Annotated in this window: 104 protein-coding genes and 1 tRNA gene (2 of these 105 only partly in view); 64 read left to right on the top strand and 41 right to left on the bottom strand. The window is 61.4% G+C overall.

Annotation, left to right across the window (positions count from 1 at the left end; translation table 11 throughout):
- The 5 genes from thyA to ACT54B_RS01270 form a co-directional block, all read left to right on the top strand.
- On the top strand, positions 1-373 hold the final stretch of the coding sequence (gene thyA / locus ACT54B_RS01290) for a thymidylate synthase (RefSeq protein WP_476042264.1). The gene continues 542 nt to the left of window position 1, outside the view; only the last 373 of its 915 coding nucleotides appear in the window; its start codon lies beyond the left edge, outside the window; its stop codon occupies positions 371-373.
- An 87-nt stretch (positions 374-460) separates the two neighbouring features.
- A complete protein-coding gene (locus ACT54B_RS01285) occupies positions 461-1,000 on the top strand; it encodes a dihydrofolate reductase (RefSeq protein ID WP_476042262.1) in 540 nt (179 codons plus the stop codon).
- A gap of 162 nt (positions 1,001-1,162) precedes the next feature.
- Positions 1,163-2,275: an FtsH protease activity modulator HflK gene (hflK, locus tag ACT54B_RS01280; protein WP_476042260.1), complete on the top strand. Its 1,113-nt coding sequence runs from the start codon at positions 1,163-1,165 to the stop codon at positions 2,273-2,275.
- Positions 2,275-3,210: a protease modulator HflC gene (gene hflC / locus ACT54B_RS01275; protein WP_476042258.1), complete on the top strand. Its 936-nt coding sequence runs from the start codon at positions 2,275-2,277 to the stop codon at positions 3,208-3,210. The genes hflK and hflC overlap by 1 nt, the downstream gene beginning before the upstream one ends.
- Before the next feature lie 249 nt (positions 3,211-3,459).
- Complete coding sequence (locus ACT54B_RS01270; protein ID WP_476043452.1) at positions 3,460-5,046, top strand: Do family serine endopeptidase; 1,587 nt, start codon at positions 3,460-3,462, stop codon at positions 5,044-5,046.
- 27 nt (positions 5,047-5,073) lie between these two features.
- Here the strand turns inward: ACT54B_RS01270 and serB are convergent, their stop codons facing one another.
- The gene (serB, locus tag ACT54B_RS01265; RefSeq protein ID WP_476042257.1) at positions 5,074-5,964 is read right to left on the bottom strand and encodes a phosphoserine phosphatase SerB; all 891 of its coding nucleotides are present in this window, start codon (positions 5,962-5,964) and stop codon (positions 5,074-5,076) included.
- On the opposite strand from serB, the gene miaA reads away from it, so the two are divergent.
- Together miaA and ACT54B_RS01255 are read left to right on the top strand one after the other, a co-directional pair.
- The gene (miaA, locus tag ACT54B_RS01260; RefSeq protein ID WP_476043450.1) at positions 5,963-6,856 is read left to right on the top strand and encodes a tRNA (adenosine(37)-N6)-dimethylallyltransferase MiaA; all 894 of its coding nucleotides are present in this window, start codon (positions 5,963-5,965) and stop codon (positions 6,854-6,856) included. The two genes, serB and miaA, sit on opposite strands and share 2 nt — an antisense overlap.
- 109 nt (positions 6,857-6,965) lie before the next feature.
- Positions 6,966-8,882, top strand: a complete 1,917-nt coding sequence (locus ACT54B_RS01255) for a calcium-binding protein (protein WP_476042255.1) — start codon at positions 6,966-6,968, stop codon at positions 8,880-8,882.
- A 94-nt stretch (positions 8,883-8,976) separates the two neighbouring features.
- On the opposite strand, the gene ACT54B_RS01250 is transcribed toward ACT54B_RS01255, so the two are convergent.
- On the bottom strand, positions 8,977-11,106 hold the full coding sequence (locus tag ACT54B_RS01250; RefSeq protein ID WP_476043448.1) for an ATP-binding protein: 2,130 nt from the start codon (positions 11,104-11,106) through the stop codon (positions 8,977-8,979).
- Between the two features lie 395 nt (positions 11,107-11,501).
- Between ACT54B_RS01250 and ACT54B_RS01245 the strand changes: the two genes are divergently transcribed.
- From ACT54B_RS01245 to ACT54B_RS01220, 6 genes are all read left to right on the top strand, one after another.
- Positions 11,502-13,280: an acetolactate synthase 3 large subunit gene (locus ACT54B_RS01245; protein ID WP_476042254.1), complete on the top strand. Its 1,779-nt coding sequence runs from the start codon at positions 11,502-11,504 to the stop codon at positions 13,278-13,280.
- A 30-nt stretch (positions 13,281-13,310) separates the two neighbouring features.
- Complete coding sequence (gene ilvN / locus ACT54B_RS01240; protein WP_476042252.1) at positions 13,311-13,883, top strand: acetolactate synthase small subunit; 573 nt, start codon at positions 13,311-13,313, stop codon at positions 13,881-13,883.
- 232 nt (positions 13,884-14,115) lie between these two features.
- Positions 14,116-14,712 carry a LysE family translocator gene (locus ACT54B_RS01235; protein WP_476042251.1) on the top strand — a complete coding sequence of 199 codons (597 nt, stop codon included), beginning with the start codon at positions 14,116-14,118 and terminating at the stop codon, positions 14,710-14,712.
- An 8-nt stretch (positions 14,713-14,720) separates the two neighbouring features.
- Positions 14,721-15,368 carry a nitrile hydratase subunit alpha gene (gene nthA / locus ACT54B_RS01230; RefSeq protein ID WP_476042250.1) on the top strand — a complete coding sequence of 216 codons (648 nt, stop codon included), beginning with the start codon at positions 14,721-14,723 and terminating at the stop codon, positions 15,366-15,368.
- Positions 15,365-16,024 (top strand): nitrile hydratase subunit beta, encoded by a 660-nt coding sequence (gene nthB, locus ACT54B_RS01225; RefSeq protein WP_476042248.1) that lies wholly within the window; start codon positions 15,365-15,367, stop codon positions 16,022-16,024. Before nthA ends, nthB begins: the two co-directional genes overlap by 4 nt.
- Entirely contained in the window at positions 16,011-16,391 is a 381-nt protein-coding gene (locus ACT54B_RS01220) for a nitrile hydratase accessory protein (RefSeq protein ID WP_476042246.1), read from the top strand. The genes nthB and ACT54B_RS01220 overlap by 14 nt, the downstream gene beginning before the upstream one ends.
- A gap of 10 nt (positions 16,392-16,401) precedes the next feature.
- Here the strand turns inward: ACT54B_RS01220 and ACT54B_RS01215 are convergent, their stop codons facing one another.
- Positions 16,402-17,424, bottom strand: coding sequence for a polysaccharide deacetylase family protein (locus tag ACT54B_RS01215; protein ID WP_476042244.1), 1,023 nt, complete (start codon positions 17,422-17,424; stop codon positions 16,402-16,404).
- 170 nt (positions 17,425-17,594) lie between these two features.
- On the opposite strand from ACT54B_RS01215, the gene ACT54B_RS01210 reads away from it, so the two are divergent.
- Complete coding sequence (locus ACT54B_RS01210; RefSeq protein ID WP_476042243.1) at positions 17,595-18,722, top strand: ATP-dependent DNA helicase; 1,128 nt, start codon at positions 17,595-17,597, stop codon at positions 18,720-18,722.
- A gap of 65 nt (positions 18,723-18,787) precedes the next feature.
- Here ACT54B_RS01210 and ACT54B_RS01205 read toward each other — a convergent pair whose 3' ends face one another.
- Entirely contained in the window at positions 18,788-19,474 is a 687-nt protein-coding gene (locus ACT54B_RS01205) for a MerR family transcriptional regulator (RefSeq protein WP_476042241.1), read from the bottom strand.
- Between the two features lie 408 nt (positions 19,475-19,882).
- Here ACT54B_RS01205 and ACT54B_RS01200 point away from each other — a divergent pair, with 408 nt between their 5' ends.
- Positions 19,883-20,635 carry a pyridoxine 5'-phosphate synthase gene (locus ACT54B_RS01200; RefSeq protein WP_476042239.1) on the top strand — a complete coding sequence of 251 codons (753 nt, stop codon included), beginning with the start codon at positions 19,883-19,885 and terminating at the stop codon, positions 20,633-20,635.
- A 3-nt stretch (positions 20,636-20,638) separates the two neighbouring features.
- Here ACT54B_RS01200 and ACT54B_RS01195 read toward each other — a convergent pair whose 3' ends face one another.
- Both ACT54B_RS01195 and ACT54B_RS01190 read right to left on the bottom strand, forming a co-directional pair.
- Positions 20,639-21,139 (bottom strand): L-2-amino-thiazoline-4-carboxylic acid hydrolase, encoded by a 501-nt coding sequence (locus ACT54B_RS01195; protein WP_476042237.1) that lies wholly within the window; start codon positions 21,137-21,139, stop codon positions 20,639-20,641.
- Between the two features lie 75 nt (positions 21,140-21,214).
- Positions 21,215-21,940 (bottom strand): aspartate/glutamate racemase family protein, encoded by a 726-nt coding sequence (locus tag ACT54B_RS01190; protein WP_476042235.1) that lies wholly within the window; start codon positions 21,938-21,940, stop codon positions 21,215-21,217.
- A 151-nt stretch (positions 21,941-22,091) separates the two neighbouring features.
- Between ACT54B_RS01190 and ACT54B_RS01185 the strand changes: the two genes are divergently transcribed.
- Positions 22,092-22,556 carry an Lrp/AsnC family transcriptional regulator gene (locus ACT54B_RS01185; protein WP_476042234.1) on the top strand — a complete coding sequence of 155 codons (465 nt, stop codon included), beginning with the start codon at positions 22,092-22,094 and terminating at the stop codon, positions 22,554-22,556.
- Positions 22,557-22,561: 5 nt separating this feature from the next.
- On the opposite strand, the gene ACT54B_RS01180 is transcribed toward ACT54B_RS01185, so the two are convergent.
- From ACT54B_RS01180 to ACT54B_RS01170, 3 genes are all read right to left on the bottom strand, one after another.
- A complete protein-coding gene (locus ACT54B_RS01180) occupies positions 22,562-22,993 on the bottom strand; it encodes a potassium channel family protein (protein WP_476042232.1) in 432 nt (143 codons plus the stop codon).
- A gap of 201 nt (positions 22,994-23,194) precedes the next feature.
- Positions 23,195-23,560, bottom strand: a complete 366-nt coding sequence (locus ACT54B_RS01175; protein ID WP_476042230.1) for a DUF4087 domain-containing protein — start codon at positions 23,558-23,560, stop codon at positions 23,195-23,197.
- A gap of 13 nt (positions 23,561-23,573) precedes the next feature.
- On the bottom strand, positions 23,574-24,002 hold the full coding sequence (locus ACT54B_RS01170) for a hypothetical protein (protein WP_476042229.1): 429 nt from the start codon (positions 24,000-24,002) through the stop codon (positions 23,574-23,576).
- 271 nt (positions 24,003-24,273) lie between these two features.
- Between ACT54B_RS01170 and ACT54B_RS01165 the strand changes: the two genes are divergently transcribed.
- Together ACT54B_RS01165 and ilvC are read left to right on the top strand one after the other, a co-directional pair.
- On the top strand, positions 24,274-24,909 hold the full coding sequence (locus ACT54B_RS01165; RefSeq protein ID WP_476042227.1) for a TetR/AcrR family transcriptional regulator: 636 nt from the start codon (positions 24,274-24,276) through the stop codon (positions 24,907-24,909).
- Positions 24,910-24,996: 87 nt separating this feature from the next.
- A complete protein-coding gene (gene ilvC, locus ACT54B_RS01160; RefSeq protein WP_476042225.1) occupies positions 24,997-26,016 on the top strand; it encodes a ketol-acid reductoisomerase in 1,020 nt (339 codons plus the stop codon).
- A gap of 565 nt (positions 26,017-26,581) precedes the next feature.
- On the opposite strand, the gene ACT54B_RS01155 is transcribed toward ilvC, so the two are convergent.
- A complete protein-coding gene (locus tag ACT54B_RS01155) occupies positions 26,582-27,202 on the bottom strand; it encodes a hypothetical protein (RefSeq protein WP_476042223.1) in 621 nt (206 codons plus the stop codon).
- A 249-nt stretch (positions 27,203-27,451) separates the two neighbouring features.
- On the opposite strand from ACT54B_RS01155, the gene ACT54B_RS01150 reads away from it, so the two are divergent.
- From ACT54B_RS01150 to ACT54B_RS01115, 8 genes are all read left to right on the top strand, one after another.
- A complete protein-coding gene (locus ACT54B_RS01150; RefSeq protein WP_476042222.1) occupies positions 27,452-28,681 on the top strand; it encodes an aminotransferase-like domain-containing protein in 1,230 nt (409 codons plus the stop codon).
- Between the two features lie 116 nt (positions 28,682-28,797).
- Entirely contained in the window at positions 28,798-29,913 is a 1,116-nt protein-coding gene (locus ACT54B_RS01145; RefSeq protein ID WP_476042220.1) for an endonuclease/exonuclease/phosphatase family protein, read from the top strand.
- Positions 29,913-30,653: an NUDIX hydrolase gene (locus ACT54B_RS01140; RefSeq protein ID WP_476042218.1), complete on the top strand. Its 741-nt coding sequence runs from the start codon at positions 29,913-29,915 to the stop codon at positions 30,651-30,653. The genes ACT54B_RS01145 and ACT54B_RS01140 overlap by 1 nt, the downstream gene beginning before the upstream one ends.
- Positions 30,654-30,722: 69 nt before the next feature.
- Positions 30,723-31,634 (top strand): PhzF family phenazine biosynthesis protein, encoded by a 912-nt coding sequence (locus tag ACT54B_RS01135; RefSeq protein ID WP_476042217.1) that lies wholly within the window; start codon positions 30,723-30,725, stop codon positions 31,632-31,634.
- A 125-nt stretch (positions 31,635-31,759) separates the two neighbouring features.
- Positions 31,760-31,835 (top strand) — tRNA-Lys (locus ACT54B_RS01130).
- Positions 31,836-32,087: 252 nt separating this feature from the next.
- Complete coding sequence (locus tag ACT54B_RS01125) at positions 32,088-33,743, top strand: EAL domain-containing protein (RefSeq protein ID WP_476042215.1); 1,656 nt, start codon at positions 32,088-32,090, stop codon at positions 33,741-33,743.
- A gap of 151 nt (positions 33,744-33,894) precedes the next feature.
- On the top strand, positions 33,895-36,486 hold the full coding sequence (gene mprF / locus ACT54B_RS01120) for a bifunctional lysylphosphatidylglycerol flippase/synthetase MprF (protein WP_476042213.1): 2,592 nt from the start codon (positions 33,895-33,897) through the stop codon (positions 36,484-36,486).
- The gene (locus ACT54B_RS01115; protein ID WP_476042211.1) at positions 36,483-37,859 is read left to right on the top strand and encodes a virulence factor family protein; all 1,377 of its coding nucleotides are present in this window, start codon (positions 36,483-36,485) and stop codon (positions 37,857-37,859) included. Before mprF ends, ACT54B_RS01115 begins: the two co-directional genes overlap by 4 nt.
- A gap of 37 nt (positions 37,860-37,896) precedes the next feature.
- Here the strand turns inward: ACT54B_RS01115 and ACT54B_RS01110 are convergent, their stop codons facing one another.
- Positions 37,897-38,937 (bottom strand): DUF4424 domain-containing protein, encoded by a 1,041-nt coding sequence (locus ACT54B_RS01110; protein WP_476042209.1) that lies wholly within the window; start codon positions 38,935-38,937, stop codon positions 37,897-37,899.
- 190 nt (positions 38,938-39,127) lie between these two features.
- The gene (locus tag ACT54B_RS01105) at positions 39,128-40,072 is read right to left on the bottom strand and encodes an HAD-IIA family hydrolase (RefSeq protein WP_476042207.1); all 945 of its coding nucleotides are present in this window, start codon (positions 40,070-40,072) and stop codon (positions 39,128-39,130) included.
- Positions 40,073-40,371: 299 nt separating this feature from the next.
- Between ACT54B_RS01105 and ACT54B_RS01100 the strand changes: the two genes are divergently transcribed.
- The 7 genes from ACT54B_RS01100 to ACT54B_RS01070 all read left to right on the top strand — a co-directional run bounded on the left by ACT54B_RS01100 (position 40,372) and on the right by ACT54B_RS01070 (position 47,987).
- Positions 40,372-41,859 carry a PAS domain S-box protein gene (locus ACT54B_RS01100; protein ID WP_476042205.1) on the top strand — a complete coding sequence of 496 codons (1,488 nt, stop codon included), beginning with the start codon at positions 40,372-40,374 and terminating at the stop codon, positions 41,857-41,859.
- Positions 41,846-42,466, top strand: coding sequence for a response regulator FixJ (fixJ, locus tag ACT54B_RS01095; RefSeq protein ID WP_476042203.1), 621 nt, complete (start codon positions 41,846-41,848; stop codon positions 42,464-42,466). Before ACT54B_RS01100 ends, fixJ begins: the two co-directional genes overlap by 14 nt.
- A 117-nt stretch (positions 42,467-42,583) precedes the next feature.
- Complete coding sequence (locus ACT54B_RS01090) at positions 42,584-42,940, top strand: response regulator transcription factor (protein WP_476042202.1); 357 nt, start codon at positions 42,584-42,586, stop codon at positions 42,938-42,940.
- 200 nt (positions 42,941-43,140) lie between these two features.
- Positions 43,141-43,776, top strand: a complete 636-nt coding sequence (locus ACT54B_RS01085; protein WP_476042200.1) for a helix-turn-helix domain-containing protein — start codon at positions 43,141-43,143, stop codon at positions 43,774-43,776.
- 309 nt (positions 43,777-44,085) lie between these two features.
- Positions 44,086-44,976, top strand: a complete 891-nt coding sequence (gene aguB / locus ACT54B_RS01080) for an N-carbamoylputrescine amidase (protein ID WP_476042198.1) — start codon at positions 44,086-44,088, stop codon at positions 44,974-44,976.
- 64 nt (positions 44,977-45,040) lie between these two features.
- Positions 45,041-46,363: a vanadium-dependent haloperoxidase gene (locus ACT54B_RS01075; protein WP_476042196.1), complete on the top strand. Its 1,323-nt coding sequence runs from the start codon at positions 45,041-45,043 to the stop codon at positions 46,361-46,363.
- Between the two features lies 1 nt (position 46,364).
- Entirely contained in the window at positions 46,365-47,987 is a 1,623-nt protein-coding gene (locus tag ACT54B_RS01070; RefSeq protein WP_476042195.1) for a CRTAC1 family protein, read from the top strand.
- A gap of 63 nt (positions 47,988-48,050) precedes the next feature.
- Here the strand turns inward: ACT54B_RS01070 and ACT54B_RS01065 are convergent, their stop codons facing one another.
- Together ACT54B_RS01065 and ACT54B_RS01060 are read right to left on the bottom strand one after the other, a co-directional pair.
- Positions 48,051-49,298: a calcium-binding protein gene (locus ACT54B_RS01065; protein ID WP_476042194.1), complete on the bottom strand. Its 1,248-nt coding sequence runs from the start codon at positions 49,296-49,298 to the stop codon at positions 48,051-48,053.
- Positions 49,299-49,489: 191 nt separating this feature from the next.
- Positions 49,490-50,431, bottom strand: a complete 942-nt coding sequence (locus tag ACT54B_RS01060; RefSeq protein ID WP_476042192.1) for a LysR family transcriptional regulator — start codon at positions 50,429-50,431, stop codon at positions 49,490-49,492.
- Positions 50,432-50,581: 150 nt separating this feature from the next.
- On the opposite strand from ACT54B_RS01060, the gene chvE reads away from it, so the two are divergent.
- The 5 genes from chvE to araD all read left to right on the top strand — a co-directional run bounded on the left by chvE (position 50,582) and on the right by araD (position 57,300).
- On the top strand, positions 50,582-51,649 hold the full coding sequence (chvE, locus tag ACT54B_RS01055; protein WP_476042189.1) for a multiple monosaccharide ABC transporter substrate-binding protein: 1,068 nt from the start codon (positions 50,582-50,584) through the stop codon (positions 51,647-51,649).
- Between the two features lie 71 nt (positions 51,650-51,720).
- Positions 51,721-53,235, top strand: a complete 1,515-nt coding sequence (mmsA, locus tag ACT54B_RS01050) for a multiple monosaccharide ABC transporter ATP-binding protein (protein WP_476042188.1) — start codon at positions 51,721-51,723, stop codon at positions 53,233-53,235.
- Positions 53,236-53,247: 12 nt separating this feature from the next.
- Complete coding sequence (mmsB, locus tag ACT54B_RS01045) at positions 53,248-54,450, top strand: multiple monosaccharide ABC transporter permease (protein ID WP_476042186.1); 1,203 nt, start codon at positions 53,248-53,250, stop codon at positions 54,448-54,450.
- 13 nt (positions 54,451-54,463) lie between these two features.
- Entirely contained in the window at positions 54,464-55,459 is a 996-nt protein-coding gene (gene araD1 / locus ACT54B_RS01040) for an AraD1 family protein (RefSeq protein ID WP_476042183.1), read from the top strand.
- A 98-nt stretch (positions 55,460-55,557) separates the two neighbouring features.
- On the top strand, positions 55,558-57,300 hold the full coding sequence (gene araD, locus ACT54B_RS01035; protein WP_476042182.1) for an L-arabinonate dehydratase: 1,743 nt from the start codon (positions 55,558-55,560) through the stop codon (positions 57,298-57,300).
- A gap of 118 nt (positions 57,301-57,418) precedes the next feature.
- Here araD and ACT54B_RS01030 read toward each other — a convergent pair whose 3' ends face one another.
- Genes ACT54B_RS01030 through ACT54B_RS01020 form a run of 3 tightly spaced genes read right to left on the bottom strand, consistent with a single transcriptional unit; the run spans position 57,419 to position 59,818 of the window.
- Entirely contained in the window at positions 57,419-57,958 is a 540-nt protein-coding gene (locus tag ACT54B_RS01030) for a hypothetical protein (RefSeq protein ID WP_476042180.1), read from the bottom strand.
- The gene (locus ACT54B_RS01025; protein ID WP_476042178.1) at positions 57,951-59,003 is read right to left on the bottom strand and encodes an SAM-dependent methyltransferase; all 1,053 of its coding nucleotides are present in this window, start codon (positions 59,001-59,003) and stop codon (positions 57,951-57,953) included. The genes ACT54B_RS01030 and ACT54B_RS01025 overlap by 8 nt, the downstream gene beginning before the upstream one ends.
- On the bottom strand, positions 59,000-59,818 hold the full coding sequence (locus ACT54B_RS01020; RefSeq protein WP_476042176.1) for a DUF1295 domain-containing protein: 819 nt from the start codon (positions 59,816-59,818) through the stop codon (positions 59,000-59,002). The genes ACT54B_RS01025 and ACT54B_RS01020 overlap by 4 nt, the downstream gene beginning before the upstream one ends.
- 167 nt (positions 59,819-59,985) lie before the next feature.
- On the opposite strand from ACT54B_RS01020, the gene ACT54B_RS01015 reads away from it, so the two are divergent.
- Positions 59,986-60,369, top strand: a complete 384-nt coding sequence (locus ACT54B_RS01015) for a DUF2147 domain-containing protein (protein ID WP_476042174.1) — start codon at positions 59,986-59,988, stop codon at positions 60,367-60,369.
- On the opposite strand, the gene ACT54B_RS01010 is transcribed toward ACT54B_RS01015, so the two are convergent.
- Entirely contained in the window at positions 60,362-60,967 is a 606-nt protein-coding gene (locus ACT54B_RS01010) for a cysteine hydrolase family protein (protein ID WP_476042173.1), read from the bottom strand. The two genes, ACT54B_RS01015 and ACT54B_RS01010, sit on opposite strands and share 8 nt — an antisense overlap.
- A gap of 133 nt (positions 60,968-61,100) precedes the next feature.
- Here ACT54B_RS01010 and ACT54B_RS01005 point away from each other — a divergent pair, with 133 nt between their 5' ends.
- The 3 genes from ACT54B_RS01005 to ACT54B_RS00995 all read left to right on the top strand — a co-directional run bounded on the left by ACT54B_RS01005 (position 61,101) and on the right by ACT54B_RS00995 (position 62,705).
- Positions 61,101-61,646: a DUF4142 domain-containing protein gene (locus ACT54B_RS01005; protein WP_476042171.1), complete on the top strand. Its 546-nt coding sequence runs from the start codon at positions 61,101-61,103 to the stop codon at positions 61,644-61,646.
- 56 nt (positions 61,647-61,702) lie between these two features.
- Positions 61,703-62,182, top strand: coding sequence for a pyridoxamine 5'-phosphate oxidase family protein (locus ACT54B_RS01000; RefSeq protein ID WP_476042170.1), 480 nt, complete (start codon positions 61,703-61,705; stop codon positions 62,180-62,182).
- Between the two features lie 136 nt (positions 62,183-62,318).
- Complete coding sequence (locus ACT54B_RS00995) at positions 62,319-62,705, top strand: hypothetical protein (RefSeq protein ID WP_476042168.1); 387 nt, start codon at positions 62,319-62,321, stop codon at positions 62,703-62,705.
- 107 nt (positions 62,706-62,812) lie between these two features.
- Here ACT54B_RS00995 and ACT54B_RS00990 read toward each other — a convergent pair whose 3' ends face one another.
- Entirely contained in the window at positions 62,813-63,079 is a 267-nt protein-coding gene (locus tag ACT54B_RS00990; RefSeq protein WP_476042166.1) for a hypothetical protein, read from the bottom strand.
- Between the two features lie 212 nt (positions 63,080-63,291).
- The gene (locus tag ACT54B_RS00985) at positions 63,292-64,191 is read right to left on the bottom strand and encodes a hypothetical protein (protein ID WP_476042165.1); all 900 of its coding nucleotides are present in this window, start codon (positions 64,189-64,191) and stop codon (positions 63,292-63,294) included.
- Between the two features lie 308 nt (positions 64,192-64,499).
- On the opposite strand from ACT54B_RS00985, the gene ACT54B_RS00980 reads away from it, so the two are divergent.
- The gene (locus ACT54B_RS00980; protein ID WP_476042163.1) at positions 64,500-64,757 is read left to right on the top strand and encodes a DUF2171 domain-containing protein; all 258 of its coding nucleotides are present in this window, start codon (positions 64,500-64,502) and stop codon (positions 64,755-64,757) included.
- Between the two features lie 57 nt (positions 64,758-64,814).
- Here the strand turns inward: ACT54B_RS00980 and ACT54B_RS00975 are convergent, their stop codons facing one another.
- Positions 64,815-66,434, bottom strand: coding sequence for an ATP-binding protein (locus ACT54B_RS00975; RefSeq protein WP_476042161.1), 1,620 nt, complete (start codon positions 66,432-66,434; stop codon positions 64,815-64,817).
- 226 nt (positions 66,435-66,660) lie between these two features.
- On the opposite strand from ACT54B_RS00975, the gene ACT54B_RS00970 reads away from it, so the two are divergent.
- The gene (locus tag ACT54B_RS00970) at positions 66,661-66,933 is read left to right on the top strand and encodes a hypothetical protein (protein WP_476042160.1); all 273 of its coding nucleotides are present in this window, start codon (positions 66,661-66,663) and stop codon (positions 66,931-66,933) included.
- A gap of 237 nt (positions 66,934-67,170) precedes the next feature.
- Here the strand turns inward: ACT54B_RS00970 and ACT54B_RS00965 are convergent, their stop codons facing one another.
- From ACT54B_RS00965 to ACT54B_RS00955, 3 genes are read right to left on the bottom strand one after another with little or no spacing between them, the layout of a single operon-like run.
- The gene (locus tag ACT54B_RS00965) at positions 67,171-67,353 is read right to left on the bottom strand and encodes a hypothetical protein (RefSeq protein WP_476042159.1); all 183 of its coding nucleotides are present in this window, start codon (positions 67,351-67,353) and stop codon (positions 67,171-67,173) included.
- Positions 67,354-67,387: 34 nt separating this feature from the next.
- Positions 67,388-67,669 carry a hypothetical protein gene (locus ACT54B_RS00960; protein WP_476042157.1) on the bottom strand — a complete coding sequence of 94 codons (282 nt, stop codon included), beginning with the start codon at positions 67,667-67,669 and terminating at the stop codon, positions 67,388-67,390.
- Positions 67,669-67,848, bottom strand: a complete 180-nt coding sequence (locus tag ACT54B_RS00955; protein ID WP_476042156.1) for a hypothetical protein — start codon at positions 67,846-67,848, stop codon at positions 67,669-67,671. Before ACT54B_RS00955 ends, ACT54B_RS00960 begins: the two co-directional genes overlap by 1 nt.
- 120 nt (positions 67,849-67,968) lie before the next feature.
- On the opposite strand from ACT54B_RS00955, the gene ACT54B_RS00950 reads away from it, so the two are divergent.
- Entirely contained in the window at positions 67,969-68,196 is a 228-nt protein-coding gene (locus ACT54B_RS00950) for a hypothetical protein (RefSeq protein ID WP_476042155.1), read from the top strand.
- Positions 68,197-68,274: 78 nt separating this feature from the next.
- Here the strand turns inward: ACT54B_RS00950 and ACT54B_RS00945 are convergent, their stop codons facing one another.
- Entirely contained in the window at positions 68,275-68,775 is a 501-nt protein-coding gene (locus ACT54B_RS00945) for a YciE/YciF ferroxidase family protein (protein WP_476042153.1), read from the bottom strand.
- 339 nt (positions 68,776-69,114) lie between these two features.
- Between ACT54B_RS00945 and ACT54B_RS00940 the strand changes: the two genes are divergently transcribed.
- Positions 69,115-70,653 (top strand): sensor histidine kinase, encoded by a 1,539-nt coding sequence (locus tag ACT54B_RS00940; protein ID WP_476043447.1) that lies wholly within the window; start codon positions 69,115-69,117, stop codon positions 70,651-70,653.
- A 161-nt stretch (positions 70,654-70,814) separates the two neighbouring features.
- Positions 70,815-74,624, top strand: coding sequence for a PAS domain S-box protein (locus tag ACT54B_RS00935; RefSeq protein ID WP_476042151.1), 3,810 nt, complete (start codon positions 70,815-70,817; stop codon positions 74,622-74,624).
- Here ACT54B_RS00935 and ACT54B_RS00930 read toward each other — a convergent pair.
- Together ACT54B_RS00930 and treZ are read right to left on the bottom strand one after the other, a co-directional pair.
- The gene (locus ACT54B_RS00930; RefSeq protein WP_476042149.1) at positions 74,621-75,265 is read right to left on the bottom strand and encodes a UdgX family uracil-DNA binding protein; all 645 of its coding nucleotides are present in this window, start codon (positions 75,263-75,265) and stop codon (positions 74,621-74,623) included. The genes ACT54B_RS00935 and ACT54B_RS00930 overlap by 4 nt on opposite strands.
- 64 nt (positions 75,266-75,329) lie before the next feature.
- Positions 75,330-77,159: a malto-oligosyltrehalose trehalohydrolase gene (gene treZ / locus ACT54B_RS00925; RefSeq protein WP_476042148.1), complete on the bottom strand. Its 1,830-nt coding sequence runs from the start codon at positions 77,157-77,159 to the stop codon at positions 75,330-75,332.
- Between the two features lie 197 nt (positions 77,160-77,356).
- Here treZ and ACT54B_RS00920 point away from each other — a divergent pair, with 197 nt between their 5' ends.
- Both ACT54B_RS00920 and glgX read left to right on the top strand, forming a co-directional pair.
- On the top strand, positions 77,357-78,679 hold the full coding sequence (locus tag ACT54B_RS00920) for a sugar phosphate nucleotidyltransferase (RefSeq protein ID WP_476042146.1): 1,323 nt from the start codon (positions 77,357-77,359) through the stop codon (positions 78,677-78,679).
- Between the two features lie 11 nt (positions 78,680-78,690).
- On the top strand, positions 78,691-80,784 hold the full coding sequence (gene glgX, locus ACT54B_RS00915) for a glycogen debranching protein GlgX (protein WP_476042145.1): 2,094 nt from the start codon (positions 78,691-78,693) through the stop codon (positions 80,782-80,784).
- 80 nt (positions 80,785-80,864) lie between these two features.
- Here glgX and ACT54B_RS00910 read toward each other — a convergent pair whose 3' ends face one another.
- A complete protein-coding gene (locus tag ACT54B_RS00910) occupies positions 80,865-81,224 on the bottom strand; it encodes a DUF2934 domain-containing protein (protein WP_476042143.1) in 360 nt (119 codons plus the stop codon).
- 146 nt (positions 81,225-81,370) lie between these two features.
- Positions 81,371-82,153 carry an SDR family oxidoreductase gene (locus ACT54B_RS00905; protein ID WP_476043445.1) on the bottom strand — a complete coding sequence of 261 codons (783 nt, stop codon included), beginning with the start codon at positions 82,151-82,153 and terminating at the stop codon, positions 81,371-81,373.
- Positions 82,154-82,350: 197 nt separating this feature from the next.
- On the opposite strand from ACT54B_RS00905, the gene ACT54B_RS00900 reads away from it, so the two are divergent.
- A complete protein-coding gene (locus ACT54B_RS00900; protein WP_476042141.1) occupies positions 82,351-82,611 on the top strand; it encodes a hypothetical protein in 261 nt (86 codons plus the stop codon).
- A 62-nt stretch (positions 82,612-82,673) separates the two neighbouring features.
- Here the strand turns inward: ACT54B_RS00900 and ACT54B_RS00895 are convergent, their stop codons facing one another.
- On the bottom strand, positions 82,674-83,057 hold the full coding sequence (locus ACT54B_RS00895) for a hypothetical protein (protein WP_476042139.1): 384 nt from the start codon (positions 83,055-83,057) through the stop codon (positions 82,674-82,676).
- 262 nt (positions 83,058-83,319) lie between these two features.
- On the opposite strand from ACT54B_RS00895, the gene ku (ACT54B_RS00890) reads away from it, so the two are divergent.
- The gene (ku, locus tag ACT54B_RS00890; protein WP_476042138.1) at positions 83,320-84,135 is read left to right on the top strand and encodes a non-homologous end joining protein Ku; all 816 of its coding nucleotides are present in this window, start codon (positions 83,320-83,322) and stop codon (positions 84,133-84,135) included.
- Here the strand turns inward: ku (ACT54B_RS00890) and ligD are convergent.
- Positions 84,132-86,702: a DNA ligase D gene (gene ligD / locus ACT54B_RS00885; protein ID WP_476042136.1), complete on the bottom strand. Its 2,571-nt coding sequence runs from the start codon at positions 86,700-86,702 to the stop codon at positions 84,132-84,134. The two genes, ku (ACT54B_RS00890) and ligD, sit on opposite strands and share 4 nt — an antisense overlap.
- A gap of 3 nt (positions 86,703-86,705) precedes the next feature.
- Positions 86,706-87,548, bottom strand: a complete 843-nt coding sequence (gene ku / locus ACT54B_RS00880) for a non-homologous end joining protein Ku (RefSeq protein ID WP_476042135.1) — start codon at positions 87,546-87,548, stop codon at positions 86,706-86,708.
- Between the two features lie 213 nt (positions 87,549-87,761).
- Between ku (ACT54B_RS00880) and ACT54B_RS00875 the strand changes: the two genes are divergently transcribed.
- The 7 genes from ACT54B_RS00875 (at position 87,762) to ACT54B_RS00845 (ending at position 98,224) form a co-directional block, all read left to right on the top strand.
- On the top strand, positions 87,762-89,270 hold the full coding sequence (locus tag ACT54B_RS00875; RefSeq protein WP_476042133.1) for a FecR domain-containing protein: 1,509 nt from the start codon (positions 87,762-87,764) through the stop codon (positions 89,268-89,270).
- Between the two features lie 36 nt (positions 89,271-89,306).
- On the top strand, positions 89,307-92,090 hold the full coding sequence (locus ACT54B_RS00870; protein WP_476043444.1) for an EAL domain-containing protein: 2,784 nt from the start codon (positions 89,307-89,309) through the stop codon (positions 92,088-92,090).
- A 65-nt stretch (positions 92,091-92,155) separates the two neighbouring features.
- Entirely contained in the window at positions 92,156-92,695 is a 540-nt protein-coding gene (locus ACT54B_RS00865; RefSeq protein ID WP_476042131.1) for a DUF924 family protein, read from the top strand.
- A 105-nt stretch (positions 92,696-92,800) separates the two neighbouring features.
- Positions 92,801-95,332 carry a mechanosensitive ion channel family protein gene (locus ACT54B_RS00860; protein WP_476042129.1) on the top strand — a complete coding sequence of 844 codons (2,532 nt, stop codon included), beginning with the start codon at positions 92,801-92,803 and terminating at the stop codon, positions 95,330-95,332.
- 119 nt (positions 95,333-95,451) lie between these two features.
- Entirely contained in the window at positions 95,452-95,718 is a 267-nt protein-coding gene (locus ACT54B_RS00855) for a hypothetical protein (protein ID WP_476042128.1), read from the top strand.
- Positions 95,719-95,839: 121 nt separating this feature from the next.
- Positions 95,840-96,658, top strand: a complete 819-nt coding sequence (locus ACT54B_RS00850) for a response regulator (RefSeq protein WP_476042126.1) — start codon at positions 95,840-95,842, stop codon at positions 96,656-96,658.
- A gap of 240 nt (positions 96,659-96,898) precedes the next feature.
- Complete coding sequence (locus ACT54B_RS00845; protein WP_476042124.1) at positions 96,899-98,224, top strand: GGDEF domain-containing protein; 1,326 nt, start codon at positions 96,899-96,901, stop codon at positions 98,222-98,224.
- 81 nt (positions 98,225-98,305) lie between these two features.
- Here ACT54B_RS00845 and ACT54B_RS00840 read toward each other — a convergent pair whose 3' ends face one another.
- Positions 98,306-99,325 (bottom strand): GlxA family transcriptional regulator, encoded by a 1,020-nt coding sequence (locus ACT54B_RS00840; RefSeq protein WP_476042123.1) that lies wholly within the window; start codon positions 99,323-99,325, stop codon positions 98,306-98,308.
- 842 nt (positions 99,326-100,167) lie between these two features.
- Between ACT54B_RS00840 and ACT54B_RS00835 the strand changes: the two genes are divergently transcribed.
- Positions 100,168-101,064: a LysR substrate-binding domain-containing protein gene (locus ACT54B_RS00835; protein ID WP_476042121.1), complete on the top strand. Its 897-nt coding sequence runs from the start codon at positions 100,168-100,170 to the stop codon at positions 101,062-101,064.
- Positions 101,065-101,325: 261 nt separating this feature from the next.
- Here the strand turns inward: ACT54B_RS00835 and ACT54B_RS00830 are convergent, their stop codons facing one another.
- The 7 genes from ACT54B_RS00830 to ACT54B_RS00800 all read right to left on the bottom strand — a co-directional run bounded on the left by ACT54B_RS00830 (position 101,326) and on the right by ACT54B_RS00800 (position 108,245).
- Positions 101,326-103,365 carry an ASKHA domain-containing protein gene (locus tag ACT54B_RS00830; RefSeq protein ID WP_476042120.1) on the bottom strand — a complete coding sequence of 680 codons (2,040 nt, stop codon included), beginning with the start codon at positions 103,363-103,365 and terminating at the stop codon, positions 101,326-101,328.
- 320 nt (positions 103,366-103,685) lie between these two features.
- Positions 103,686-104,651 carry a methyltetrahydrofolate cobalamin methyltransferase gene (locus tag ACT54B_RS00825; protein WP_476042118.1) on the bottom strand — a complete coding sequence of 322 codons (966 nt, stop codon included), beginning with the start codon at positions 104,649-104,651 and terminating at the stop codon, positions 103,686-103,688.
- A gap of 13 nt (positions 104,652-104,664) precedes the next feature.
- On the bottom strand, positions 104,665-105,534 hold the full coding sequence (locus ACT54B_RS00820) for a methylenetetrahydrofolate reductase (RefSeq protein ID WP_476042116.1): 870 nt from the start codon (positions 105,532-105,534) through the stop codon (positions 104,665-104,667).
- 21 nt (positions 105,535-105,555) lie between these two features.
- The gene (locus tag ACT54B_RS00815) at positions 105,556-105,858 is read right to left on the bottom strand and encodes a virulence factor (RefSeq protein ID WP_476042114.1); all 303 of its coding nucleotides are present in this window, start codon (positions 105,856-105,858) and stop codon (positions 105,556-105,558) included.
- Between the two features lie 154 nt (positions 105,859-106,012).
- Positions 106,013-106,795, bottom strand: coding sequence for a formyl transferase (locus tag ACT54B_RS00810; protein WP_476042112.1), 783 nt, complete (start codon positions 106,793-106,795; stop codon positions 106,013-106,015).
- A gap of 10 nt (positions 106,796-106,805) precedes the next feature.
- Positions 106,806-107,459 carry an exopolysaccharide biosynthesis protein gene (locus ACT54B_RS00805; RefSeq protein ID WP_476042111.1) on the bottom strand — a complete coding sequence of 218 codons (654 nt, stop codon included), beginning with the start codon at positions 107,457-107,459 and terminating at the stop codon, positions 106,806-106,808.
- 135 nt (positions 107,460-107,594) lie between these two features.
- Positions 107,595-108,245, bottom strand: coding sequence for a DUF1638 domain-containing protein (locus tag ACT54B_RS00800; protein ID WP_476042109.1), 651 nt, complete (start codon positions 108,243-108,245; stop codon positions 107,595-107,597).
- Positions 108,246-108,281: 36 nt separating this feature from the next.
- On the opposite strand from ACT54B_RS00800, the gene ACT54B_RS00795 reads away from it, so the two are divergent.
- Positions 108,282-108,425, top strand: coding sequence for an entericidin domain-containing protein (locus tag ACT54B_RS00795; RefSeq protein ID WP_476043442.1), 144 nt, complete (start codon positions 108,282-108,284; stop codon positions 108,423-108,425).
- A 77-nt stretch (positions 108,426-108,502) separates the two neighbouring features.
- On the opposite strand, the gene ACT54B_RS00790 is transcribed toward ACT54B_RS00795, so the two are convergent.
- Positions 108,503-109,198 (bottom strand): corrinoid protein, encoded by a 696-nt coding sequence (locus ACT54B_RS00790; protein ID WP_476042107.1) that lies wholly within the window; start codon positions 109,196-109,198, stop codon positions 108,503-108,505.
- A gap of 469 nt (positions 109,199-109,667) precedes the next feature.
- Here ACT54B_RS00790 and ACT54B_RS00785 point away from each other — a divergent pair, with 469 nt between their 5' ends.
- From ACT54B_RS00785 to ACT54B_RS00770, 4 genes are all read left to right on the top strand, one after another.
- The gene (locus tag ACT54B_RS00785; RefSeq protein WP_476042106.1) at positions 109,668-111,248 is read left to right on the top strand and encodes a trimethylamine methyltransferase family protein; all 1,581 of its coding nucleotides are present in this window, start codon (positions 109,668-109,670) and stop codon (positions 111,246-111,248) included.
- Between the two features lie 158 nt (positions 111,249-111,406).
- The gene (locus ACT54B_RS00780) at positions 111,407-112,033 is read left to right on the top strand and encodes a ferredoxin (RefSeq protein WP_476042104.1); all 627 of its coding nucleotides are present in this window, start codon (positions 111,407-111,409) and stop codon (positions 112,031-112,033) included.
- A 33-nt stretch (positions 112,034-112,066) separates the two neighbouring features.
- On the top strand, positions 112,067-112,825 hold the full coding sequence (locus ACT54B_RS00775; RefSeq protein WP_476042102.1) for a phosphodiester glycosidase family protein: 759 nt from the start codon (positions 112,067-112,069) through the stop codon (positions 112,823-112,825).
- 271 nt (positions 112,826-113,096) lie between these two features.
- A protein-coding gene (locus tag ACT54B_RS00770) for a pilus assembly protein TadG-related protein (protein WP_476042100.1) crosses the window boundary here: on the top strand, positions 113,097-113,856 show its 5' portion. It continues 542 nt past the right edge of the window; only the first 760 of its 1,302 coding nucleotides appear in the window; it begins with the start codon at positions 113,097-113,099; its stop codon lies beyond the right edge, outside the window.

Raw genomic sequence — 113,856 nt, 5'->3', positions numbered from 1 at the left:
GACCTACCAGTTCCACGTGGCGGGCCTGGGCGATGCCGGACGCAAGCCGCGTCTTTCGCTTATGGTGCTGCAACGGTCCTGTGACATCCTGCTCGGGGCGCCTTTCAACATCTGTCAGCAGGCCGCGTTGCTGGCGATGGTGGCCGGGGTGGTTGCTATGGAGCCCGGCGAACTCATCTGGGCGGGCGGAGACGTGCATCTTTACCTCAATCATCTGGAGCAGGCGCAGGAGCAGGTTTCACGGCAGCCCTTCGTGTTCCCGAAACTGACGCTCGCGCGTCGACCCGACAGCATCGATGGCTACCGGATCGAGGATTTCGAGGTTTCGGATTATCGCTCGCACGGGCGGATCGATGCACCGGTCGCGGTCTGAGACAGGCCTGATATGCGTCCATTTCACATTTGATTCAGCGGTCTCGTCCGCTACATAGGCTCCAGAATTCCGGTAGGGAGAGAGACCATGCAAAATGCAACAGGCCCGCAGCCACTGGAAATCAGCTTCGTGGTGGCCATTGCCGAGAATGGCGTCATCGGCCACGAAGGCGATCTGCCCTGGAAGCTTTCCTCTGATCTCAAGCGGTTCAAGGCCCTGACACTCGGGAAACCGGTGGTGATGGGCCGCAAGACCTATGCCTCCATCGGCAAGCCCCTGCCGGGACGGGAAAACATCGTGATTACCCGCGATACCGGATTTTCCGCAGAGGGGGTTCATGTCGTCCGCTCCATCGACGAGGCCCTGGCGCTCGGCGAGGGGCTGGCACGGCGCGATGGCGGGCATGAAGTGGCGGTCATCGGGGGAGGGCAGATCTATGCCCAGACGCTCGATCGGGCGACGGTCCTTCATGTCACCCATGTGGAGCAGGCCCTCGAAGGGGATACGCGCTTTCCGCCCATCGACCCGACCGTGTGGCAATCCGGCGCCGAGGAGCACGTGCCGGAGGGGCCGAAGGATATCTATCCGACCCGCTTCGTCAGCTATCGCCGCCGTTCGGTCGCTTGACCGCGAGGGCGCTTTTTCGCTCGGACCGGCAGGATAATCCTCGGTGCGGCGATTAGTTTTGGCCCGGCGCGTTGAAAGCGTGGCGTGCGATACCTATAAGGAATGTCAAGTTGCGGTGGCTGCGGCCATCGTGCACTTTTGGATCATGTCGAAGAGGTTTTGATGCCCTGGAGCAATCAGAATGGCGGCGGCGGCCCATGGGGCGGCGGCGGCGGTGGTGGAAATGACAAGGGGCCGTGGGGCCAGGGGCCGAACCGGCCGCGCGGCGGCGGTGGCGGACCACCGGATCTGGACGATATCATCCGGCGCGGTCAGGACCGTTTGCGCGGCGTCGTTCCCGGAGGCTTCAATGGCGGCATGATCGTCATCGTTCTGGCCATAGCTGCGGTCTTCTGGCTCATCCAGTGCGTTTACACCGTCCAGCCGGACGAACGCGGCGTGGAGCTGCGTTTCGGACGCCCCAAGGACGAGGTTTCGCTTCCCGGCCTGCATTTCCATTTCTGGCCGCTGGAAGGCGTCGAGGTGGTGAAGATCACCGAGCAGCAGCAGAATATCGGCGCCAAGGCCAGCTCCGGCACCTCGACGGGCCTAATGCTGACGGGCGACCAGAACATCGTCAATGTTCAGTTCTCGGTCCTGTTTACGGTCAGCGATCCGAAGTCCTTCCTGTTCAACCTGGAAGAACCGGTCGAAACCCTGCAGCAGGTGGCCGAAAGCGCCATGCGTGAAGTGGTCGGTCGCCGTCCTGCACAGGACATTTTCCGCGACAACCGCCAGCAGATCGCGCAGGAGGTCAAGACGACCATCCAGTCGACGATGGACCGGTACCGGTCTGGTATTTCGGTCAATGCCGTGGCCATCGAGGATGCCGCACCCCCGCGTGAGGTCTCCAATGCCTTCGACGAAGTGCAGAGGGCCGAACAGGACGAAAGCCGGTTCATCGAACTCGCCAACCAGTATACCAACCAGCAGCTGGGTCAGGCCCGCGGCCAGGCTGCACAGAATGTCGAAGAGGCGGCCGCCTACAAGGACCGCGTCGTCAAGGAGGCGCTTGGTGAAGCGGCCCGCTTCACAGCCATCTTCGAGCAGTACAAGAATGCGCCCGAAGTCACGCGCAAGCGGCTGTATCTTGAAACCATGGAGGGCGTTCTGAAGAACTCCAAGCGTATTGTGGTCGATGGCCAGCAGGGTGTCGTTCCCTATCTGCCGCTCAACGAGTTCGCCAAGCCCGCCACCACCGGCCAGGGCCAGGCACAGGGTCAGGGAGGCAACTGATGAACAGCAACCGTCTTCCCCTTATCCTGGGCGCGATCGCAGCCTTCATTCTGGTCGCCTATTCCTCGGTCTTCGTGGTCAATGCCCGCGAGCAGGCGCTCGTCTTGCGTTTCGGCCAGATCCGCGACGTGAAGAAAGAGCCCGGTATCTACTTCAAGCTGCCATTCGCCTTCATGGAAGCTGACCGCGTGCAGTATATCCCCATGCAGGCCCTGCGCTTCGTGCTGGATAACATCCGCGTGCAGGTCAAGGGCGGCAAATTCTACGAGGTGGATGCTTTCGTCGTCTACCGCGTGACCGACGCCCAGCGTTTCCGCGAAACCGTTTCGGCCGACCGGGAAGCAGCGGAAGCCCGCCTGCGCACCCGTCTCGACGCTTCGCTGCGCCGGGTCTACGGTCTGCGCGATTTCGACGCGGCGCTCTCCGATGCCCGCGTTTCCATGATGAACGAGGTGAAGCAGGATTTGCTCGCCGATGCCCAGTCGCTGGGTATCGCCGTCGAGGACGTGCGGATCCGGCGGACCGACCTGACGCAGGAAGTCTCGCAGCAGACCTATGACCGCATGACAGCCGAGCGCCTTGCAGAGGCGGAATTCATCCGGGCCCGCGGCAAGGAAGAAGGCCAGCGCCGTCGCGCCAAGGCTGATCGTCAGGTGGTCGAGCTCGTCGCCGATTCCAGCCGTGAAGCGGAAATTCTCCGCGGTGACGGCGATGCGGAGCGCAACCGCATCCTCGGCGAGGCCTATGGCAAGGATCAGGCGTTCTTCGAATTCTACCGCTCGATGCGTGCCTATGGAAACTCTGTCGGTCAGCCCGGGACGACCATGGTGATCAGCCCGAATTCGGAGTTCTTCCGCTTCTTCAACGATGCCAACGGCGCTCCGATCGCGGGTGCTCCGGCACCGGTCGAAGGGCAGGTTCCGCAGCAGCAATAAGGGCGCGACCCGCAGGGCGGCTCTCGGCAAAAGATGGGGCGCGGCAAAATTCTGCCGCGCCCTTTTGCCATCAGACGAATGGGCGGCGCCGTTCCGAGGGTGGAAGAGTGCAATTCCCTCCCGGCCTCTTCCGCACTAAGGTGCCGGTTCAAACCGGGTCCGACGGATCCGAATCGGAGAAAATCGGTCCCGACCGACAAGGACAGCGAGACTATGACGCGACGCATTCCCACTTCCCATCGACAGCGCATGCAGACGCTTGGGCGCATCGTGATCGCGCTTGGTGTGGCGACCGCAGGCGCGCCGACATCGGGGCTTGCCGCATCGAGCGCTGCCATCGCCGCATCGCCTGCAGGGCCGCAATCCGTGGCCGACCTTGCCGAAGGCCTGCTCGATGCGGTGGTGAATATATCCACCTCGCAGAATGTGCGGGATGACGAGGGAGCTCCGGCACCGCAGGTACAGGACGGTGCGCCCTTCGAGGATCTCTTCGACGATTATTACAAGGGAGAAGGCAAGAGCTCCGGCAGCCATACGGTGAATTCGCTGGGCTCGGGCTTCGTCATCGATCCGGCCGGCTACATCGTCACCAACAACCACGTCATCGAAGGGGCCGACGCCATCGAGGTCATCTTCGCCAAGGGCAACAAGCTGAAGGCGAAGCTGATCGGCACCGACGTGAAGACCGATCTTTCCCTGCTGAAGGTGGAATCGCAAGCGCCGCTGAAAGCCGTTTCCTTCGGCGATTCCCGCAAGATGCGCATCGGCGATTGGGTGATGGCGATCGGCAATCCCTTCGGCCTCGGCGGGTCCGTTTCGATCGGGATCGTTTCCGCCCGCGGGCGCAACATCAATGCCGGCCCCTATGACAATTTCATCCAGACCGACGCCGCCATAAACAAGGGCAATTCGGGTGGCCCGCTCTTCAACATGGAAGGGCAGGTCATCGGGATCAACACGGCGATCATCTCTCCTTCCGGAGGATCCATCGGCATCGGCTTTTCCGTTCCGTCGGAAATTGCAGCCACGGTAATCGACCAGCTGCGGCAATATGGCGAGACCCGTCGCGGCTGGCTGGGGGTGCGGGTGCAGCCCGTCACCGAGGATGTCGCCGCAAGCCTTGGTCTGCAGAAAATTGCCGGCGCGCTGGTTTCCGGCATCGTCAAGGGCGGGCCGGTGGAAAACGGCCCGATCAAGACGGGCGATGTGATCGTGACCTTCGACGGCAAGCCGATTGCGGAGATGCGCGACCTGCTGCGGATCGTCGCGGAAAGCCCGACCGGCAAGGATGTGGCCGTGGAAATCGTGCGCGACGGCAAGCCACAGACGGTGACCGTAAAGCTCGGCCGGATGGACGACAAGGCCGAGGCCGCCGCTTCCGACCCGTCCGCTCCTGCTCTTCCTGACGGCAATGGCAGCGAAGGCAACAGCCCCGAGGACCAGCCCATGCCGGGCCAGGAAGACGAGCTGCAGCCAACGCCGGACGGCAATACGGGAACGCAGGACGAAAGCGGAAGCACCGATGCCGGGGAGGCGTCCGGCGAGGTTCTGGGCATGATGCTGTCGCCGCTCGATGACGCAAGCCGCAAGGAATATGGCATCGCCACCCAGGTGAATGGCGTGGTGATCCAGGCCGTCGCCGATGGCACACCGGCTGCGGAAAAAGGCCTCAAGGAAGGCGATACGATCGTCGAAGTGGGCCAGACCGCCGTTTCAGACCCGGCCGAAGTGGTTGCCAAGGTGGCGGACCTGAAAAAGGAAGGGCGACAGAATGCGCTGATGCTCGTCGCACAGCCGAATGGAGACCTGAAGACCGTCGCCCTTCCCATCGAATAAGGGCAGACGGGCTTCTCTCAAATCCGCTCAGGCCGTCACGAATTCGTGGCGGCGATAGCCCTGGATGTAGAGGAGGGCGGTGAGATCGCCATGGTCGATCCGCATCCGCGCCTGGGCTGCGACCGCGGGCTTCGCATGCAGGGCAACGCCGCTGCCAGCCAGCTGCAGCATGGCGAGATCGTTGGCGCCATCCCCGACCGCCACCACATCGGCAGAGGTGATGCCGAGTTCTCCGGTGATCCGCAGCAGGGCCTGCGCCTTGGCTTCCTTGCCGAGAATCGGCTCAGCGACCATGCCCGTCAGCACGCCGTTTTCGTGCAACAGTTCGTTGGCCCGGTTTTCGTCGAAGCCCAGCATGGCGGCGACCGGACCGGTAAACAGGGTGAAGCCGCCGGAGACCAGCGCCGCATAGCCGCCGCGCGCGCGCATGGTGGCAACGAGTTCCCGGCCGCCCGACGTGAGCGTGATGCGGCTGCGGATGACATCGTCGATGACGCTGACCGGTAGCCCCTTCAGCAGGGCCACCCGTTCGCGCAGGGCCGGTTCGAAGGCAATTTCCCCATTCATGGCCCGGGCGGTGATGCGGGACACTTCGTCCTTCAGACCCACTTCGGCTGCCAGCTCGTCGATGCATTCCTGCCCGATCATGGTGGAATCCATGTCCGCGAGCAAAAGGCGCTTGCGACGGGTGTCGGCATCCTGCACGACAATATCCACCGGCTGCCCGTCCAGACCCCCCCGCAGGGTCGCATCCGCTTCGGTTGCCGTCATCCCGTCCCGGAGCGCCAGATCGCAGGCAATGCCATCGGCCAGCCAGTAGAGGCCGGACGCATTCACCTTTTCCGCGGCCTTTTCGCCGAGGCCGGGAACGAGTACAGCATGAAGCGGATGGGCAATCAGCGTGGCAACCAGGGCCATGGAGGAAAACCTTTACGTGAGCGAGTTCGATGCAGTCCTGATAACCGGGCCGACCGCCAGCGGCAAGTCCGCTCTGGCGGTGGAATGGGCGCGCCGCACCGGCGGAGTGGTGGTGAATGCCGACAGCATGCAGGTCTATGACACCCTGCATGTGCTGACGGCCCGCCCATCCGAGGAGGATATGCAGGGCATCGAGCACGTGCTCTATGGCCATTGCCCCGCAGGGACCGCCTATTCCACCGGCGGCTGGCTCCGGGACATGGAGGCAACCCTCACCCGGCTGAGGAGGGAAGGGCGCATGCCCGTGATCGTCGGCGGCACCGGCCTCTATTTCAAGGCTCTCACCGAAGGGCTTTCCGACATGCCCGGCATTCCGGCCGAGATCCGCACCGGCATCCGCCAGCGGCTGGAGGCGGAAGGGGCCGAGGCCATGCATGCGCTGCTTTCGACGGTCGATCCCGTGACGGCCGCGCGGCTGAACCCGCGCGACAGCCAGCGCATTGCCCGGGCGCTCGAGGTGGAAGCGGCAACCGGCACGCCGCTTTCCGCCTATCAGGCCCGCACCGCGCCGCCGCTCGTCGATCCCGCCCGCGCCCGGAAAATGGTCGTGCTGCCCGATCGGGCGGTGCTTGCCCGGCGGATCGAGGACCGTTTTCGCGCCATGCTGTCCGGGGCGGCCATTGCCGAGGTCGAGGCGCTTCTGGCACTCAATCTGGACGGGAACCTGCCGGTCATGCGGGCCATCGGCGTGCCCGAGATCACCGCCCATCTCGCGGGCTCGCTGTCGGCCGAAGCGGTCATCGAGCGCGGCGCAGCCGCCACCCGCCAATATGCCAAGCGCCAGATGACCTGGTTTCGCAACCAGATGGGCGAGGATTGGGAAAGAGTGTAAAACGGAAGTCGTATTTCCTTAAATGAGAATAGTCGAATCTGATGTTGCAATCTGGCCGTGCCGTGGTAGTCTTTCGTTACGATCAACACCCGGTTCATGCGAGGTTGTCATGGATGCCATCGATCCCGTCATTACGGATACGTCTGTTACCGACACGCCTGTTACCGACACGCCCGTTCCCGATACGGGTATTTCTCCGCGTGTGCTGCCCTTGGTCGCATCATCACCTAGCTATCGCGTGGTCAGCGACGAGAGGGTGATGACCTCAGACGAAGTGGATGCCTTTAACGAGATCATGCAGAATCAGGCGAGCCTGAATTGGATCAAGATCGCCAAATCGCACACCCTTAATGTTCAGGTTCTGCCTTTAGAGGGCAATCAGTACAGCATCGCTTTCTATGAGCAGGGCAGTAGTACCGAATACTATCAGTCGCTGAGGGTGGGGGTGAAGGGTGATTTGCAGTTTGCGCGGCCGCTTATCCATATGTTCGAGGACGGGCATGTCCAGATTGTATGGGATGTCGGTCGGGCAGAGGACAATACCCCGATCTATCATACGGTGACCCTGTCGGCGGTGCAGATGAATGGAATGATGGGTGCCGGTCGTGACTATGTCGTCGGCACGGCGGAGTCAGACCGGATCGATGTGGCTGTGGGCGGTCTCACTGCCGGCGACTATGTTGACGGGTGGGGCGGCGTGAACACGTTGAAAATGGTGGGTGCCGGCGAGCTGGATATCACCCTTCCGGAAGTGTTCGTCGACATCGACAAAATCACCCTTTCCGAAGGAGATGACACGCTCGTCGTTTCGGCAAAGCATTTGATTGACGTGAATGCCCTCGATGGCGGGCTGGGAACGGATACGCTTCGGCTCGCCAGTGCCGGTATTTACGACCTCAGGTCCCGGTCCATCTCCGGTTTCGAAAAGATCTTGGGTTCCGACGGGGATGACATCATCGGCACCGGTGACAATGGCGATGTGGTGGATAGCGGTCTCGGCAACGATCTTGTCGATGCTGCAGGCGGTGACGACAAGCTCACCGGGGGCGGCGGCGACGACGAGCTTCGTGGCGGAACCGGAATCGATACGCTTTACGGCGGCGAAGGTAATGATGTGCTAAATGGCGGGACTGGCGATGACGTTATGTTCGGTGATGCGGGCTCTGATACCTACTATGTCGACTCCATGTTCGATGCAGTAAAAGAGAACGATGTGAGTGTTTCCGCCGACGTCGATACGGTTTATGCGTATGTAACGTACGGGCTGGGCGGCGATGCGGCAGGCATCGAAAATTTGGTTCTCCTCGGCTCCGCACTCAACGCAACTGGCAACGATCTCAACAACAGTCTTACCGGAAATGCTTATGCCAACAGCCTGAATGGCGGGCTTGGTGGCGATGTCATGACCGGCGGCGCCGGCAATGACATTTATTATGTCGATAACGCCCGCGATACCATCAATGAAGTTGCCAATGCCGGCTCCGGCATCGATACGGTTTATTCCTCCATCAGTTTCAATCTGGCGGGCTCTACCGTGACCGGAGTGTTGGAAAATCTCGTGCTGACAGGAACTCAGGCATTGCGTGGCGATGGCACAGCCGCTGCAAACCTGCTGAGGGGCAATTCCATCAACAATCAGCTGTACGGTTGGGCGGGGGATGACGTTATCGATGGCGATGATGGATTTGATACGCTGACTGGCGGGACGGGGCGGGACGCTTTCGTATTCTCGACCAATATCTCCAAATATGACAAGATAACGGATTTCTCGGTCGTGGACGATACGATCCGGCTGGATCTCCGTGTCTTCAGCGCCTTGTCCCAGGCGCCGGGGGTGCTGAACAGTGCTTCTTTCACCGTTTCAACCGTCAGTGCCGCGGCAGATGCCGGCGACCGTATCATCTACGACCGGGATAGCGGCAATCTCTACTACGACACCAACGGCACCAACCCGGGTGGGCTGACTCTATTTGCGCAGATTACCCCGGGTCTTGCCCTGACGGCTGCCGATTTTTATGTGGTCTAGGCGGGATCGGCGGCGCAGCGTCCTGCCGCCTGATCCGGTGAGAGGCCGGGAGGGCGGCGGAAGCAAGGTTTGTTCAGGAGGGCTGGCCCCGCTTTCAGTCGCGCCGCAGGCTGCTCAGCGGCTTCCGAAGGATGCTCTCGCGCAGCGAGGATCGTTCTCGGGGCGGCTGGGGCGTATCTGCAGGGGCTCCCGCCCCCGGTTGGCCGTAGCTCGGCGGCGAGGCCGGCGTGCTGTAGCGCAGGGGCGGCGGCTCACGGTCCTCGGGCGTTGGCGTCTGGAGAGTGCTTCTGAAGACCGGTGGCTGGTGCTGTTGCTCGCGGAAGACATCGGCTCGCAGGCTGGGCCGCTCGGGTGAGGACGCGCTCGGCAACATTTCGGGACGGTAGGGTTCCTCTGTCACGCCGGCTGTCGACCAGCTGAAGCCGGCTTCGGAGAGCTGTTGATGCGGTTCGAAGCCTTCGGCATTGTCCAGATCGTCCAGATCGGCAATTTCCGAAGAGCCCATCGGGCCCAAATAGCTGTTCTTGAGCGATCCGATATCCACAGGCGTGACCGCGCGCATGCGTGTGACCACGGCACGGAGATCGACGCTTTCGGCCTCCTCCTCCCGCGCCATTTCCGCAATTCCGGCGGCTTTCGGCAAGACGGCCTGATCGACTCTTTCGAAGCGCATGCGCATGGGAACCGCGATGGCCTCACCGAAGGCGATGGCTTCGCCGTTTCCGATCGACGAAATGAAATTCGTGATCGACACCGACGAGTTGGGAATGGCCGCCCGGATGATTTCCTTGTCCTTCTCGTTCGCCAGACGCATCGCAAAGAGCGTGGAGCACTGCGAGAGGATCGTCTGATCGAGTTCGCCCGGACGCTGGGTGATGATGCCGAGCGAGACGCCGTATTTACGCCCTTCCTTCGCGATGCGGGCAATCGCCTGGCGCGTCGGGAAGAAGCCGAGGTTGGGGTCCGCGGGCACGTAGCGGTGCGCTTCTTCGCAGACGACCAGCATGTGCAGGCCGCCATTGCTCCACAGCGCCACTTCGAAGGCCATGCGGCAAAGAACCGAAGCGACCGAGTTGACCACTTCGGAGGGAATGCCCGCGAGCTGGAAGGTGCAGATGGGGCGGCCATTGCCGGGAATACGGAAGATGTGGGCGATGGTCTCCATGATCGTATCGGTGATCGTGTTGCTGGAGAACATGAAATGGTAGCGCGGGTCGTTGATCGCGGCCATCACGCGCATCTTCAGGGAGCGCAGCACCGGCTTTTCGTTGCGGCCCTCGAGCCGGCCAATGCGTTCGTCGATCAGCGCCAGCAGGTCGGCCATGCGATAGGGCACCGGCGTATCCGCCGTCATCGAGCTCTTGTCGGTCTGGCGACGCATGAGGCCGCCCTCGTTCCCGCCCCGGAAGCTCCGTTTTGCCTCGGGAATGAGGTCGCGCAGGATGTCGATTTCCTCCGGCACAGGCGGACGCCCGCGGAACACGACTTCGGCAAATTCCTCAAGCCGCATCAGCCAGAAGGGCAGGTCGAGCGTGTCCGTGTCGATCACCACCGCGTCGTTCGGAAAGGCGGCGGCAAATTCGTTGTGGGGATCGAGAATGAGCACACGCAGCTTCGGATCGGCAGCCACCGCCTTGTGCAGCAGCAGTGAAACGGCGGTGGATTTGCCCACGCCGGTCGAGCCCACCACGGCGAAGTGCTTGGACAGCATGGAGGGAATGTGGATTGTCGCGGATACCGTCTCGTCCTGCGAAAGCTTGCCGACCGGCTGGTTTTCGCGGGCGCGGCTGGCATAGATGCGCTCGAGGTCCGAACCGCGAATGCGGTGGGCGATGGAGCCGAGATAGGGATAGCAGGAAATGCCGGTGGAAAATTCCTCGCGGCCGTCGTCATAGACGCGGACTTCACCCAGCAGTTCCACCTCGACGAAGAAGTTGTTGTCGCCCTTCTCGCCCCAGTGCTGACCTTCCATCTGCATGGAATAGGCCATGGCCACCACGCGGTTGTTGCCGACGCTGATCGAGATCAGACGCCCCACCGACCAGAGTTCGGTGAGGTCTGTACCGCCTTGTTCCGCCACGGCGGAAATCGTGGCGCGGGAACCGTTGCACGATACCACGCGGCCGAGAAACCGGTTTCCCGGCTTCAGAATGTCTCTGCGGTCATCATCTGTCATGGGGCCAGCATCGGATCGTAGGGGCGTGGACATTTCATTCTCTCCCATCATGGGCCATCGGACGTCGTGACATTTGCCGCCCGTGCAGGCATATCCCGCACTTCGGGCACCTTAAATGCGGCAAACTTAATATCTGGTGTAGTGGATGTCTATTTTCGCTCGCAGGTAATCCCGTTTGCCGGCGCTTTCCGATGCGAAAGCGGCGCGATCTCGGTTGACGCCCCGCAAGATTCTGTCTATCACTGCCGGCCATGAACAAGATTGTTTCTCTTATTGTGGTGAGAAGGCGCATGGGCAGGATGGTGTAACCATCCGGCGTTAGCCACCCATGCGCGACACGGCAGGCTCCCGAAAGGAGCCTTTTTTTATGTCTCAATCCGGGCTAATAGGCCCATAACAGGCGGGCCGAGCGAGCCCCAGAACCTAGACAAGCGGAACCAGGCATGACGGGCAAAGACAATCAGATGACCGGCGCGGAAATCGTTCTCAAGGCGCTGAAGGACAATGGGGTCGAACATATCTTCGGATATCCGGGCGGTGCCGTGCTTCCGATCTATGACGAGATTTTCCAGCAGGACGACATCCAGCACATTCTGGTGCGGCACGAGCAGGGCGCTGGCCATGCGGCCGAAGGCTATGCCCGCTCCACCGGCAAGGTGGGCGTGATGCTCGTGACCTCCGGCCCGGGCGCTACCAATGCGGTCACGCCCCTCCAGGACGCCCTGATGGACAGCATTCCGCTCGTCTGCCTGTCCGGCCAGGTGCCCACCACGCTCATCGGTTCGGACGCTTTCCAGGAATGCGACACGGTCGGCATCACGCGCCCCTGCACCAAGCACAACTGGCTGGTCAAGGACGTGAACGATCTCGCCCCGATCATTCACGAGGCTTTCCGCATTGCCCAGTCCGGCCGTCCGGGTCCCGTCGTGGTCGATATTCCGAAGGATATCCAGTTCGCGACCGGCACCTATACGCCGCCGTCCGATCACATCGCGCAGAAAAGCTACCAGCCGAAGCTTCAGGGCGACCTGAACGCCATCAAGGCTGCCGTGGAGCTGATGGCGACGGCCCGTCGCCCGGTCATCTATTCCGGCGGTGGCGTGGTGAATTCGGGTCCGGAAGCCTCCAAGCTCCTGCGCGAGCTGGTGGAGCTGACGGACTTCCCGATCACCTCGACTCTGATGGGGCTCGGCAGCTACCCGGCCTCCGGCAAGAGCTGGCTCGGCATGCTCGGCATGCACGGGTCCTACGAAGCCAACATGACCATGCATGATTGCGATGTGATGGTTTGCATCGGCGCGCGCTTCGACGACCGCATCACCGGTCGTCTCAATGCCTTCTCGCCGAATTCGAAGAAGATCCATATCGATATCGACCCGTCCTCGATCAACAAGAATGTCCGCGTCGATGTCGGCATCGTCGGCGACATCACCCATGTGCTCGAAGACATGGTTCGCCTGTGGCGGGCGCTGCCGAAGAAGCCGGAAGCCGGCCAGCTTTCCGACTGGTGGACGCAGATCGACAAGTGGCGTGCGCGCAAGTCCTTCGCCTATACGAAGAGCAATGACGTGATCATGCCGCAATATGCGATCGAGCGTCTCTATGAGCTGACCAAGGATCGCGATACCTACATCACCACCGAAGTCGGCCAGCACCAGATGTGGGCGGCCCAGTATTTCGGCTTCGAACAGCCGAACCGCTGGATGACCTCGGGCGGCCTCGGCACCATGGGCTACGGCCTGCCGGCCGCGCTCGGCGTGCAGATCGCCCATCCGGAAAGCCTCGTCATCGACATTGCCGGCGATGCCTCGATCCAGATGTGCATCCAGGAAATGTCGGCCGCGATCCAGTACAACGCGCCGATCAAGATCTTCATCCTGAACAACCAGTACATGGGCATGGTGCGCCAGTGGCAGCAGCTGCTGCACGGCAACCGTCTGTCCAACTCCTACACGGAAGCCATGCCCGATTTCGTCAAGCTGGCGGAAGCCTATGGCGCTGTCGGCATCCGCTGCGAGAAGCCGGGCGAGCTGGACGATGCCATTCTGGAAATGATCAACGTGAAGAAGCCGGTGATCTTCGATTGCCGTGTGGCGAACCTCGCCAACTGCTTCCCGATGATCCCGTCGGGCAAGGCCCATAATGAAATGCTGCTGCCCGACGAGGCGACCGACGAGGCCGTGGCCAACGCCATCGACGCCAAGGGCCGCCAGCTGGTCTGACCGAGAACCGAGCCAGAGAGGAAAACCATCATGAATGCACATCTTCAGCCGACGGGCTCGGCCTATTTCATCGCCAAGGAAACGCAGGTGGCCGAAAGCCACACGCTTTCGGTGTTGGTCGACAACGAGCCGGGCGTGCTTGCCCGCGTCATCGGCCTGTTCTCGGGCCGTGGTTACAACATCGAAAGCCTGACCGTTTCGGAAACCGAACATCAGGCGCACCTGTCGCGCATCACCATCGTCACGCGGGGCACGCCGCATGTGCTGGAGCAGATCAAGGCGCAGCTGGAGCGTATCGTTCCCGTCCACCGCGTGGTGGATCTGACCGTGCGTGCCCGCGATCTCGGGCATGAGCGCCCGCTGGAGCGGGAGCTGGCGCTGGTGAAGGTATCGGGCGTCGGGGAAAACCGCGTCGAGGCCCTGCGTCTCGCCGATGCGTTCCGCGCCAATGTCATCGATGCCAATATCGAGCATTTCGTGTTCGAGATCACCGGCAAGGTATCCAAGATCGACCAGTTCATCGCCATCATGAAGCCGCTCGGCCTGATCGAAGTCTGCCGCACCGGCATTGCCGCCATGAACCGCGGCGCCCAGGGCATGTGATCGGCTTGCCGGTCCCGAGATGAATGGCGGGCGCTTTCGGGCGCCCGTTTTCGTTTGAAATGAATCGCTTGGCGGGTTTTGTTGGCAATCGGATTCAGTCGCTTCACATATTGATTCAAGCTGCCGGTTGTCATTGTCGCTATGACAATTTGCTGATGGACAGCAGCCCGGTCGCGGTTATGCTCCGTATCCCTTCCTGCTTCATCCCTCCTTTTTCCGGATGTACCCTTTCATGACCTGGGACCTGTTCGTCGCGCTTTTCCTCTTCGCCCTTGCGACGTCCATCACGCCCGGGCCGAACAATACGATGCTGCTTGCCTCGGGGGTGAATTTCGGCTTCGTGCGGACCATCCCGCACATGCTCGGCATCGGGGCTGGGTTCTTCGTGCTGTTGGTCGCAGTGGGTCTGGGGCTCGGCGCGCTCATCACCGGCTTTCCCGTGCTGCATCTGGCCCTCAAGGTCGTAGGCGGAGCCTATCTTCTCTATATTGCCTGGAAGATCGGCACATCCCGCACCCTCGGCGAGGTGCGCGAGGCGGGGCTGAAGCCCATGACGTTCCTGCAGGCGGCGGCCTTCCAGTGGGTCAATCCCAAGGCCTGGGTCATGGCGATCACCGCCATGTCCACCTATGGCGATCCAGAGCATCCCTACTGGCGCGTGATGATGATCGGCATCATCTTCGTGGTCGTGAACGTCCCGAGCGTTTCCACCTGGGCGGGTTTCGGGGCCGTGCTTCGCGGCTGGCTTTCCGATCCCGTCCGGTTAAAATGGTTCAACATCACCATGGCCGTGCTGCTCGTCATCAGCCTCTGGCCGCTTCTGAAATGAGGTCGACCTTGTCGCATCACCACCATCATCATGACCACGATCATGATCATGATCACCATCACGAGAACCGCTATTCCGACATGGAGGCGCGGGTAAAGGCACTGGAGACGGTGCTGACCGAGAAGGGCCTGATCGATCCCGCCGCCATCGATGCGATCGTGGAAACCTATGAAACCAAGGTCGGGCCGCGAAACGGAGCCCGGGTCGTGGCAAAGGCCTGGACCGATCCGGCATTTGCGGCCTGGCTCGAAAAGGATGCAACCGCGGCCATTGCAAGCCTCGGCTTCACCGGCCGGCAGGGCGAGCACATGCGTGCAGTCTTCAACCGGCCGGGAACGCATAATCTCGTCGTCTGCACGCTTTGCTCCTGCTATCCCTGGGCCGTGCTGGGGCTGCCGCCGGTGTGGTACAAGGCGCCCGCCTACCGCTCGCGGGCGGTGATGGATCCGAAGGGCGTGCTTGCCGAGTTCGGCGTGACTCTGCCGGATGGAACCGCCGTAAGGGTATGGGATTCCACGGCCGAACTCCGCTACCTCGTCATTCCCGAGCGGCCTGCCGGAACGGAAGGCTGGACGGAGGAGCAGCTTGCCGATCTGGTCACGCGCGACAGCATGATCGGAACCGGCCTTGCCTCCGAACCGGAGGCCGGCGCATGAACGGGCCGCACGATCTCGGAGGGTTTCAGGGTTTCGGGCCGGTCAATCCGGAAAAAGACGAGCCGTACTTTCACGCGGAATGGGAAAAGCGGGCACTCGGCGTCGTCCTTTCCGCCGGCGCCATGGGTCAATGGACCATCGACGAAAGCCGGCATGCCCGCGAATGCATTGCGCCTGCGTCCTATCTTTCCGCCAGCTATTACGAAATCTGGATCCGCGCACTGGAAGTGCTGCTGGAACGGCATGGTTTCGCGACCCGCGAGGAGATGGACCGGGGCGTGATGCAGGCGCGAGGCACGGAGCCGAAGCGGGTATTGAAGGCAGACATGGTGGCCGCCGTGCTGGCCAAGGGCGGCCCCTGTGACCGGCCGGTTGCGGAGACGCCCCGTTTCCAGCCGGGCGATCGGGTCCGGACGCGAAACATGAGCCCCGCCGGCCACAACCGTTTGCCGCGCTATGCCAAGGGCAAGGCGGGTGTGATCGAGGCGGTGCAGGGTGGTTTCGTCTATCCCGATACCAACGCGCATGGCGGCGGCGAGCAGCCGCAATGGGTCTACACGGTCGTCTTTACCGGCTCCGAACTCTGGGGCGAGGGGGCCGATCCGCTCCAGACCGTCTCCATCGATGCGTGGGAGAGTTACCTTGAGCGCCTGTGAAACGGTCTCCCCGCTGGCCCAATCGCCCGGCCTGCCGAAATCCGCGGAGGGGGACCCGGTTTTTGCGGAACCCTGGCAGGCCACCGCCTTTGCGCTGACCGTGCTGCTGCACCAGAAGGGTGTGTTTACGTGGAGCGCGTGGGCGGAAAGCCTGTCGCGAGAAGTGAAGAAACCGGGACGGGCAAGCGACGGCAGCGATTATTTCGACGCCTGGGTCGAAGCTTTGTCCGCCTTGCTGGCCAGCCAGGGGCTGGCGGATGCCGGTCTGCTGCTCGATCTGCAGAAAAGCTGGCAGCGGGCCGCCGAAGCCACGCCGCATGGATCGCCCATCCGGCTGGAAAACGATCCGGTACGGCAGTCTGCCTGAGCGGTGACGCTCAACCCTTCAGGTGGAAAGGGATGCCGGAAATCAGTGCGCCGACGTAGCGGCGCTTCTGGTAAAGACCGTTCAGCGAAACGCGGTGAACCGCCATGGGACGTTTCATGGTTTCTGCCGTCAGCATGCCCGGGCGGGTGGTGACGGCAATGCCTATGCCCGCCTGCCGCGCGGCTTCGAATTCCCGCTCGCCGATGGCGCAGGCCGTGCCGTAGGGATAGGCGAACGCCTTGGCTTTCCGGCCTCCGTAATGGCTCGCCATCTGCATGGACTGGCCGATTTCCTCGGCAAGTTGGTGGGCCGGAATACGGGCCAGAACCGGGTGGGTAAGGGTATGGCCGCCGAAGCGGACCAGGGGATCGGCGGCGGCGAGCGCCTTCAGTTCCTCAGCACCCATCACCTCCCTGTTGATGATGCCGAAGGGATCGATCCCCACTTTTTCCGCCGCCCGATTGAGCCTCTGCGTGGCCGCCTCCTGATCGCCCCGGTTGACCTGCTGGCAAACCGCATCGAACAGTCTCACCCGTTGCGCATGGCTGCGCGTCGCGATGCGCTCGACGCCGTCGCACAGATCGATGTCGACTTCTTCGCCGTGGTTCAGCAGGGCAGCCAGTGTTTCCCACCACATGGATACCCGCCGCTCCACGAAACCCGGCGTGACGAAGATGGTGTAGGGAATGGCGAACTGCCGGAAGAGGGGGGCGGCGTGATCGCGATTGTTGCGATAGCCGTCATCGAGCGTAAAGGCCACGAAACGACGGTCGTCTCGCGGGTCGGCGAGCTTTTCCGGCAGATCCTCCAGCGCAACCGGTGTCAAACCCGCGGCAAGGCTTTCCTCGATGACAGCGCGGAGGAATTGCGGCGTCACTTCCAGATGACCGTTCGGCTCGAAGGGAAGCGGCGCGTGCGGCCGGACATGATGCAGGGTAAAGATCAGGCCGCGCCCTGCCGCCGATGGAAACAGCCTTGCAAGCCGGAGCCGGGCAATGGCTTCCAGCCCACCGATGATGGCGGCTTGTTTCAAGAGGTTCTTCAATCCTGCGACCCGATAACGATTTTGTGAGACAGTGACATTGAAAGTTGTAACAGGAAGTAAATAACACCCCTTCAATCCTTCAGCGCAAATCCCGCAAAAACGAGTACAAAACGGGAAAACCCCTTGCTTCGCTGTGGCGAATCCTGTCACGTCCCCCCATGCAATTTGCACCGCAACAAGATGATGCCCTCCAGGCCGTCGCCAAATGGCTCAAGGAGGGAAAGCAACCCGTGTTTCGCCTGTTCGGCTATGCCGGCACGGGCAAGACCACTCTTGCGCGCTATTTCGCCGAGCATGTGGATGGCGACGTGCTGTTTGCAGCTTTTACCGGCAAGGCCGCACAGGTCTTGCGGTCCCGGGGCGCGTCCAATGCCAAGACCATTCACTCGCTGATCTATCGCCCGCGCGGCGAGGAGGAGGTGGAAGATGAGGAAACCGGCAAAACCTCGATTGCCCCCATGTTCTCCATCAACCGGCAAAGTCCGGTCGCAAAGGCCGCTCTGATCGTCATCGACGAATGCTCGATGGTGGACGAGCAGTTGGGCCGTGACCTGATGAGTTTCGGCACGCCCATTCTGGTGCTGGGGGATCCGGGGCAGCTGCCACCCGTAACGGGGGGCGGTTTCTTTACCAATCAGGAACCGGATTTTCTTCTGACCGAAATTCACCGCCAGGCGCGCGACAATCCGATCATCCAGATCGCCATGGATGTCCGCGAGGGCAAGGAACTGATGTATGGCGATTACGGCACCGTGCAGATCATCGGGCGATCCGACGTCAACCAGGACATCGTTCTTGCGGCCGATCAGGTTCTGGTCGGCACCAACAAGACGCGCCGACGCTATAATCAGCGGTTGCGGCAGCTGAAGGGCTTTGCCACCGAATATCCCCAATCGGGCGACAAGCTGGTCTGTCTGCGCAACGATCCCGCCAAAGGCCTTCTCAACGGATCGCTCTGGCAGGTCATGAGTTCGTCCAAGGAAACCATCAAGCCGGGCATCAACCTGATGATCCGCCCCGAAGACGACGATATGGATCGCGGCGCGGCGAAGATAAAACTCCTGAAGGCCGCCTTCGAAGACAGCGAAACGGAAATCCCGTGGACGACCCGCAAGCGCTATGACGAGTTCGATTACGGCTACGCGCTGACCGTTCACAAGGCGCAGGGTTCGCAATGGAACAATGTCGTTCTGTTCGACGAGAGCTGGGCCTTTCGCGACACGCGCGAGCGCTGGCTCTATACGGCCATCACCCGCGCCGCCCGCGACCTGACCATCGTTCGCTGAACGCCGGATCTCGCCATCCGAAGAGGGAAAGGAGGGGAGGGTCCGCCAGCTCCCCAATCTCTCAACTATTTGATGATGCCGAGAAGCACGGCCTTGGCCACCGCCTGGAAGCGGTTATGGGCATTGAATTTCTGGATGATCGCATTTTCCAGAGCCTGAGCTTCCCGCAGGTCCATTGCCATGGATCTGGCCAGCTTCACTGGGCTTAGTCCCTCGGCCATCAGCTCCAGGCACTGGAGTTCCTGTTCCGTCAGCGAGCCGTCGCGGTCGTTGTCGTTGCCCGCCCCGTGTTCTTCCGTCGCCCGGTCGATCAGGTGGGTGAGCTGCTGCATCTGACGATGCACGGTGGACAGGCTCGCGATCAGCTCGCGCTTGCGGACCATCAGCGCTTCCAGGAACAGGCCATCCGCTTCCTCCTGGCTTTCTGCCTCTTCCAGCTCCTTCATCATGTCCTGAATGGTGGCGATCGGCATGCCGACCTCGCGGGCAAGCGTGACAATCGCCATCCGATGCACCTGCTCGGCGTCATAGACGCGCATCAATCCGATGCGGCCTGCCTTGATCAGGTGTTTTTCCTCGTAGAAGTGGAGCGTCCGATGGGTTACGCCAAAGGCGTTCGCCATGTCGGCTATGGCCACTGGTCCGGCCGGAAGGCCGTCCGGAAGCCGGACATCCGGAAGAAAACGGATCTTACCGGGTTGCGGGGCGATCTGCGCACCGCGATCATCCAAACGCGCAAGATAATCTTTCATGCTTATACCTCCAATCGCACGGCTTTTGGCCGGCCATGCGGGTATCGAAATGGTTCCGAAGCCTGGGGGCGGGGCGAGGGAACCGCCAGATACGTTTGTGTGGCTCTGGGCAGCCCGGTCAAGAAACAACTGTCTCGTTTCATCTGAGATACGCTTGCACCGATTAACTATATAGTAAACGCAAAATGACTCTTGGTAAGTCTCAATTATAATCCCCTTTTATTCGTCACCGGTGTTCGCCCGCTTGACAGGCGGATACGACGTCCGGGGCCAGGAAAACGAGCAGGATCAACGGCATTGATGAAATTATTCCGCAAAGGCGTTGGCTTTGGGCGCGGCCTTCGCTTACAACGGCTGCATTGCTCGAACCGCCTGCGAGGATGACCTCGCCGCTTCTGGATGATGCCGATGCCTGCCAAGCTTTCCGTGAACCTCAATGCCATCGCCATGCTTCGCAATCGCCGGGATCTGCCCTGGCCGAGCGTGACGGGTCTGGGGCGGATTGCGCTCCAGGCGGGTGCTGCCGGGCTCACGGTGCATCCCCGGCCTGACCAGCGCCATATCCGCTTCTCCGACCTTCCGGAGATCCGCGCCCTGATCGACGACGAATTTCCGCAGGCGGAGTTCAACATCGAAGGCTACCCCACCGAAGATTTCCTGGCGCTCTGCGAGCGGGCCCAGCCGGAACAGGTGACACTGGTGCCGGATGACCCGTCTCAGGCGACGTCCGATCACGGGTGGAATTTCCGGGAGAACCTTTCCTTTCTTCAGAAGGTGGTCGGACGCCTGAAAGCGGGCGGCATGCGGGTATCGCTTTTCGCCGATGGCGACGGCGACGCACAAGCCGTGTCTTTTGCCAGGGAAACGGGTGCCGACCGCATCGAGCTTTATACCGGGCCCTATGGGGGGTGCTTCGATCATCCCGAAAAGGCCACCGCCGAGCTGGCCCGTCTCGGGGCAACGGCCGATGCGGCCCATGCGCTCGGACTCGGCGTGAATGCCGGTCATGACCTGACGGTAGCCAACATGCCTGCCCTTGCGGCGCGGTTGCCCTATCTTGCGGAAGTCTCCATCGGTCACGGCCTTACGGCCGATGCGCTGGAATATGGCATGGCGGAAACCGTTCGCCGGTTCCGCCGCGCCTGCGGGCAGACCGTCTGACCTCTACTCTTCGAGCCTGTATTCGAAGTTGCAGCATTCGTCGCCTTGCATCAGGGTTTTGGTGCGGGACAGCTTGATGCGCGGATCGTAACCCGTGCAGAACACGCCGTCGCGATTGCAGGAGAGGAGATGGCCGATTTCGCCGAGCCCCATCTCCCGATAGGTCTCGGCATAGCGACAGCGCTTGACGGTGTAGTGGAATTCGGTGTCCGTCGCCTTCACCACGTCGATGACGAGCGCATCGTCCTGCGTCCACAGATCCTGCAACTCCTGGAAGGTGCGAAGATTGGTGCCGCCGGGCGTGCGGGCGGCGAAATCGGCCCCGGCCTTGATCGCCGCCTTGCGAACCGCCGTATCGATGATGGTCCGGGCCTGTTCCTCGCCCAGGGCGGCCACCATCTCCTCGTAGATCGGCTTGATGATGCCTGCCTCGATCCGGCGGCGGGCGAGTATGCCGATCTCGCCATCCAGCGCGGCGCGCGACGAGGGTGCCTTGTCAGTCATGCTCGAATGTCCTCCGGCTGTGTAGCAATCCGGAGGCATTCATAACGCGGCAATTGCCGGTGAGGGAAGCCTGGTTCAGGCGGCCTGACTATCGGCCTTTGTCACCGGCTGGTGACCAAGGGCGAAATCCACCGCAGCACGGGCATGGATGGCGGTCGAATCGTAGCCGGGAAGCGGCAGCCGGTCGGGATCCAGAAGCAGGCAGATTTCCGTGCAGCCAAGGATCACGCTGTCAGCGCCTTCGGCGCGGGCCTTCTCGATGATCTCAATCATCCGCTGCCGCGACAGATCGCGGACATGACCGGCGCAGAGCTCGTCGAAAATGACGGAATGGGTGACGGCGCGGTCGTCGCTGTCGGGAACAAGGATGTCAACGCCCAGTGACTTCATGCGCTCCGCATAGAAGCCGTGCTCCATCGTATATCGGGTGGCGAGGAGGAGAGGGCGCTTGCGGCCGGCAGCCTTAAGCGTGGCGGCGGTTTCATCGATGATATGAATCAGCGGAACCGATACGCGGCGTGCCACTGCATCTGCGACGAGATGCATGGTGTTGGTGCAGATGAGCACACAGGAGGCACCGGCCCGCTCAAGGCCTGCTGCGGCATCGCCGAGGCGCCGTGCCGCATCGTCCCAGCGACCTGCCTTCTGCATGGTGACGATGTCCTCGAAATTGACCGAATGCATCAGCACTTCCGCCGAGGACAGGCCACCGAGCCGTTCCCGCACGGCTTCGTTGACCAGCCGGTAATAGACCGCCGAGCTTTCGAAACTCATTCCGCCGATCAGGCCGATCATCTTCATGCCGCATATCCTCCGTGTGCGTCTGCGTGGACCAGTGCGCTTATCATGCAGCGTATCCCGAACAAAGTCTTTGCAAAATTCGTGGTTCCTCGCGTAAGATACGCCGACAATTTGCGCGTTTCGCGCTCATCAGGCAATTGGGAGGCGCGCGATGCTCGACGAACGCGACCGAAAGATTCTTGCCTCCTTGCAGCAGGACGGCAGTCTGCCCGTCAGCCTTCTGGCGGAGGAAGTGGCGCTATCCGTGTCAGCCTGCTCCCGCCGCATCCAGCGGCTGGAGGAGGAAGGCTATATCGAACGACGCATTGCGGTTCTGAACCGTCCCTTGATGGGGTTGCCGACGACGGTCTTCGCCCTGATCAAGACGGCGCATCATGCCGACGACTGGATCGAGCGGTTCAAGCGGGTGATTGGCGAGATTCCCGAAATCGTGGAGGCGCACCGGCTGACCGGCAGCTATGATTACATCCTGAAGCTCGTTCTGCCTTCGGTCGAGCATTATGACGTCATCTACAAGCAGATCGTGCGGCGGATCGAGTTGTTCGACGTATCCGCCTCCATCTCGATGGAGCGGATGAAGGAAGGAATGGCGCTCCCGACCAGCTATGCGCGCTAGGTGGCTCAGAAATGTTCGCCGGATCGGAACGGCCCGAAGCGGACCCCCGCAGCCACGAGATAAGCGGTAGACCAGCCGATCAGCAGAAATCCGTTCACGCCTTCCATCGCCGCCAGCAGGCGCCATTCATGAGCCGGGACGACGTCGCCATAACCCACCGTCGAGAAGGTAATGGTGGAGAAATAAAGGGCGGTTTCGAAGTTGTGGGTGACGCCGACGACCAGATAGAAGGCAGCCCAGAGCCAGACTTCAACCGAAAGCACGCAAAGCAGGCCCAGCACCACGCTGTTCATGGCCAGCACCCGGCTGCGGTGGCCGTGCAGGCGGAAATGGGCGGTGAGCCAGCCAATCGCGCGGCTGACCATGATCAATCCAAATGTATGGATAAAGACCGTTGCGGTGATGACGATGGTGCCGATCAGAAGATTGACGAACATCCGGCAGTGCCCTGTTGTTGTGCTTCGGACGGTGGCGAAGCAATCGATCCTTGCGTGAGCTGCAGAAAATACAGATAGGCCGGAACCCGTCCATTCAACAATAGCCGACAATTTTGGCAACCGGACCCATTTGGCCTGGCCTAAAACGTGAAACGCCCGGCAGAAGCCGGGCGTTGCCTGAATGCGGGTTGAAAGGGGATCTTATTCCGGCTTCGGCAGCTTCTTGTCCTTGCTGCACTGGGAAATCTTCTTCTGCTTGAAGCTGTATACTGCGGTGATGCGCTTTTCTGCCGGATCGGTTTCCACCTTCATGCAGCCGCAGGCGTAACCGTAATTTCCGTTATTCGCCACATAATCGCCCGCCGAGATGTCGCCGATATTTTCCATGCCGAGGGCTTCCTTTTCGGATCCCTGTTCGGAGAGAACCCACTCGGCCTCCGCATCGGCCAGATACCAGTTGCCGGGCGTCGGGTTCAGTACCCAGCCGCAACGGTTTTCCGGCGCGGCAAGGGCAGATGTGGCCCCGAAGCCGATCATTGCCGCCAGAGCGAAGCGCATCATCTTCATGCAGTCAGTCCTTTCAGTTGTTCACCGAGATCAGGGCCCAATGGGCCTCGTTGCAGGTGCTGTCGTCGCAGATGAGGTTCATCCACGCCGCGCCATTGCCCATGCCGACGCCGTCGCTGTTCACGATGAGGTCGGAATATTGCATGCTTTTCATCGCCTTGCGCACGGAGGGAGAGGCGACCTCGTCGATGCGCTCGGCCAGTTCGTCGGCATCTGCAATCTCGCCATCGGAGGTGCGGAGCGGGAATTCGGTGAATTCGGCCAGCGCAGCCGCATCCCGGTCGATCAGGGCATTGCGGACGCTCAACATCGGTTCGTCCAGGTCGTCGGCAAAACCCAGTACCTGCTCGATACGATCATGCACTTCCATGTCGTCGGCAAGGGCGGGGGCGGCGGCAAAAAGGGTGGCGAGGGCAAGGGCGGCGGTGCGCAGGGCGTTCATGGTCAATCCTCATCTGTTCCCGAATTCGGCAACGGCTCAATAGCACGCTGCGCTTCGTTCTTCGCCCTGCAATCGCTAGAAAAATCTGCCTGAACCATAAATGAACCGAACGGTCGCGGCATGACCATTTTTGGGTCGATCGACCGGGCCCGAGGGCGGGCGAAAAACTTTTCGAAAGGGCCGCGGAAATCGCTTGACCTCGTCCGGGTGACGGCGCATAAACGCATGAACCGTACCGTACGGTACTTAATTCGTCCGACGCGAGCCCGTGATGACCGGTGACACACGCAGACAGCCCGAGTTTTCGCCCCGCCAGAGCGCGGTGCTGGAAGAGGCATTGCGCCTGCTGGTGGAAGGGGGCGAGAAGGCCCTGACGACGGCGGGGGTCGCCCGGGCTGCCAATTGCTCGAAGGAAAGCCTCTACAAGTGGTTTGGCGACCGCGACGGACTGTTGTCCGCGATGATTGCCTATCAGGCCAGCAAGGTGCGCACGCTGGAAACCGAAGGGGAGCGGCTTTCCGCCACAAGCCTCCGCGAGAGGCTGGAAACCTTCGCGCGGGATCTGCTAGAGGTCCTCGCCGGCGATGTGTCGCTTGCCCTCAACCGCCTGGCCATCGGCCAGGTCAGCCGGGAAAGCGCGCGTCTGGGAGAACTCTTGCGCGAGCGCGGCCGTCGGCAGATCGACCGGCGGGCGAGGGCGCTTCTCGATGCCGGACAGCGGGCAGGCCTGCTGTTCCTGGGCGATGCGGAGGAGGCCTATCGCACGCTTTACGGACTGATCGTCAGCGATCTGCATGTGCGGATGCTGCTGGGCGAGCCGCCGGTGAAGGATGCAGCCCGACGGGCCGAGAAGGCGGTTGCCGCCTTCCTCAAGCTCTACGGCACGGAAAAGGTTTTGGCGGGCTGAGCCCGCCGGGAAGAAATACCGCCGGGAGGCCCAAGGGGAGCCTGGCGTTAAGCAACAACAGACAAGCCAAGGGAAGGACATAGTCACATGCGCGTCTATTATGATCGTGATGCCGATCTCAACCTGATTAAATCGAAGAACGTCGTTATCGTGGGTTACGGCTCGCAGGGCCGGGCCCACGCGCTGAACCTCAAGGATTCCGGCGCCCAGAACGTCGCCATCGCACTGAAGGCCGGTTCGCCGACCGTCAAGAAGGCCGAAGCCGACGGCTTCAAGGTCATGACCGTTGCCGAAGCCGCAAAGTGGGGCGACCTGCTGATGATGGCAACCCCGGACGAGCTGCAGGCCGACATCTACAAGGCCGATATCGCCGCCAACATCCGTGACGGCGCTGCCATTGCCTTCGCACACGGCCTGAACATCCATTTCGGCCTGATCGAGCCGAAGTCCACCGTCGACGTCGTGATGATCGCGCCGAAGGGCCCGGGCCACACGGTTCGCGGCGAATACCAGAAGGGCGGCGGCGTGCCCTGCCTCGTAGCCGTTCACCAGAACGCTTCCGGCAATGCTCTCGAGCTCGCGCTCTCCTACGCCTGCGGCGTGGGCGGCGGCCGTTCGGGCATCATCGAAACCAACTTCAAGGAAGAGTGCGAAACCGACCTCTTCGGCGAACAGGTCGTTCTCTGCGGCGGTCTCGTCGAGCTGATCCGCGCCGGTTTCGAAACCCTGGTCGAAGCCGGTTATGCACCGGAAATGGCCTACTTCGAGTGCCTGCACGAAGTGAAGCTGATCGTCGACCTGATCTATGAAGGCGGTATCGCCAACATGAACTACTCGATCTCCAACACGGCCGAGTGGGGCGAATACGTCACCGGTCCGCGCATCATCACTGCCGAAACCAAGGCTGAAATGAAGCGCGTGCTCGCCGACATCCAGAACGGCAAGTTCACCTCCGAGTGGATGCAGGAATGGAAGGCCGGCGCAGCCCGCTTCAAGGCCATCCGCCGCAACAACGACTCGCACCAGATCGAAGAAGTCGGTGCAAAGCTGCGCGGCATGATGCCCTGGATCGGCAAGAACAAGCTGGTCGACAAGGCTCGCAACTAATCGGCGGCTTGCCGATCCCGGCCATCTGGTTTGCAGGGCTAGCGCCTTGCGGGGATCGGCAAGAACAAGCTGGTTGACGAGGCTCGCAACTCATCGGCGGCTTGCCGATCCCGGCCATCTGGTCTGCAAGGCTAGCGCCTTGCGGGGATCGGCAAGAACAAGCTGGTCGACAAGGCTCGCAACTCATCGGCGGCTTGCCGATCCCGGCCATCTGGTTTGCAGGGCTAGCGCCTTGCGGGGATCGGCAAGAACAAGCTGGTCGACAAGGCTCGCAACTCATCGGCGGCTTGCCGATCCCGGCCATCTGGTCTGCAAGGCTAGCGCCTTGCGGGGATCGGCAAGAACAAGCTGGTTGACGAGGCTCGCAACTCATCGGCGGCTTGCCGATCCCGGCCATCTGGTTTGCAAGGCTAGCGCCTTGCGAGGATCGGCAAGAACAAGCTGGTCGACAAGGCTCGCAACTCATCAGCGGCTTGCAGCTCTCTGCAGGAGTCGCGAAAGACAGGACGACAAAAGCCCGGGGCGCGCAGCGCTCCGGGCTTTTTCTTGGTGGTCGGTGCCTGGCTTATGGCTGTTCGTAAAATGCCTGCGGGAAGGGCCTTGGTGTCCGTTCGCCTTCCGGGCTTTCCATGACCAGCAGGACCGCCGCCTGCGTGCTGCGTTGATCGGATGTGTTCAGCAGCGTATCGATGATCCGCCCTGCCGCATTCCGGTCATTGCGCTCCTGCACCTGCGACAGCTCCGCCTGTCTCTGGGCTTCGATTGCCTCATACTCCTGCTGCAGGCGGATGTGCTCGGCCGCGAAACGCTCCATGGCGCTCAGCGCAGGAATTGTCGTTTGCCCCCAGGAGCCTTCTCCGAATTCCGTCGTTACCGTGAACTCCTCGGGAGAAAACAGGGAGCGGTTTTCAATGATCGTGTTGACGACGGCGTTGTGGCGACTGTTTGCGGCTGAAATTTTGTCCAGCCTCTCGCCAAGAACCAGCAATTCCTTTTGATAGAAATGGTCAAAGTCCCGCCGCACCTTTGCATCGGACGCGAATGTGGTGGCGAGTGCCTGCTTGCCGCCCTCCATCGTGGTCTGAAAGGTTTCCGCGCCGATGAAGTCCACGGGGCTGCCTGCCGGCTCCCTGCGAAGCAGCAAATCGAAGGCAAAGCGCTGGGAAGAGGAAAGAGAGGGGATCACGGGATTTGTCTCGCTTCAGTCCTGGCAACAGAGATGGGCACATCTTATGATTGTGAATCTTTGAGAAGTAGTGGTTAACGAACCGAGATCAGAAATTGCACCCGCCGGGCATGGAGCGCCTGTTGATGGAGGCAGGCTCGCTATCAAAAAAATTGGTTCTTCGCGCTTCTAAAAATAGGTCAGTAATGTTGACTTATTGTCTTGGGCTGTCAAACTTCTTCGATCTGTTGAAGGGGGAGATCAGCGCCGATGCTGGATTGGGAATCGATATTCGCCACGCGCGCCACGCGGATGAAAGCCTCTGAAATCCGGGAGCTTCTGAAACTTCTGGAGCGGCCGGACATTATTTCCTTTGCGGGTGGCATTCCCGATCCGTCGCTCTTTCCTGCGGAACAGGTCAGTGCTGCTTACGCAAAAATTCTGGGTGGCACGGGTGCGGCGACCGCCTTGCAATATTCGGTGAGTGAAGGCTACCGGCCCCTGCGCGAATGGCTGGTCACGCAGATGGCGGAGATCGGGGTGTCCTGTGACGTCGAGAACATCCTGATCGTCTCCGGGTCACAGCAGGGGCTCGATTATCTCGGCAAGATCTTCCTCTCGCCGGGCGATACGGCGCTCGTCACCTGGCCCGCCTATCTCGGTGCGCTGCAGGCTTTCAATGCCTATGAGCCGGCCTATGACCGGTTGACACCGATGGGCAACCGGACGGCTGACAGCTATCGCACGCAGGCGGCAGCCGTGCGCGACGGCGGGCGGGTGAAGTTTGCCTATGTGACCGCAGATTTTTCCAATCCGACCGGCGAAACCATGAGCCGTCTCGCCCGCGAGCAATTGCTCGATCTCGCGGGTGAACTCGACATCGCCGTGATCGAGGACGCGGCCTATCAGGCCCTGCGTTACGATGGCGAACCGGTTCCGTCTATCCTCGCGCTCGATATAGCCCGCAATGGCGGCGACATCGAAAAGACCCGCACGATCTATAGCGGCAGCTTTTCCAAGACGCTCGCTCCCGGCCTTCGCATCGGCTACCTGGTGGCCGCCAAGCCGCTTATCCGTAAGCTCGTGCTGGTCAAGCAGGCGGCGGATCTGCATTCCTCCACCCTCAACCAGATGGCGATTGCTGAAGCGGCTCCCGACATGTTCCGGGCGCAGGTGGAGCGGGTGCGCGACACCTATCGCGAGCGGCGGGATCTGTTGCTCGCGGCGCTTGAGCGACACATGCCGGACGGGGTTCGCTGGACAAAGCCGGAAGGCGGAATGTTCGTCTGGGTCGATCTGCCCGAGGGCATGGATGGCGCCGCCCTGCTTGCCCGCTCGCTGGAAACGGAAAAGGTCGCCTTCGTGCCGGGGCAGGCCTTTCATCCCGATGGGTCAGGGTCCAACACGCTTCGTCTCAGCTTCTCCTGCGCCAGCCCCGGCATGATCGAGGAGGGGATGGCCCGTCTGGGGCGGCTCATCCGGTCCTCCCTGCCGGGCTGACGGGCAGGGGGCTGCCGTCTCCGACCAATGCCGGGACACTCTGTTGCGGTTGACTATTGTTCTTCCGCATTTTCTTCGTATCGATAGGGATCGACCGAGCGGAGCGAATCGAGCCCATGACCTTCAGACTGGCGACTTTCAACGTCGAGAACCTGCTGACGCGGTTCGATTTTTCCGGATTTCGCAACGAGCTCCGGCAGGATCGCACCCTGCGATTGCTGGATGTCCGCAACGAGGCCGTCTACCGGGAGATGGAAGTGGCGCGCGTGGTTTCCGCGACGGATGATACGCGCCAGCAGACGGCGCTCGCCATTGCCGACACGTTCTCCGACATGATCTGCCTGCAGGAGGTGGAAAGTCTGGATGCGCTTTCCGCCTTCGAGACCAACTACCTCTACCGCATGGTGGGCGACGGCTATCAGCACAAGTATCTGATCGAAGGCAATGACAGCCGCGGGATCGATGTTGCCGTGATGATGCGCGACCGGACCGCCACGGGCGACCCGATCGAATTCGTCAGCATTCGCAGCCACGCCCCCCTGACCTATGAGGAGGCCGGGCTCTATGCGCCGGAACTGGGGCCGCTCGAGAAACCGGACAGCCGGATTTTTCGCCGTGACTGTCTGGAAATCGATATTCGCGTGGGCGGCAAGCCGTTGACCGTCTATGTGGTGCATTTCAAGTCCAAGGGCGGAACGCGCGGGCTGCCGGACGGCGCGCCGGGCAGCGATCCCACCTATCCCGTGCGCCGGGCTGAGGCGGCGGCGGTGCGCGGCATCATCGAGCGCCGGTTCGGGGCCGATGGATACCGTCAGGCCCGCTTCGCGATCTGTGGAGACATGAACGATTTCATGGAGCAGGTGACCGTGACGGGGGACCGGAGAAACGGTTACGCCTTCACCCCGGAACAGGTGCCGGGCTCGGCCCTGACGGTGCTCTCTGCCGGCGGTTTTGCAGAAAATGTGGTTCAGCGTCGGCCCGCGCTGGATCGGTGGACCCATTATCATGCACGGGGACCGGAAGACCGGCATCTTTGCCAGCTCGACTACATATGGCTGTCACCTTCCCTTGCCAGTCTCAATCATGGCCGGCTGCCGGACATTGTGCGCAATGGCCAGCCGCATCGCACCGTTTTTCCGCCCGGCCAGACTGTCGAGCGTTATCCCCGGATCGGTTGGGACCGGCCGAAAGCGTCCGATCACTGCCCGGTCGTCATGGAAATGGAACTTTGATGGACGCCCATAGCCCGGACATTTTCGCCACAGGCTTTCCGGAGGACGGACGGCTGTTTCCCGTTCGGACGGCACGCATCCGCGTGGCGCCGGAACCCCATCCGGTCTATCTCGCCCGTCGGGCGGAGATCGAGGCCAACTGGGAACGGGAGGTGCAGGGCAATCCCCACCTCTACAACGGTTCGCTGATCCTGTTGCGTCGCATGTCCCTGGTCGGTGACAGTATAGAGGCCACCGGTCACGAAGTGCCCTATGCCACCCATCTGTGGTGGCGAAGGCAACCGGACCGCATGGGCGCATTCCACGCTTTTTCCTGGGCTGTGCCGATCTCCAGCGACGGTGCCCTGATCGCCATCCGCATGGGACCCTCCACGGCCAATCCGGGGCTCGTCTACTGCGCGGCCGGATCGCTGGAACCGGAAGATGTGGCAGAAGGAGAGGTGGATCTCGAAGCCAATATGCGCCGCGAGGTTCGGGAGGAGACGGGCCTTGATCTTTCTGTCGCGCGGGCGGACGACGGAGCCTTCGCCGCGCTGCGCAACAACACCCTGATGATGTGCCGCCTCTACCGATTCCCATGGACGGCGCAGGACATCATCGAGCGGGTGCGGGCCCATATGGCAGCGGATCACGAACAGGAAATCGATGACGTGATTGCAATCCGCGATGCCAACCCGAATGCTTACCGCTATGGCGCTTTCATGCCGCCCCTGCTGGAGATGATCTTCGGCAAGGCCTGACGTTCAGCCCTTGCCAGCGCCGAACGGCTCGGGCAGGTTCGACCCGTCGAACAAACGGAGATTGCACCAGTGACTCGGGCCTATCGCATCTATGACGTCTTTACCGAACGGCGCCTGGAAGGAAATCCTCTTGCCGTGGTGTTCGACAGCGACGGCCTGAGCGATCAGGCGATGCAAGCGATTGCGCGGGAATTCAATCTCTCGGAAACGGTCTTCGTCCACAGGCCGGAAAATCCGATGCATACCGCTGCCCTGCGCATCTTCACCCCCGGCCGCGAGCTGCCTTTTGCGGGACATCCGACCGTGGGATCGGCGATTGCCATCGCGGAGCATGCCGGGGCAGCACCTGGCCTCGGCCTGGTTTCGGTGCTGGAGGAGAGGGTAGGCCCGGTTCGCTGTGCCGTTCGTCTGTCAGAGACGGGCGCAAGCTTTGCGGAATTCGACCTGCCGCGGCGCTCGGTCGAGCTGGGGGGCTCGCCTTCGCGTGACGGGCTGGCCGATGCGCTCGGAATCAAGAGCACCGAAATTGGCTTCGAAAACCATGTGCCCTCTCTGTGGAGCGCGGGCGTTCCCTTCCTGCTGGTGCCGGTGCATGATCTTGGCGTGGCCGAGCGCATCGAATTCGATACGCATCTTTGGGAAAAAGTGGCCCCTTTCGCCGATGGTCAGCTGGCCTCTGCCTATGTCTATTGCCGCGGCGGCGTTCATCACAATGCCCGTTTCCACGCGCGGATGTTTACCTCCGACATGGGAATCGCCGAAGACCCGGCAACCGGCGCGGCCGTCGCAGCCCTCTCCGGGGCCATTCACCGCTTCGACGCCCTGCCGGACGGCCATTCCGCAACGCTCATCGAGCAAGGCGTGGAGATGGGCCGTCCTTCCTATATCCACCTTCATATCGACGCCGCTCACGGCAAGGTGGAGAACGCCCGCATCGGCGGCCATGCCGTTTGTCTGTCCGAAGGAATTTTGCACCTATAATTATCTATTGAAAACAGTGGCTTGACAGAAAAAGTCAGGTTTCCGGCGATTTTTTTTCAATGGGGTGCTGGACAAGGAGAAATATCCTGTTTAGAAGCCCGGTCACGCCACGGCGACGGGCGGACGGGTGATTAGCTCAGTTGGTAGAGCAGCTGACTCTTAATCAGCGGGTCGTAGGTTCGAGCCCTACATCACCCACCATTATTTCCTGATTTTGTTGATGATAACAGCGCGCTGCCCCGGCTGCACGCATTGGCGTTCCGCGGCCGGAGAGGCCAGACGCCGCGCGATGGCCTTGTGTAAAGTTTGATCTATCGGCTTAGAGATGCCTTTATATCCTGTTGCTAAAATAATCGGGCAACAAGGATGAAAACTGTGTCTCATACTGCGTCAAAATATGGACGGGGGCTGAACAGCCTTCGGGTCCGCTTTACTTTGATGATTGCCATGTGCATGGCCGCCGGTTCTGCGCTGATCTTCGCCTGGGATCGACATTTTCTCAGCGAGGATACGGGCTCGCGGCCGTTGCTTGCCTTTGTGATCACGCTGGTGCTGGCGGCCATTGCCGGTACGATGACCTTTCTGATGACGGGCAAGCTCACGCGTCCCATCGAAAATCTCCGGTCCAGCACCCTCGCCATTGCCCGGGGCGATTACAACACTGCCGTCCAGGTGGAATGCAATTGCGAGGTGGGCGGTCTGGCGGACAGTTTCAAGGAAATGGTCAATCGCCTGAATGCGAATGTGTCGCGCATCCAGACGCTCGCCTATGAAGATGGCGTCACGGGACTGCCGAACCGGACAGTGCTGTTCGAGGCGCTCCAGAAAATGCATAGTTGCGGTGGTGCGCTGTTTTTCCTGGATCTGGACAATTTCAAGCAGATCAACGACCTTTTCGGGCACCAGGTGGGCGATCAGCTGTTGCGCGCCGCCGCGGTGCGGATCCAGGAGGTCGGCCTTTCCGTCCAGCCCTCCAATGTCAGCGATTGTCTGGTGCGCCTGGCCGGCGAGGGGCCGGTGGACGGCCATTGCCGGATGCTGTTTCGCTTTGCAGGCGACGAATTCGTCGCCCTGGTCGGCGGCCGCGCCAGCCGCGACGAGCTTGCTGTCTTGGCGCAGGGCATCGTGGATTGCCTTGCTGCGCCCTTCGTGATCGACGGCTTTTCGCTTTCTGTCGGTGGATCGCTCGGTGTTGCGGTTCTCAACGAGGATACGGATCAGCCGGAAGAACTGACCAAACTCGCCGATCTCGCCATGTATCAGGCCAAGGCCATGGGCAAGGGCAACTTCTGCTTCTTCGACAAGCGTATGCTGACCGCATCGATCGAACGGGCGCAGCTCGAGGCCGATCTGGTGCAGGCGTTCCAGCGCCATGAATTCTGCCTGCATTACCAGCCGAAATTTTCTGTCGATGACGGCATCTTTGCCGGGGTGGAGGCCCTGGTCCGATGGCAACATCCGGTGCGAGGGCTGATGTCGCCCGGACAATTCATCGGTCTGGCCGAAGAGAAGAAAATGCTGGAACTGCTTGGCTTCGAAGTTTTCCGGCTTGCGGCCGAACAGGCAAAGCAATGGCAACGCCGCGGGCTTCACTTTCCGATCTCCGTGAATGTCTGCCCGACCCAGTTTCTCGATCCACTGTTCAGCAGCCGGATCGCTGCCATCTGCGCCGACAATGCCATCGATCCGGGCTTCTTTACCCTGGAAATCACGGAAACGGCGGCCATGTCCGATGACGATCTCGTGCACGAGCAGCTCCGCGCGCTTCAGTCCATGGGCTTCCATATCTCCGTCGATGATTTCGGCGTGGGCTATTCCAATCTGTCCAAGCTTTACAAGCTGCCGTTCCGGGACCTCAAGCTCGACAAGTCGATGATTGATGACATCGCGACCGACATTGCGGCACGTCGGGTGCTGGAATACACAATCAGCATGGCCCACGGTCTCGGGCATCCCGTCATCGCAGAGGGCGTGGAGCGTGCGGAACAGCTCGTCGTGCTCTCGGAAATCGGTTGCGACTTCGTCCAGGGTTTTCTGCTCAGCCGGCCCGTTACACCCGAGTCGCTGGAGGGCTTTTTCCCGGAGGGCAGCCGTACCTACGCCGCGTGACGTGCCTCATGCAGAATAGTGACGCCCGGGGGCGGGCGGCGCTAAATTTCTCTCAAAGGTTGCGACATTATTTTGGCCAATTGCAGGAATGATTGTTGACGACTATCGTTCGGACACCGGGGGTGTACCGAGGGAATGTTCGGAGACACGCATGTCTGTTTCGCAACCCGGTCACGGCGATCCGCGGAAACTGGGCCTCTTCATCGAGAAATACAGAGCCTATCTTGCCGCTCTGGCCGTGATCGTCATTACCGGAATCATTGCCTATGCCCTTTACCGGTTCACGGAAGAGGTGCGGTATGAGGATGTCGTTGCCGCTTTTGCGGAAACCCCGATCACGGATATCCTGCTTGCCATCGGCTTCACGGCGCTGAGCTATGCAGCGCTGATCCGCTATGATGCCAACGCCATCGACTATATCGGCAAGGATCTCCCGGCCGGGCCCGTGGCGCTGACGGCCTTCATGTCCTATGCCATCGGGAACACGGTGGGGCTCGGTGCGCTGAGCGGAGGCGCCATTCGTTTTCGGGCCTATTCCCGCGTGGGGTTGCAACCGGATGAAATAGCCCGCGTCATTGCCTTCGTCACCCTGGCTTTCGGGTTGAGCCTGGCGGTCATCACGGCGCTGGCCGTGCTGGCGGTCGCGCCGCGCATTGCCGATATCGTCGGCGTTCAACCGCTGGTCCTGCGCATCGCGGCGATGGCGCTTCTGCTTGTCCCCGGGCTTCTTCTCTATCTCGGGCGCCATGGGCGCAGCGTGACGGTCTTCGGGGTAACGCTCCGTCTTCCGGACAGCAGGACGGCTTCGCGGCAGTTTCTGATTTCGGTTCTCGATATTGCCGCCTCCGCGAGCGCCCTCTATGTGCTTCTGCCCGAAACGCATGTGGGCTGGCCCACTTTTCTGGCCGTTTACGTGGCGGCTGTCGGGCTCGGTCTTCTCAGCCATGTTCCCGCAGGGCTGGGCGTGTTCGAAGCGGTGATGATGGCGGGGCTTGCCCATGCGATCAGCCTCGAACAATTGCTGGGCGCGCTGCTGCTCTACCGCGTCGTCTATTATGTCCTGCCGTTGATTGCGGCCGTTCTCATCCTGCTGGTGTCGGAAACGCGGCAGATGGCGGCGAGGCCCGCAGTCGGCGCTCTGGCCCAGGTGGCGGTCAAGCTTGCCCCGGCGCTCGTCTCCGCATTCGCGCTGCTGGTGGGCGCGCTTCTCATCTTTTCCAGCCTCGTTCCCACCGGGCCCGACAATCTGGATTATCTGGCGGCTTTTCTGCCTCTGCCGATTCTTGAAGGCGCCCATTTCATGTCCAGCATGCTGGGGCTGGCATTGGTGATCAGCGCGCGCGGCCTTGGCCAAAGACTGGATGGTGCCTGGTGGGTTGCGATGGGTGCGTCAGTGGCCGCCCTGGTCCTGACGCTTCCCACGGCGGCCGCCTGGCATCAGATGGCGATGCTGGCGGTTCTCATTCTTGCGCTGACACTCAACCGCACCGCCTTCGACCGTCCGGCCAATCTGTTCGGGCAAGCGCCGGGGCCGGCCTGGTTTGCGGGCATGGGCGTCATCCTCATGATGGCGCTGGTTATTCTGCTCTTCGTCTATCGCGACACGCAGTACACGCATGAACTCTGGTGGCAATTCGAATTTTCCAGCGAAGCGCCGCGCGGGTTGCGGGCCCTGCTGGGCGTGGCCATCGGCTCATCCGCGGTCGCGCTGATCAGCCTGCTCAGGCCGGCACAGATCCTGCCGGGTGCTGCCGAAGAAGCGCACATCGCCCGCGCCGTCGCCATTACCATGCGGCAGGACAATTCGGACGCCAATCTGGTGCGGATGCGGGACAAGCGCCTGTTGTTCTCCCAATCGGGATCGAGCTTCCTGATGTATGGCGTGTCGGGACGGTCGTGGATCGCCTTTTCCGATCCGGTGGGCGAGGCGCAGGAATTTTCCGAGCTGGTCTGGCGGTTTGTCGAAATGGCACGAAATGGCGGTGGCCGGGCCGCCTTCTATCAGGTGTCGCCGCAGCTTTTGTCGCCCTGTGTGGATGCCGGGTTGCGGGCATTCAAGCTCGGCGAATTGGCCATGGTGGATCTGGAATCCTTCGACCTCAAGGGAAGCCGGCTTTCCGGCTTGCGGCAATCCTATAACCGGGGCATCCGGGACGGGCTGACCTTCGAGATCGTCCCGCGCGAGGGGGTGGCGTCGATCATCGAGCCGCTGCGGCGGGTTTCGGATGCCTGGCTTGCCCATCACAATACCCGCGAAAAGACATTCTCCCTCGGCGCCTTCGAACCGGATTATATCGCCTCGCAGCCTGTCGCACTGGTGCGCCTCGACGGAGAGATCGTTGCTTTCGCCACATTGATGGTGACGGATACGCAGGCAGAAGCGACCATCGATCTCATGCGCTTCCTGCCCGAAGCGCCGAAGGCCACGATGGACTTTCTCTTTGCCAGCATTCTCGGCGGCTTGAGGGACAGGGGGTACCGACGCTTCAATCTGGGTATGGCCCCGCTTTCGGGGATGGCGCGCCGGGAGGTGGCGCCCGTTTGGGACCGCCTCGGCGGCGCGCTGTTCGAGCACGGGGAGCGGTTCTACAATTTCAAGGGCTTGCGAGCTTTCAAATCGAAATTCCATCCCCGGTGGGAGCCCCGCTATCTGGCCGTTTCGAATGGGACCGGGGCCGCAATGGCGCTGGTGGATGTGACCCTGCTCATCGGGGGCGGGGTGAAGGGAGTTATCTCGAAATGAGTGGTTTTGTCTCCTTGTCGCGGTCGGCCGCGGCCTTGCTTCTCGGCGCAACCCTGCTGGTCTCCGGGCCATCCCGCGCAGAAAGCCCCGCATTCGACACCGGCATGATCCCTCCGGGGCATGTCTACCTGCCGGACGGTGAACCGGTCGCCAATATTTTCCTGGTCTCCGACGCCGGAGGATGGGGCGATGCCGAAGAGCAGGAGGCCAAAACTCTTGCAGACAAGGGGGCAACGGTCGTCGGCATCGATTTCCCGGCCTATATGAAGGCGCTTGCTGCCGACAAGGGCGATTGCGTCTACATGATTTCCGATGTGGAGGCCCTGTCCCATCAGGTGCAGAAGGCAGCGGGCGCCACCCGCTACAATGCGCCGATCCTGGCCGGGGCAGGGGAAGGGGGCGCGCTGGTGCTGGCCATGATCGCCCAAAGCCCGCGCGCCACGGTGGGAGAGGCCATCGCCGTAGACCCGAAGGCAGGCATCCCCCTTCTCAAGCAGCTGTGCACGCCGGCGCAGAAAACCCGCACGGCAGACCGGATCGTCTACGGCCTGACCGAAGGGCCGCTTCCTGCGGCCGTGAGCGTCCTGCTGACCACAGCCGCCGACAAGGAGGGCAAGGGCCATGTGGAAGACCTGGCGAAAGCACACCCGGATATCCAGATCCGCGATGCGGCCGGGGCTGCCGGCGCGACCCTTGAGCAGGCCTTGGCCGACCGGGTGGACGCCGGCGGCGGCGAGGGCGATACGCTCGGCCTTCCCCTGACGCTGCTCGAGACCAAGCCGAGCCTGGATACGATGGCCGTGATCTATTCGGGCGATGGCGGCTGGCGCGACATCGACAGCGAGGTTGGCGACGCGCTGCAGCAGCGGGGCATTCCGGTCGTGGGCGTCGATTCGCTGCGCTACTTCTGGAGCCCGCGGGACCCTCAGGAAACGACCGACGATCTCGTCCGCATCATCGATACCTATTCCCGGCGTTGGAACGTGCGCCATGTCATCTTGATCGGCTATTCGTTCGGGGCGGATATCCTGCCCGGCAGCTTTGTGCGCTTGCCGGAAGACGTGAAGCCGCGCATTGACCAGATCACGCTGATGGCCCTGTCCCACCAGGCCGATTACGAAATCTCGGTCGAGGGCTGGCTGGGCGGCGGCGGCAAGGCAACGGCCGGGGATCCTGTCGATGAGATCGCCAAGATCGACCCGAAACTGATCCAGTGCATCTATGGCAAGGACGATGACGGCGATGCCTGCCCGACGCTCACGTCCAAAGGCATAGAGGTTGTCGGACTGGAGGGCGGTCACCATTTCGACGGCGATTATGCCGGTCTGGCGGACCGTATCATTGCGGGCCTGAAGAAGAGAAGCGCCCCCTAGGCGCTTCCCAAACGGAAGACGGGCCGGGGCCCGATCCTTATTGCCGCTGATCGCTTTTGTAGACGATCAGGATGTCGAGGTCGCGATCCGGAACAAAGTTTTCCTTGGTCATCTCGAATGTGGTGGGTCCGGTCTTGGTTACGCCGTCACCGCAGAAGCTCACCAGGGAATCCGGGTCTTCCTTGTCGACCGTCAGATGGAAATCGCCGATGGGGCCTTCCCAGTTGGCGCCTGTCACGAGGATGTAGGATAGCCAGCGCTCGAAGTAATAGATACCTTCGACGCCTTGCGTTTCCAGCACGCGATCCCCGACCATCTTCATGAACTTGTCGTTGATGCAGTATTTTTCGCGATACTTCTTCTCGTCGTAGTTCGGCTTTCCCTCTCCATCCATGAAGTTCAGGCCGGATATGCCGCCGACGCTGGGCTTGTAGGTGTGATGAACCTTCGTGGGGCCATCCGCGCGGAAGGTGGTCCGCCAGTAATAGGTGGTCCGGATTTTCCAGGCGGGAACGACGGGCGCTTCCTGTCCGTCATCGACCCCCTCGTAGTTTCTGACGACCAGACCGCGGACCTCCCAGTCGGCGCGGACATCTTCCGGCAGGTCCGCAATGGCGTCCACGCCCTGCTGGCCGATAGCGAAGACCGGGACACCCTGTTCTTCCAGATCGGCGGTCACGTCGATATTGTTGACGATGGCGCGCTGCTGAACGTCAGGCTTGATCGCCTTGCCGTCCTGCGACACGCGGAAATCCATGAAATTTTCGCTTTTCGGATCGGCAATGCCTTCCATGCCGTTATCGTAGCTCGATATGTCGGGCATCGGGAAGGCGACCAGCGTTTCCACGTCCTTGCCGGAGGTATTGCGAAACACGTAGTCCACGTTGACCTTCGACGGCGAAATGAACAGGTCTTCGCTTTCCATCTCGATGAACTGCGTCACGGCCAGCTGCAGACCGCCTGCGCCGAGGACCGCGACGGTGTCGTTTGCCTGCGCCGACGGAATGGCCGTGCCGAGCGTCAACAGGGCTGTGGAGGTGGCTAACAGGGATCGAGAAAGCGACCGAAGCTTAGACATCATGTCTTTCCTTTTGCGATGGCTGGTCTTGCGGAATAGGCAGGTTGCAATAGGCAGTGGATTTTCCGCCTGACGCCCGGGACGCATGCCGGCCAGCAGTCGGTAGCAGGATGTGGGTAGCCTCGGCCAGCGGAGCGGTCAACGGCCCGGCTTCGACCAAATCTGGGTCAAGGAGGCCTCCGGCGCCGAACTAGATGGTGGGCAGGATATGATCCGGAACGATCCCCGACCGGGCAATCGCCGCCGGAATGTCGAGCCCTTTCAGCATGCCATGGCGGGTGGCGAGTGCCGTTTTCCATCCCGCGGCCGCAGCGCCCAGGATATCGGTGTGCAGCGTATCCCCGATCATGCAGATCCGATCGGGGCGATGACCGGGAAAGCGCTGCCGAACCAGATCGTAGATCGAAGGAAAAGGCTTGCCGTGGAAGGCGACGTGGCCGAGACCAAGCTCGGCAAGACGGTAACCGAAGAAGCCGGGCTCGGTGCTGAGCCCATCCTCCCGGGGCGCGATGATATCCGGATTGGCGACGATCACCGGTCTCGGATTGTTTTTCAGGGATGCTTCCAGCAGGGCCTGCTTGCCCGCGCTCCATCGAAGCGTCGACAGGAACAGGAAGCCTTCGGCCGTATCGAAATCCGCTTTGTGTTCGGGAAACGTGGCTTCGAGGAGGGCGCCCGCTTCGGCGGCCGCAAGGCCGAGAACGGTCCATCGCGTCACCGCCGTCCTTCCCGCCAGCGCGGCCAGGGCAGCCTGACGGCTTGTGACGATGTGATCGGCTGCGAAATCAAATCCCAGCCGCTTGAATTTGTGGCACGCGGCTTCCCCATCATAGCTTGCGGCATTGGAGAGGATGATACAGGTCTTGCCCATCGCGGTCAGCGCGGCCATTCGCGCGACTGCTCCGGGAATTGCCGTCTCTCCCACGTTCAGAACGCCGAAGGCGTCGAACACGAAGAGATCGTAACGGTCGGCCAGCAGGCCAAGATGATCGACGCTTTCGCTGCTGGCGGGAAAGATCGCCTTCGGGAAATGATGCCGGATCGCTTCATAGGCCTCAAAGGCGCCAAGCTGGTCGAAGCGGGGAAGCATGTCGCCCCCGGGCATTGAAAACAGGTTCGAGGTGGTCTCGGTCATGGTCGGTTTCCGGCGGGAAAGGGGGTGCATCGGTCGATGCGCCGATCTGAAGACAGAGCCAAGTTGTGCGCCTTGCGCAAGCCCGGAAGCCTGTTTTTTCAACGCAAGGATCCTTCGCTCCTGATCATCCAAAGCTCACGCGGGAAGAAACCTCTGTCGATTGTTCTATAAGTAATATTAGACTTTAACTTTTCTCTACTTGGTTGAAATTGTCATTTATCAAATTCTACCCTATTCCTATCTTTGCGGTAGAAACAATTGATTCAAGACCGGCCGGAAAAGGTCGGGTGGTCCGGAACATGAAAGATTGGATTCGTCATATCCTTGCACGGCAGATATCGGGCATTCCGGGCCTGATCCTGTCCTTTCTTGCCGTGGCGGTGGCCTTTCTTGCGCGCGTTTCGCTGTCGGGCTGGCTGGAAGACAGGGCCGTTTTCACGCTTTTCATCCTTCCGATATTGCTTGTCGCGCTGCTCAGCGGACTTGGGCCGTCGCTGCTTGCGGTGGCATTGTCTTCGGTAGCCGCGACCTGGATCAGTTCCCGCGAGGGCGGGGTGCATGGGCTGGAAGCCCTGATCTTCGTGGCGGTGGGCACCTCCGTGGCCTTCATCGGCGAAGCTTTGCGCAGTGCCCGGATTTCCAACCAGCACAGCCGAAACGAGCTTGAGCGGCGCGAGGCGCATCTGAAATCCATTCTGGATACCGTTCTCGATGCCACGGTCGTCAGCACGCGGGAAGGCACGATCGTCTCGTTCAATGCGGCGGCCGTTCGCCAGTTCGGCTATCAGGAAGAGGAGGTCATCGGCCAGAACCTGCGGATCCTGATGCCGGAGCCCTATCGCGGGGAGCATGACGGCTATCTGCAACGCTATCTCAGGACGGGGGAAAAACGGATCATCGGGATCGACCGCGTGGTTGTCGGGCGCCGCAAGGACGGGTCGACCTTTCCGATGAAACTGGCGGTCGGAGAAACCCGCTCGGGCGGCGAGACCTTCTTTACGGGATTTATCCGGGATCTCACCGAGCGCGAGGAAACCGCGACACGGCTGCAGGAAATCCAGGGTCAGCTCGCCCGTCTGGCGCGGCTGAACGAGATGGGGGAAATGGCGTCCACTTTGGCGCATGAATTGAACCAGCCTCTTTCGGCCATCGCCAATTACATTCATGGATGCACCCGTCTGCTTCAGGATATAGACGGAGCCGTTGCAGCCCGGATGCGCGACGCGCTCGAGGAAACGGCCCGCCAATCCCTGCGCGCCGGCCAGATCATCCGCCATCTCCGGGAATTCGTGACGAAGGGGGAAACCGAGAAAAGCGCGGAGAATATCCGCAGCCTCGTGGAAGAGGCGGGGGCACTGGCGCTTGCCGGCTCTCGGGAAAAGGGCGTGCGGACCGTCTTCGATTTTCGTCCCGGTGCGGACTTCGTCTTCGTCGACCGGATCCAGATCCAGCAGGTCCTGACCAATCTGATGCGCAACGCCATCGAGGCCATGCAGGGACAGCCGGTGCGGGAAATGATCGTACGGACGGAACGGGTTGGCGACGAGGAAGTTGCCGTTGTGGTCGAGGATACGGGCCCCGGGATCTCGGAGGATATTGCTGCCGATCTCTTCAAGCCCTTCACCACGACCAAGCCGGGCGGGATGGGCATCGGCCTGTCGATTTCCCGGCGCATCGTGGAGGCCCACGGCGGACAGATGAATGTGTCGAGAAGCGAAGGGGGCGGGGCCTGTTTCCGCTTCACGCTGCCGGCCCTGAAGGAAGGAGATGAAGATGGTGCAGCCTGACGTGACCGTACATCTGGTCGATGATGAGGAAACCGTTCGCAAGTCGCTCGCCTTCATGCTGACGATGAACGATTTTACCGTCCGCATGCATGAAAGCGCGACGGCCTTTCTCCAGTTCGCGCCGCAGGTGCGGGCCGGCGTGCTCGTGACCGACCTTCGCATGCCCGACATGAGCGGCGTGCAACTGATCCAGTCCCTTTCGGGCGTGAAGGCCCGTATTCCCGCCATCGTCATGACCGGCCATGGCGATGTCCCCATGGCGGTCGAGGCCATGAAAGCCGGAGCACTCGATTTCATCGAGAAGCCCTTCGAGGACCGGGTGATGATCGACGCCATCCGGAATGCCGCGACCCATGTGGCGCCCGATGCGGAGGCGACGGACGATTCGGACGCCGTGCGCGAGCGGCTGGCGCAGCTGACGGACCGCGAGCGGCAGGTGTTTTCCGCCGTGGTATCCGGCCTGCCGAACAAGTCGATTGCCTATGATCTCGACATTTCGCCGCGCACCGTCGAGGTGCATCGCGCCAATGTGATGACGAAGATGCAGGCGCGGAGCCTGCCGCAGCTCGTGCGCATGGCGCTTTCGGTCGGGTTCGACACCCCGTAATTTACCTTGCGCATAAATACGCAGGGAAAAAATTGACCTGCCTCAAATTTTCCGATCGTGAGTCCCGGTATTGTCGGCATGGCGCTGGACGCTGCATCACAATCGGGACTTCCAAACTTGAAATCCACAAAGACCATAGCGGTTATCGTCCGCGACGAGGCTTTGCTGGCATCCCTGACATTTGCGTTGGGGGTGGAGGGTTTTTCCGTGGCGGCCTACGGCACCTGGCCCGCGGACCTGGCCACCCGTTCCGACATCGGATGTGTGGTGCTGGATTCCGAAAACTACCGTTTCGACCGGGCGGCACGCGAAGCGCTCGCTTCCAGCCGCATACCCGTGCTGTTCCTCTCGGACAGCCTTTCGCCTGTTCCCGAACATGACAGCGTCGTCGGTATCGGCAAGCCTTTCCAGGGCAAGGACCTGGTAGAGGCGGTCGGGCGCATGGTCGCCATTCCGGCATCCGACCGGTCCTGAACCGGCGCGCGACGGGGCCATCTGCCGTCACTAGGGAATAACCCGTAGGGACATAAACGAATTTTCCGCCCTGCCTGTCTCTGTCATCTTCCTCTCAACAACAGCGCATCGCCTGCCGACCGGGGGCGTTCGGAGAACCAGGCGATACGCTGTTGTCCTGGAACGGCCGGTTTCGGCTTTTGCGATCAACGGAGGCATCCATGCAGACTGCGGAATTCACGGCTTTTGCCGCACGACTCGGCGCTCTTGGTATCGATGTTCCCGGGCATTCGCTGAGGCCCGCTTCGGTCCGGACCTATACTTCGGGGGCGGAGATCTATGCGCAGGGCGATCGGGCGGGTGAGCTCTACGTGGTGGAATTCGGAGCAGTCCGGATCCACCGTCTGCTGGCGGATGGAAGGCGACAGGTCATCGCCTTCCATCTCGCCGGCGAGATCTTCGGCTTCGAGGCGGCTTCCTCGCGCAGTTTCTTCGCGGAGGCGATTTCCGCCACCGGCGTAAGACCCCTTTCGGGACTGGGTGCCGATGCGGCGCATCTGATGCCTCTGGCTCTGGAGGGAATGCTTCGGGCTCAAACCCATCTGCTGGTCATCGGCCGGCAGTCTGCGGTCGAGCGCATCGCGGCCTTCCTTCTGGATATGGCGGACCGCCAGGGCGACGAAACCCGCATCGAACTGCCGATGCCGCGGCTGGATATTGCCGATTATCTCGGGCTCACGATTGAAACCGTATCGCGCACCTTCGCGAAGATGCGGTCGAGCGGGCTCATTTCGTTGCAGGGAACGCGAAGCGTGAAACTCGTGAAGCGTGACGTGCTGATGGATCTCTGCCGCTAGGAGAGCGACAGCGCCTTCCTTCCATGCTGCCATGGAAAGAAGGGGATTCGCTTTCTGGGCCTGCGGCGGCGGGTGCCGGAAGGCAGGCAGAGACGGGAAGCGGGCAGGGTTCATCCCTCCCGAGTGCAGACCGACGGACGCGAATCTCCCGCGCTTCCCGCTTCCCATTTTTATTGACGAGGTTCCTCCCGGGACGCGATCTTCCCCTGCTGCCCGCTTCCTCTTGCGAACGGGTCCTGCATCTGCTCGACTGCGGCATTTCCTCTCCGGCCGTCAGTCGGGAGAGGAACAGGCACAGGGGAAGTTCGGATGCGCAAGATCAGGGTCGCGGCCACGCAGATGGCCTGCAACTGGGACCGGGACGGAAACATCGAGAGGGCCGAACGGCTCGTCCGCCAGGCGCACGCGCAAGGCGCGCAAATCGTCCTGCTCCAGGAACTTTTCCAGACACCCTATTTCTGCCAGGAGCAGACTCCTGCCCATCTCGGTCTTGCCAATCCACTTGAAGAAGACCGGGCGGTGAATCATTTCAGGCACCTGGCGCGCGATCTTCAGATGATGATTCCGGTTTCCTATTACGAGCGGGCCGGCCTGGCGCTCTATAATTCCCTCGCCATGATCGATGCGGATGGCACCATTCTCTTCAACTACCGGAAATCCCACATCCCCCAAGGGCCGGGATATGAGGAGAAATATTACTTCAGTCCCGGCGATACCGGCTTCCGGGCCGTGAAGACCCGCTATGCCACCATCGGCTGCGGGATTTGCTGGGACCAGTGGTTTCCGGAAGCCGCCCGGGCCATGGCGCTCCAGGGAGCGGAATTGCTGTTCTACCCGACCGCCATCGGCACCGAGCCGCATGACCCGACGATCGACTCCTCGGGGCATTGGCAACGCACCATGCAGGGACATGCGGCGGCGAATGTGGTGCCGGTCATTGCTTCCAATCGCATCGGCGTCGAGGTGGAGGGGAAAACCACCTGCACCTTCTATGGAAGCTCCTTCATTGCCGATCACAAGGGCGCCCTGGTGGCCGTGGCGGGGCGCGACGAAGAGGCCGTGCTGGTTCATGAATTCGACCTGGACGCCATGGCGGAGTACCGGCTCGCCTGGGGTCTCTTCCGCGACCGCCGCCCCGATCTTTATCACGCGGTGGGGACACTGGACGGGCGCACGGAGTCTGCTAAGAATAAAGAATAATAATCGATTTAAATAAGGGAATCGGCCGCCGCGCAAGAAGCTGGTCATCCCGGGGGGAGTTGTCATGAGAGTATCGAAAGGCGCGCCTGCTGCGTTCCTGTTTTTCCTTGTCCTGTCCGTCTTTGCCGGTGCTTTGCCGGCCCGTGCGGACCGTATGGCGCCGGAGACCGTGCTGCGGACCTGGTACGGTCTGGTTCTGGAGCTGGTGCGGCATACGCCCAACTATTCGCCGCCGGTTGCCAGCCGCTCTTTCGCCTATCTGGGCGTGGCCGCCTATCAGGCGGTGGCGGGCGATCATACGCATCTGAAAACCCTTGAAGGCCAACTGAACGATCTCAAGGATCTGCCCCGGCGCGACGTGGGCGCCACCTATGATGATGCCATCGTGCTCAATGCCACGCTGTCGGTCGCGACCAAGGCGCTCTTCGACCGGACGGGGCCGACAGGCCAGCATGCCTTTTCCCGCATGAACGAGAAGATGCATGCGGCGGTCTCGGACGGCATCGATCCGGCGGTGGTCGAGCGCAGTGCCCGTTTCGGCGAGGAGATGGCTCGCGCAATCCTCAAATGGTCCGAGAGCGACGGCGGTGCGGTGGTGGAAAACATGGGTTTCCCGCTGGAATACACCCTGAAGACCGGCCCGTCGCACTGGGTGCCGACCTCTCTCATCCGTCAGCAACAGGTTCCGCTTCTTCCCGAATGGGGCAAGAACCGCCCCTTCGCCATGCCGAAGGGCTCGTCCTGCCGTCTGCCGGCACCGCCGGCCTATAGCGAGGAAAAAGGCTCTGCTTTTTACAAGGAGGCCGAGGAGGTCTACACCACGGTCAAGGGTCTGAGCCCCGAGCAAAAGACCATCGCCCGGTTCTGGTCTGACGATCCCATGCTCTCGCCAACCCCGCCCGGCCACTGGATTTCCATCGGCTGGCAGGTGCTGGATGCCGAGAAGGCGGATCTGCCGACCACCGTCGACGTGATGGCACGGCTCGGTATATCCGTCGCCGATGCCTTCATCGGATGCTGGGATACCAAGTTCGAATTCGATCTCATCCGCCCCATCAGCTACATCAAGCGGGTGATGGACCCCAAATGGGAAGCTCTGCTGATCACGCCGCCTTTCCCGGAATTTCCGAGTGGCCATAGCACCCAATCCGGTGCGGCGGCCGTAGTTCTTGCCGGCATTTTCGGCGAGAAGCATGCCTTCACCGACGCGACGCATGAGGCAGACGGGATTGCCGCGCGCAAGTTCGACAGTTTCTGGCAGGCCGCCGAAGAGGCCGCAATCTCGCGCCTTTACGGCGGCATCCATTTCCGCTCGGCCATCGAGCGGGGGCTGGAGCAGGGCAAGTGTGTGGGGGCCTATACGGTCGCCCTGAAGACGAGGATGTAGGATGAGCCCCTTTCGTATCGCGCTGGCTTTGGCCTGGCTGCTGCCTGCCGGGATCGTCATGGCGGAAGACGCACCGGTTCCCCTGCCCACCATGCCTTCCTTCGTGGAGGAAACGCAGACATCCGGTCTCTCCTCCAAATATGAGGGCGACTGGGAATTCATGGTTGGAGGCGGGGTGTCCGCTTTCGATTGCGACGGCGACCGGTATCCGGACCTGCTCCTCCCGGGCGGGAAGGAAAAAGCCCGGCTCTATCGCAATATCAGCAAACAGGGCGACGCACTTCGCTTCGAGGAAGTCAAGGACAGCAGCCTGGAGGTAGACAATCTGCTGGGCTCCTATCCGATCGATATCGACAGCGACGGTTTGACGGACCTCGTGCTGTTGCGGCGGGGAGAGAACCTCGTGATGCGGGGCACCGGCGCATGCCATTTCGAGCGGGCGAACGAGACCTGGAACTTCAAGGGCGGCGACGCCTGGACCGCGGCCTTTGCGGCGACGTGGGAGCGCGGCAATGATTGGCCGACACTGGCCGTCGGCAATTATATCGATCCGAAGGCGGACATGATGCCTTGGGGCTCGTGCACCGACAACTGGCTGCACCGGCCGGAGGCGAGCGGAAAGGCGCGCCGCTTTGCCGATCCGTTGCCGCTGAAACCCAGTTTCTGCGCTCTTTCCATGCTGTTTACCGACTGGAACCGGTCCGGCACGCCGTCGCTTCGCGTCTCCAACGACCGCGAATATTACAAGGGTGGGCGAGAGCAGATGTGGCATGTGGAGCCCGGCAAGGCGCCTGTCCTTTATACGGAGGCCGAAGGCTGGAAATATCTGCGCATCTGGGGGATGGGCATTGCGAGCTATGATCTCGATTTCGACGGCTATCCGGAATATTTCCTGACCAGCATGGCCGACAACAAGCTGCAGACGCTGGTGGAGCCGCCCAAGGACGGCAAGGGGCCTGCCGCCTACAAGGATGTTGCCTTTGCCAAGGGCGCGACCGCGCACCGGCCCTATACCGGCGGTGACTGGCACCCTTCCACTGCCTGGCATACGGAGTTTCAGGACGTCAACAATGATGGACGGGTGGATCTCTTCATCGCCAAGGGCAATGTGGCGGAAATGCCGGATTTTGCGGCAAAGGACCCGAACAACCTGCTCGTGCAGAACGAAAAGGGCAATTTCGTCGAAATGGGCGACAAGGCCGGCGTCGCCAGCATGAAGGTATCGCGCGGTGCGGCGCTTGCCGATTTCAATCTCGACGGCAAGGTGGATCTGGTGGTGACGAACCGCTGGAGCGATGCTGAAATCTGGCGCAACGAGACAGCGGATGCCGGGAATTTCATCGCGTTCCGCCTCCTGCAATCCGGTGCGAACCGGGACGGGATCGGCTCCTGGATCGAAATTCGCCGCGATGGGCATGTGATGCGGCGGGAGATCACCATTGGCGGCGGGCAGGCTGGCGGGCAGCTTGGCTGGGTCCATTTCGGTGTGGGTAAGGACAAGACAGTGGAGTTTCGTGTCCTTTGGCCGGACGGTACGGCGGAGGCGTGGCAGACCGTGGCTGCGAACAGCTTCTATCTGCAATCTCCCCATGCGAGCGCCGAGGCGTGGAAGCCGGCGCGCTGAAATGGCGGGCAACCTGGCGGCGGGAGGCCGGGGCAGGCGTGGACGCCATGCCCCGGCGCGCGATCAGTAGATCAGGAAGTCCCGGTAGGAGAGATTGCGCAGGTTGGGCGCCAGCTCCGCAAACTGGATGGCCGCTCCCTGTCCGTTGCCATCGGCATCGTAGAAGAGCTTGCCTGTATCGGTTTCGTAAATGATGCGCTGCGTTGCCGAGGTCGCGGCACCCGTCAGGTTCGCCGCGAAGGCGGTCCCCGCCAGAAAGCCGGCCGGGCCAATTGCCGTGAAGACCGCGTCATCCAGCTTGATCGTGTCCTCGACATCGAAGAAATCCGTGATCTTGTCCACATTGGTCGTTCCGTTGAGCGCGGTGGAGAAGACGAAGAAATCGGCGCCCTTGCCGCCCGTCATCACGTCGTTGCCGGCACCGCCATCCAGCCGGTCATCTCCGGTACCGCCCTCCAGCCTGTCCGCGCCCGCGCCGCCGTTCAGCGTGTCGTTTCCATCGTAACCGTAAAGCTTGTTGTTCCCGCTGTTGCCGGTCAGAACGTTGCTGCGCAGGGTGCCGAAGCCATTCACGTTCCGGTTGCCTGTCAGGGTGAGGTTTTCGACCTCTCCTGTTATCTGGGCATTGCGCAGGTCATAGCTGGTCTCATTGGCGACGATCGTGTCGATCCCGGCGCCACCGTCGTCGGTCTCGTTGATCCAGTCGTCCAGTCCGTCGACATAATAGGTATCGTTGCCGGCGCCGCCGACGAGAAGGTCCTCGCCATCCGTGTTGTCGGCTCCGATCAACTGGTCGTCGCCTGCGCCGCCATACAGCATGTCGTCACCCAGCCCGCCCGTGAGGCTATCGTTGCCGGCCAGGCCGTGCACGATATCGCTGCCGTCGTCGGCATCGATCGTATCGTCGCCGGCCGAGCCGTCGATGCTGTTGTCTGCGGAATTGCCGACAATGCGCTCGATACCGGTCAGGTTGACCGTGTGAAGATCCAGATCGTTCTGCCCGGTCGCCAGCTGGATCCGGTCATTGCCGGTCCCGCCGTTGATCGCCGTGACGCCGGCGAGGCGGCTGTTGCTGAGGATGAAGATATCGTCGCCGGCCGATCCCTGGAGGATTTCGATGTTAGTGAAGGTGCCGGGCTGGGTAATATCCATTGTGCCCGCTGCCGTCAGGCGGAGGGTATCGTTGCCCGCCCCGCCGTCGATCCGGTCGGACGCCTGCAGCCCCGTCGGTGGATTGACATCGATGATATCGTCGGATGCCGCGACGGTACGCTGCACCCTGATGTTCACATATTTGACGCCGGAGGCCATGGAGAAGCTCCTCTCCCAAAAGAAATATTTATGTGACTAAAATAGAAAATGCGCCGATTACCACTTGTGAGAGGATAATGGCTGTTACCATTTAACGAGTGCTAAATAATGAAATTCGAATTGTCCAGTGATCGCATTCTCTTGCGGGCAGGCTCTGCAAGTCTCGCGCAAGGCTCGCGCTTGCAGGGCGCTTACGCGCTGTCGCCGAGCAGCATCTGCGCCATGCGGGAAGCGGCCGGCGTGAGCACCGTGTCGGCCCGGGTCATGAAGCCGAAGGGTTCTACTTCTATCCCGAGTTCGATCGGCAGGACCCGATAGGGGGCATCCGGCCCCTGGGTAAAGGCGACGCAGACCGCATTGGCAAGCGGTGCGATCGCATTGGACTGCTGGAGAAGCGCAAGCGTCAGCAGAAAGGATGCCGTCGAGAAGCGCTGCGTCGGTTCAGGCAGGCGAAGCGCCCGCAGGCGCGCCATGACCGTTTGCGACAACAGCGATTCCGGCCCCGGCATGACCCAGTCGTAAATCATCAGCTGGGCGGGATCGATCGGCATGCTCCGCTCCAGTGGATGCCCCTTGCGCACCATCAGCGATACCGGTTCGGAAGCGATCATCCGCGCGGCCAGCATTTCGCGCTCCGGTCCCACCGGAAGCCGGCCGATGGCAAAGTCGATGCGGCCGGACAGCACCTGCTGGCAGAGCACGTCCGACGTGCCGACCACGACTTCATAGGTTACCTTGGGCAGGACAACGCGGGCGGTGCGAAGAAGCGGGAGGACGCGATCCAGCGCCGGACCGGTCACCGAGCCGATCCGCACATGCCCCACATTGCCCATATCGATTTCGGTGACGTCGCGGGCGGCATCGCGCAGTTCCATATGGATCCGGCGCGCGCGGAGGGCCAGTGCCTCGCCGACCGGGGTGAGGATGACGCCGCGGCCGGTCCGCTCATGGACCGGACGACCCACGATTCGCTCGATTTCCCCCAGCAGGCGAGATGCGGCCGGCTGGGCGATGCCAAGCCTTCGGGCGGCATCGCTGATCTGGCTGCTGTCAGACAAAGCCTCCAGCAGCCGCAGGTGGGAAAGCTTCAGGCCGCGTTGCAGCAGGATGTCGGCGGTTTCCAGTGTAGTCATAACATTTTGGCCATATCCAAATCACCAAACATTATTTGACTGACATGCTGCGAGATTGCAATCGTTCCGCCACGGTCGCCAGGCTGAAGAGGGCTGGCAAGAGGACCGGACATGTGCCGCAGGAGGTAATGCGGCCCCGAGGAGGACATCATGAATCTTTTCAAGAAAGCGCTTTCGGCGCTTGCAGTGACGGCTGTGCTGGTTTCCGGCACGGCATTTGCCGGCGACAAGGGCACCGTCGGCATCGCCATGCCGACGAAGTCGTCGGCCCGCTGGATCTCGGATGGCAATTCGATGGTCGAGCAGTTCAAGGCAGCCGGTTACGACACCGATCTCCAGTATGCCGAAGACGATATTCCGAACCAGCTCTCGCAGGTGGAAAACATGATCACCAAGGGCCACAAGGTCCTCGTGATCGCGGCGATCGACGGCACCACGCTGTCCAACGCGCTGGAAAATGCCGCAGCTGCCGGCATCAAGGTCATTGCCTATGACCGCCTCATCCGCGACAGCGGCAATGTGGACTACTACGCCACCTTCGACAACTTCAAGGTCGGCGTCCTGCAGGCGACCTCGCTGGTCAACGGCCTGAAGGAGCGCTTCCCGGATACGAAGCCGTGGAACGTGGAACTCTTCGGCGGTTCGCCGGACGACAACAACGCCTTCTTCTTCTATGACGGCGCAATGAGCGTGCTGCAGCCCATGATCGACAAGGGCGAGATCGTGATCGGTTCCGGCCAGACCGGCATGGACAAGGTCGGCACCCTGCGTTGGGACGGTGCCGTTGCCCAGTCGCGCATGGACAATATCCTGTCGGCCAACTACGGCGACAAGCAGGTTCACGGCGTCCTGTCTCCCTATGACGGCCTGTCCATCGGTATCCTGTCCTCGCTCAAGGGCGTCGGCTACGGTTCTGGCGACCTGAAGATGCCGATCGTGACCGGTCAGGACGCGGAAGTCCCGTCCGTCAAGTCGATGATCGCGGGCGAACAGTATTCGTCGATCTTCAAGGACACCCGCACGCTTGCTGGCGTCACCGTGAAGATGGTCGATGCCATCCTCCAGGGCAAGGAGCCGGAAATCAACGACACCAAGACCTACAACAACGGTGTGAAGGTCGTTCCGTCCTACCTGCTCGAGCCGCTGCCGGTCGATGCCAAGAACTACGAAGAGGTTCTCGTCAAGTCCGGTTACTACACGGCTGACCAGCTGAAGTAAGCCATCGTGCCAATTGACAGCCCGCCGCTTGCATGCAGGCGGCGGGCAGTTCCATGCAATAGGGAGGCAACATGGCAGCGCTCTTGGAAATGCGGGACATCAGCAAGGTGTTCCCAGGCGTTCGGGCCCTCGATCATGTCAATCTCAGCGTCGAAGCCGGCGAGATTCACGCGATCTGTGGGGAGAACGGGGCCGGCAAGTCGACACTGATGAAGGTTCTTTCGGGCGTCTATCCGCACGGAACCTATGAAGGCGACATATTCTACGATGGTGCGCCGCTGACCAACCGGTCGATATCGGATTCCGAAGCGAAGGGCATCATCATCATCCATCAGGAGCTGGCGCTCGTGCCGCTTCTTTCCATCGCCGAGAATGTGTTCCTCGGCAACGAAGTGGCCACGGGCGGGGTCATCAGCTGGCCTGAAACCTTTCATCGCACCGAAGCCTTGCTGAAGAAAGTGGGCCTGACCGAGCCGCCGGGAACGCTGGTCGACAAGATCGGCGTCGGCAAGCAGCAGCTGGTGGAAATTGCCAAGGCGCTCTCCAAGAATGTGCGGTTGCTGATCCTCGACGAGCCGACGGCCGCGCTTCAGGAAAACGACAGCCAGAAGCTGCTCGACCTGCTGCTGGAGCTGAAGGCGCAGGGCATCACCTCCATCCTCATCAGCCACAAGCTCAATGAAATCTCGCGCGTCGCAGACCGTATCACCATCATCCGCGATGGATCGACCGTTTCGACCCTGTCCCGCGAGGAGATTTCCGAAGACCGCATCATTCGCGACATGGTGGGCCGGGACATGGCGCATCGATATCCCGAACGCACCCCTGCCGTCGGCGACGTGCTGATGGAGGTGAAGAACTGGTCCGTATGGCATCCGGAACAGCAGGCGCGGCAGATGATCCGCGACGTGTCCTTTCATGTCCGCAAGGGTGAAATCGTCGGCATTGCCGGCCTGATGGGGGCAGGGCGCACTGAGCTCGCCATGTCGATCTTCGGCCACAGCTACGGCCGCAACATCACCGGCGAGGTGCGGATGCATGGGAAGCCTGTGGACACGTCGACCGTGACCCGGGCCATCGACTCCCGCATCGCCTATGTCACCGAGGACCGCAAGGCGCTCGGCCTGGTGCTCGAGGAGCCGATCCTGCGCAACATTTCGCTGGCCAACCTTGCGGGCGTTGCGTTGCGTGGCGTTCTCAACAAGGCCCAGGAAGCGACGGTTGCCGAAGGTTATCGCAGGGCGATGAATATTCGGACGCCCTCGGTGCACCAGAGGGTGGTCAACCTGTCGGGCGGCAACCAGCAGAAGGTCGTCCTTTCCAAATGGCTGTTCACCGATCCGGAAGTGCTGATCCTCGACGAGCCGACACGCGGCATCGACGTGGGCGCGAAGTTTGAAATTTACGGCCTGATGAACCGCATGGCCGATGAAGGCCGGGGCGTGGTGATGATCTCGTCCGAAATGCCGGAACTGCTCGGCATGTGCGACCGGATCTATGTGATGAACGAAGGCGCATTCGTGGGCGAACTCACTCGGGAAGAGGCGAGCCAGGAACGCATCATGGCGCTGATCGTGAGCAAATAAGGGGAGGCTGGAATGGCAGTCGTGACAAAAGAAGAGAATGCAAATGCCAAGCCTGGCCTTGATTACCTCAAGGAGAATTTCCGCGACTACGGAATGCTGATGGCGCTGATCGCCATCGTGGTGTTCTTCCTGGTGGTCGTCCGGGCTTCGCTGGGGGTCGATTTTCTTTCGGCCCAGAACATCACCAATCTGTTTCTGCAGAATTCCTACGTCATCATCATGGCGCTCGGCATGTTGCTCGTCATCGTGGCCGGTCATATCGACCTTTCGGTCGGTTCGGTTGCCGCCTTCGTCGGTGCGCTTTCCGCGGTGATGAGCGTCAATATGGGGCTGCCCGTCTATGTGGTGGTGCCGGCTGGCCTTGTGTTCGGTGCGATTATCGGCGCTGCGCAGGGATACTGGATTGCCTATTGGCGCATTCCGTCCTTCATCGTGACGCTGGCCGGCATGCTGGTGTTTCGCGGCCTGACCCTCTGGTTGCTGGGCGGGCAGAATATCGGCCCGTTCTCGAAGGGCTTCCAGTCGCTTTCTACCGGCTTCATTCCCGATCTCTTTGCGGTCGGCCGCCCGAACCTCACGGCCGTTGCCGTGGTGGTGATCGCTTCGCTGGCCATGGTCTGGCTCGGCTGGCGGGCGCGCAAGCGGGATGCAGCCTATGGCATCCAGCAGGAACCGGCTGCCATTTTCTATGTACGCAATGCGGTCATGGCGGCGGCGCTGGTTTTCGTCGGCTGGAAGCTGGCGAGTTTCCGTGGCCTGCCGAACGTGCTGATCGTCATGACGGTGCTCACGGTCATCTATGCCTTCTTCACCGAGCAGACCACGACCGGACGGCGCATCTATGCCATCGGCGGCAATCTGAAGGCGGCGAAGCTTTCCGGCATCAACACCGAAAAGCTGGTGTTCCTGACCTTCGTGAACATGGGCGTGCTGGCAGCGCTTGCGGGCATGATCGTCACCGCCCGCCTGAACTCCGCAACGCCGAAGGCCGGTGTGGGCTTCGAACTCGACGTGATCGCGGCTGTCTTCATCGGCGGGGCCTCCATGTCCGGCGGGGTCGGCAAGATCGTGGGCGTCATCGTCGGCGCCTTCATCATGGGCGTCATGAACAATGGCATGTCCATTCTCGGCATCGGCATCGATTACCAGCAGGTGATCAAGGGGCTGGTGCTGCTCGCAGCCGTCATCTTCGACGTCTACAACAAGTCCAAGTAACGAGGAGTAGGGTATGTTGCTCTCCCAGATCAGCCTTCCCGGTGGCGGCCGCGCGGTCGTTGCCCGGGATGGGTCCGAGGCGGCTATCGTGCGCGATTCGACGAGCGTTTATGCGCTCGCTCTGGCCGCCATCGCTGCCGGCCGTAGCCTGGCCGAAGAGGTCATGACACATGGGCTGGGCGAGGCGGTGGATCTGGCCGCTGCCGCAGCTGAGGGGCGTCTGCTTCTTCCGGTCGATCATCCGGATCCGGCACATATGCACCTGACCGGAACGGGCCTCACCCATCTCGGCTCTGCGGCGGCGCGCGATGCCATGCATGCCAAGCTGGAGGCGGCCGCGGAAACGCTGACCGACAGCATGAAGATGTTCCGGATGGGCATCGACGGCGGCAAACCCGCTGCCGGTCAGCCCGGTGTCCAACCGGAATGGTTCTACAAGGGCAATGGCCATACGGCCATCGCACCCGGAAAGCCGCTTGTCTCTCCGGGCTTTGCGGAGGATGGCGGGGAGGAGCCGGAAATTGCCGGCCTCTACATCATCGGTGCGGATGGCACGCCCTACCGCATCGGCTGGGCGCTGGCGAACGAGTTTTCCGACCATGTGACCGAGCGGGTGAATTATCTCTATCTCGCCCACTCCAAGCTGCGGCAGGCGAGCTTCGGCCCGGAGATCCTGCTGGGCGACCTGCCGGCAGATATTCGCGGCACGACACGCATTCGCCGGGGCGGGCAGCTGCTATGGGAAAAGCCCTTCCTTTCCGGTGAAGCGAACATGTCCCATAGCTTCGCCAATCTGGAACATCACCACTTCAAATACGCGCTGTTCCGCCAGCCCGGCGATCTCCATGTGCATATGTTCGGCACGGCGACACTCTCGTTCGCCGATGGCATTCGAACGGAAGCAGGCGATGTGTTCGAGATCGAGGCGGCGCCCTTCGGGTTGCCGCTGGTGAACCGCCTGGACCAGGAGAGTGCCGCGGAGGGTGCAGTTGCAGTCACGGCCCTTTAGCGTTAGATGGGGCCGTTAAACGTTTTTATTTCGTCAATTCTAGGGAATGAACAGGTGCGTGGCCAAGCCCGCACCAGGACACGAAGCAGGAGAATGCCATGAGTTTCAAACCCGCACCCTGGCCGCGCAAGCTGCGTTCGCAGGAGTGGTTCGGCGGAACGTCGCGCGATGCGATCTACCACCGCGGCTGGATGAAGAACCAGGGCTTTCCGCATGACCTGTTCGACGGGCGGCCGGTGATCGGCATTCTCAACACCTGGTCGGAGCTGACGCCCTGCAATGCGCATCTGCGCGATCTGGCGGAGCGGGTGAAGCATGGCATTTACGAAGCGGGCGGTTTTCCCGTGGAAGTCCCCGTTTTCTCGGCTTCCGAAAGCGCTTTTCGCCCCACGGCCATGATGTTCCGCAACCTCGCCGCCATGGCGGTGGAAGAGGCGATGCGCGGCCAGCCGATGGATGGTTGCGTGCTGATGGTCGGTTGTGACAAGACCACGCCATCGCTTCTGATGGCTGCTGCCTCCACCGATCTGCCCTCGATCATCGTCACGGGCGGGCCGATGCTGAACGGCTATTACAAGAACGAGCGGGTCGGGTCGGGCACGCATCTGTGGAAGTTCTCCGAGGCGGTCAAGGCCGGGCAGATGACACCGGCGGAATTCGCTGAAGCCGAAGCCTCCATGAGCCGCAGCCCCGGTTCGTGCAACACCATGGGCACGGCGTCCACCATGGCCTCCATGGCGGAAGCGCTCGGCATGGCCCTTTCCGGCAATGCCGCCATTCCCGCCGTCGACAGCCGTCGCCGGGTGATGGCGCAGCTCACCGGCCGCCGGATCGTGCAGATGGTCAAGGACGATCTCAAGCCCTCCGACGTGCTGACGAAGCAGGCATTCGAGAATGCCATCCGGACCAATGCGGCGATCGGCGGGTCCACCAATGCGGTGATCCATCTTCTGGCGATTGCCGGCCGTGTCGGCATCGACCTCACGCTCGATGACTGGGATCGTTGCGGCCGCGATGTGCCGACCATCGTCAACCTGATGCCCTCGGGCAAATACCTCATGGAAGAATTCTTCTATGCTGGTGGTCTGCCTGTGGTCATCAAGCGTCTGGGCGAAGCCGGCCTCTTGCACAAGGATGCACTGACGGTGTCCGGCGAGACGGCCTGGGAGCAGGTCAAGGACGTGGTCAATCACAATGAGGACGTGATCCTTCCCGCCGAGAAGGCGCTGGCGGCTTCCGGCGGTATCGCGGTGGTGAAGGGCAATCTGGCACCGAAGGGCGCCGTCTTGAAGCCATCCGCAGCCACGCCGTCGCTGATGGTGCATCGGGGCCGCGCGGTGGTGTTCGAGGACATCGACGACTACAAGGCCAAGATCAATGACGAGGCGCTGGATGTTGACGAAACCTGCGTGATGGTTCTGAAGAACTGCGGCCCGAAGGGCTACCCCGGCATGGCGGAAGTGGGCAATATGGGCTTGCCGCCCAAGGTGCTGCGCAAGGGCATTACCGATATGGTGCGCATTTCTGATGCCCGCATGTCCGGTACGGCCTATGGCACTGTTGTCCTGCACACCAGCCCGGAGGCTGCTGCGGGCGGTCCCCTGGCGGTGGTGCGCAACGGCGACATGATCAGCCTCGATGTGCCCAATCGCAGTCTGACGCTGGAAATCTCCGACGCCGAACTGGCGGCCCGCCTGGCCGAATGGACCCCGAGGGAGGAGGCGCCTGCCTCCGGTTATGCCAAGCTGCACCATAGCCATGTGATGGGCGCGGATACGGGCGCAGACCTCGATTTCCTCAAGGGATGCCGCGGGGCTCCCGTCGGCAAGGACAGCCATTGATCCTGTAAGGAAGAAACGGTTGAGGGGCGTCCCCCTCAACCGGCTTTCCGGCTGGCCGGCCAAAGAGGCTGCGCGCCGGTGAGCATGAGAGAAAAAGATCGGCTGAGAGGCGTCCCTCTCAACCGCGCGGAACACCCGCGTAACGAAGAGCGATGAAGGTCATCAGGCTCGCCACCGAAAAGATATTAAGGGTGAACAGCGACCGCATGTCGGTGTCGTCCCAGGTGGTGGACATGAGGGGCTCGTGGCCATGCAGCAGCGCGAAGGCCGCAAAGGCGGCGATGGCCAGGCCGCGTTGCAACCATTTTTCCCGTTCGTGAAAATTCAAGGCCACCAGCATCATGCAGGGGGCGAAATAGAGCTCGGTGCCGGTCGACTGGCCCATGAAAAATCCGGCAAGCACCGTATCGATCAGTCCGATCAGCGGCACGCCGAGGCGCGCGGCCAGTGGCATGCGTTTGCCGGCAAGGGCCACCAACGCGAAAAAGGGGGCTGCCACCACGGCAGTCGGCGATGACGCCACGCCGTCCCCCGTCAGCCACCATACGTAAATCGGATAGAAGGGTTTGTTCAGCGCCACGACCCAGGCGATGGTGATGCTCGCGGCCGTCAGGGGATCGACAGCCGCCGTTGCGGTTTCGGTCCGGATCTCAGTCACCGCTTTCCCCTGTCGCGACCGGCTTCAGCAGGTAGTGCCCCACGCCCCAGACCTCTCCGTTGCCATGACCGAACAGTCCGGCCGTGGCCAGGAAGAACATGCGCCAGCGCCGGCGCCACAGGGCGGCAAGCGGCCCGTACACCTCGTTGAGGATGCGGTCGATGGCCGGGCGGTTCGCGTCGAAATTCCGGAGCCAGTCGAGTGCGGTGCGGCTGTAGTGCTGGCCGCTCCATCGCCATTCCTGTTCTACGGTGAAGAGGGACGGAAACCGATGCGGCAGGTCATGGGCCGGCATGATGCCGCCGGTGAAGAAATGCTGCGCGATCCAGTCAGTCTTGTCGGCATGGTCGAAGCGATAGGACCGGTTCTTGTGGGTGAAGACATGCAGGAACAGCCGGCCATCCGGCTTCAGCCAGCCCCGGGCTCGCTCCAGCAGGGCCTGCCAGTTCGACATGTGCTCGAACATCTCGACCGATACGATGCGGTCGAAGCGCTTGTCCGTGTCGAACACATTCATGTCCGCGGTAATGACGGTGAGATTGGAAAGGCCCCGGGACACGGCTTCGCCTTCGATAAAGGCGCGCTGCGATGCGGAGTTGGAAACGGAGGTAATGCGGCAGGCCGGAAAGCGGGCGGCAAGATAGAGCGAAAGAGAGCCCCAGCCACAACCAAGTTCAAGAATTTCCTGCCCGTCGGTAATGCCTGCATGGGAGACGGTTTCATCCAGCGCATGGGCTTCCGCTTCGTCGAGCGTAGTGGCCCGGTGCGGATAGTAGCAGCTCGAATATTTGCGGTGCTTTCCCAGGAAAAGGGCGAAAAAGGCAGAGGGCAATTCGTAATGCTGTTCGTTGGCCTCGTCCGTGTGGATGGCAACGGGAAAATGCCCCATCGCGCTTGCAAATTCCGCCTCTGCCTCTGCGGCGCCGGGTTCGCTTGCCAGACGCCGTGCCGTGCGACCGCAGAGGAAATCGATCCCGGCCAAGGTTACCGCATCGGGAATGGGTGTCCGTTCGGCCGTCTGGATGGCAAGGGCGATCATGTTCATCGTGCTGTTTCCTTGAAAGGGACGGTTTCGGTGCCGGTCCGGCGCGGACCGGGGAAGAAGGCATTCACCCGGGTCTGAAGCGCCCGGAAGGCTTCTCCCCGGGTTCTCAGCATATGCTCTTCGAGTGGCGGGATGCCGGACACATGAACGAGGAGCCAGTACATCTGGATCGGGGCGAGGACTGCAATCAGGCCGACCAGACCCATGTTGAGTGCCGCGAGCGCCACAGCGCACCAGAACAGCCATTCGAAGAAGTAGTTCGGGTGCCGGGAATAGGCCCACAGACCCGACTCCATGACAGCCGACTTGGCTTTGGGCGTGCGGCGGAACTGCTGCAGCTGACGATCGGAAATGGCTTCGCCGCCGAGGGCCACCAGCCCGAGAATAAAGGCCGGCCCGTCGAAGAGCGAGGGGAAGGGATCGTTCCCGGAGGCGGCGAGATAGGCCGCAAGCACGAGAACAAAGGCCGCGACGGCCTGGATCTGCAGAAAAACGAAAAGCCGCCACGGGGCCGCATCGCCCCACTCGGCCATCAGCTTTTCATAGCGGGGATCTTCCCCGGCGCCACGGGTTCTGAGCGCGATATGCCCACCGAGCCGGATGGACCACAGGCTGACGAGAAGGCCGACGAGCCAGCAGCGCTCGTCCGTTCCTTCCGCCAAAAATGCAGCCGCAATGCCGCCGAGGCCTACGGCAAAGGACCAGATCGTATCCACCCAGCCGCTGGCGCCCGTTACCCGCTGCACCGTCCAGGCCAGGGTCATGATCAGCGCCATCGCGATGGCGAGCGCAAGGATCACCGAGATATCCATCATGTTTCATCCATCGAATTTCTCACACGTTAAAGACGGTCCAAGGCGGAAGAAAGTTTCAGCGAGAGGCCAATAAATTGCCGATCGAGACAAAGGTGAAACTCTCTGCGGCGGTTGTTCGTTCTGCAGTTCGATAGATCGATTGTGGCAACCATAAAGGAGTATGAAGGATGTCCCTTGCTCACATCCGTGTGGCCCTGGCCGCCGCCGGGCTCTTTCTGGCATCGCAGGCACATGCCGAGGCTGGCAGCCCGATGGGCAATTGGGCCCGGGGCGACGGTGCCGCCCGGGTCAGAATATCTCCATGCGGTGACAATATCTGCGCCACCAATACCTGGATCAAGCCAGGCACGAAAAGCGAGAAGGCCGGTGACGTTCTGGTCATGACGATCAAGCCGAGCGGGACGGGCAGCTACAAGGGATCGGCATTCGACCCCCAGCGCAACATGAACTACCGCCTCTCCATGCAGGTCAAGGGAGACAGCATGACGACGCGAGGCTGTGTTCTCGGTGGGTTGCTCTGCAAAAGCGTGGCCTGGTCCAAGATCAAATAAGCGGCTTTGAACCGCCTTCGGTCCGATCCAGAAACTCCTGCGACTCCATGACGTCGGCCTGTACGGAAAAGCGGTTTCCGATGACGGACAGCGTAGCGTCGTGGGTGGGATCGGATCCGCTGCAAAGCGCATCCTTGACCAGGATCACGCGATATCCGAGATCGATCGCACCAAGCGCGGTGGCGAGAACGCAGATATCCGTTTCGCCTCCGCTGATGGCGATCGTCGTAACGCCCTCATCGGTCAGATGACGGTGCAACCGTCTGTCGAGCCAGGGCGAATAGACCGGCTTGTCGAAAACGCGGGCCGGCGGAACGAGAGCCGAAAGCGGCTCGACAAGGCCGAGAAGTGCGGGATCCAGTTTGTCCCGCGTCATCATCCACCATTTTTCGTAATAGGGACGCCACATGCCGGATGCCTGTTCGGAGCGTTGCGGCGGGATGAACCGGGTAAAGACCGTTCGTTCTGCGCAGGCTGTCGACAAGGCCGTGACGGCTGGCAGGATGCGCTCCGCCCAGTCCACATGCCAGGCGGTGTTTTCCGCAAACATGCGCTGCATATCGACGCAAAGATGTCGCCAGTTTCCGCCTGATACCATGATGAAAAACTCCTGGATATCGTGCTGAAACCCCCGTTCGCGCGACCGGTTCCCGCGTATCGCCCCTGTCGAAAGTGGGGAACCATTCCTTTCTTGCCATGTTCTCAAACCGCAACGCAGAAAGGAAAACACCATGAAAACGTCCAAACTGACCCTGGCTTTTATGGGATTTGCCGCCGCGATCGCTGTCTCTGGCCTGCCTGCCGTGGCGCAGACCACGGCTCCGGCAAACGGCACGGAAGGCAGCATGAAACTCGACAAGGCAAGTTTTGCAGCGGCGGCCGCCAGCGCAAACCAGCTTGAGATTACCTCGAGCGAGATGGCGCTGAAGCGCGCCAAGTCGCCTGAGGTCAAGGCTTTCGCCCAGCAGATGGTTACAGACCATACCAAGGCGGGGCAGATGTTTGCCACCGCGGCCACCCAGGAGGGCGTCGCCATACCGGATCAACTGATGCCGAAGCATGCATCGATGGTCCGCACACTCGAAGCCGCATCGGATGCGGATTTCGACAGCGCCTACATCGATCTGCAGACCGCAGCGCATAACGAAGCCGTATCGCTCTTCCGCAGCTATTCGGATGCGCCGGACAGCGAACCGCTGGGCAGCTTCGCCAAGAAAACCCTGCCCACGCTGGAACAGCATCTGGAGCACGTCAAAATGCTGAAGCCTGCCCCCTGAGGCAGGCTTTCTTTCCGCTAACCAGAATTACCTTCAACCGACAGGAGCATGCCCCCATGGCTCATACCGACGATATCGACCGCACCTGGACCCTGATGCAGGATATTGGCTTTTGCATGTTGTCGACCCGTACGGGCGACCACATTCGCGCCCGGCCGATGAGTGCCCATGTGGAACCGATGGAAAACGCGATCTACTTCCTGACCGATGCGCGCAGCGCCAAGGATAGCGAAGTGGAGACCCGCCCTGAAGTCGGGCTCGCCTTCTCCGATCCGGATGGGCAGAAATATGTATCAGTCAGCGGTACCGCCGTCGTTTCGAACGACCGCAACCGGATTCGCGAACTCTGGTCCACGCCCGCGAAGGCCTGGTGGGACAGCGCTGATGATCCGGATATCCGCGTGCTCAAGGTAACGCCCGATTTCGCCGAATACTGGGATAGCCCGGGTACCGTGGTCAGTTACATCAAGATGATGGCAGCGGCCGTTACCAATACCCGACCCGATCTGGGCGACAACGGGAAGGTCCAGATGTAACGGGTGATTTCGGATCATCCGGGAACAAAGCGAAACGGGCAACGTTCTTATAGCGATAGCAGGACGGTGCCCGTTTTTTGTGGGCCGTCTGTGAAAGACCGAAACCGAAGCGAGTTTTTTAAAGAGGAGACGATCCATGCAAGTCGTAGGTATGCAGGTCGTAGCGGAGCAGGGCGGCAAGCTCGGCTATACGGTGGAATTCATCGGCGACGGGGGCGACGTCGTCTCCGTCCTCGTCAAGAATGACCGGGAACAATCCATCAATCGCATGAATGCCGTGCCTTACGCCCAGCGTCTTCTGGAAGAGGTGGCCCGGCAGGAGCTGGACCTCGACGCGTTCGAGAATGGTGGGCCGTCCACGCCTTCCGATTCTCTGGCGGCAGAGCGCAGCGCCCGGTCCAAGGGCGACGTTCACACGATGGAAGAGCAGCTCGAACAGGGGCTGGAGGATACCTTCCCGGCAAGTGACCCGGTTTCGATTACCCAGTCGAGCATCGCGACATCGCCGGAAGGCAAGCGATAAAGACCAGACTGAACGGCGAAATATCGACCTAAAACAAGGCTTCCGGAGAGATCCGGAAGCCTTTGTCATGACATCTCGTCATTGCGAGCCAGAAGGGCGAGGTTTTGCTACCAGGAGCGACGCGGTGTCTGGCGGGCTGGCGATCCCCGGAACGAGGCATTGCGTCCGGCCGTCACGCCGTTGTTTAGCCGTTTTGGGCCGTTGCTGTCGCGGCCGTCCGCATCATCGGAAAAGGCAGTCAAAAGCGCCAGCATGTCTTCGGCTTCCTCAGGTCGGATAATGCCCCGCTCAGTCAGGCGTTCAACCAAAGCGGGAAGGAGACCTTCTTTGGCGAGAGCGCGCCTTTCGGTGTTTTTCGATACGGGTTTATCCATTGTCATAGCCTTTCGGTACTCAACTACGCACGAGAGCATTGCTGTTTCCTGTCTCGCCGTCCTCCGCGGCGCCTGCGAACTCCTCCCGAGAGTGTTTCCGGTCATCTCGCTTCCATCTTCTGCGGGGCGGCAATTCGGCACCACCCCTATACAGAGCCGGCGCGGCTCCTTGTCGAGCCACGCCGGGTCGTTCGTTTCATCGTCGATCAGTGTCAGGCGTCAAGTCGACTTTCATCTTCATCCCTTTGCCGGCCACCGAGTGCGGCCGCCGCACCGGCAATAAACGCGCCGATAAAGAGGGCGAGGGCCCCCAGAAGGGCCACGGTTGCCGTTCCCTTGCGGGCAGTGTCAGCGGCCTCCTGGGCTTTGACACGGGCGTCGTCCGCCTGCTTCAACACATCATCGATGCGGGTTTTCGCATCCGCTTCGGACAATCCGGTGCGGGCTGCGACCACTCGGTTCAGATAATCGCGGTCGGCGGCAGAAAGTTCCCCGTTTGCCGCCGCATAGACCAGAATTCGTCCAACTTCACGATTGCTGGCCGCCGGATCGCCGGCGCTTGCCCGGGCCGGATCGGCCGGACGCATCATCATGTCGGTGAAATAACCGATTGGATCGGCGTTGGACGTGTCGGCCTCATCGGCACCGGCAACGACGGCACCCTGCACGGCGCTGCCGACGGTATTGCTCACCGCGCTGGCGCCTGCACTGACGAGACCGCTCGCGGTCGATCCCGCCATGGCGAGCATGAGGAGCGTCGCCAGTGCCCAGGCGAGAAAGCCGTGGGCCGTATCCCGGAAGTAAACCTCGTCCGTATGAATGCCCGACCATTTCGTGCGCAGGCGTCCGGTCAGGTATCCGCCGACACCGGCCGAAAGCCATTGCACGACGATTAGCCAGATGGCCGCACTGATGCCAATGGTGGCGAGGCTGGCACTCTCGTGAGAGAAGGGCGAGACCATGGTCAGCCCAAGGCCAGCGCCCACAAGCATGAGCAGTGCGGTCAGCACCGCTGCCGCCATCGCTCCCGCAATGATCGGCCCCCAATAGACGGCCGATGAAGAGGACTCCACCGTGGGATCAGACCCATAAGTGGATACAGGGAGAGTCATGTAGTCCTCCTATCGCCAGAACAGCGCGAGCAGAATGATAATCGGAATCGGGATCCCGAGAAGCCAAAGCAGTATTCCGCGTCCGAAGCCCATGTGTACCTCCTGTCAAACCTCTGAATTCTGCGAAGTATTTCCTTGCGGCAGGCAAATTGTCATTTTGCGTTGCCGAATCTTCGAAAGAACGTTTTGATGCACCGTTGGTTCCGGTTCGTTTCGGTGATGGCGATATTATTTTGCTGCTCTCCAAGGATCGTATCGCTCGGTTCATGCGTTTCTTCTTCGCAGCCATAGAGCAAAGGAGTTTTGCCATGATCGATTCACAATCCATCCGCGAACATGCCGAAGTGATCGGCTCCGACGGCCAGCATGTGGGAACCGTCGACCGTGTCGAGGAGGGCCGCATCAAGCTCACCAAATCGGAAAACCCGGCGGGCCATGCGGGCCACCATCACTTCATCGATATGGCGCTGGTCAAGTCGGTGGAAGCGGGCCGGGTGCAGCTCTCGGTCGCCGCTTCGGAAGCGGTCACCAAGGAACAGGAACAGAGCGGTCGTTCTGTAAACTAAGCCTTTAGGGCCTCTCGCAAAGGCGTGGTGCAACCCATCGGGTTCTCCACGCCTTTTCTATTTGCGGCGCAGGATCTCGGATACCTTGGTCGAAAGCTGTTCCAGCGTGAAGGGTTTCAGCAGGAGATTGATCCCCGGTTCTACCGTGCCGTTCTGCACGATGGCGTTGCGGGTGTAACCGGTGGTGAAGATCACCTTTACGCCCGGAAAACGGTCGCGGACGGCATCGGCCACCAGTTTGCCGTTCATGTCCGGCATGACCACGTCGGTGAAAAGCAGGTCTATCTTCATGTGATGGTTTATCTGCTGGAGCGCGTCGCGGCCGCCCGAGGCTTCGACGACCGTGTAGCCGATTTCCCGGAGGGCCTCGACGGTCATCTGGCGCACATTGTCTTCATCCTCCACGACCAGCACGACTTCGTCGCGCAGTCGCTCGAGCGGGGCTTCGTGAGAGCCGGCGCTGGCCTCGACAACAGCGGTCTGGCCGGCATGGCGCGGCAGATAGAGGTGGACGCTCGTCCCCTGTCCTGCGGCGGACTGCAGGCGAATATGGCCACCGGTCTGCTTGATCCATCCGAAAACCTGGCTGAGGCCAAGTCCGGCACCGTTTCCGGGTCCCTTGGTGGTGTAGAATGGATCGAAGGCCCGCTCTATGACCTGCGGCTCCATTCCGCATCCCGTATCGGTTACCGATAGCCGCACATAGTGTCCGGGTCGGACTTCCGGATGGGCTTGCAGATATTCGGAGTCCAGCTCGGCATTTTCCGCGGCGATGGTCACCAGCCCTCCCTGCGGCATGGCATCGCCGGCGTTCAATGCAAGGTTGAGCAGGGCCTGTTCCAGTTGCGTGGGATCGGCATAGACCGGCCACAGCTTCTCCGCCAGTTTCAGTTCTATCGCAATGTCTGCATCCAGGTGCCGGGCAAGCAGTGCGGGCAAGCGTTCCAGCTCGGTGGCGGGATCCAGAATTTCCGGGCGAAGGGTCTGGCGCCGTGAAAAGGCGAGGAGGCGGCTCGTCAGCGAGGCGGCACGCTTGGCGCTATCGCGCGCATTGCCGAGCAAGGTTCCGACCTCCTCGGTCTGCCCACGCGCCAGCCGCCGTTCGGCAATATCGAGACTGCCGATGATGACGGCGAGCATGTTGTTGAAATCGTGCGCGAGACCACCGGTCAACTGTCCGATCGTATCGATTTTCTGCAATTCGCGCATCTGGCTCTGGGTGGACACGTGCTCGCTCATCTCCAGCCGGATCTGGTCTGCCCGTTCCTCGACCAGTCGATCGAAATGACCGCGAATTTCCGCCAGCTCCCGCTCATGCTCCGCTTTCACCCGCAGTGCGCCCAGCAGGCCGTCGATCAGCGTGACGACCAGAACGCCGTTGAGCGCGAAGCCGGCGAGGCCGACGATCTGCACCGAGGAGAGTGAACCGCCGTTCCCGCTCCAGTAAAGATGATACTGACCCATGAAACAGCTCAGCATCACACTCAGGAGACCGGGTCCGATGCCGCCAAAAAAGGCGGAGATGATCACCGGCGGTATGAAAAGCAAGTAAGGGAACGGATCGAGATATTCATCTGCCGCCATTCTCAAGGCAAAAGCGATGCCGACCGTCACCAATGCGAAGACGTAGCCGAGGATAGAGTTTCGCCGAAGGCCGGCAATGAGCAGAAGATCCATGTATGCCACCACGTCGTAGCTGGCTTCAGACAGTAAGCAAATAAGAACTAAATCGATTGTAACTATTAGGGCGAAGCGTTTTCGCTACAAGGTGCGATTTCTTATATTTGAATCGATGATGCCCGAATTGTTTATCTTCATTCACCATGGAAGTCGCCTTTGTTGATGGAACAGCCCTTCGTTTGCAGGCGTTGATCTGCGTAAGGATAACCAAGCGGAGATCACCATGAGTTCGTCGACGACCACCACCGATCACAAGACCATTCGCCAATGGGCCGAGGCCCGACGCGGCCATCCCGCGAAGGTCCGGACCGAAGGCGAGGGCGGCATTCTCCGGATCGACTTCGGCAAGCCGGAAGACACGCTCGAACGGATCGAATGGGAGGAATTCTTTCAGATTTTCGATGAGAGCAGTCTGGCCTTTCTCTACCAGGATCAAACCGCCGATGGTGAAAAGAGCCGCTTCAACAAGTTTCTCATGCGGGAAAAGCAGTCATAAGGCAGGGCTGAAACGGTCATCGAAACGAGATCCACGTGCTGGCCGAGCCTTACTTCCGGCTCCGCCGGCCGGCCCGATCTGCTGCATCCCTTCATGATCAGAACCGATGTCTGTCCCGTCGCCTGAGCCTGTCGGCGGGGCAGGAATAGGGCCTGACGGAACTGGCGATTCATCAGGCCTTGCTGTCAGCCGGAAGCGTCATCGCCACCGAAAGACATCCGGCACTGTCAGGCCGGCTCAATTCGGCAATGGCAGACGGCGGCAGTAGCGGGCCGGTTCCCGGTTTTCATCCGGGTTGGGCACGGGCGTCTCGTCGGGAAAGCGTTCCCATTCCGGTTCATCGACCGGGAAATCCTCACCCCACAGATGTGGTGGCGGATCGGCGGGTTTTGGTTGCGAAGGCGTGGGGCTCGGTATCATGGCTTGCTCCTGTTGTGTGTGTGCCAAGGGAAGGCTAGCGGCCAAGGGCGGTCGCTTCCGGCCGTTCCCTGTTGGCTCTGACGAGCGCGGCCGCCAGAAGGGCCTGCAGCTCCTCGTGGGCCCGTCCCTTGATTGCAAAGGCGGGGTCGGGTTCCACGACCCCTGGATCTTCCTGATGATCCTGGACATTTTCCGTTTCGGACCGGTATTGCTCCAGCATGGCGGCGAAGCGTGGATCGCCGGCCAGCATCGTCAGGATCTGAAGCAGCAGCTTGCGATAGGCATTCAGACGCGCCTCGAATTCCAGCGCGTCCATCAGATCATGCCCCTGCGGGCATTTCGGTTGATGGAAAAGCTGGAAGACGCTGCCCTGTCCCGATCATATCCGGCGGCGGCCTCTATCGGGGGCAGGCGGTTGAGCAGGTAGGACGCAATAAGGAGGCCGAGCAGCAGAGGCCCGTCTACGAGGATCAGGAGCCAGAGGAATTCGGTCATGGGTCACCTTTTCAGTTGACTGGACTGTTGCCCGTAAACACCCCGGAACCCGGATCGTTCCCATGGAACCAAAGGCCCCGTTTGGCGTTAGAGCCGAAACCAGCGGAGGAAAAAATTGCCATGGAACGTCCGGATAACACCCGCCACCACCTGCAGCTCCATTTCGATTTCCTGAGCCGGAAAGCCCTTCTTTCGGTGAATGGCCGCGGCTATGTTCTCCCTGACCGTTATCCCAACAAGGAAACGGCGGAAGTGGCTGCCCAGAAATATGCCGTGGAGGAACTGGGGCTGGGCCGCAGCGAGCAGACCGGCGTGGCCGCTTCCGGCCTGTCGATCTGGCTGCACTAAAGGCGACGACTTCAATCGGGTTTGCATGAAAAAGGCCGGCGGAAACAATCCGCCGGCCTTTCGCTTGAGAATGCCGGGTCAGGCTGCCTTGCGTTCGGCGGCCGCATTGAGCGCGGTTTCGGCGAGGGTGGTCAGCGACGTGTCGGTATTGGTTTCTTCCTTCAGCGTCTGTTCCAGAAGCTTGGCGGCATCCGTGTGGCCAAGCTGCTTTGCCCAGGCGGCGAGGGTGCCGTAGCGGGTCATTTCGTAATGCTCGACAGCCTGCGCGGACGAAATCAGTCCCGCATCGAGGGCAGGGGAACCCTTGAACTCTTCCATGATTTCCTCGCCCTCGGCGATGATGCCCTGGATGGCTTCGCAGGTCTTGCCCTGAGCGCGCTTGCCGATGATTTCAAACACCTGCTGCAACCGTTCCACCTGGCCCTCGGTTTCCTCGCGGTGTTTTTCGAAGGCCTGGCGAAGTTTATCCGACTGTGCCGCCCGTGCCATCTTGGGCAATGCTTTGAGAATTTGACGCTCGGCGTAGTAAATATCCTTCAGCGTATCGTAAAAAAGGTCCTGAAGCATTTTCTGAGCCATGGGTATTCACTCCTCTTGATAGAATTCTTTAGGCCCCCTGCCCAAGAACCGACAAGCTCACCGATTGTTCCGACCCTGTCATTATTGACGGGGAATTTATCGGATGCGACTTTTGACAGTGGAATAATTTCCCTTTGTCGTGAAATAACTGATGCGTCATACAAGGGATTCGATAAACATACGCATGGCAATCTCCGCTTGTGGATTTTGCCTTCGGGGGTTGCGCGGACGGGTCCGTGCAAGGTCCGGCCTTCGGGCAAGCGGCGGGACGGTGTTCGGATTTCGGTCAGGATGCTTCCCGCATTCGGGATTTGCGAAGGGGGGCTCCTATTGAACGACGTGGGCACATCGGTGCTTCGTGGCCGCAAGGGCTTGCCTGTGCTGGCGATCGGCATGGGTACGGCCTTTTTCATTGCGATCATCGGGTTGACCGGGCTGATGGTCTGGCAGAACTACAGGTCTGCCATCAGTGCGGGCGAAGCGCGCGCGATGTCGTCCGCCCATGTGGTGGCCGCGAATCTGGAATGGATGATCGAGGCAAGCGATCAGGCCCTGCGCCGCATCGATGCGGTGCTGGCGGACAAGCCGATCCAGTCGATGAGCGATACGGCGGACGATCTGGCCCAGGCGGTCAGCGGACTTCCGGCGGGCTTCCAATATGCTGTCTATGACGAGAAGGGCCGTCTGAGGCTTTCCAACATCGCCAATGCTCCGACCATCGACGTCTCCGATCGAAGCTATTTCCAGAAGGTGCAGACGACCGAGCAGACGGTGATTTCGCCCCAGCTGGTGGAGCGGATCAGCAAGGAGCAGGTCTTCGTGATCGCCCGTGGCCTGAAGCGCGGCAATGTCTTTCATGGTGCCGCCACGATTGCCATTCCGGTCAGCAAGCTGGTGGAATTCTGGAGCAGCATGCAGCTCGGGGCCTATTCCACCATCGGCGTGATCGGGGATGATGGCTGGCTGGTGGCCCGCTACCCCGCCGTGTCGAAGAGCATGCAGCTCAAGGATCTCCCGATTTTCGATCCGCCGCTGCGGTGGCAGCAGAGCGGTTTCTATCACAGCGATGTTTCTCCGGTGGATCACAAGTCCCGGATCGTGGGTTTCTGGCGGGTCAACAAGTGGCCGCTCATCGCCGTGGCGGGGATCGAGCGCAAGGAAACGCTCAGCATTTTCTGGACGACGCTGAAGCAGGAAGTGGTCTTCGGCCTGCCCATGATCGCCCTTCTTCTGATCGAGGCCGTATCGATCGCCGGTCTGCTGCGCGCCTACGTGGCCCGCAATGGCGAACTGGAAAAGGCACTGGAGCGTAACAATTTCCTGTTCCGCGAAATTCACCACCGGGTGAAGAACAATCTCCAGGCCGTCTCGGCGCTGGTGCGGCTTCAGCCCCTGCCGGATCAGGCGCGCAAGGAAATGGTGAACCGCATTTCCGCAATGATAGCCGTTCACGAACAGATCTATCAGTCCGACCAGTTCGACAGGCTGGAAGCGGCCCCCTATCTCACCCGCGTGGTGACGGAAATCGCCCGCGCCTATAACCGGGATGTCGACGTGCATTTCGACATGGAGGATATTTTTGTCGATCGCGACCAGGCGCTTCCCATCGGGCTGGTCGTCAATGAAGTGGTGTCCAATGCCTTCAAATATGCCTTCGAGGGCAAGGAAAGAGGACGGCTGGACGTCAATCTGCGGCAGGCGGACGGGTTTACCGTCCTGACGATCCGGGATGACGGGCCGGGCTTCGATGCCGACGTCGCTTCAAAGGGAATGGGCAGCAAGCTGATTGCCGGATTCGTCGCGCAGTTGGGTGGACGTTACGCCTTTGCATCGGACAAGGGCGCCGTTTTCACCATGACCATACCGGTTGTAGGCTGAAACGGAGACCCGTGACAGGGATAGTGCGTTTCGTTGTCTTGCGAAACGGTGCAATCGCCCTATCTCGCTTCAGGGGACCGATCGCGGGAGGAATATGTTCCGCTATCGGTGTTTATCTCTACGACTTCACCGTCCGATAGAAAAAACGGAAAGAGCAGATCTTGATCGACACGGGTGTTTCCGCGGAGGAGGGGCGAGGCGTGGCCGCCGGCACGGTGGCGAAGGCCCCATGCGTGGCGGACATTGCCAAGCGTTTCGATTGGTCCAGCACACCGCTCGGGCCTCCGCAGACCTGGCCGATGCATATCCGGACGACGGTCGACCTGATCATGCGGTCATCGGTTCCCATGGTCACGCTCTGGGGCGAAGACGGGGTGATGATCTACAATGACGGCTACGCCGAGATCTGCGGTGGGCGTCATCCTGCGGTGTTCGGAGCGAAGGTGGGGGACGCCTGGCCGGAGGTGGCCGACTTCAACGAGAACGTCCTGCGGACCTGTTTTGCCGGCGGAACGCTGGCCTATCGGGATCAGGAAATGACGCTCTACCGGCACAACGGCATGCCGGAGCAGGTCTGGCTCAATCTCGATTATTCGCCTGTTCCCGATGAAAACGGAGACACGGCCGGTGTCATCGCCATCGTGGTGGAGACGACGAGCAAGGTGCGGGCCGAGCGGCAGGTGAAGTGCCAGGAGGAACGACTGCGCCAGATGTTCGAGCAAGCGCCCGGCTTCGTGGCGACGCTGGTCGGACCCGAACATGTGTTCGAAATGGCAAATCGCGCCTATCGCCTCCTCGTGGACGATCGCGAAATACTCGGTAAGCCGGTTCGGGAAGCCCTGCCCGAGGTGGTGGACCAGGGGTTCATCAATCTGCTCGACCGGGTGCGGGAGACGGGCATTCCCTTTGTCGGCCGGGGCGTCCGGGTTCTTCTCAACCGGCGCGACAGCGGCGAGAAAGACGAACGGTTTCTGGATTTCATCTACCAGCCTGTCTATGCGGAAGACGGTGTTCCGACAGGCATTTTCGTGCAGGGACACGATGTCACCGAACAGAAACTGATCGAGGAGGCGCTTCGCGACAGCGAAACCCGCTTCCGGCTTGTGGCGCAGGATGCGCCGGTGATGCTGTGGATGACGGATCACAATGGCCGCATCACTTTTCTCAATGCGGCCATGCGCGATTTCTGGGCCATGGGCGACGAGGAGCCCGGGACTTTCGACTGGGAAGCCGTCATTCACCCGCGGGACATGGAGCTGGTCACCACCCGCATTCAGGATCAGCAGGCCCGTCGACAACCGTCCATGATCGAGTTGCGCATCCGCAACGCGGAGGGACAGTATCGGACGCTGCAATGCCGCTCCCAGCCCCGGTTCGACAGCACGGGAGAATTTCTGGGGCTGATCGGCGTCAATGTGGACGTGACCGATGTGCGGGCCCAGGAAATCCGCCGTGCTGCCCTGATCGAGCTCTCCGACCGGTTCCGGCTCCTGGAGGATCCTGCAGAGATCGCGTTTTCCGCGGCAGAGACGCTGGCGCGGGTGATGAATGTCAGTCGTGCGGGCTATGGCACCATCGACGCGGAGCGCGAAACGATCTCTATCGACAAGGACTGGAATGCACCGGGGATCAAGAGTCTCGCCGGAACGCTGCACTTTCGAGACTATGGCAGCTATATCGAGGATCTGAAGCGCGGCGAAACGGTCTATATTTCCGATGCCTATCGCGATCCGCGGACCTCTGAAAATGCCGATGCCCTCAAGGCCATCAGCGCGCAATCCTTCGTCAACATGCCCGTCACCGAACGCGAGGGGCTGGTGGCGCTGCTCTATCTCAATCACGAGGATGCGCGGGAGTGGACCGAGGACGAAATCGATTTCATCCGTGATGTCGCCGAGCGCACCCGGGTGGCCTCGGAACGGCGGCGAGCGGAGCAGGAGCTCAAGCAGTTTGCCCAGTCGCTGGAACAACAGGTGGTGGAGCGTACCGCGGAACTCGACCGGATCTGGCGCAATTCCCGCGATCTTCTGGTGGTTTTGAATGAAAACGGCACCATCCGTTCCGTCAATCCCGCCTGGACTGCGGCCCTCGGCTTCAGTCCCCGCGAAGTCATCGGCGAACCGTTCCGCAATTTTCTCTGGGAAGACTCGGAGACGGCGATGCAGTTTTCGCTCTCTGAAGGGGGGCTGAAACCGTATTTCATCGATCAGGTCATTCGCTTCCGGCACAAGGACGGGGCGCAGCGGGCGATCGACTGGCGCATCACCATGGAGGGCCAGCTGCTCTTCGCCTATGGCCGCGACGTGACCGCCGAGCACGAGCAGGCCGCGGCCCTCGAACAGGCAGAGCTTCAGCTCCTGCAGGCGCAGAAGATGGAGGCCATCGGCCAGCTCACGGGCGGTATTGCCCATGACTTCAACAATCTTCTCCAGGTCGTCTCCGGAAGTCTGCAACTGCTGACCCGCGAGGTGGCCGGCAATGCCCGGGCAAGCCAGCATATCGAGCGGGCGCTGGCCGGAGTGGGGCGCGGCTCCAAACTCGCCACGCAGCTGCTGGCTTTCGGCCGGCGGCAGCCGCTGGAGCCCAAAGTCATCAATATCGCGCGCTTCATCGACAGCATCGAGGAACTGTTGCACCGCACGATCGGCGAGGCGATCGAGATCAGGACGATCCGCGCTGCGGAGCTCTGGAACACGCTGGTCGATCCGTCGCAGATCGAAAATGCGATCCTCAACCTCGCCATCAATGCGCGTGACGCCATGAATGGCGTCGGCCGGCTGACCATCGAACTGGGTAACCAGACGATCGATCCCAATCAGGTCTCCCGCGATCCGGATCTGGCGCCCGGCCAGTATGTCGTCGTCGCCGTGACCGATACCGGTGTCGGTATGCCGCCGGAAATCATGGCGCGGGTTTTCGAGCCCTTCTTCTCCACCAAGCCGGTGGGCAAGGGCAGCGGTCTCGGGCTTTCCATGGTTTACGGCTTCGTCAAGCAGTCGGGTGGCCATGTGAAGATCTACAGCGAGCCCGGCCACGGCACGACGGTCCGTCTCTACCTTCCGCGCTCGACCGAGGCGGAGGAACGCATCCACGAACAGGATATCGGGCCGATTTCCGGGGGGAAGGAAACGATCCTCGTGGCCGAGGACGATGACGAAGTTCGCGCCACCGTGGTCGCCATGCTGGGTGAACTCGGTTACACCGTGCTGAAGGCGCGGGATGCGGAAAGCGCCTGGACCGTTATCGAAAGCGGCATCGATATCGACCTCCTGTTCACCGACGTGGTCATGCCCGGGCCGATGCGCAGTCCCGACCTCGCGCGGATGGCCCGGGAGCGCATTCCGGGGATCGCCGTTCTGTTCACATCGGGCTATACCGAGAATTCCATCGTGCATGATGGCCGCCTGGATGCCGGTGTCGAGTTGCTGTCCAAGCCCTATAGCCGCGAGGCGCTGGCCCGGCGCATACGCCAGGTGTTGAATGCGCGGAAGGGCGCGGAAAGTGCCGTTGCAGAGGCCGCGTTCCCTGCCGCGCCGCCGCGTGAAGACTTGTCGCCCGCACCGCTCTCCGAACCGGCACAGGGGAAGGGCGGGAGCGAGCGGCAGGCGGCCGCGCATCGGGCGCTGCGCCTCCTTCTGGTCGAGGATGATTTCCTGATCCGTCTCAACACGGTCGACATGCTCGACGAGCTGGGGCACGCGACCGTCGAGGCCGGCTCCGCCGAGGAAGCGCTGGAATTGATCGAAACGCAGGAATTCGACATCCTGCTGACCGATATGGGCCTGCCGAAGATGTCGGGTACGGAGCTCGCTTCGACGATCCGGGTGGATCGGCCCACCATCGGCGTCATCTTTGCGACGGGCCACAATCATCTCCCCGAGATTCCCGGAGAGAGGAAGGCTGTGCTGCTGCAAAAACCTTTCGGTCTTGCCGAATTGCAGGTGGCGCTGGAGGCTGCCTCGCGTCCCTAGGCCGGGAAGAAAGGCAGCGCCTTGCGCAGATCGTCCACAAAGCGCGCCTGCTCCCGGCGCGCTTCTTCCGGATCCGGCAATCGCAGCAGGAAGGACGGGTGGACGGTGACCAGAACAGGGAAGCCATGGGGCGTGGCAAAGAGCTTGCCCCGGTCGCGGGTCACCCGGACATTGCGCCCCAGCAGGGAGGAAAGGGCCGTTGCGCCCATGGCAACCACCAGACGGGGCTCGATCAGGCGGAGTTCTGCCGCCAGCCAGTAGCCGCACCGCTGGATTTCTCCGGAATTGGGCTTCGCATGGAGCCTGCGCGTGCCGCGTTCCTCGAACTTGAAATGCTTGACCGCATTGGTGAGATAGCACCGCGAGCGGTCTATGCCCGCTTCGGCGAGGCAGACATCCAGTTTATGGCCTGCGGGGCCGACGAAGGGGCGCCCCGCTGTATCTTCCTTGTCGCCCGGCTGTTCGCCCACCAAGACGACCGGCGCATCGGCAGCGCCTTCGCCGAACACCACCTGCGTGGCGTTGCGATAAAGGTCACAGCGCTCACAGGCCCTGGCCTGCTCGTGCAGGCTTTCGAGAGTGTCGCCGCTTGCCTGTGGGCCCGCCAGCGCGGGACCCCGGTGAAATATGCCCGAGGACATCCGATCCTCCTTTATGTTTCCGATCCTCCATGCCGTGGCTGGGCCAATCGCCCAGCCGTCGCGCTCAGGAGGCATTGTTTGTGCCGGCGGGTTGAAGGGCGACGAGGATGCCGGGACCCGGCATGTCCTCAAGGCAACTGCCGTGCTCGGAGCCGGCAGCGGTTTGCGCATAAATGACCTCTCCGGCTACCGGTGGCAGAGGCCTTGTCTCCCGCGTCAGATTGGCGCGAAGAAACAGGGTGCCCTCGGGAAACGCCCAGTCGATGGCAAGCAGCCCATCGGCAAGCGGATGAACCTCTCCCAACACCGGCGCGCCGCCCTTGAGGAGAGGGGCAATCCTGGCCTGACGGATGTCGCACAGGGATTTCAAGCGAAGTCTGGCCTTCTCGCCTTCGGGGGTCCCTGTCTTGCTCCAGTCCAGCTTGGAGGCCTCGAAGGTGTCGGGCGACAGAGGATCGGGCAAATCGGCCAGCGTCTTGCCTTCAGGCATGCCGCCGAAGTTTTCCGCCTCGGCGACGCGTCCCTTTCGCATCGCGTCCCCCAACTCGCCGTCGAAATCGGCGAAAAAGCAGAAGGGGCGGGTTTCGTTATAGTCTTCGCCCTGAAACAGCATCGGCGTCTGCGGCATCAGCATCAGCAGGGCCGTCAGCATGTCCATCAGTGCGGGCGAAATCTGGCCGTTTAACCGGTCTCCGAAGGCGCGGTTTCCGATCTGGTCATGGTTTTGCAAATAATTGACATAGACATTGGGCGGCACGCTTGCCGCGCTTTCCGGTGGTTCTTCGGAGAACAGAAAGCCTTCCGTGGCCGCCTTGCCTATGTTCTGCCAGAGATTTTCACCGAAGCGGCGATAATACCCCTTCGCTTCGCCGGTCACCAGAACGTGCAGGCTGTGATGCAGGCTATCGCTCCAGGTCGCCGTAAAGAAGCGAGGTTCGCCCGCAGCGTCGCGTTTCAGCAAGGAGCGCAGGCCCCGCTGATCCTCGGCGATAAGGTGCAGGTGCCGCCGGGCAAAGCGGTGCCGGAGGTCGGCGGACAGTTCTTCCAGAAAGTGAACTTCGCTTTCGTCCCGGATCTGTTCCGTTGCATCGAAACGCAGACCGTCGAGACGGTACTCCCCGAGCCACATATGGGCATTGTCTGAAAAGAAGCGACGCACGGCGGGGTTGTGAAAATCGATGGACGCGCCCCAGGGAGTCGGATCCTCGGCCCGGAAGAAATCCGACGCATAGGCGGAGAGGTAATTTCCCTCGGGGCCGAAGTGATTGTAGACGACATCGAGGAAGACCATGAGGCCGAGGCCGTGCGCGGCATCGATGAATGCCTTGAAGTCGTCGGGGCTGCCATAGGCGGAGTGGGGGGCATAGTGCAGCACGCCGTCGTAGCCCCAGCCTCGATCACCCCGGAACTGCGCGACCGGCATCACTTCGATGGCGGTTATGCCCGTTGCCTGAACCTCCGCGAGCTTTTCGATCGCGCTGCGGAACGTGCCCTCCGGCGTGAAGGTGCCGATGTGGATTTCGAGAATGATGGCTTCTTCCCACGGCCGTCCGCGGAAATCCCCATGTTTCCAGCGATATGCATTGCCGTCCACCAGAAGCGAGGCGCCATGCACGTCTGCCGCTTGGGCTCGTGAGGCCGGATCGGGGACGGTGCGGCTGTCCGGCAGACGAAAACTGTAGCGATCACCCGGGTTCATGCCCGACACGGTCAGGCGATGCCAGCCATCCTCGCCTCTGGTCATGGGAAGATCGGCAAAGCCGGTAACGAGCTTGATATCCGGCGCATCCGGCGCCCAGAGAGAGAATTCGATGCTGCCGTCAGGAAGCCATCGGGGGCCCCAAGCGCGGGCCGGCCCCACTGTCCGGGCACCGGTAACCTTTTCCATGTTCATTCCTGTTTCCTTCAATCAACGCCGAAGGAACTGGATGGAGGTGGCAAAGGTTCCGAAGGAATGGAAAAAGTCATGCATCTCCTGATTGTCCAATCAGGCTTTTCAGGGGAACTTTTGGACGCACCGGGCGTTTCCCGTCCACTTGTCGCGCCGGCCTTGCCGGCCTCTCTCCCTTCAGGACATGGATAGACCCGATCATGACTTCAACGCCCGCTTCGCTGACGGACACCTGCCTTGCCTTCATTCTTGCAGGCGGTCGCGGCAGTCGTTTGCACGAACTCACGGCAAAGGACTGCAAGCCGGCCATTCCCTTTGCCGGCTCTTCCCGTATCGTCGATTTCGTGATGGCCAATGTGCTGAATTCGGGCATCCGGCAGGCTTTCGTGGCGACCCAATACCAGCCGGAGCGGCTGGTCAGTCATCTGCGCAATCGCTGGGAGCCCCGCTTCGCCGCCGCCGACGGCATGGCCGCCTGCCTGGGGAGCGGCACGGAAATCGAAAGCGAGGGTTACCGCGGGACCGCCGACGCCATCTATCGCAACATTGCCCGCATCGACCGGCTGAAGCCGCGGCACATCCTCGTGCTGGCGGCGGACCACGTGTATCAGATGGATTACGCGCCGATGATCCGGAGCCATGTCGAGGCCGGGGCCGACATTACCATTGCGGCTGATATCGTGCCGCGCGCGGAGGCCAGCGCGTTCGGCATTATTGCCGCCAATGCGATGGGCCAGATCACCGAATTTCAGGAAAAGCCGGCCGATCCGGCCGGTCTGCCGGAAGATCCGGACCGTTCGCTGGCCAGCATGGGGATCTACGTCTTCGACTGGCCGAGGCTGCGCCGGGTGCTGATCCAGGATGCCGCAAACCACCAATCTGCCCATGATTTCGGCAAGGATATCGTGCCGCTGATGGCGGCGCGGGGCCATGCCTTCGTCCACCGTTTCCAGCCGCCCAAGGAAAGCGGTCGGGCGTACTGGCGCGATGTCGGCACGATCGACGCCCTGCATCGGGCGCATATGGATCTGGCGGAGGGCGAAACCGCGCTCGATCTCGAAAGCTGGCCCCTGCTTTCCGGCTGGATCGGGAGCCGCTGCGACGTGGCTTTGCCGGGGCGTCCGTGCCTCGTCTATCCCGGATCGGAAGCCGTCGGCGCCTATCTCGATGCCTCCTCCATCGCTCCGCTCGTGAATATCGCTGCCGGCGCGCAACTGCAGAAGTCGGTTGTGATGCAGGGCGCGACCATCGGGGCGCAGGTGCGGTTGAAGAATGTGATCGTCGCGCCGAACACCCGGGTCGACGGCGCCCTGATGGCCGGGTTCGACCCCGATGAGGACGAAAACTGGTTCCGCCGCAGCGCGGGCGGCATTCTGCTGATCGACCAGACCATGATGGACCGATGGTCCAGCAACCGGCGTCGCCTTCGTCACGGATGGCGTGCGGGGCAAGACTTCCAGCCGGTATCCTCTGAGCGGCCGCAGCGGGGAACCGATGTACTGACCGCTCTCAAACCCCAATGAACAGGCAAACCATGAGTTATGCATTTTCGGAACTGGATTTTCTAAAGCCGGAACTCGGCGCGGAATACACAGGGGAGGGAACCCATTTCGCCGTTTTCTCGGCGCATGCCGAGCAGGTGGAGCTCTGCCTGTTTTCTCCCGATGGTCGGGAGGAGATGGCGCGTCTGCCGCTGCCGAAGCGGGAAGGGGATATCTGGTCCGGCTATATTGTCGGTGTCGGGCCGGGAACCGTTTACGGCTATCGCGCTCACGGGCCCTATGCCCCGTCCGAAGGCCATCGTTTCAATCCCAACAAGCTGCTGCTCGATCCCTATGCAAAGCAGGTGGTCGGCGAACTTGCCTGGGATGATGCATTGTATGGCTATGTGATCGGCGCAGGAGAAGGCGATCTCAGTTTCGATACGCGCGACAGCGCGCCGTTCATGGTCAAGGGTGTGGTGCAGGATCCCGCTTTCGACTGGGACGGAGACGAGGCGATCCGCCGGCCCTGGACGGATACGATCATCTACGAAACGCATATTTGCGGGATGACCATGATGCATCCCGACGTGCCAGACCACTTGCGGGGCACTTTTCTGGGCATGGCCAGCGATCCGATCGTGGATCATCTGGTGAAGCTCGGCATTTCCGCCGTCGAGCTTCTGCCGATCCAGTATTTCTTGGATGACCGGTATCTGGTGGAGAAGCAACTGCGCAATTACTGGGGCTACCAGACGCTCGGTTTCTTTGCCCCGCAGCCCCGGTTCCTGTCGGGTGACCGCATCCAGGAATTCAAGACCATGGTCAAGCGCTTCCATGCCGCCGGCATCGAGGTGATCATGGATGTGGTCTATAATCACACGGCCGAGGGCAATCACCTCGGTCCGACCCTGTCTTTCCGCGGCCTCGACAATCGAAGCTATTATCGACTGTCCGAAGACGATCCGCGTCATACCTACGATACGACCGGCACGGGCAATTCCCTGAACACCGCCCATCCCATGGTGATGCGGATGGTGCTGGACAGCCTGCGCTACTGGGTCAATGCCATGCATGTGGACGGATTCCGCTTCGATCTCGCCAGCACGCTGGGACGGGAGCAGGACGGTTTCGAACGGGAGGGACGTTTCCTCGATGCGATCCGGCAGGATCCCATCCTCGCGGGGGTCAAGCTGATCGCCGAGCCATGGGATGTCGGCCATGGCGGGTATCAGGTGGGCGGATTTCCGCATCCCTTCCGCGAGTGGAACGACAAATACAGGGACGATGTCCGGAAATTCTGGCGCAAGGATCCGGGCATGCTGAGCGAGCTGTCCGAACGGCTGGTGGGATCGCCCGTGCAGTTCAACCATTCGGACCGCAACGCCACCTCCTCCGTCAACCTGCTGTCGGCGCATGACGGTTTCACGCTGATGGATACGGTGAGCTACAACGACAAGCACAACGACGCCAATGGCGAGGAAAACCGTGACGGTCATTCGAGCAACTGTTCCGACAATATGGGGGCGGAAGGCGCGACCGACGATGGCTACATCCTCTCCGCCCGCGCCCGGCGGCGGCGGGCCATGATGCTCACGCTGCTGGCCAGCCAGGGCGTGCCGATGATCCTGGGCGGTGACGAGCTCGGAAACAGTCAGGACGGCAACAACAATGTCTATTGTCAGGACAATGAAACCGGCTGGACCGACTGGGCGGGCATGGACGATCCGTTTCTGGCCTTCTGCCAGCAGGCGGTTGCCTTCCGCAAGGCGCATCCCTGCCTGAGGCAGGAATCTTTTCTGACGGGCGAGAGAGATGAGGAGGGGCATTTCGAGCTGGCATGGTTTGCCCCCGACGGCCAGCCGATGCAGGAGTCGCACTGGAACGATACGGAGCTGCGCGTACTCGGCGCCTTTGTCTGCCGCAGGCGGGTGATCGGCGATCAGGAGCCGGGCGATTGCCTTCTGCTCGTGCTGAATGCGGGCGGCGACTGCACTTTCACCCTGCCGGACGTCAATGGAACCACAGAATGGGAAAGGGTTGCCGATACGGGCGCGGACGACTGCTTTGCGACCCATCCAGCGGAACCGAAGGCCATGGTCTATGAGGCCAGCCTGGCGATATTTGCGCCGAAACGCTGCGGCTGACGGGGCGAACAGCTCTGTCTCCACGAAAAAGGCCGGCCCCCGTGGGCCGGCCCCATGACCGCATTCGCTGACACCAAGCGTTAAAGCGCCTGATAGTCCTTCTCTTCATAAACGGAATTGCGCGACGCCTTGCGCTTCGATTTGGCTTCCTGCGACTGACCGACCATCGTGGTGTCCTTGCGCGCCTGGCGCTTGGGGGACGGCGCTGTTCCCAAACGCGGGGCGGGCGCTTCGTCGGTGTCTGCCCGCAGATATTCCGGAGGAATGCCTTCGTCCCGAGGACTTTCCTGGAGATGGCCGGGCAGGGCGGACCGTTCCAGCTCCTCCCATTCCCGGCTTGCCTGCTGCCAGTGGTCATGGTCGCTGCCGTGTTCGCGGCCAGCCTGTTCCCAAAGGGCATAAGCCCGGTTGCTGATCCATTCGTCTCGCGAATTGCTCATCAGAATCTTCCCTTCTCGGCCGGTTGGGCCGCAGCTGGATTTCACATTTCGGGCAGTCCCGGCTTGCCATCGGGGCAAACACTGCCGGGAAGTGGGATATGCACGCAACATCAACGAACAGTCGGCGGGAATTGTTCCGTCGCGACCTAGCGCAGCAAGCTCTGGCCGCCATCGATGAAGACGATGGATCCCGTGACATGCCGTGCCTCGTCGCCGGCAAGAACCGCAATCATATCAGCCACATCTTCAGGGCGCCCCTTTCTGCCGTCGGTGATGGGAATATCGCCTTCGGGCCATTCGACCGGGATTTCGGTCTCCAGGCGGTCGCGGATTTCCGTGCTGTCCTCGATGTCCGTATCGATGGCGCCGGGGCAGACGGCGTTTACCCGGATCTGGTGCTTGCCCAGCTCCAGCGCCAGCTGCTTGGTCATGGCGACCTGTGCGGCCTTGGTTGCCGCATAGGCGGTGGCTCCGGGCGTGGTGAAGGTGCGTACGCCATTGATCGAGGACACGATGATGACCGATCCGCCGCCTCCGCGCTTCAGGAAGGGAACCGTGTGATGAAGGGTCAGGTACGATCCCCTGAGATTGACCGACATCGTCCGGTCCCATTCTTCCGGGGAAAGATCGTCGATCGGGGCCCAGACGCCATTGATCCCCGCATTCACCACCACAATATCGATGGTGCCGCTTTCATGCAGCAGCCAGCGGGCCGCATCGGCGACCGCATTCGTATCGGTCACGTCTGCGACCAGCGCCACTGCCTTGCCGCCGGTCTCGGATATTTCCTCGCAAACCTGGATGACTTCGTCCTGCGTGCGGGACAGGACACCCACGGTGGCCCCCTTCGCCGCCAGCGCCATAGCCGCCGCACGGCCGATGCCCGAGCCCGCTCCCGTCACAAGGGCGACCTTTCCGGCCAGGGGCAGGAGCGGCTTCGGCTGGTTCCTCTTTGCTGCCATGATGAGCGCGCCTCCTCCGGTTCGATTTCGCTTTCCCAACGCGAGGCCGCGCCAGCGGTTCCGCATTTGCGACCCGCCAGTTTTGGGATGCAAGATTTGGGGAGGGAAACGGGAACAGGAGCGGTGTGCCGCGCGTTTTCTTCTCTCAGGACAAGGAGGTAGTCATGGTTCTCATTCTGCCTGAGATGCAATCGGATACCAACGGTCCGCAAGGGGCCGCCTCGTCCGGTCTTCTGGCATCCATCGAAACCGCCTTGCGGTCCGAATGCGGCGGCGACGCCGAGCTGGTCACCGTTCGCGTTCTGGGGTCCTACCTCATCCTCGAAGGGCTCGTTCCCAGCGAGGAATGCATCGGCCGGATCCAGATGATCGCCGAGGATATTGCCGGTCCCGGCACCGTGCATCTTCGGCTTTTCCGCCAGTGAACACGACTTTGATGGAAGGGCGCCGTAACGCCCTTCCACACTTCATTTTATCCCGTCGAACATTACTGACCGTTGTCGGGCGCAGGCGCGCTGCCGGTCGAAGAGGCCTGCGGGCTTCTCTGAACATCCGGCTGGGGTGTCTGCTGCGTATTGGTCGCATTGGGGCTGTCGACCGTCGGGACTTCAGAGCCCGGCTGCGGGGTATTCTGATCGGTCGTCACCTGAGCGGGACGAGGATCGTCAGGGAGCGTCTGCCCCCAGAATTCCACCGCAGCCCAACCCAGAAACGCAAGGGCCAGACCCACGATCAGCACGCCGAGCACGGGACGCCCCAGTCTTCCCTGGCGGGCTTCACGCGCGCTCAGACTGCGGTCGTCGAGGTGAGTCGTATCGTCCGGATCCCGGTCGATGAATGTGTCGGGGTTGTTCTGCATGTTGGTGCGCATGGCAATACTCCTGTTTCAGCCATGCATTCTGAACGAGGGGGAGGGCCAATGGTTCCGCTTCCAGAATCTCCCGCCGCCCGTGGAACTCCCGGCTCGTCCGGGCGTTTAGAGGCTGAGCATGCCGGCTGGGATGTGAGGAGATGTTCCAAATCGTCGTACGTCGGCATCCGGCATGTTCGCCCCCAGCGACCCTAGAGACGACTGCGCCCCTGCGAAGGGGCGCTTTTTTTGTTTGCGGACGGACCCCAGCGGGAGAGATGTGATGGCGCCACGCCCATTCTGGAAAGGTTATCTCAAGCTCACCCTCGTGACCTGCCCGGTTGCTATGATGCCAGCGGTTTCGGAGGAAGAGAAAATCCGCTTCCGCACCATGAACCGCAAGACGGGAAATCCCGTGGCCAGCCGATATGTGGACAGCGATACGGGAAAGGTCGTTGAGGACGACGACCAGATCCGCGGCTACGAATATGCGGAAGGCAAGCATGTCATGCTGGAAGAGGAGGACATCGACGCCGTCGCCCTCGAAAGCACGCGCACCATCGATATCGATCTGTTCGTTGAAGCCGGATCGATTTCACCGCTGTTCCTGGACCGGGCGCATTTTCTGATGCCTGACGATGAGGTGGGGGAAGAGGCTTTTTCCGTCATTCGGGATGCCATGCAGCAGACCGGCATGGTGGGAATAGCGCGTCTGGTTCTTTATCGACGGGAAAGAGCCGTGCTGATCGAGCCGCGCGGCAAGGGCATGGTGGTCTGGACGCTGCGCTATGGTGACGAAGTGCGGGAACCGGAGGATTATTTCGGAGCACTCCGGTCAGAACGATCCTCGAAGGAGGACAGGGCAGAGATGGCAGGAAACATGAAGGCGGAAAAGAAAGGCTTCGATGCGGATGCCATCACCGATCCCGTCGACGAGCGCCTCCGGGAGATCATTGCCGAACACCGAAAATCCCGGAAGAAAAAACCCGCAAAAAAGGCGCCGTCCGCGAAAGCCGCCCCGCAAGGGGAAAACGTGGTCAATATCATGGATGCATTGCGGCAGAGCCTCAACCGGGACCGGGGCGGAAAGCGGTCCTAATCGGCCTTATCGGGCAGGGGGCGGGCATCACGGCGAAAATCCGCCCACGGGTCCCTCGCAAGCGCTTCCAGCCGGGCTCGCGCATTGCGGATCGTGAAATGCTGCGGGCCGACCGCTGAGGACAGTTCTTCCCAGGCGAGGGGCATGGAAACGGGGGCGCCTTCCCGCGCCCGTGGCGAATAGGGCGCGACTGCGGTCATGCCGCGCTGGTTGCGAAGATAATCCACGAAAATCTTGCCGGTGCGCTTCGCCTTGGTAATGGTGGACACATATTTCTCGGGCTCATCCTTGGCCATGCGTTCCGCAATAGCCTTGGTGAAACCCTTGACCGCCTCCCATTCTGCCTTCGGCTTCAGGGGTGCGACCACATGCAGACCCTTGCCGCCCGATGTCTTGACGAATGCGGCGAGCCCCGACTTTTCCAGCAGGTCCCGGGCCCGTCTCGCCCCTTCGATCACATCGTGCCAGTCGGTCTCCTCGCCCGGGTCCAGATCGAGCGTCAGCAGATCCGGCTTTTCGATATGATCCAGCCCGGCGCCCCAGGGATGGATTTCCAGCGCAGCCGACTGGGCCAGCGCAACGATGCCCTTCTCGCTGTCGATGGTCAGCAGGGGTTCTTCGTCCGGCTCGGCAGGATCGGGGACGGTTCGGATCGCCGGTCGCATGCCCCGCCATCCGTGTTTCTGGAAAAACCGCTCGCCGCCAATGCCTTCCGGGCACCGCAGAAGGGCCAGCGGACGATTGGCGAGGAAGGGTTTCATCCATGGCCACATGTCCAGATAGTATTCGGCGAGCCCCTGTTTCGTCACGCCGGCATCGGGCCAGTAGAGGCGGTCCGGATGCGTGAGCCCCTTGAGAAGCGCGGGCGCGGGTGTGGTCCGTTCCTGTTTCACGGCGATTTCCTTTCCGGATGGCGGCGTTTCCCGCCCGACATCCTGTGCCGGCTTGTCCTCCCGAAGCCCCCGAAAGGATGCATGCCGCAGGTGTTCGTCACCGGTCCAGCCGGCAAATTCCACCTCGCACACCAGTTCCGGCCGGACGAAACGCGCGCCCCGTGCCTCCAGTGAGGTCAGCTTTTTCGAAAAGGGCGTGCGATCCGTTTCGAGCGGGTGGAGGCGCTTGAACAGCGAGGCCGCAACCTGTCGCGTGAAGCCGGTTCCGACTTTGCCCACATGGACCAGTTTTCCCTCTTCGAAATAGCCCAGCAGGAGGGCTCCGATGGAGCGGCGCGACACGCTGGAGGGCACGTAGCCACCAATGACGAATTCCTGCCGGGCGGAGCATTTCGTCTTGATCCAGTCGCCGGATCGGCCGGAGCGGTGGGGCATGTCTCGTCGCTTCGATACGATGCCTTCCAGCCCGAGCCGACAGGCGTGCGCCAGCACATCGTCGCCCCGCTCATCGAAATGACCGCTATAGCGGAGCAAAGGATGTTCCGAAGGCACAAGTCTTTCCAGCAGGCGCTTCCGCTCGGAGAGGGGGCGATCGCGCAGATCATGGCCGTCGAGGAAGAGAAGATCGAACGCGTAGAAGCGGAAGCGGTCTGTCCGGTCTTCCGAAAGATCGGCCTGGAGCGCGGAGAAATCGGAAATGCCGCCGTCCCGCTCGACCACCAGCTCCCCGTCGATCAGGAACGTGTCCGCATCGAGCGCGCGCAACGCGTCCGAAAGCGAGGTGCCGAAGCGCTCGGTCCAGTCAAGGCCGGTGCGGGTCAGAAGGGTCAGGCTTTTCGTGTCCAGGCGGGCGAGCAGCCGGTAGCCATCGAACTTGATCTCGTGAAGAAAGGCATCGCCCTCAGGCGGCGTCGACGCCAGACTGGCGAGCGCGGGCTCGACAAAGTCGGGGAGGGCGGACTTGCCTTTCTTCGGAAACAGCCTGTCGGCCTTCGGCTTTTTTTCGCCGGACCGCCGGTCTGCGGCGGTGATGGTTTTCGCTTTTGTGCTGGCTCGACCTTTGGGTTTCAGGGCGCCGCCGCTCGTGGAGGACCAACCGGGTTCTTCGCCTTCGATGTCCGCGAGCGCCCTTCCGGTCTTTACCGAAAGGGGATGCTCCTCCAGGAACCGTCCCCCGTCGCCGGCCCGTGCCTCTTCGTCCTCTCCCTTGATCAGCAGCCAGTTTTCCCGCTTTTCCCGCGCCCGGCGATGCATCCGGACGAGGTGCCAGCGCCCCTGCAGCTTCTCGCCATGCAGGAGAAATTCCATATGGCCCTTGGCATAGGCCTTGCGGGCGTCGCCGAGAGGTTCCCAGCTGCCGCGATCCCAGAGCAGAACTGTACCGCCGCCATATTCACCCTTGGGAATGGTGCCTTCGAAGTCGCCATAGGCGAGGGGATGATCCTCGACGTGAACCGCCAGCCGCTTGTCATCCGGATCGAGGCTCGGCCCCCGGGTGACCGCCCAGCTTTTCAGCACGCCGTCCATTTCCAGCCGGAAATCGTAGTGAAGGCGGGTGGCATCGTGTTTCTGGATGCAGAAATGCCGTCCCGTCTGCCTGGCCTTTCGGCCCCGTGGCTCTGCGGTGGACTTGAAATTCCGCTTGGCGCGGTAAGCCTCGAGAGAACCGGGCATCGATCAGCCCGTTTTCCGATGCGGACGCGAGGCGTCCTTTTTCCTCGAGCGCGGTTTCTTCTTTCCGCCAACCTCCATGCCGGCGCCCTGACGCAGGGCATCGAGAAGGTTAACGACCTTGCCCTTCTCGGGCTCCGGCGGCTTGCGGATTTTCTTGCCTGCCAGCTTGGCCTTTACCACATCCTTGAGGGCGTCATCATAGCGATCTTCGAAGTCGTCCGGATCGAAGGGGCGGCTTCGCGAACGAATGATATGTCCGGCCAGTTCAAGCATTTCCTCAGAACTGGCAATTTCCGGAATCTCTTCAAAGGCCTCGGCCGAAGAGCGGATATCGCGGGTGAAGTGTAGCGTCGATGCGACCAGCCCGCCCGCTTCGGCGCGGATGATCAGGTGCCGGTTTCGGCGAAACAGGACGCCTGACGCCAAAAGACAGGTTTGGTCTTCTTCCAGCACATCGCGCAGGGCGATGTAGTCGGCACGCGTCTCGTCATCCGTCGGCAGAAGGAAATAGGGCCGGTCAAGGAAAAGCCGATCGAAATCCTTCAGGTCGAATACGGCTTCCACCTCGATGCGGTGGTCGTTTTCCGGTGCCGCATCGGCGACCTCCTCGGTGTCGAGAAGAATGAAATCCTCGTCCGCAATCTCGAAGCCCTTGGCCTCGTCTTCGTCCTTCACGGGTTTTCCCGTCCCGCTGTCGACGAATTCGCGCGAAAGGCGATTGCCGGTGCGGCGATTGAGCATGTGGAACATGACCCGGTCGGCGGTAGAGGCGGCCGCATGCAGGGAGAGACCGATGGTGGCCTTCCCCAAGGTCAGCTTGCCCTTCCAGCTTGCCCGCGTTTTCATGCTCGTATCCTCAACCGCCATGGTTGTCGGAAGCCAACGCCGCTCCGGTCCGCTTTGTTCCCTTGCGGACATTTGCAAGGGCTAGAAATCGCAACGCCCCGTTAACGCTGATGCCACTCAGACGATCGGCTAACTCATAGTTGAGTGGTTATGTTAACTGCAATTTCATCTGCATAACTGCATTTTAAAACCATCAAATATGATGGGTATGTCATGAGAAAAACGCTTTTTGTGTCGCTCGTTGCGCTGATGGCTGCTGCAGCTCCCCTGCGCGCCATGGCCGCCGACTGGATCGTAGCGAAGGTCAGTCAGCCCTCCAATTACACCGAAGACCGGAAAAACTGGACCGTTTTGAAGCCGGGCATGGTGGTTAAGGATAAAAGCTGGATCAGCACGGGACCGCGGGGACGGGTGGTCCTGCAGCGCGCCAAAGATCGCGTCACCTTCCAGCCTAACACGCTCGCCGGGGTCTATGAGCGGGCGGGCATGGCCATTCACACGGATTTCGCGCAGCAAACCGGCACGATAAGGCTCGAAATCGACCCGAAGAAGAAGCCCCATCTGGCCGTGCAGACCCCATTTCTCGCAGCCGTGGTCAAGGGAACCGTCTTTACGGTTTCCGTAACCGGCAAGGGCGCGAAGGTCGGTGTCGAGCGCGGACGTGTTGAGGTGACCGATTCCCTTTCCGGCGAACGGACGGGCGTGAAGGCTGGCCAGCAGGTCAGCGTGGACAGTAACCCGGCGACCGCGATGCGGTTGACCGGAACGAACACGAATTTCGAACCGGTCGTAGCGACAAAGCCGTTCACGCCTGCTGTTCCGGCGACCACGACCACCACCACGCCCTCTCCCAAGACTGTCACCAAAACAGCCGTGGAAGACACGCCCTCGACCACGCCCGCCGGGATCGGTACGGCGACCGGCGTTTCGGGCACGAGCATCGATACGGGAACGGATGTCGGCACCGGGGATGTGGGCGCCACAGGCACCGGTGCAACCGGAACCGGCCCGTCTGGAACCGGTGACAAGGGCACCGGAGGAAAAGGCACCGGCGGCAAGGACGGCAAGAGTACCGAAGGCACGGATGGCAAAGGCACCGAAGGTACGGACGGCAAGGGTACTGACGGCAAAGACGGCAAGGGCACCGGCGGCAAGGACGGCAAGGGCACTGGCGGCAAGGACGGCAAGGGCACCGGTGGCAAGGACGGCAAAGGCACCGGTGGCAAGGACGGCAAGGGCACCGACGGCAAAGACGGCAAGGGCACTGGCGGCAAGGACGGCAAGGGCACCGGCGGCAAGGACGGCAAGGGCACTGGCGGCAAGGACGGCAAGGGCACTGGCGGCAAGGACGGCAAGGGCACCGGTGGCAAGGACGGCAAGGGCACTGGCGGCAAGGACGGCAAGGGCACCGACGGCAAAGACGGCAAGGGCACCGGCGGCAAGGACGGTAAAGGCACCGGTGGCAAGGACGGTAAAGGGTCCGAGGGTAAGGGATCTGACGGGAAAGACGCCAAGGGACATGAGCCGTCCGGCAAGGGCGGGACCGAAGGAAAAGGGAAGGATTCTGACGGAAATTCCGGTAAAGATAGCTCTGACGGAAGCGAATCCGGCGACGACGGCGGCAAGGGCAACGGTGGAGCGGGTGAGGACGGAAGCGGCAATCATGACGGCAAGGGCGGGGGCAATGGGAACGGCGGCGGCAAGAGCGGCAGCGACCGCTAGATGGGCCGTTCCTGACGGGGTCGCGGTATCTTGGCTGTGAAACTCCGATTTCCGGGATCGCCCCGGCGTCTCCTGCTTCTCGCGATCAGCCTGGTACTGGCCCTGGCGGGTGGCTATGCCTTCAATGGCTTTGCCAGCCTCGACATGGTCGATCACGCACTGAGCGAGCGCCGCATGGCGCTAGCGCCGCGACGGGCGACCGGAAGCATTGCTTTTCTGGCCATCGACAAGAAGAGCCTGGATCGGGAGGGCGTCTGGCCCTGGCCACGCTCCATCTACGCCCAGATAATCCAGGAACTGACGAAGGCAGGCGTTCGCGACATTGCTTTCGATATCGATTTTTCCAACCGGTCCACACCGGACGAAGACAAGCGCTTCGCCGAGGCCCTGGCTGAGGCCGGCGGCGGTGTGATCCTCCCGGCCTTTCTCCAGCAAAGCGGGGTCGAAGCCGCCCGGCAACAGCTGGTTCTCTCGGAACCCATTCCTGAACTCGCCGCCAATTCCTGGCTTGGCTCGGTCAATGTCGTCCCGAACGAGGATGGTTTGGTGCGGGACATGCCTTTTGCAATCAGCACACCCGGTGGGCCTGTGACCTCGCTTCCCTTGCTTCTCGCGGGCCAGCAAGGCGAAAGCACCGACCGTTTTCCCATTGATTTCGCCATCGATCCCGCCACGGTCCCCGTCCATTCCATCGCCACCCTGCTCGACGGCAAGCTGTCTTCCGGGGCGCTCGACGGGAAATCGGTCTTGATCGGCGCGCAGGCGGTGGAGCTCAAGGATTATTTTGCGGTTCCGGTCCATGGAAATATTCCCGGCCCGATGGTGCAGATCCTGGCCGCAGAAACCTTGTTGCAGGAACGCCTTCAGACAAGTGTCCCGCCCTGGCTGGTGGCGCTCGCGGCGGCGGGGGGGCTCGGGCTGTTCTACCTGTGGCGGCCGCGGCGGCTGACGTTCCAGTATCTGGCGCTGGGCGGTCTCGCTCTCTGCTTTGAAATTGCCGCCTATGTGCTTTACCGCTTCTATGCGATCCATCTCCCGACTGCCGCCGTCCACACGGCCCTTGCCGCTGTTGCCTTTTCCCGCACCGTGCTGGAACTCGATATCCGCGGGTGGCTTCTGCGCATGGCCACCATCGAGAACCGGAACACGCGGCAGATTCTCGAGCAGGTGATCAACGATAATTCCGATGCCATCATCATTGCAGACGACACCGGCACGGTGATCGAAATGAACGGGCGGGTGAAGGAGGTGTTCAGAACCGGCAGCCGCATTGGCCCCGGGGTGGACATCGCCGGTTTTCTCCCGGACCGCCTGGTGAAGGAAGCCCAATCGATGTTCGCCCGCCTGAAGGGCGGAGAAGAGGTGCCACCGCTCAACCGGGAGATCGTCCTGACGTTTCAGAACGGGCTGCGTTGCATCGAATATTCGATCACGCCCTCCCGCCTGGAGCGACCGGAAGGGGTGGTCTTCATCATCTGCTTCGCCGCCCGCGACATCACCGAACGGCGTCTGCAGCAGGAAACGCTGGACCGGATGTCCCGCTTCGATCAGTTGACCGGTGCCCTCCGCCAGACGGAATTCCTGGAAAGGCTGGACCATCTGCTGCAGCAGATGGCCAAGGACCGGAACGGGACGGACGTGATGACCGTCTATTCGCTCAACCTGCACCGGTTCAAGACCATCAACACCACGCTCGGCCGCGATCTGGGGGATTCCCTTCTCGTGCTGGTGGCGCGCACGCTGGAAACGATCGATCCGGGCGTGTTGCTCGTCGGGCGGACGGGGGGAGATTCCTTCTGCCTCGCCCGCCGCGGCTCTCGCGAGGCGCTGGATGCGGAGCGTTTCGCGGACGAACTCATCCGCGAACTCGGCGTGCCCTTCCTGATCGACGGCCACCGCGCGAATGTGGGGCTGCATATCGGTTTTGCAACGGCCGCGCGCAGCACCGCCCAGACCGCGGAAACCCTGCTGGACAATGCGGAATTCGCCCTGGATGCATCCCGCGCCATCAATGGCTCCGGCTGGTCCCGTTTCGATCCCGCCGCATCGGACCGGATTGCCCGTTTCCGGGAGATGGAGCAGGAACTCTGGCGCTCGCTGGAAAAAGACGAAATTTCCGTCACTTATCAGCCGCAGGTCAACCTGGTCGATGGCCTCCTGATCGGGGTGGAAGCGCTGGTGCGGTGGAACCACCCGGCGCTCGGTCACATTTCGCCGGCCGATTTCGTGGAGATTGCCGAAGCGAACGGTTTCGTGGAAAAGCTTGGCCAATGGGTTCTGCACAAGGCCTGTGCCGATGCGATGACCTGGGACAGGCCGATTTCCATCGCGGTCAACGTGTCTCCGCTGCAATTCACCCGCGGGGATCTCGTGAGCGACGTTTCGGAGGCCTTGCGCAAGAGCGGTCTTCCGCCGAGCCGCTTGCAACTGGAAATCACCGAATCCACTTTCCTTGACCAATCCGGCGATCTGGTCGAAAAACTGCATGCCCTGAAGGCGCTGGGGATCACGCTCGCCCTCGATGATTTCGGCACGGGCTATTCCTCTTTCGGCTATCTCTCGAAATTTCCCCTGGACAAGCTCAAGCTGGACCAGCTCTTCGTGCGGACCTTGACCGATAGCGCCTCGAGCAAGGCGATCATCCGGTCGGTCCGGTCGCTGTGCGAGGGGCTTCAGATCACCATGATCTGCGAAGGCGTGGAAACGGAGGAACAGCGCCGGTTCCTGATCGACGTCGGTTGCGAACAGGGGCAGGGGTGGCTTTTCGGCAAGCCCCAGCAGACGAGCGCGATCCGCACGCTGACCGCCCAGAATGCCTAGGTTGCGGAAACCCGCCCCCCTCTGACAGAGTGTTTTGCAACAAACGATTCTGATGCGAGGTTGAGATGGATCCCGATGGCGTGCTGGAATACTGGTTCGGAGCGCTGGGATGGGACGAGTGGTTCCGTCAATCCGATGCGATAGACCAGGAGATTACCCGCCGATTTCGCGATCTCCATCTGGATCTGGCCCGCCGTTGTGACAATCGCTGGCTTTCCGATGCGGAAGCGACTCTTGCCGCCATTCTCGTCTTCGACCAGTTCCCCCGGAACATCTATCGCGGCACCCCGCTTGCCTTTGCTACCGATTGTCTTGCCTTGGCTCTCGCCAATCGCGCGGTCGAACAGGGTTTCGACCAGGCGGTGGCCGCGGAGAGACGGCCCTTCTTCTATCTGCCCTTCGAACATAGCGAGCGGATCGAAGACCAGGACCGGTCCGTGGCCTATTTCGAGGCGCTGGGCATCCCGCTCTATCTCGATTATGCCGAGCGACACCGTCAGGTGATCCGCGAGTTTGGGCGTTTTCCGCATCGCAATCCCATTCTCATGCGGGAGTCGACGCCAGAGGAGCGGGACTATCTTTCCAGACCCGGTGCCGGTTTTTAAGGGCCGCCGGCGCAACGTGCCTTTCTAATGCCGTTCTTTGTGTTAGAGCAGAAACCCTGTCTTGGTGTTCCGCGCCGCCTGCGCGTCCGGGAAAAGGGAATTTTCATGTCTGCGCTTCGGTTCTCGCCGAAAACGATCCTCCGCCTTCTTGGGGTGGTGGCGGTCCTGGTGTCCGCTTCGCCGTCCGGTCCGGCTCTCGCCCAACAGCCAGCGGCTGTGCCGCCGGCCTCTGCACCGGCGCAGCCAAGCGCGACCGATCCCCTTGCCGAGCTGGCGCAGACGATCGAAAAGGCGCGGCGCCAGCTGGCTTCCCTGCGCGACCTTGCCACCAAGGGCAACAATGACGATGCACGGCTGGTAGATCTGAAGGCCAAGGTCGACGATCTCAGCCGGAACGTCCTGAAAAGCACGGTGAATCTTCGGCCCCGGCTGGAGGAAATCGCCAAGCGCCTGACGGAGCTCGGCGACCCCCCGAAGGACGGGCAGCCGCCCGAAGCGGCGGAAGTGACGGCCGAACGCAACCGGCTGACCGAAGAACGGGGCCGGATCAACGGCATCACCGGGGATGCGGAGAACCTCTCCGAAGACGCCTCCACGCTGGCCAACGATATCACCGAAATGCGTCGCAAGCTGTTCACGGACACGTTGACCCGTCGATCCGTTTTCAATGGCGACATGCTGGCCGAGGCCAGTTCCGCGCTGGCAACGGAATTCGGCAATCTGACCCGCGCCATTACCAGCTGGCTGAACTTCGTCTGGCGGACCAAGAAACTTCAGCTCTTCGGCGCGGTCATGCTGTCGCTGGTTTCCGCGCTGGTGCTGTTGTCCGGTGGCTACCGCATGGTGGGCTTCCTGATCCGGCGGAGGGCGGACGAGCCAGACCCCTCCTATATCAGCCGTCTGTCGGTGGCCTTCTGGTCGACACTGCTGTCGGTGATGGTGCTGGGATCGTTTCTGGGCGCCTGCTATTTCTTCCTGGATACGTTCAATGTGCTCCGTCCGGATATTGCCCCGATCCTTTCCGGGGCACTCAGTTTCTTCGGGCTCGTCTATTTCGTATGGCGATTGAGCCATGCGGTCTTCTCGCCGTTCCAGCCCACATGGCGGCTGGTGCGGGTATCGAACAGCGGAGCATTCTGGATCGTCGCGGCGGTCGTGGCGATGACCTTCGTGAATGGCCTCGACTATCTCCTGAGCGCCGTCAGCGTGGCATTGGGCTCGCCGGTGGTGTTGACGGTGGCGAAAAGCCTGATCGCATCGGTCATTATCGGGGTCATCCTGATCGCCATGACGTTTTCCCGGCCGGCGCTGGCCGAGGATGGAGATGTGGATGCGCCCGGAAAGCCCTGGCCGCGGTTCCTCGCCGGTACGCTTCGTTTGGCGGGTCTCGGCCTCATCCTGGCCGCGCTTGTCGGATATGTTGGCCTTGCGCGTTTCGTCTCGACGCAGATCACGCTGACCGGCGCCGTGCTTGTCATGATGTATATCGGGATTTTGTCCGGCAAGGCCGCCTCGCGGCAGGGCAGCTTCGGCGGAACGCTGGTCGGGCAGTATATTCGCCGGCGTTTCAAGCTGGATACGGTGGCCCTGGATCAGTTGGGCCTTGCGGCAGGATTCGGTATTTATCTCCTGGCGCTTTTGACCGGGATTCCCCTGATCCTGCTTTCCTGGGGCTTCCAGGTGCGGGATCTGCAGCTCTGGGCCTACCGGCTGTTCACGGAAATTACCATCGGCAATATTTCGATCTCGCTGGTCGGGATCATCAGCGGCGTGCTGATTTTCATTCTGGGCCTTTTCGGTACCCGGTGGTTCCAGCGCTGGCTCGACGGCAATGTCATGGCGCGCAGTCATATGGATGCGGGGGTGCGCAATTCCGTCAGGACGGGGGTGGGTTATCTCGGCGTGGCGCTCGCTGGCCTCATCGGCATTTCGGCGGCGGGCATCGATCTCTCCAGCCTGGCCCTGGTGGCGGGCGCCCTGTCCCTCGGCATCGGTTTCGGCCTGCAGAACATCGTCTCGAATTTCGTGTCCGGGCTGATCCTTCTCGTCGAGCGTCCGTTCAAGGTGGGGGACTGGGTGGTGACGGGAACGACCGAAGGCTTCGTTCGCCGCATTTCGGTTCGCGCAACGGAAATCGAAACCTTCCAGCATCAGTCGATCATCGTTCCCAATTCCGAGCTGATCAATGCCTCCGTCGGCAACTGGACCCACCGCAATCGGCTGGGCCGCGTGGAAATTCCCGTCTCGGTGTCCTATGACAGCGACCCCCAGGAGGTCATGCAGATCCTGCTTGACCTTGCCAACAATCATTCGCTCGTCCTGCACAATCCGGAACCGTCCGTGGCCTTTATGGCCTTCGGTCCCTTTTCGCTGGATTTCGAGCTGCGGCTCTATCTGGCGGATCTCTTCAACGGCACCCAGGTGCGCAACGATATCCGCATCGGCATTCTGGAAGTCTTCAAGGAAAAGGGAATCGTCATTCCCATGCCCCAGCGCAATCTGACGGTAACGCTCGACGGGTCTCGCATTGCGGACATTACCGAAGAAGGGGAGACCGGAAAGATCCTGCGGGAAACGCTGCGCCGCAGGACAGAGACCGACGTGCCCGACGTCGACACGAAAACGGTGCAGAAATAGGACCTGAATGGGGCATTCATGCGTCATTCACTGCGTCATGCTATATAAGGAGCGTATCGGGCCTCAACATCCGAAGCCCATCGATCAGGGGGCGGCGCGCAATCCGCGCCGGTATGCCGATGAAAAGCACGCTTTGCGGAATTTGCCTCTCCCTTCTTCTGCCGGTCGCGGCAGCCTCCGCGGCCACACTGGTGAATGCGGGTTCGGAACCGGTCGTGGTTCAGGTTTCGGAACCGTCCGGGCGCATGGATGTCTCGCTGGATCCCGGTGCCAGCGAAGAGGTCTGTCCTTCCGGTTGCTTTCTGACCCTGCCGAGCGGTGACCGCATCGGTCTGGCCGGCGGCGAAACGGTGGAAATCGAGAACGGCACGGCCCATATCCAGTAGGCCGTTCGCCCGGAAATACCCCCTAATTTTTCTGGTGGGGCTTTTGCATTAACATTTAAGAAAATTGTTCTCGTTAGCTTATTTCGAGTTGAATAAAAATTGCGCTACATAAGGATAAGCCATGGGTTTTCTGGGTATTTCTGGAATGCAATATTCCGGCGAGTCGTTGAACCATGCGCGCATTCTGTTGGCGGAAGATTCCAACGTCTTCACCTCCATGATCGGCAAGCGCCTGAAGGAGCTTTTCGATATCGACATTCTCATCTGCCGCAATTTCGAAGAGTTGCAGCTGGTCTATGACAAGTCGCAGGAGCCGATCTCCCTCGCCATCTCCAACATCAATCTTCCCGGAGCCGAGAACGGCGAGGCTCTGGATTATCTGATCGACCTCAGCATCCCCACCATCGTCTTTACCGGCACGTTTCAGGAAAGCACCCGCGAGCAGATCCTGGCCAAGGACATCGTGGATTATGTGCTAAAAGATAACATTTTTGCGGTCGACATGCTGGCGGAATCCGTCTGCCGTTTCCTTACCAACCATCGGCATCACGTGCTGATCGTCGATGACAGCGCGACCGCGCGCGCTCTTCTGTCCAGCCGACTGAAGCGTTACAATTTCCGCGTCAGCCTGGCCGAAAATGGGGCAAAAGCGCTCGAAATTCTTAAAGCCAATCCGGATATCGGCCTGATGGTAACGGATTACAACATGCCTGATATCGACGGCTTCGAGCTCACCCGACGGATCCGCGCCAATACCGGTTCCCATCAGCTTAGAATCATTGGGGTTTCTTCCTCGTCAAACCGGCTTCTGTCGGCGCGCTTCCTCAAGGCCGGCGGAAACGATTTCATGCTACGTCCTTTCATCGATGAAGAGTTCTATTGCCGCGTTAACCAGAATCTCGACACGCTCGTGCAGATCAGGAACGCCAAAAGCACCTGAATCGGGTCTTTGGGCGAGCTGGGTCGCGTTCGCGGATTGCATTTGTGTAAGGTAAATTTGCGCATTTTTAATCACTAACTATTTAAGTTTGAAAGAGTTTGCCAAACCTTGGTTCATCAATCTCCATTAGATTGTGATCATGGGAATGGCAGCACTTTCCTCGTTCTGACAGCCGTACTCCGGCTGACGTGGCAGGAATGGAATGCCGGTTGAAAATGCGCGTGTAACACGGATCATAGTATGACCGATGGCCAACCGATAATTGCCGGACAACAGACGATCCTTCTGGTGGAGGATTCGCGTCTGTTCACTTCCGTTCTGTCCTTCCGCTTCCAGAGCGAGCTGGGGCTTTCGGTCGTCCATTGCGGTACGCTTTCGGCTGTGCAGGATATCCTGAAGTCCGGTGATCGCCAATTCTCGCTTGCCATGGTGGATCTGAACCTGCCGGGTTCTCCGCGCGGTGAAGTGCTCAACCTCACCCTTGCCAACAATATTCCGACTGTCGTCTTCACCGGCAGCTTCAGCCCGGAAACCCGCGCGGAAGTCATGCAGCGCCACGTGGTCGACTATGTCATGAAAGATAATGAACTGGCGCTGGAGAAGGCTTTTGCCGCCGTGCGCCAGGCCCTCGAAAACCGCAAGCGCCGGGTGCTTCTGGTGGAGCGGGAAACGGCGGGCGCTGCCGATGTCGCCCAAGCCCTGCGGCGCATGCTGTTTCAGGTGGACGAGGTCCGCAACGGCTGGGACGGATTGGCCATGCTGGAGAAGGCCGCCTATCACATGGTCGTCTGCGGCGAACAGCTGAGCGACATGAGCGGTGCGGAGTTTTGCAGGCGGGTGCGCAAGCAACATCCCAGCAACCAGCTTGCCGTCATCGGTCTCTATCCGCCGGAAGATACGTTCAACGGCCTGCTGTTCCTCCGCGCCGGCGCTTCTGACGCCGTGCGCATGCCCATCGTTCCGGAAGAATTCCAGTGCCGCGTTGCCCATCATGTGGATGTGCTCGGCCAGTTGCAAGCGCTGCGGGCCAGTGCCGCTTCGGATTACCTCACCGGCCTCTATAACCGCCGTTACTTCTTCGCCGAGGGACCGAAAATCATTCATCGCGGTCTGAAGGTGGGGCGCCATCTCTCGATCGGCGTGCTCGACATCGATCACTTCAAGCGTCTCAACGACACCTACGGCCACGAAATCGGCGATATCGTGCTGGTGGCCGTGGCCAACAAGCTGAAGGCCGAGGTGGAAAGCACCGGCCATCTTCTCTGTCGCCTGGGTGGCGAGGAGTTCGGCCTCATGGTCGTGGATCTGGATGCCGCGGAGGCAACCGCCTATTTCGACGAACTGCGCCGCCGCGTCGGTACGGTGAAGGTGGTCGCGGACGAGGAGGAGCTGTCGATCACCGTTTCTATCGGCGTGGCGGAAATCTCCGGCTTCGAAACATTCGACAACTACATCAATGCGGCAGACCAGTTCCTGTATATGGCAAAGCACCGCGGCCGCAATCAAGTCTATTCGGATTATCTGATGGCGACCGAGAGCTCGCGCGCCAGACGCGCAGCCTCCTGAGGGATCGCTATCCGCATCCACACAAGAAAAAGCCGCCTTTCCGGCGGCTTTCTGCATTCTTTGCGGCTTGCGGAGACCGGTTCAGACCACCACGCCCGTGCGATTGGAATTCATGTTGATCTTGCGTTCAGCCCGTTCCTGCTGGGGCGAGCGGTTGTAAAGCTCGCGATAGCACTTCGAGAAGTGCGACGCGGATACGAAACCGCAGGCAACCGCCACTTCCACCACGGGCATGGAGGATTGCACCAGCAGATGCCGGGCGCGGTCAAGCCGGATTTCGAGATAGTAGCGGGCAGGGGACCGGCCCATTTCCTGGCGGAAAAGCCGTTCGATCTGGCGTCTGGAAAGACCCGCATGATCGGCAATTTCCAGAAGCGACAGCGGCTCTGCGAGATTGCTTTCCATCAGCTCGATGATCGAGAGCACCTTGGAGTTCTGCACGCCGAGGCGCGCGCGCAGCGGCAGGCGCTGGCGGTCGTGGGCGCTGCGGACCCGGTCGGTCAGGGCCTGTTCGCAAACGCGGTTGACGAGATTCTCGCCGAAATCCTGGCTGATCAGGTTCAGCATCATGTCCAGCGAAGCGGTGCCGCCGGCGCAGGTATAGATGTTGCTGTCGATTTCGTAGAGGTCGGCATAAACCTCGGCCTGCGGGAAGGTTTCCGCAAAGCCGGGCAGGTTTTCCCAATGGATCGCGCACCGTTTGCCATTCAGCAGGCCGGCCTGGGCAAGCACATGGGCGCCCGTGCATAGGCTGCCGACGGATACGCCGCGGTTATAGACTTCGCGAAGCCAGGCCGAGACGGACTTGTTGTGGAACTCCTCCACATAGATACCCGAACAGACAATCGCCATGTTGGGACGGCCTTCGCCTGACAGATGGCGGCGCTCGTCCGCAAGCGAGGTGTTGACCTCGATGCTGATGCCCGAGGAGGAAGCGACCTTTTGCCCGTCGACCGAAGCCAGACGCCAGACATAGGCCGGGTAACCCAGCATCCGGTTGGCGATACGCAATGTCTCGATGGCCGCCGAGAAGGGAAGCATCGAAAAGTGGGGTACGAGGAAGAAGACGATCGAGCGCTTCTTGGTCTGTGCCTTGTTCATGACCTGAACTCCCGCAGAGAGGTGAAAATGCGTGTCGCACATCCCGGCCAGGTCCCCGTATCGTGGGCGTGGCAGGCAAGGTCGGCTTTCGGGCAGGGCGGCGGACATCATGCCATGCCGCATCGCCTATTGCTCAAAAACGACATTTACACTGACGCAGCATTTCGCGGAAGGGGGGACTAAAGGCGACATTCGCAAAATATTTGCGACATGAGCCGTAGATTTCTTTGTGGGTGGTTGTGCACTACACTTTCAGGTAGGCCGATAAAAACCCTTCACATAAGTAAATTTACCAAGTTTTCCCGAAATGGCAGGCAGGGCGGGGCCGACCGGGAACATGCCGCTGCCCCGCCCTTTTTCGCTGTCGCAAATTGACCGTTGTTCACTTTCGGTCCTGCTCCGCTGCAGGCCAGCCTATGTCCTTCAGGATATGGTCCGGAAGCTGATCAGCCTGTCTCATGCGGGACAGAGCCCATGCTTTTTCAAGAAGGGCGAGCGGTCTCGCCAACAGGCTAGAAAGGCCCTCAAGGGTGCCGGAAAAAAGGTCAAGAGCGGGCATTGCCCGCCGCCGTGAAGCGGGGGAGATGGTGGTCATGTCGGTATCCTTTCGCTATCGAACGCTTGGGAGGATCGTTCGTCATCCTCACTATGCGCCGGGTTTAATGATCAATCCAGAGAATGTTTTTGATCATATCAATCAGAATATGTGATCTTTGCGGAAGCGGCGATTCGCGGAAAACTTGTCCTTGAGACAAATCCCGGGATTGACCCAGAAGGGATTCGGCGATCAGAATATCGAACAGATGGAGTTTTTGAATTCAAAAAAACTGAAAGATAAAACCATGACCGTGTCGTTCCGCCAGCCCTTGCCGCTGCTCGATCTCGATGTGTTGCGCACCTTTGTTGCCATTGCCGAGACCGGCAACTTCTCGACGGCCGCCGAGGTAGTGTTTCGCACGCCATCGGCCGTTTCGATGCAGGTGAAGAAGCTGGAGGACCAGCTGGGGACGGTGCTTTTCCTCCGCGACGCGCGATCGGTGAGCCTGACGGAAGGGGGCGAAACGCTGCTTGGCTATGCGCGACGCATGATTGCGCTCTCCAACGAGGCCGTGTCCCGGTTCATCATGCCCGACATGCGGGGCGTCGTCCGGCTTGGCGCGCCGGAGGATATCGGCGAACGCCTGCTGCCAGCCGTTCTCAAGCGGTTTGCCGATACGCATCCGGGCATCATGGTGGATGTCACCATCGACATGAGCTCCCGGCTGATCGCACGGGTGGACGAGCAGCGGCTCGATCTGGCGCTGATCAACTGTTCGAAGGCCGCTCACCAGGAGCGGGGAGAACTCATCCTGCGCGACCGCCTTGTCTGGGCCGGAGCCAAATGCGGGACGGCGCATCTGCGCGATCCGCTTCCAATCTCCATCTGGGAAGATGGCTGCATCTGGCGGGCGGAAGCCCTGCAGGCGCTGGAAAAACAGAAGCGCGCCTATCGCATTGCCTATCTCTCGAGCCATACCATGGCGCAGCGCGCCGCCGTCGTGTCCGACCTCGCCATCGCGCCGCTGCCGCGTGCCAATCTTACGGATGACATGAAGGCGCTCAGCGAGAAGGATGGCCTGCCTGAGCTGGGCCTGTTCGATATCCGCCTCATCACCTCTAACACGCGAGCCTCCGGCCCGGTCACTGCGGTGGCCGACAGCATCCGCCATTTCTTCGACGACTTGCCGAAGGCGGCGTAGGGGTTCGTTGCGGGTCGCCGCATTCCAGCCGCTCGGTGCGCTCTGCAGAATAGATGAGCAGCGGATAGGCCGGCCTTAGCCGTCATCCTCGGCCTCGTGCCGGGGATTTGCAGCCGTATTTTCAAATGAAAAGGAAGCAGAGGCACGGGCAAGCCCGCGCATGACGGCAATGGACCGCGTCTGTTTCAAGAACAACAAAGCCCATCCCACCTGAGAGCGGGATGGGCTGGGTTCAAATCTGACGCCTGCGCGAAAGACGTATCAATCCCGGTTTCTGCGGCGGCGGCGGCCGCCGCCTTCGCCTCCGTCGTCCGCCAGCACCTTGCGCTCGGGCAGGGTGACGACGCTCGCCAGATTGGGGAAGGCATCCACCTTGTTCGGCATGGCCATAGCATTGACGAAGAGCTGCTGGAAGTTGGGCTCCAGCGCCGTTTCGATCTTCTCGATGCGGGTGACGGTTTCCTCGATCTCGCGACGATGGTCGCGGTTGAGCAGCGCCATCAGCGCCCCGGTGCCGGCCGCATTGCCCACGGCCTTTACCTTGGTGAGGTCGCAATCCGGGATCAGGCCGAGGACCATGGCGTATTTCGGATCGATGAAGGAGCCGAAGGCGCCGGCGAAGCGGATCGTATCGACGGTTTCGACGCCCTGCTTTTCCATCAGCAGCTTGATGCCCGCATAGAGCGCGGCCTTGGCGAGCTGGATCGCCCGCACGTCGTTCTGCGTCACGGTGATGCGGGGTTCGCCATCGCGCAGAAGGTAGGAGAAGGTGCGACCGTTCGGGATGATGCGATGGCTTTTTTCCGCCATTCCGCCGTCGATCATGCCGTCTTCGGAGATCACGCCCGAGAGATACATTTCGGCAACCACCTCGATGATGGCCGAGCCGCAGATACCGGTGACGCCGACGGCGCCCACGGCTTCCTCGAAGCCCTCTTCATCCGACCACTTGTCGACGCCAATGACGCGGAAGCGCGGTTCCAGCGTGACGGGATCGATGCGGACGCGCTCGATGGCGCCCGGCGCGGCGCGCTGGCCGGAGGAAATTTCGGCCCCTTCGAAGGCCGGGCCGGTCGGGGAGGAGGCGGCCACCACGCGGCTCGAATTGCCGAGGATGATTTCCGCGTTGGTGCCGACATCGACAAGCAGCATCATCTCGTCCTGGCGGTAGGGGCCTTCGGAAAGTGTCGCGCCTGCCGCATCTGCGCCCACATGGCCGGCGATGCAGGGCAGCATGTAGACGCGTGCGCCCCGGTTCACGTCGAGCTCGATGTCATGCGCCCAGTATTGCAGCGCGCCGGAAACGGCCAGCGCAAAAGGTGCCTGACCCAGTTCCGTCGGATCGATGCCGAGGAAGAGGTGGTGCATGATTGGGTTGGCCACGAAGACCGAATCGAGAATGTCATGCCGGTTGACGCCGCCTTCCTCGCAGACCTTGCCGATCAGGTCGTTGACGGCCTCGCGCACGGCCTTCGTCATGGCTTCCCGGCCATCCGGGTTCATCATCACGTAGGAGACGCGGCTCATCAGGTCTTCGCCGAAGCGGATCTGCGGGTTGGACGTGCCGGAGGAGCCGACGATCCGGCCCGACAGCAGCGAGACCAGATGCATGGCGATGGTGGTGGAGCCGATATCGCAGGCAATGCCATAGGCTTCGTTCTTCAGGCCGGGCCAGAGCCCGACGATGAAGGGGCGGGACGAGTCCATGTCGCGGTGGATGGCGGCGGTGACGCCCCATTCGCCCTTGCGCAGGATCGACTGCACCTGCGGGATCAGGTGCGGCGCGATCAGCAGATCCTTCCAGCCCCAGTCCTTTTCCAGAACGGCCTTCAGACGGTCGAGATCGCCGAGCGGCTTGTGCATATCCGGCTCTTCCACTTCCACGAAGCAGAGCTGGACGGCAGCGTTGCGTTCGATGACGCGGTCGGTCGCGGCCTTTCGCACGACCTGCGCATTGACGACCGTATCCTGCGGCACGTCGACCACGAGATCGCCGAGAATCTGGGCGGAGCAGGAGAGGCGGCGCCCCTCGGGCAGGCCGCGCACGCGGTCATAGCGCTCTTCCTTCGGGCCGATCGGCGAGATGTGGTCGTTGGAAGACACGATCTGGTGCTTGGCGAAATTGCCTTCCTGCACGGTGATCTGGCACCGGCCACAGGTGGCGCGTCCACCGCAGACGCTTTCCACATAGACGCCCAATTGTCGGGCTGCATCCAGAACGGGCGTTCCCACGGGGAACCGGCCACGCTTGCCGGAGGGCATGAAGAGAACCAGAGCGTCTTTTTCTGCGGTATCGGTCATTTCGCTGTTCCGTACTTCCCGTCATTCCGCCAGGCCACGATTGGCCCGGAGCCGGATGCGATATTGCAGTCTTGGCGGAATTGACAATTGTTTATTTCCGACATGCGAAGACCACCCTCGGTGAAAAGGGTGGTCTGTATTGTCCTGAATGAGACGGGAGAGTGCGGGGTCGCCCCCTCATCCGCCTGCCGGCACCTTCTCCCCGGTGGGGAGAAGAGACTTGCAGCCGTCTCCGCAAACTCCCTCCTCTCCCCAGCGGGGAGAGGGTGGCGCGCATGCGCCGGGTGAGGGGGCGGTACGGCACGGCGCGTTCTTGTGGATTACTCCGCCTTCGCACCGGCGCCGGCGCGGGCGGCGCGGCCACCGCGGCGGCCACCGGCGGCAGCCGGGGCTGCGGATGCAGCGGGAGCTGCACCGGCAGCAGCCGGAGCGTGATCGCGATAGGTCATGATCCAGTTGGAGCAGTTCGGGTCGGTGCCGTTCAGAACGTTGGCAGCGCGGACGGCTTCCATTTCCTGCGGACGGCAGGGGTTCATGATCGCCGAGGTCATGCCGGCGCCGATGACCATCGGGATGAAGCCGGCATTGATGCCGTGGCGGTGCGGGAGACCGAAGGAGATGTTCGACAGACCGCAGGTGGTGTTCACCTTCAGCTCTTCGCGCAGGCGGCGCAGCAGGGCGAACACCTGGCGGCCGGCATCGCCAAGAGCGCCGATCGGCATGACGAGCGGGTCGACGACGATGTCATGCGACTTGATGCCGTAATCGGCCGCGCGCTCGACGATCTTCTTGGCGACCGCGAAGCGGACGTCCGGATCCATGGAGATGCCGGTTTCGTCGTTGGAGATGGCCACGACCGGCACGTTGTACTTGGCGCAGAGCGGCAGGATGGCTTCCAGCTTCTCTTCTTCGCCGGTAACCGAGTTGACCAGCGGACGGCCCTTGGCAACCTTGAGGGCCGCTTCGATGGCAGCCGTCACCGAGCTGTCGATGGCGAGCGGCACGTCGACCAGACCCTGGACGATCTCAAGGGTCTTGACCAGCAGCGCCGGCTCGGTTTCGTTCGGATTGACCGAGGTCACGCCTGCATTGACGTCGAGCATGGTGGCGCCGGCGGCAACCTGTTCCAGCGCGTCCTTCTTGACCGTTTCGAAGTTGCCTTCGATCATTTCGGCAGCCAGCTTCTTGCGACCGGTCGGGTTGATGCGCTCGCCGATAACGCAGAACGGCTGGTCGAAGCCGATGACGATTTCGCGAGTGGCGGAAGCAACGATAGTGCGCGTCATTTCAGTCTGATCCTTAGTGAGAGGCTGCCATTGCGGAATGCTGCTCAGAGTTCTTACTCCAAGAGCCGCGATCCACAAGCCATTCGGACGATTTTTTCAGGCCGCCGAAGGGGAAGATGTGAATTTGCTGGATGGGGCCGGCCGGGTTGGCCTGGAAGTGCTTTTCGATCGGTCCGACAATGTCTTCCGGGTTATGGCCGAGCGCCATGGCCGTGACGGACAGGGCGTTCTTCTTCAGGAAGGAAATCGAGTTGCCGACGCCGCACATGGCCGCAAACTTGATCAGCGTCGTGATCTTGGCCGGGCCGGATACGCCGAGGTGAACCGGCAGATCGATGCCATGCGCCTTCAGGCCTTCGGCCCAGGTGATGAACTTCTTGGAGTCGAAGCCGAACTGGGTGACGATGCGTACGTTCACGCCGGTCTTGGCCGCCCAGGCCTGCTTCTGCTTCAGGGCTTCGACCGCGGTTGCTTCGGTGAAATCGGGGCTGCCTTCCGGATGGCCGGCCACGCCGATATGGGTGATGCCATTGCCTTCGAAGAAACCGGTTTCCAGAACTTCCATCGTGGAGCCGAAATCGCCGGCCGGCTTTTCCAGGCCGCCGCCGATGATCAGCACGTCGGTGACGCCGGCTTCGCCAACGGTGCGCTTCACGCGATCCTCAAGCGCTGCCTTGCTGGTCAGGCGACGGGAAGCGAAATGCGGCACCGGCTTGTAACCGAGCTTGGCAACCCGCACCGCAGCCTGGACCAGAACGTCGGTCGGGTCGGTGCCGATATCGGTGATGTAGACGCGGCTGCCGGCCGGGAACAGGCCGGGCAGGTCAGCGGATTCGATCGCCTGCTTCGGGGCGACTTCGATGGATGCGGGAATCTTTGCCATGGGTTTCGTGTGTCCTTGGGGTTATGGCTGTTCGCGGCCGCCAGCCTTGACGAGGGCAACCAGTCGCTCCTTGTCATAGGCGGCTTCGAGCTCCGCAGCGGCCTTGTCCGCTTCCGCTTCCAGATCGTCGGAAACGGACACGGGATCGGCCTTGCGCCACTCGGCGAGATAGTCGTCGGTTTCGGCGGCGCCGGTGCGCATGGCGCACATGTCGATCGCCTCCGTAAAGCGCAGGGAAAGTTCGCGCTTGGCCGTGGTCCGGCCCTTCTTGACGATGACTTGCGCGGGGATGTCGCGCCAGTAGACGATGATGCGGTCCGCCATTCCATTTCTCCTGCTCTCGGGGCACACAATGCACGGGTCCCGGACGCCGGACTTCGCTTCCGACGACGCGGCCCACATGAAAAACGACGCTTGCTGAAATAATTGTCGCAATGCCCTTATTGCGACGTTTGCCCTCAGCCGGCTGGCAAAGGCCTCACCAGATGCCTTTTGTCAATCCGTTGAAAAGCCAGGTCCAGACGGTCACGTTGAACCAGTGTTTGGAAGGGCCTTCGGGCTGCAGCGGTCGCAGGCTGCCGCCCAGTACATCCCGTACGGCATTTTCGACCGCATCCGCTGATATGGCAGTGAGTAGAGTGGGATAGGTCCACATGCTGTCGGAACGGGTCGGGCTTGTTCTTGTCTGATAGAGGATCGGTCCGGTATCCACTCCGGAGTCCACCAGGTGGACGGTTGCGCCGAAGTTCTGCCGGTCGTCCGACACGAGCGCCCAGTAGCCGCCCATCTGGCCGCGATAGGCGGGATTGATGCCGCTGTGGAGATTGATGACGGGGCAGGGAATCGACGCCAATGTCGCTTTCCGGAGAATGCGGCAACTGACCGTCACCACCACCGCAGGCTTGAGGCGGGCAATGAGCGCCGCGGCTTGCTCGTCGTTCAGATCCGCGACGCGGTGAAGCGGAATGCGCTCGTCGAGAATGCCGGAAAGACCATGGTCGCGAGCGATGTCCTCGGCGCGGCGCTGGGTGAAGCGTTTTCCAAACCGGGAGACGATCATCGTCGCAAGCTGGCCCAGGGCCGAAGCCCAGCCAAACCGCTGCAATCGGCGCTGGAACAGTGTTCTTTTTGATTCCGGCTGTTCCAGCAGGATGTGGGTTCCCGGAAAGCGGGAGGCCAGACGATTGGCGATCATCCACGGGTTAAACCCGCCTGCGGTCATGAACAGGATGACGGGTACGTCGGAAACGGGATCGTTCATTGAAAACAGCTCACAGAATATAGGCGATGGCAGCCCCAGTCGCGAGAACCGTGCCTGCCACGAAGAAAATCGAGAATACACCGATACAGACGCCGGCGATCAGTCCAAGCCCGTCGCGAGCGGAAAGCGTCAGGCCAATGATCGCCAATGCGAAGGCGGGCAGCCAGTTTCCGAGCGGGATCGGCAGGAAAACGACCGTCGCAAGAAGGAGGGCAAAGAGCCCGAGCAGCCGCTCTGCCAGGCGCCTGCCGGTGAAGGCGAGGCGGGGTTTCAGCCAGCGCTCCATCATGCGCAGGTAGGGGATTGCCCGCGCTGCGAAGGCTGCGAAGGTCGCGCGTTCGATCCGGCAGTTGGCGAGCCGCTCCGGAAAGGTGAGGGCCTGGCCCGAGCGCATGGCCATCTGCCAGGAGACAAACAGAAGGGGGAGGCCGAAAATCAGCGTGGAACCCGGGGGCAGGGGCATGAGATTGGGAATGGCAAAGACGGCCAGCGACGCGCCGGCTGATTTTTCGCCGAAGGCTTCGGTCACCTCGCGGAGGGTGAGGTGGCTGCTCTGCGAATGGCTGAGGTGGTCCAGTATATCGGCCAGGCTTTCCCGTTCCGGGCAGCCTGGCAGGAAGGTTGATCCAGGATCAATCGCAAGTGGCGCATCGCATTCAGACATGACATCCGCCTCAAGTTCCGTTCATGAACCATTCTGGACGCCATTCCCTTCCTGTCGGCTTAACAGGCGTCATTCGGCGCGGCTCTTTTCGAAAGGTCTGGTCAAGGAAGCGTTAAAATGCCGGGGTGGCGAGCGTTAGCCCCGAGCGGCGGCGAGAAGCTCGGTCGCGAGATCTCCGTAGCCGGTAAAGCGATACTCGTATTCGACGCCGAGATAGGCGGCTGCGACCTTTGCCTTCTCCTGCAGGGCGGGGTCTTCGAGCTGCGAGAGATAGATCAGCTTGGTATAGTTGGAGAAATACATCTCTTTCAGCTCGGGATGTCGGTCCAGACCGAGGGGCTCGATGACGAAGGCTTCGAACTGGCGGGCGAGAAAGTCGGTCAGGAAAAAGGCCGTAATGTCGCTTTCCCACGTTTCCGCGAAGGCGTCGTTGCCGGCAAAGAAGGAATAGCAGTGCGGACCGGAAAGCCGTTCCACGCCTTCCTCCGCAATGACCCGGTCGAGCGCGCCACCCGTGCCGCAATCGGCATAGGCGATGAATATGCGGGACGCGCCGCCCTGCCGCGCTTCGGCAATGGCCTCGCGGACGCCGGGCGCGATCTTCTCCGGATGGGCATGCCATATGGCGGGCAGGCAGGCGAGCTCCAGATGGTCGAGCCGGTTGAGCTTGGCGATGGCCAGAATCTCCCGCGCGATCGCGCCACAGGCAATCACGTGAACCTTTTCACCTGTCATGCGTTCGTCAGGGGAAGCGGACTTTTCCGGCTTCATGAGCTTTGTTTCCATGACGCGAAGGACCTTGAAGTGATGATCAACAGCAATATGGTAAAATTCGGTTCGGTGCTCGTGGCGCTGGTCTTGCTTTCTTCCTGCGCCAATACGATCCGCGGTGCGGGCAAGGATGCGGCCAACACCGTGAATGCCACCCAGTCCGCCGGCAACAGTGTGGCCAACGCCGCTGAATAAGCGGCCCATCCTCCCATGAAAAAGCGGCCGTACGTTTCCGCACGGCCGCTTTTTCAATGCTTCTGGGGCCGCAAGGCTCAGGCGCTCATCTGGTTGTGCTTGCGCTTGATGAAGTCCTTGGCGGTTTCCACGGCAACAGCGGCGTCGCGGCAGTAGGCGTCGGCGCCGATGGCCTTGCCGAATTCTTCATTGAGCGGCGCGCCGCCGACCAGAACGACGTAATCGTCGCGCAGGCCCTTTTCCTTCATGGTGTCGATGACGACCTTCATGTAGGGCATGGTGGTGGTCAGCAGGGCGGACATGCCGAGGATATCCGGCTTCTCACGCTCCAGCGCATCGAGATAGTTCTCGACCGGGTTGTTGATGCCGAGGTCGATCACGTCGAAACCGGCGCCTTCCATCATCATGCCGACGAGGTTCTTGCCGATGTCGTGAATGTCGCCCTTCACGGTGCCGATAACCATCTTGCCGAGCTTCGGCGCGCCGGTGGCGGCGAGCAGCGGACGCAGGATCGACATGCCGGCCTTCATCGCATTGGCGGACAGCAGAACTTCCGGAACGAAGAGAATGCCATCGCGGAAGTCGATGCCGACGATGCGCATGCCTTCGACGAGAGCCTGGGTCAGGATGTCGTAAGGAGCCCAGCCGCGTTCCAGAAGAATGTTGGTGGCTTCTTCGATTTCTTCCTTCAGACCGTCGTAAAGGTCATCGTGCATCTGCTGCACGAGTTCGTCGTCAGAGAGGTCTGCGAGAATGATTTCGTCGTCGGACATGTTTTGCTTCCCAGTTAAGAGCGATGCGATAGCCATACCAGATAGACCTGATACAGCAAAGAAGAGTTAAGGGGAAACCGTTTCCGTTCCGGCTTGCGGCGAATGACCTGAACCCCCTAGGTGAAGCTCAAGCATTCCTGCACGAGCCGGTGCGAGGCTTGCAGGCCAAAGCGATGCGGATGCGATTCCGTCCTCGTATTCCTTTGACATCAACACTAGAACCGACATGGCGCAAAACCCTTTTCGTTAGCGACGTTGCCGACGGCAAAAGCGACCCGCATCGACAGGGCTCATTCTTTTCGTCACCCTGCCGCAAATGTCGTTCACAGCGTCCGATGTCTGGAGTAGAGAAATCGGTGGCGCATTAAGGAATGTTCCAAATGCGAATTCCGATAGCATGTGCGTCATCAAGAGGGTGCTTTCCGCGCCTTGCGATGTCGCGCATCCGCGCAAGCTTTGAGGAATCAGTATGAGCGATACGATTGAGAATACGGGAGCCGCCGCCGAGGCCGCCCCCCGCCGTGGCCGCAACGAAGGCCGCGGTGCCGCCGCACGCCGTGCATCGCGCACGGGCGGTGGGCCGGGCCCGTCCATGCCCTACATCCAGCGCAAGATCCCCGTCTATGAAGTGCTGGACGAGGAAGGCCTGACGCTCATCGAGCGCAATGCCGATACCGTTCTCGAGGAAGTCGGCATCGAGTTCCGCGACGATGCGGAAGCGCTGGCGCTCTGGAAGGAAGCCGGTGCGGATGTTCGTGGCGAGCGCGTACACTTCCCGAAGGGCCTCTGCCGCGAGCTTTTGAAGACGGCGCCGTCCGTTTTCACCCAGCACGCGCGCAACCCGATGCGCAACGTGCAGATCGGCGGCAACGCAACCGTCTTCGCTCCGGTCTATGGCCCTCCCTTCGTGCGCGACCTCGAAGGCAATCGCCGTTATGCGACCATCGAAGACTTCCGCAACTTCGTGAAGCTCACCTACATGGCGCCTTCGCTGCACCATTCGGGCGGTACGGTTTGCGAGCCGGTCGACGTTCCGGTCAACAAGCGTCACCTGGACATGGTTTATTCGCACATCAAGTACAGCGACAAGCCGTTCATGGGCTCGGTCACCGCGCCGGAACGCGCCGAAGACACGATCGCCATGTGCAAGATCCTGTTCGGTGACGATTTCGTCGAGAACAACACCGTTACGGTCAACCTCATCAACGCCAACTCGCCGATGGTCTTCGACGAGACCATGCTCGGCGCGGCCAAGGTCTATGCCCGTCACAACCAGGCCTGCGTTCTCTCGCCCTTCATCCTCTCGGGCGCCATGAGCCCGGTGACGGTGGTCGGCACGCTGACGCAGATTCTGGCCGAAGTGCTGGCCGGTGCCGCCTTCACGCAGCTGATCCGCAAGGGTGCCCCGGTGCTGTTCGGCACCTTCGCCGCCTCGATCTCGATGCAGTCGGGTGCACCGACCTTCGGTACGCCGGAGCCGTCGCTCGTTTCCTACGGCGCCGCTCAGCTCGCCCGCCGTCTCGGCCTGCCGTTCCGTACGGGCGGTTCGCTCTGCGGCTCCAAGGTTCCGGACGCACAGGCCGCGCACGAATCGGCTGCGACCCTCAACATGACGCTGCTCGCCGGCACGAACTTCGCGCTGCATTCCGCCGGCTGGCTGGAAGGCGGTCTGGTCTCGTCCTACGAGAAGTTCATGATCGATCAGGACCAGCTCGGCATGATGCAGAAGATGGCCCAGGGCGTCGACCTCTCGGTCGAGGCACAGGCCATGGACGCGATCCGCGAAGTGGGCCCGGGCAGCCATTATCTCGGTTGCGCCCATACCCAGGCGAACTTCCAGTCCGCCTTCTACCGTTCGCCGCTCGCCGACAACAACTCGTTCGAGCAGTGGGAAGTGGAAGGGGCCAAGCGCATCGAAGAGCGTGCCAACGCCCTTTGCCGCAGCTGGCTGGAGAGCTACGAGGCGCCGCATCTCGATCCCGCCATCGACGAGGCCCTGCTGGAATTCATTGCCAAGCGCAAGAACTCCATGCCGGACGCCTTCTCCTGAAGAGAGCCCGATCCCGCCAGGGAGCAAGGCGGATCCAAGCGGGTCGCCGATCTCATCCAGAAAGAAGTCTGGCGTCCGCACTATGAATATAAGGGGCCGCGGTGAGCGGCTCCGGGACAATCCGGACAATCCGTGCGGCGTTACAGCCGCACGGGCTCATGCTGCGCGGTGCGCTTTCCTTTTCCGGGGATGGCCCCCAGTTGCCCGCAGGCCCCGCCCGCGCCCTGATTCTTGTCGGCCATGCCGGCAGTTCTTTGTGGGAGCCTTTTTCAGCCTGGCGCCGCACGGATCTTGCCTGCACCTCCGAACATCCGCTCGATGACTGGTCGAAGGCGGTTATTGCGCCGATCGCGGCCGCCTCCGGGGCGACGGCCTACTTTCCCTCCGATCCACCGTGGCAGCCGTTCCAGCAATGGGCGATGCGCGCCGAGGGCCTCCGAGCATCGCCGCTCGGCATCCTTATCCATCCGATCTACGGCCTCTGGCACGGTTACCGGGGCGCGCTGGCCTTCACCGAGGCCCCAGACGATTTCGCCGCCTCGCAGCCGGAAGGCGCGCATCCTTGTGAAACCTGCGCGGAGAAGCCCTGTCTGCACACCTGTCCCGCCGAAGCGATCGGTGCGGATGGATTTCGCTATTCGGCCTGCCGGGGCCACCTGGCGCGGTCTGCGGGAGAGGACTGCCTGCTGAGGGGATGTCTTGCCCGAAACGCCTGCCCGGTCGGGGCCGGATATCGCTATTGCGAAGACCAGCTGCAATTTCATATGGCTGCCTTAAAGCGGTGACAGGGTCTGCCTGTCGTCAACGGACACCACCCCATGCGTTTGCTTCTCGTCGTCTTCCTGCTGTGTTTGACCGGATCGTCCTCCTTCGCCGATGCTTTCCAGCCGGGCTGCCGGCGCTTGGAACAGGCGGGCACCAGCTATGTCACCTGCGGTTTCGATCCGGCCCGGGCGCAGATCGACCTGCATAATCGCAACAGCGACGGCAAGCCTTACGGCTTTTTCGATCCCCTGTTCCGCACCATGATGGCAAAGGGCCGGCTTCCAGTCTTTGCCATGAATGGCGGTATGTACGAGGACGACCTCTCGCCCGTCGGGCTGTATGTGGAGCAGGGGAAGGTTCTGAAAGAGGCCAATACGCGGGACGGGTGGGGCAATTTTCACCTGAAGCCAAACGGGGTCTTCTTTCTGAAAAACGGGAAAGCCGGCGTCGAAGCCACCGATGTCTTCGTGCGACGGCAGGAGCAGATGGATTTCGCCACCCAGTCCGGCCCCATGCTGGTGATCCGCGGCAAGGTCCATCCCAAGTTCCTGCCGGACAGCGACAGCCTGAAAATTCGCAATGGCGTCGGCGTCGACCGGCAGGGGCATGTCTGGTTCGTGATCAGCGAAAGTTCGACCCGATTTTATGACATGGCCGTGCTCTTCCGGGATCGGCTGGACTGTCCCGATGCGCTTTATCTCGACGGGACGATCTCCAGTGTCTACGCTCCCGATCTCGGCCGTTTCGACCGGTTTTTCCCCATGGGGCCGATCGTGACCGTGTCGGTGGCGCTTCCCTTTGCACTGCCCTGAACAGGGTTAAGGCTTTTCGACGATGTCTTTCGCGCAGCGCCGGGCCGATGAACGGACTCGAAGCTTAAATTGCTATTTTTGCAAGGAATGCCCCGCTTCATACTCCCATAGATAGTATTTCAGGGACGTTTTCCGTTTCAAATCGGGAGAATATGTGTATCGCGTACTAATATAAGAAATGAAACAATTTGCGTATGTGAATTAATTATCAATAAGAATTACCTATATATACCATCATGGCACGCCCACCCCGGAATTAATGGGAAGAGCCATGTATTTTAAGACCCTGTACACCGTATCGACACGATTTCTGAACAACAAGGCCGGCAATTTCGCGGCCACGACAGCGCTGCTGATGTTTCCGGCCACTATTCTGGTCGGCATGTCCGTGGATCTGTGGAACGCCTACGAGGCAAAGACAAAGATGGACCAGGTGGCGGATGCAGCGGCGCTTGCGGCCATCAACACCCAGTCCAAAGCCTATATCAACAGCACGAACGGGAGGGACAAGTCGAACTGGGACCGGGAAGCGCAGGCCTTTTTCGAAGGCAACAAGGAGGTCGTTGCGCCCGATCTGAATGTTGCCGCGTCCGCCGATGTGCAGAGGAACGGACTGACCATTTCGTCTCTGGTCAGCTATCGCATGCAGTTCCCGACCAACTTCATGCAGATGATCGGCGTGAATACACTGCAGATCAGCGGGGAGGCCAAGGCCGAATTCAATGTCGGCGAGTATTACAACGTCAATGTGCTGGTGGATAATTCGCCCTCCATGGGGATCGGTGCCTCGCAGTCCGATGTGGACAAGATGCAGGCCAAGATCGGCTGCGCCTTTGCCTGCCATGATCTTTCCAACACGATGAACAACCTGCCGCGGGTCAAGACCCTGGGCGTCAAGCTCCGCATCGACGTGGTGAGCGCTGCGATGACCAAGCTTGCGGACATGATCACCAACAACATCACGCAGAAAGGTCTCTACAAGCTCAGTCTCTACAGCCTGGGGGCCCGGGCCGACGATTCCGTGGCCAATC

This window comes from Gellertiella sp. DMC107 (assembly GCF_056313605.1).
The sequence above is the reverse complement of the archived record's forward strand: the minus strand, read 5'-3'. Positions and strand labels throughout refer to the sequence as shown.

Coding starts and splice junctions, on each gene's coding strand:
- ACT54B_RS01285 (WP_476042262.1), top strand. CDS start 461: ATGCAAAATGCAACAGGCCCGCAGCCACTGGAAATCAGCTTCGTGGTG.
- hflK (WP_476042260.1), top strand. CDS start 1,163: ATGCCCTGGAGCAATCAGAATGGCGGCGGCGGCCCATGGGGCGGCGGC.
- hflC (WP_476042258.1), top strand. CDS start 2,275: ATGAACAGCAACCGTCTTCCCCTTATCCTGGGCGCGATCGCAGCCTTC.
- ACT54B_RS01270 (WP_476043452.1), top strand. CDS start 3,460: ATGCAGACGCTTGGGCGCATCGTGATCGCGCTTGGTGTGGCGACCGCA.
- miaA (WP_476043450.1), top strand. CDS start 5,963: ATGGAGGAAAACCTTTACGTGAGCGAGTTCGATGCAGTCCTGATAACC.
- serB (WP_476042257.1), bottom strand. CDS start 5,964: ATGGCCCTGGTTGCCACGCTGATTGCCCATCCGCTTCATGCTGTACTC.
- ACT54B_RS01255 (WP_476042255.1), top strand. CDS start 6,966: ATGGATGCCATCGATCCCGTCATTACGGATACGTCTGTTACCGACACG.
- ACT54B_RS01250 (WP_476043448.1), bottom strand. CDS start 11,106: ATGGGAGAGAATGAAATGTCCACGCCCCTACGATCCGATGCTGGCCCC.
- ACT54B_RS01245 (WP_476042254.1), top strand. CDS start 11,502: ATGACGGGCAAAGACAATCAGATGACCGGCGCGGAAATCGTTCTCAAG.
- ilvN (WP_476042252.1), top strand. CDS start 13,311: ATGAATGCACATCTTCAGCCGACGGGCTCGGCCTATTTCATCGCCAAG.
- ACT54B_RS01235 (WP_476042251.1), top strand. CDS start 14,116: ATGACCTGGGACCTGTTCGTCGCGCTTTTCCTCTTCGCCCTTGCGACG.
- nthB (WP_476042248.1), top strand. CDS start 15,365: ATGAACGGGCCGCACGATCTCGGAGGGTTTCAGGGTTTCGGGCCGGTC.
- ACT54B_RS01210 (WP_476042243.1), top strand. CDS start 17,595: ATGCAATTTGCACCGCAACAAGATGATGCCCTCCAGGCCGTCGCCAAA.
- ACT54B_RS01205 (WP_476042241.1), bottom strand. CDS start 19,474: ATGAAAGATTATCTTGCGCGTTTGGATGATCGCGGTGCGCAGATCGCC.
- ACT54B_RS01200 (WP_476042239.1), top strand. CDS start 19,883: ATGCCTGCCAAGCTTTCCGTGAACCTCAATGCCATCGCCATGCTTCGC.
- ACT54B_RS01195 (WP_476042237.1), bottom strand. CDS start 21,139: ATGACTGACAAGGCACCCTCGTCGCGCGCCGCGCTGGATGGCGAGATC.
- ACT54B_RS01190 (WP_476042235.1), bottom strand. CDS start 21,940: ATGAAGATGATCGGCCTGATCGGCGGAATGAGTTTCGAAAGCTCGGCG.
- ACT54B_RS01185 (WP_476042234.1), top strand. CDS start 22,092: ATGCTCGACGAACGCGACCGAAAGATTCTTGCCTCCTTGCAGCAGGAC.
- ACT54B_RS01180 (WP_476042232.1), bottom strand. CDS start 22,993: ATGTTCGTCAATCTTCTGATCGGCACCATCGTCATCACCGCAACGGTC.
- ACT54B_RS01175 (WP_476042230.1), bottom strand. CDS start 23,560: ATGAAGATGATGCGCTTCGCTCTGGCGGCAATGATCGGCTTCGGGGCC.
- ACT54B_RS01170 (WP_476042229.1), bottom strand. CDS start 24,002: ATGAACGCCCTGCGCACCGCCGCCCTTGCCCTCGCCACCCTTTTTGCC.
- ACT54B_RS01165 (WP_476042227.1), top strand. CDS start 24,274: ATGACCGGTGACACACGCAGACAGCCCGAGTTTTCGCCCCGCCAGAGC.
- ilvC (WP_476042225.1), top strand. CDS start 24,997: ATGCGCGTCTATTATGATCGTGATGCCGATCTCAACCTGATTAAATCG.
- ACT54B_RS01150 (WP_476042222.1), top strand. CDS start 27,452: ATGCTGGATTGGGAATCGATATTCGCCACGCGCGCCACGCGGATGAAA.
- ACT54B_RS01145 (WP_476042220.1), top strand. CDS start 28,798: ATGACCTTCAGACTGGCGACTTTCAACGTCGAGAACCTGCTGACGCGG.
- ACT54B_RS01140 (WP_476042218.1), top strand. CDS start 29,913: ATGGACGCCCATAGCCCGGACATTTTCGCCACAGGCTTTCCGGAGGAC.
- ACT54B_RS01125 (WP_476042215.1), top strand. CDS start 32,088: ATGGCCGCCGGTTCTGCGCTGATCTTCGCCTGGGATCGACATTTTCTC.
- mprF (WP_476042213.1), top strand. CDS start 33,895: ATGTCTGTTTCGCAACCCGGTCACGGCGATCCGCGGAAACTGGGCCTC.
- ACT54B_RS01115 (WP_476042211.1), top strand. CDS start 36,483: ATGAGTGGTTTTGTCTCCTTGTCGCGGTCGGCCGCGGCCTTGCTTCTC.
- ACT54B_RS01110 (WP_476042209.1), bottom strand. CDS start 38,937: ATGTCTAAGCTTCGGTCGCTTTCTCGATCCCTGTTAGCCACCTCCACA.
- ACT54B_RS01105 (WP_476042207.1), bottom strand. CDS start 40,072: ATGACCGAGACCACCTCGAACCTGTTTTCAATGCCCGGGGGCGACATG.
- ACT54B_RS01100 (WP_476042205.1), top strand. CDS start 40,372: ATGAAAGATTGGATTCGTCATATCCTTGCACGGCAGATATCGGGCATT.
- fixJ (WP_476042203.1), top strand. CDS start 41,846: ATGGTGCAGCCTGACGTGACCGTACATCTGGTCGATGATGAGGAAACC.
- ACT54B_RS01085 (WP_476042200.1), top strand. CDS start 43,141: ATGCAGACTGCGGAATTCACGGCTTTTGCCGCACGACTCGGCGCTCTT.
- aguB (WP_476042198.1), top strand. CDS start 44,086: ATGCGCAAGATCAGGGTCGCGGCCACGCAGATGGCCTGCAACTGGGAC.
- ACT54B_RS01075 (WP_476042196.1), top strand. CDS start 45,041: ATGAGAGTATCGAAAGGCGCGCCTGCTGCGTTCCTGTTTTTCCTTGTC.
- ACT54B_RS01070 (WP_476042195.1), top strand. CDS start 46,365: ATGAGCCCCTTTCGTATCGCGCTGGCTTTGGCCTGGCTGCTGCCTGCC.
- ACT54B_RS01065 (WP_476042194.1), bottom strand. CDS start 49,298: ATGGCCTCCGGCGTCAAATATGTGAACATCAGGGTGCAGCGTACCGTC.
- ACT54B_RS01060 (WP_476042192.1), bottom strand. CDS start 50,431: ATGACTACACTGGAAACCGCCGACATCCTGCTGCAACGCGGCCTGAAG.
- chvE (WP_476042189.1), top strand. CDS start 50,582: ATGAATCTTTTCAAGAAAGCGCTTTCGGCGCTTGCAGTGACGGCTGTG.
- mmsA (WP_476042188.1), top strand. CDS start 51,721: ATGGCAGCGCTCTTGGAAATGCGGGACATCAGCAAGGTGTTCCCAGGC.
- mmsB (WP_476042186.1), top strand. CDS start 53,248: ATGGCAGTCGTGACAAAAGAAGAGAATGCAAATGCCAAGCCTGGCCTT.
- araD1 (WP_476042183.1), top strand. CDS start 54,464: ATGTTGCTCTCCCAGATCAGCCTTCCCGGTGGCGGCCGCGCGGTCGTT.
- araD (WP_476042182.1), top strand. CDS start 55,558: ATGAGTTTCAAACCCGCACCCTGGCCGCGCAAGCTGCGTTCGCAGGAG.
- ACT54B_RS01025 (WP_476042178.1), bottom strand. CDS start 59,003: ATGAACATGATCGCCCTTGCCATCCAGACGGCCGAACGGACACCCATT.
- ACT54B_RS01020 (WP_476042176.1), bottom strand. CDS start 59,818: ATGATGGATATCTCGGTGATCCTTGCGCTCGCCATCGCGATGGCGCTG.
- ACT54B_RS01015 (WP_476042174.1), top strand. CDS start 59,986: ATGTCCCTTGCTCACATCCGTGTGGCCCTGGCCGCCGCCGGGCTCTTT.
- ACT54B_RS01010 (WP_476042173.1), bottom strand. CDS start 60,967: ATGGTATCAGGCGGAAACTGGCGACATCTTTGCGTCGATATGCAGCGC.
- ACT54B_RS01005 (WP_476042171.1), top strand. CDS start 61,101: ATGAAAACGTCCAAACTGACCCTGGCTTTTATGGGATTTGCCGCCGCG.
- ACT54B_RS01000 (WP_476042170.1), top strand. CDS start 61,703: ATGGCTCATACCGACGATATCGACCGCACCTGGACCCTGATGCAGGAT.
- ACT54B_RS00995 (WP_476042168.1), top strand. CDS start 62,319: ATGCAAGTCGTAGGTATGCAGGTCGTAGCGGAGCAGGGCGGCAAGCTC.
- ACT54B_RS00990 (WP_476042166.1), bottom strand. CDS start 63,079: ATGGATAAACCCGTATCGAAAAACACCGAAAGGCGCGCTCTCGCCAAA.
- ACT54B_RS00985 (WP_476042165.1), bottom strand. CDS start 64,191: ATGACTCTCCCTGTATCCACTTATGGGTCTGATCCCACGGTGGAGTCC.
- ACT54B_RS00980 (WP_476042163.1), top strand. CDS start 64,500: ATGATCGATTCACAATCCATCCGCGAACATGCCGAAGTGATCGGCTCC.
- ACT54B_RS00975 (WP_476042161.1), bottom strand. CDS start 66,434: ATGGATCTTCTGCTCATTGCCGGCCTTCGGCGAAACTCTATCCTCGGC.
- ACT54B_RS00970 (WP_476042160.1), top strand. CDS start 66,661: ATGAGTTCGTCGACGACCACCACCGATCACAAGACCATTCGCCAATGG.
- ACT54B_RS00965 (WP_476042159.1), bottom strand. CDS start 67,353: ATGATACCGAGCCCCACGCCTTCGCAACCAAAACCCGCCGATCCGCCA.
- ACT54B_RS00960 (WP_476042157.1), bottom strand. CDS start 67,669: ATGGACGCGCTGGAATTCGAGGCGCGTCTGAATGCCTATCGCAAGCTG.
- ACT54B_RS00955 (WP_476042156.1), bottom strand. CDS start 67,848: ATGACCGAATTCCTCTGGCTCCTGATCCTCGTAGACGGGCCTCTGCTG.
- ACT54B_RS00950 (WP_476042155.1), top strand. CDS start 67,969: ATGGAACGTCCGGATAACACCCGCCACCACCTGCAGCTCCATTTCGAT.
- ACT54B_RS00945 (WP_476042153.1), bottom strand. CDS start 68,775: ATGGCTCAGAAAATGCTTCAGGACCTTTTTTACGATACGCTGAAGGAT.
- ACT54B_RS00930 (WP_476042149.1), bottom strand. CDS start 75,265: ATGTCCTCGGGCATATTTCACCGGGGTCCCGCGCTGGCGGGCCCACAG.
- treZ (WP_476042148.1), bottom strand. CDS start 77,159: ATGAACATGGAAAAGGTTACCGGTGCCCGGACAGTGGGGCCGGCCCGC.
- ACT54B_RS00920 (WP_476042146.1), top strand. CDS start 77,357: ATGACTTCAACGCCCGCTTCGCTGACGGACACCTGCCTTGCCTTCATT.
- glgX (WP_476042145.1), top strand. CDS start 78,691: ATGAGTTATGCATTTTCGGAACTGGATTTTCTAAAGCCGGAACTCGGC.
- ACT54B_RS00910 (WP_476042143.1), bottom strand. CDS start 81,224: ATGAGCAATTCGCGAGACGAATGGATCAGCAACCGGGCTTATGCCCTT.
- ACT54B_RS00900 (WP_476042141.1), top strand. CDS start 82,351: ATGGTTCTCATTCTGCCTGAGATGCAATCGGATACCAACGGTCCGCAA.
- ACT54B_RS00895 (WP_476042139.1), bottom strand. CDS start 83,057: ATGCGCACCAACATGCAGAACAACCCCGACACATTCATCGACCGGGAT.
- ku (WP_476042138.1), top strand. CDS start 83,320: ATGGCGCCACGCCCATTCTGGAAAGGTTATCTCAAGCTCACCCTCGTG.
- ligD (WP_476042136.1), bottom strand. CDS start 86,702: ATGCCCGGTTCTCTCGAGGCTTACCGCGCCAAGCGGAATTTCAAGTCC.
- ku (WP_476042135.1), bottom strand. CDS start 87,548: ATGAAAACGCGGGCAAGCTGGAAGGGCAAGCTGACCTTGGGGAAGGCC.
- ACT54B_RS00875 (WP_476042133.1), top strand. CDS start 87,762: ATGAGAAAAACGCTTTTTGTGTCGCTCGTTGCGCTGATGGCTGCTGCA.
- ACT54B_RS00865 (WP_476042131.1), top strand. CDS start 92,156: ATGGATCCCGATGGCGTGCTGGAATACTGGTTCGGAGCGCTGGGATGG.
- ACT54B_RS00860 (WP_476042129.1), top strand. CDS start 92,801: ATGTCTGCGCTTCGGTTCTCGCCGAAAACGATCCTCCGCCTTCTTGGG.
- ACT54B_RS00855 (WP_476042128.1), top strand. CDS start 95,452: ATGAAAAGCACGCTTTGCGGAATTTGCCTCTCCCTTCTTCTGCCGGTC.
- ACT54B_RS00850 (WP_476042126.1), top strand. CDS start 95,840: ATGGGTTTTCTGGGTATTTCTGGAATGCAATATTCCGGCGAGTCGTTG.
- ACT54B_RS00845 (WP_476042124.1), top strand. CDS start 96,899: ATGACCGATGGCCAACCGATAATTGCCGGACAACAGACGATCCTTCTG.
- ACT54B_RS00840 (WP_476042123.1), bottom strand. CDS start 99,325: ATGAACAAGGCACAGACCAAGAAGCGCTCGATCGTCTTCTTCCTCGTA.
- ACT54B_RS00835 (WP_476042121.1), top strand. CDS start 100,168: ATGACCGTGTCGTTCCGCCAGCCCTTGCCGCTGCTCGATCTCGATGTG.
- ACT54B_RS00830 (WP_476042120.1), bottom strand. CDS start 103,365: ATGACCGATACCGCAGAAAAAGACGCTCTGGTTCTCTTCATGCCCTCC.
- ACT54B_RS00825 (WP_476042118.1), bottom strand. CDS start 104,651: ATGACGCGCACTATCGTTGCTTCCGCCACTCGCGAAATCGTCATCGGC.
- ACT54B_RS00820 (WP_476042116.1), bottom strand. CDS start 105,534: ATGGCAAAGATTCCCGCATCCATCGAAGTCGCCCCGAAGCAGGCGATC.
- ACT54B_RS00815 (WP_476042114.1), bottom strand. CDS start 105,858: ATGGCGGACCGCATCATCGTCTACTGGCGCGACATCCCCGCGCAAGTC.
- ACT54B_RS00810 (WP_476042112.1), bottom strand. CDS start 106,795: ATGAACGATCCCGTTTCCGACGTACCCGTCATCCTGTTCATGACCGCA.
- ACT54B_RS00805 (WP_476042111.1), bottom strand. CDS start 107,459: ATGTCTGAATGCGATGCGCCACTTGCGATTGATCCTGGATCAACCTTC.
- ACT54B_RS00800 (WP_476042109.1), bottom strand. CDS start 108,245: ATGGAAACAAAGCTCATGAAGCCGGAAAAGTCCGCTTCCCCTGACGAA.
- ACT54B_RS00795 (WP_476043442.1), top strand. CDS start 108,282: ATGGTAAAATTCGGTTCGGTGCTCGTGGCGCTGGTCTTGCTTTCTTCC.
- ACT54B_RS00790 (WP_476042107.1), bottom strand. CDS start 109,198: ATGTCCGACGACGAAATCATTCTCGCAGACCTCTCTGACGACGAACTC.
- ACT54B_RS00785 (WP_476042106.1), top strand. CDS start 109,668: ATGAGCGATACGATTGAGAATACGGGAGCCGCCGCCGAGGCCGCCCCC.
- ACT54B_RS00780 (WP_476042104.1), top strand. CDS start 111,407: ATGCTGCGCGGTGCGCTTTCCTTTTCCGGGGATGGCCCCCAGTTGCCC.
- ACT54B_RS00775 (WP_476042102.1), top strand. CDS start 112,067: ATGCGTTTGCTTCTCGTCGTCTTCCTGCTGTGTTTGACCGGATCGTCC.